Origin of the sequence: Thermocrispum municipale DSM 44069 (genome assembly GCF_000427825.1) — a bacterium.
Lineage (GTDB): Bacteria > Actinomycetota > Actinomycetes > Mycobacteriales > Pseudonocardiaceae > Thermocrispum > Thermocrispum municipale.
In genome coordinates, this window is the sequence record NZ_KE386593.1 from 792,941 (window position 1) to 906,858 (window position 113,918).

General features: G+C 67.9%; 114 protein-coding genes and 3 tRNA genes (1 of these 117 cut by a window edge). 90 read left to right on the top strand and 27 right to left on the bottom strand.

Features of this window, described 5'->3' with window-relative positions:
- Window positions 1-327 precede the first annotated feature (327 nt).
- From YWM_RS0119155 to YWM_RS24625, 6 genes are all read right to left on the bottom strand, one after another.
- On the bottom strand, window positions 328-1,554 hold the full coding sequence (locus YWM_RS0119155) for an MFS transporter (protein WP_028852036.1): 1,227 nt from the start codon (window positions 1,552-1,554) through the stop codon (window positions 328-330).
- Between the two features lie 504 nt (window positions 1,555-2,058).
- Window positions 2,059-3,573: a glycerol kinase GlpK gene (glpK, locus tag YWM_RS0119160; RefSeq protein ID WP_028852037.1), complete on the bottom strand. Its 1,515-nt coding sequence runs from the start codon at window positions 3,571-3,573 to the stop codon at window positions 2,059-2,061.
- 57 nt (window positions 3,574-3,630) lie between these two features.
- The gene (locus YWM_RS0119165) at window positions 3,631-4,449 is read right to left on the bottom strand and encodes an MIP/aquaporin family protein (RefSeq protein ID WP_028852038.1); all 819 of its coding nucleotides are present in this window, start codon (window positions 4,447-4,449) and stop codon (window positions 3,631-3,633) included.
- A 359-nt stretch (window positions 4,450-4,808) separates the two neighbouring features.
- The gene (gene thpD, locus YWM_RS0119170; RefSeq protein WP_028852039.1) at window positions 4,809-5,714 is read right to left on the bottom strand and encodes an ectoine hydroxylase; all 906 of its coding nucleotides are present in this window, start codon (window positions 5,712-5,714) and stop codon (window positions 4,809-4,811) included.
- A 933-nt stretch (window positions 5,715-6,647) separates the two neighbouring features.
- Window positions 6,648-7,124: a pyridoxamine 5'-phosphate oxidase family protein gene (locus YWM_RS24620; RefSeq protein WP_052345141.1), complete on the bottom strand. Its 477-nt coding sequence runs from the start codon at window positions 7,122-7,124 to the stop codon at window positions 6,648-6,650.
- 79 nt (window positions 7,125-7,203) lie between these two features.
- Complete coding sequence (locus YWM_RS24625) at window positions 7,204-8,337, bottom strand: glycerophosphodiester phosphodiesterase (protein WP_211232536.1); 1,134 nt, start codon at window positions 8,335-8,337, stop codon at window positions 7,204-7,206.
- A 180-nt stretch (window positions 8,338-8,517) separates the two neighbouring features.
- Between YWM_RS24625 and YWM_RS0119185 the strand changes: the two genes are divergently transcribed.
- From YWM_RS0119185 to YWM_RS0119210, 6 genes are all read left to right on the top strand, one after another.
- Window positions 8,518-11,148 (top strand): putative bifunctional diguanylate cyclase/phosphodiesterase, encoded by a 2,631-nt coding sequence (locus tag YWM_RS0119185; protein WP_028852040.1) that lies wholly within the window; start codon window positions 8,518-8,520, stop codon window positions 11,146-11,148.
- A gap of 62 nt (window positions 11,149-11,210) precedes the next feature.
- Window positions 11,211-11,286, top strand: a tRNA-Thr gene (locus tag YWM_RS0119190).
- Between the two features lie 12 nt (window positions 11,287-11,298).
- Window positions 11,299-11,372 (top strand) — tRNA-Met (locus YWM_RS0119195).
- A 54-nt stretch (window positions 11,373-11,426) separates the two neighbouring features.
- Window positions 11,427-11,591, top strand: coding sequence for a 50S ribosomal protein L33 (rpmG, locus tag YWM_RS0119200; protein ID WP_028852041.1), 165 nt, complete (start codon window positions 11,427-11,429; stop codon window positions 11,589-11,591).
- A 30-nt stretch (window positions 11,592-11,621) separates the two neighbouring features.
- Window positions 11,622-12,071 (top strand): MaoC family dehydratase N-terminal domain-containing protein, encoded by a 450-nt coding sequence (locus tag YWM_RS0119205; RefSeq protein WP_028852042.1) that lies wholly within the window; start codon window positions 11,622-11,624, stop codon window positions 12,069-12,071.
- Window positions 12,068-12,487 (top strand): MaoC/PaaZ C-terminal domain-containing protein, encoded by a 420-nt coding sequence (locus YWM_RS0119210; RefSeq protein ID WP_028852043.1) that lies wholly within the window; start codon window positions 12,068-12,070, stop codon window positions 12,485-12,487. Before YWM_RS0119205 ends, YWM_RS0119210 begins: the two co-directional genes overlap by 4 nt.
- A 63-nt stretch (window positions 12,488-12,550) precedes the next feature.
- On the opposite strand, the gene YWM_RS0119215 is transcribed toward YWM_RS0119210, so the two are convergent.
- The gene (locus YWM_RS0119215; protein ID WP_028852044.1) at window positions 12,551-13,774 is read right to left on the bottom strand and encodes a pyridoxal phosphate-dependent aminotransferase; all 1,224 of its coding nucleotides are present in this window, start codon (window positions 13,772-13,774) and stop codon (window positions 12,551-12,553) included.
- A 147-nt stretch (window positions 13,775-13,921) separates the two neighbouring features.
- Here YWM_RS0119215 and YWM_RS0119220 point away from each other — a divergent pair.
- The 5 genes from YWM_RS0119220 (at window position 13,922) to rplA (ending at window position 16,581) form a co-directional block, all read left to right on the top strand.
- Window positions 13,922-13,994, top strand: a tRNA-Trp gene (locus tag YWM_RS0119220).
- 39 nt (window positions 13,995-14,033) lie between these two features.
- The gene (secE, locus tag YWM_RS0119225) at window positions 14,034-14,447 is read left to right on the top strand and encodes a preprotein translocase subunit SecE (protein WP_028852045.1); all 414 of its coding nucleotides are present in this window, start codon (window positions 14,034-14,036) and stop codon (window positions 14,445-14,447) included.
- Between the two features lie 36 nt (window positions 14,448-14,483).
- A complete protein-coding gene (nusG, locus tag YWM_RS0119230; RefSeq protein WP_028852046.1) occupies window positions 14,484-15,275 on the top strand; it encodes a transcription termination/antitermination protein NusG in 792 nt (263 codons plus the stop codon).
- An 82-nt stretch (window positions 15,276-15,357) separates the two neighbouring features.
- Window positions 15,358-15,789: a 50S ribosomal protein L11 gene (rplK, locus tag YWM_RS0119235; protein ID WP_028852047.1), complete on the top strand. Its 432-nt coding sequence runs from the start codon at window positions 15,358-15,360 to the stop codon at window positions 15,787-15,789.
- A 69-nt stretch (window positions 15,790-15,858) separates the two neighbouring features.
- Window positions 15,859-16,581, top strand: a complete 723-nt coding sequence (gene rplA, locus YWM_RS0119240; RefSeq protein WP_028852048.1) for a 50S ribosomal protein L1 — start codon at window positions 15,859-15,861, stop codon at window positions 16,579-16,581.
- Window positions 16,582-16,709: 128 nt separating this feature from the next.
- Here the strand turns inward: rplA and YWM_RS24630 are convergent, their stop codons facing one another.
- Complete coding sequence (locus YWM_RS24630; RefSeq protein ID WP_156914839.1) at window positions 16,710-17,852, bottom strand: hypothetical protein; 1,143 nt, start codon at window positions 17,850-17,852, stop codon at window positions 16,710-16,712.
- 365 nt (window positions 17,853-18,217) lie between these two features.
- On the opposite strand from YWM_RS24630, the gene rplJ reads away from it, so the two are divergent.
- The 18 genes from rplJ (at window position 18,218) to YWM_RS0119335 (ending at window position 43,687) form a co-directional block, all read left to right on the top strand.
- Window positions 18,218-18,769 (top strand): 50S ribosomal protein L10, encoded by a 552-nt coding sequence (gene rplJ, locus YWM_RS0119250; protein WP_028852049.1) that lies wholly within the window; start codon window positions 18,218-18,220, stop codon window positions 18,767-18,769.
- 35 nt (window positions 18,770-18,804) lie between these two features.
- Window positions 18,805-19,203: a 50S ribosomal protein L7/L12 gene (gene rplL, locus YWM_RS0119255; protein WP_028852050.1), complete on the top strand. Its 399-nt coding sequence runs from the start codon at window positions 18,805-18,807 to the stop codon at window positions 19,201-19,203.
- A 288-nt stretch (window positions 19,204-19,491) separates the two neighbouring features.
- Window positions 19,492-20,673, top strand: a complete 1,182-nt coding sequence (locus YWM_RS0119260; protein WP_028852051.1) for an ABC transporter ATP-binding protein — start codon at window positions 19,492-19,494, stop codon at window positions 20,671-20,673.
- A complete protein-coding gene (locus YWM_RS0119265) occupies window positions 20,670-21,461 on the top strand; it encodes an MlaE family ABC transporter permease (protein ID WP_028852052.1) in 792 nt (263 codons plus the stop codon). Before YWM_RS0119260 ends, YWM_RS0119265 begins: the two co-directional genes overlap by 4 nt.
- Before the next feature lie 7 nt (window positions 21,462-21,468).
- Window positions 21,469-22,317, top strand: a complete 849-nt coding sequence (locus YWM_RS0119270) for an MlaE family ABC transporter permease (RefSeq protein ID WP_028852053.1) — start codon at window positions 21,469-21,471, stop codon at window positions 22,315-22,317.
- Complete coding sequence (locus YWM_RS0119275; RefSeq protein ID WP_028852054.1) at window positions 22,314-23,771, top strand: MCE family protein; 1,458 nt, start codon at window positions 22,314-22,316, stop codon at window positions 23,769-23,771. Before YWM_RS0119270 ends, YWM_RS0119275 begins: the two co-directional genes overlap by 4 nt.
- Window positions 23,768-24,814, top strand: a complete 1,047-nt coding sequence (locus tag YWM_RS0119280; protein WP_028852055.1) for an MCE family protein — start codon at window positions 23,768-23,770, stop codon at window positions 24,812-24,814. The genes YWM_RS0119275 and YWM_RS0119280 overlap by 4 nt, the downstream gene beginning before the upstream one ends.
- A complete protein-coding gene (locus YWM_RS0119285) occupies window positions 24,811-25,800 on the top strand; it encodes an MCE family protein (RefSeq protein WP_028852056.1) in 990 nt (329 codons plus the stop codon). The genes YWM_RS0119280 and YWM_RS0119285 overlap by 4 nt, the downstream gene beginning before the upstream one ends.
- Window positions 25,797-26,969 carry an MCE family protein gene (locus YWM_RS0119290; protein WP_028852057.1) on the top strand — a complete coding sequence of 391 codons (1,173 nt, stop codon included), beginning with the start codon at window positions 25,797-25,799 and terminating at the stop codon, window positions 26,967-26,969. The genes YWM_RS0119285 and YWM_RS0119290 overlap by 4 nt, the downstream gene beginning before the upstream one ends.
- Window positions 26,969-28,168 carry an MCE family protein gene (locus tag YWM_RS24635; RefSeq protein WP_052345145.1) on the top strand — a complete coding sequence of 400 codons (1,200 nt, stop codon included), beginning with the start codon at window positions 26,969-26,971 and terminating at the stop codon, window positions 28,166-28,168. The genes YWM_RS0119290 and YWM_RS24635 overlap by 1 nt, the downstream gene beginning before the upstream one ends.
- Window positions 28,169-29,431 carry an MlaD family protein gene (locus tag YWM_RS0119300; protein ID WP_028852058.1) on the top strand — a complete coding sequence of 421 codons (1,263 nt, stop codon included), beginning with the start codon at window positions 28,169-28,171 and terminating at the stop codon, window positions 29,429-29,431.
- A 102-nt stretch (window positions 29,432-29,533) separates the two neighbouring features.
- The gene (locus tag YWM_RS0119305; protein ID WP_028852059.1) at window positions 29,534-30,175 is read left to right on the top strand and encodes a hypothetical protein; all 642 of its coding nucleotides are present in this window, start codon (window positions 29,534-29,536) and stop codon (window positions 30,173-30,175) included.
- A 3-nt stretch (window positions 30,176-30,178) separates the two neighbouring features.
- On the top strand, window positions 30,179-31,255 hold the full coding sequence (locus YWM_RS0119310; protein ID WP_156914840.1) for a hypothetical protein: 1,077 nt from the start codon (window positions 30,179-30,181) through the stop codon (window positions 31,253-31,255).
- 546 nt (window positions 31,256-31,801) lie between these two features.
- Window positions 31,802-35,281, top strand: coding sequence for a DNA-directed RNA polymerase subunit beta (gene rpoB, locus YWM_RS0119315; RefSeq protein WP_028852061.1), 3,480 nt, complete (start codon window positions 31,802-31,804; stop codon window positions 35,279-35,281).
- Between the two features lie 47 nt (window positions 35,282-35,328).
- On the top strand, window positions 35,329-39,240 hold the full coding sequence (locus YWM_RS0119320; protein ID WP_028852062.1) for a DNA-directed RNA polymerase subunit beta': 3,912 nt from the start codon (window positions 35,329-35,331) through the stop codon (window positions 39,238-39,240).
- Between the two features lie 195 nt (window positions 39,241-39,435).
- The gene (locus tag YWM_RS0119325) at window positions 39,436-41,259 is read left to right on the top strand and encodes a helix-turn-helix domain-containing protein (RefSeq protein WP_028852063.1); all 1,824 of its coding nucleotides are present in this window, start codon (window positions 39,436-39,438) and stop codon (window positions 41,257-41,259) included.
- 255 nt (window positions 41,260-41,514) lie between these two features.
- Window positions 41,515-42,300: a 3-hydroxybutyrate dehydrogenase gene (locus tag YWM_RS0119330; RefSeq protein ID WP_052345147.1), complete on the top strand. Its 786-nt coding sequence runs from the start codon at window positions 41,515-41,517 to the stop codon at window positions 42,298-42,300.
- A gap of 28 nt (window positions 42,301-42,328) precedes the next feature.
- Window positions 42,329-43,687 carry an MFS transporter gene (locus YWM_RS0119335; protein ID WP_028852065.1) on the top strand — a complete coding sequence of 453 codons (1,359 nt, stop codon included), beginning with the start codon at window positions 42,329-42,331 and terminating at the stop codon, window positions 43,685-43,687.
- Window positions 43,688-43,754: 67 nt separating this feature from the next.
- Here the strand turns inward: YWM_RS0119335 and YWM_RS0119340 are convergent, their stop codons facing one another.
- The 5 genes from YWM_RS0119340 to YWM_RS0119360 all read right to left on the bottom strand — a co-directional run bounded on the left by YWM_RS0119340 (window position 43,755) and on the right by YWM_RS0119360 (window position 48,356).
- Window positions 43,755-44,159: an SsgA family sporulation/cell division regulator gene (locus YWM_RS0119340; protein ID WP_028852066.1), complete on the bottom strand. Its 405-nt coding sequence runs from the start codon at window positions 44,157-44,159 to the stop codon at window positions 43,755-43,757.
- A gap of 168 nt (window positions 44,160-44,327) precedes the next feature.
- Window positions 44,328-45,605 carry a hypothetical protein gene (locus YWM_RS0119345; protein WP_028852067.1) on the bottom strand — a complete coding sequence of 426 codons (1,278 nt, stop codon included), beginning with the start codon at window positions 45,603-45,605 and terminating at the stop codon, window positions 44,328-44,330.
- 58 nt (window positions 45,606-45,663) lie between these two features.
- Window positions 45,664-46,401 carry an SDR family oxidoreductase gene (locus tag YWM_RS0119350; RefSeq protein WP_028852068.1) on the bottom strand — a complete coding sequence of 246 codons (738 nt, stop codon included), beginning with the start codon at window positions 46,399-46,401 and terminating at the stop codon, window positions 45,664-45,666.
- A 185-nt stretch (window positions 46,402-46,586) separates the two neighbouring features.
- Window positions 46,587-47,285, bottom strand: coding sequence for a TetR/AcrR family transcriptional regulator (locus tag YWM_RS0119355; RefSeq protein ID WP_028852069.1), 699 nt, complete (start codon window positions 47,283-47,285; stop codon window positions 46,587-46,589).
- Between the two features lie 36 nt (window positions 47,286-47,321).
- Window positions 47,322-48,356 carry an SDR family NAD(P)-dependent oxidoreductase gene (locus YWM_RS0119360; protein WP_028852070.1) on the bottom strand — a complete coding sequence of 345 codons (1,035 nt, stop codon included), beginning with the start codon at window positions 48,354-48,356 and terminating at the stop codon, window positions 47,322-47,324.
- 74 nt (window positions 48,357-48,430) lie between these two features.
- Here YWM_RS0119360 and YWM_RS0119365 point away from each other — a divergent pair, with 74 nt between their 5' ends.
- On the top strand, window positions 48,431-49,366 hold the full coding sequence (locus YWM_RS0119365; protein WP_028852071.1) for an AraC family transcriptional regulator: 936 nt from the start codon (window positions 48,431-48,433) through the stop codon (window positions 49,364-49,366).
- On the opposite strand, the gene YWM_RS0119370 is transcribed toward YWM_RS0119365, so the two are convergent.
- From YWM_RS0119370 to YWM_RS0119400, 7 genes are all read right to left on the bottom strand, one after another.
- Window positions 49,327-50,625: a hypothetical protein gene (locus tag YWM_RS0119370; protein ID WP_028852072.1), complete on the bottom strand. Its 1,299-nt coding sequence runs from the start codon at window positions 50,623-50,625 to the stop codon at window positions 49,327-49,329. The two genes, YWM_RS0119365 and YWM_RS0119370, sit on opposite strands and share 40 nt — an antisense overlap.
- A 9-nt stretch (window positions 50,626-50,634) precedes the next feature.
- Entirely contained in the window at window positions 50,635-51,831 is a 1,197-nt protein-coding gene (locus YWM_RS0119375) for a hypothetical protein (RefSeq protein ID WP_028852073.1), read from the bottom strand.
- A 10-nt stretch (window positions 51,832-51,841) separates the two neighbouring features.
- Entirely contained in the window at window positions 51,842-52,162 is a 321-nt protein-coding gene (locus YWM_RS0119380; protein ID WP_028852074.1) for a type VII secretion target, read from the bottom strand.
- Window positions 52,163-52,244: 82 nt separating this feature from the next.
- Window positions 52,245-53,591, bottom strand: coding sequence for a hypothetical protein (locus tag YWM_RS0119385; RefSeq protein WP_028852075.1), 1,347 nt, complete (start codon window positions 53,589-53,591; stop codon window positions 52,245-52,247).
- Window positions 53,592-53,597: 6 nt separating this feature from the next.
- Window positions 53,598-54,743, bottom strand: a complete 1,146-nt coding sequence (locus YWM_RS0119390) for a hypothetical protein (RefSeq protein ID WP_028852076.1) — start codon at window positions 54,741-54,743, stop codon at window positions 53,598-53,600.
- A gap of 8 nt (window positions 54,744-54,751) precedes the next feature.
- Entirely contained in the window at window positions 54,752-55,078 is a 327-nt protein-coding gene (locus tag YWM_RS0119395; protein ID WP_028852077.1) for a hypothetical protein, read from the bottom strand.
- Between the two features lie 72 nt (window positions 55,079-55,150).
- Window positions 55,151-55,810 (bottom strand): YbaB/EbfC family nucleoid-associated protein, encoded by a 660-nt coding sequence (locus tag YWM_RS0119400; protein ID WP_028852078.1) that lies wholly within the window; start codon window positions 55,808-55,810, stop codon window positions 55,151-55,153.
- Window positions 55,811-56,534: 724 nt separating this feature from the next.
- Between YWM_RS0119400 and rpsL the strand changes: the two genes are divergently transcribed.
- From rpsL to truA, 37 genes are all read left to right on the top strand, one after another.
- The gene (gene rpsL / locus YWM_RS0119410; protein ID WP_028852079.1) at window positions 56,535-56,909 is read left to right on the top strand and encodes a 30S ribosomal protein S12; all 375 of its coding nucleotides are present in this window, start codon (window positions 56,535-56,537) and stop codon (window positions 56,907-56,909) included.
- Window positions 56,909-57,379 carry a 30S ribosomal protein S7 gene (gene rpsG, locus YWM_RS0119415; protein ID WP_028852080.1) on the top strand — a complete coding sequence of 157 codons (471 nt, stop codon included), beginning with the start codon at window positions 56,909-56,911 and terminating at the stop codon, window positions 57,377-57,379. The genes rpsL and rpsG overlap by 1 nt, the downstream gene beginning before the upstream one ends.
- A gap of 70 nt (window positions 57,380-57,449) precedes the next feature.
- Window positions 57,450-59,552, top strand: coding sequence for an elongation factor G (gene fusA / locus YWM_RS0119420; RefSeq protein WP_028852081.1), 2,103 nt, complete (start codon window positions 57,450-57,452; stop codon window positions 59,550-59,552).
- Window positions 59,553-59,645: 93 nt separating this feature from the next.
- Window positions 59,646-60,839, top strand: coding sequence for an elongation factor Tu (tuf, locus tag YWM_RS0119425; protein ID WP_028852082.1), 1,194 nt, complete (start codon window positions 59,646-59,648; stop codon window positions 60,837-60,839).
- A gap of 370 nt (window positions 60,840-61,209) precedes the next feature.
- Window positions 61,210-61,515: a 30S ribosomal protein S10 gene (gene rpsJ / locus YWM_RS0119430; protein ID WP_028848712.1), complete on the top strand. Its 306-nt coding sequence runs from the start codon at window positions 61,210-61,212 to the stop codon at window positions 61,513-61,515.
- Between the two features lie 13 nt (window positions 61,516-61,528).
- Window positions 61,529-62,257, top strand: coding sequence for a 50S ribosomal protein L3 (gene rplC / locus YWM_RS0119435; RefSeq protein ID WP_028852083.1), 729 nt, complete (start codon window positions 61,529-61,531; stop codon window positions 62,255-62,257).
- Window positions 62,254-62,940: a 50S ribosomal protein L4 gene (gene rplD / locus YWM_RS0119440; protein WP_028852084.1), complete on the top strand. Its 687-nt coding sequence runs from the start codon at window positions 62,254-62,256 to the stop codon at window positions 62,938-62,940. The genes rplC and rplD overlap by 4 nt, the downstream gene beginning before the upstream one ends.
- Window positions 62,937-63,245: a 50S ribosomal protein L23 gene (gene rplW, locus YWM_RS0119445; protein ID WP_028852085.1), complete on the top strand. Its 309-nt coding sequence runs from the start codon at window positions 62,937-62,939 to the stop codon at window positions 63,243-63,245. The genes rplD and rplW overlap by 4 nt, the downstream gene beginning before the upstream one ends.
- A 10-nt stretch (window positions 63,246-63,255) precedes the next feature.
- Entirely contained in the window at window positions 63,256-64,089 is an 834-nt protein-coding gene (gene rplB / locus YWM_RS0119450) for a 50S ribosomal protein L2 (protein WP_028852086.1), read from the top strand.
- A gap of 21 nt (window positions 64,090-64,110) precedes the next feature.
- Window positions 64,111-64,392, top strand: coding sequence for a 30S ribosomal protein S19 (rpsS, locus tag YWM_RS0119455; protein WP_028852087.1), 282 nt, complete (start codon window positions 64,111-64,113; stop codon window positions 64,390-64,392).
- 18 nt (window positions 64,393-64,410) lie between these two features.
- Window positions 64,411-64,815: a 50S ribosomal protein L22 gene (rplV, locus tag YWM_RS0119460; protein ID WP_043661572.1), complete on the top strand. Its 405-nt coding sequence runs from the start codon at window positions 64,411-64,413 to the stop codon at window positions 64,813-64,815.
- On the top strand, window positions 64,815-65,660 hold the full coding sequence (gene rpsC, locus YWM_RS0119465; RefSeq protein ID WP_028852089.1) for a 30S ribosomal protein S3: 846 nt from the start codon (window positions 64,815-64,817) through the stop codon (window positions 65,658-65,660). The genes rplV and rpsC overlap by 1 nt, the downstream gene beginning before the upstream one ends.
- Window positions 65,661-65,663: 3 nt before the next feature.
- Window positions 65,664-66,083: a 50S ribosomal protein L16 gene (gene rplP, locus YWM_RS0119470; RefSeq protein ID WP_028852090.1), complete on the top strand. Its 420-nt coding sequence runs from the start codon at window positions 65,664-65,666 to the stop codon at window positions 66,081-66,083.
- The gene (rpmC, locus tag YWM_RS0119475) at window positions 66,084-66,335 is read left to right on the top strand and encodes a 50S ribosomal protein L29 (protein WP_028852091.1); all 252 of its coding nucleotides are present in this window, start codon (window positions 66,084-66,086) and stop codon (window positions 66,333-66,335) included.
- Window positions 66,332-66,637: a 30S ribosomal protein S17 gene (gene rpsQ / locus YWM_RS0119480; protein ID WP_052345153.1), complete on the top strand. Its 306-nt coding sequence runs from the start codon at window positions 66,332-66,334 to the stop codon at window positions 66,635-66,637. Before rpmC ends, rpsQ begins: the two co-directional genes overlap by 4 nt.
- Entirely contained in the window at window positions 66,634-67,002 is a 369-nt protein-coding gene (gene rplN, locus YWM_RS0119485; protein WP_028852093.1) for a 50S ribosomal protein L14, read from the top strand. Before rpsQ ends, rplN begins: the two co-directional genes overlap by 4 nt.
- A complete protein-coding gene (gene rplX / locus YWM_RS0119490) occupies window positions 67,003-67,317 on the top strand; it encodes a 50S ribosomal protein L24 (protein ID WP_028852094.1) in 315 nt (104 codons plus the stop codon).
- Window positions 67,317-67,883, top strand: coding sequence for a 50S ribosomal protein L5 (gene rplE, locus YWM_RS0119495; RefSeq protein WP_028852095.1), 567 nt, complete (start codon window positions 67,317-67,319; stop codon window positions 67,881-67,883). Before rplX ends, rplE begins: the two co-directional genes overlap by 1 nt.
- A 4-nt stretch (window positions 67,884-67,887) precedes the next feature.
- Window positions 67,888-68,073 (top strand): type Z 30S ribosomal protein S14, encoded by a 186-nt coding sequence (locus tag YWM_RS0119500; protein WP_028852096.1) that lies wholly within the window; start codon window positions 67,888-67,890, stop codon window positions 68,071-68,073.
- A gap of 73 nt (window positions 68,074-68,146) precedes the next feature.
- Window positions 68,147-68,545 (top strand): 30S ribosomal protein S8, encoded by a 399-nt coding sequence (rpsH, locus tag YWM_RS0119505; RefSeq protein WP_028852097.1) that lies wholly within the window; start codon window positions 68,147-68,149, stop codon window positions 68,543-68,545.
- Window positions 68,546-68,560: 15 nt separating this feature from the next.
- Entirely contained in the window at window positions 68,561-69,100 is a 540-nt protein-coding gene (gene rplF, locus YWM_RS0119510) for a 50S ribosomal protein L6 (protein WP_028852098.1), read from the top strand.
- Entirely contained in the window at window positions 69,100-69,507 is a 408-nt protein-coding gene (gene rplR, locus YWM_RS0119515; RefSeq protein WP_028852099.1) for a 50S ribosomal protein L18, read from the top strand. The genes rplF and rplR overlap by 1 nt, the downstream gene beginning before the upstream one ends.
- 31 nt (window positions 69,508-69,538) lie before the next feature.
- The gene (rpsE, locus tag YWM_RS0119520) at window positions 69,539-70,168 is read left to right on the top strand and encodes a 30S ribosomal protein S5 (RefSeq protein WP_028852100.1); all 630 of its coding nucleotides are present in this window, start codon (window positions 69,539-69,541) and stop codon (window positions 70,166-70,168) included.
- A 1-nt stretch (window position 70,169) separates the two neighbouring features.
- Window positions 70,170-70,352, top strand: coding sequence for a 50S ribosomal protein L30 (rpmD, locus tag YWM_RS0119525; protein ID WP_028852101.1), 183 nt, complete (start codon window positions 70,170-70,172; stop codon window positions 70,350-70,352).
- 2 nt (window positions 70,353-70,354) lie between these two features.
- Window positions 70,355-70,798, top strand: coding sequence for a 50S ribosomal protein L15 (gene rplO / locus YWM_RS0119530; RefSeq protein ID WP_028852102.1), 444 nt, complete (start codon window positions 70,355-70,357; stop codon window positions 70,796-70,798).
- A 323-nt stretch (window positions 70,799-71,121) separates the two neighbouring features.
- Window positions 71,122-72,429, top strand: coding sequence for a preprotein translocase subunit SecY (secY, locus tag YWM_RS0119535; RefSeq protein WP_028852103.1), 1,308 nt, complete (start codon window positions 71,122-71,124; stop codon window positions 72,427-72,429).
- Entirely contained in the window at window positions 72,426-72,983 is a 558-nt protein-coding gene (locus tag YWM_RS0119540) for an adenylate kinase (RefSeq protein WP_028852104.1), read from the top strand. Before secY ends, YWM_RS0119540 begins: the two co-directional genes overlap by 4 nt.
- A complete protein-coding gene (gene map / locus YWM_RS0119545; protein ID WP_028852105.1) occupies window positions 72,980-73,777 on the top strand; it encodes a type I methionyl aminopeptidase in 798 nt (265 codons plus the stop codon). The genes YWM_RS0119540 and map overlap by 4 nt, the downstream gene beginning before the upstream one ends.
- A gap of 314 nt (window positions 73,778-74,091) precedes the next feature.
- Entirely contained in the window at window positions 74,092-74,313 is a 222-nt protein-coding gene (gene infA, locus YWM_RS0119550) for a translation initiation factor IF-1 (protein ID WP_005443304.1), read from the top strand.
- A 34-nt stretch (window positions 74,314-74,347) separates the two neighbouring features.
- The gene (gene rpmJ / locus YWM_RS0119555; protein ID WP_028852106.1) at window positions 74,348-74,461 is read left to right on the top strand and encodes a 50S ribosomal protein L36; all 114 of its coding nucleotides are present in this window, start codon (window positions 74,348-74,350) and stop codon (window positions 74,459-74,461) included.
- A 200-nt stretch (window positions 74,462-74,661) separates the two neighbouring features.
- On the top strand, window positions 74,662-75,036 hold the full coding sequence (rpsM, locus tag YWM_RS0119560) for a 30S ribosomal protein S13 (protein WP_028852107.1): 375 nt from the start codon (window positions 74,662-74,664) through the stop codon (window positions 75,034-75,036).
- A gap of 2 nt (window positions 75,037-75,038) precedes the next feature.
- Window positions 75,039-75,230, top strand: a complete 192-nt coding sequence (locus YWM_RS24640; RefSeq protein WP_043661579.1) for a hypothetical protein — start codon at window positions 75,039-75,041, stop codon at window positions 75,228-75,230.
- Window positions 75,231-75,243: 13 nt separating this feature from the next.
- Window positions 75,244-75,645, top strand: coding sequence for a 30S ribosomal protein S11 (rpsK, locus tag YWM_RS0119570; protein ID WP_028852108.1), 402 nt, complete (start codon window positions 75,244-75,246; stop codon window positions 75,643-75,645).
- A 25-nt stretch (window positions 75,646-75,670) separates the two neighbouring features.
- Complete coding sequence (gene rpsD / locus YWM_RS0119575; RefSeq protein WP_028852109.1) at window positions 75,671-76,276, top strand: 30S ribosomal protein S4; 606 nt, start codon at window positions 75,671-75,673, stop codon at window positions 76,274-76,276.
- 105 nt (window positions 76,277-76,381) lie between these two features.
- On the top strand, window positions 76,382-77,452 hold the full coding sequence (locus tag YWM_RS0119580; RefSeq protein WP_028852110.1) for a DNA-directed RNA polymerase subunit alpha: 1,071 nt from the start codon (window positions 76,382-76,384) through the stop codon (window positions 77,450-77,452).
- Window positions 77,452-78,057: a 50S ribosomal protein L17 gene (gene rplQ / locus YWM_RS0119585; protein ID WP_028852111.1), complete on the top strand. Its 606-nt coding sequence runs from the start codon at window positions 77,452-77,454 to the stop codon at window positions 78,055-78,057. Before YWM_RS0119580 ends, rplQ begins: the two co-directional genes overlap by 1 nt.
- Before the next feature lie 53 nt (window positions 78,058-78,110).
- Complete coding sequence (gene truA, locus YWM_RS0119590; RefSeq protein WP_245566117.1) at window positions 78,111-78,923, top strand: tRNA pseudouridine(38-40) synthase TruA; 813 nt, start codon at window positions 78,111-78,113, stop codon at window positions 78,921-78,923.
- 226 nt (window positions 78,924-79,149) lie between these two features.
- Here truA and YWM_RS0119595 read toward each other — a convergent pair whose 3' ends face one another.
- Window positions 79,150-79,872, bottom strand: coding sequence for a hypothetical protein (locus YWM_RS0119595; RefSeq protein ID WP_028852113.1), 723 nt, complete (start codon window positions 79,870-79,872; stop codon window positions 79,150-79,152).
- A complete protein-coding gene (eccE, locus tag YWM_RS0119600) occupies window positions 79,869-81,080 on the bottom strand; it encodes a type VII secretion protein EccE (RefSeq protein WP_028852114.1) in 1,212 nt (403 codons plus the stop codon). The genes YWM_RS0119595 and eccE overlap by 4 nt, the downstream gene beginning before the upstream one ends.
- A 1,047-nt stretch (window positions 81,081-82,127) precedes the next feature.
- Here eccE and eccB point away from each other — a divergent pair.
- Window positions 82,128-83,753: a type VII secretion protein EccB gene (eccB, locus tag YWM_RS0119605; protein WP_028852115.1), complete on the top strand. Its 1,626-nt coding sequence runs from the start codon at window positions 82,128-82,130 to the stop codon at window positions 83,751-83,753.
- Between the two features lie 419 nt (window positions 83,754-84,172).
- Here the strand turns inward: eccB and YWM_RS24645 are convergent, their stop codons facing one another.
- Both YWM_RS24645 and eccD read right to left on the bottom strand, forming a co-directional pair.
- Window positions 84,173-85,894, bottom strand: coding sequence for a S8 family serine peptidase (locus YWM_RS24645; RefSeq protein WP_281168833.1), 1,722 nt, complete (start codon window positions 85,892-85,894; stop codon window positions 84,173-84,175).
- Window positions 85,895-86,020: 126 nt separating this feature from the next.
- Complete coding sequence (gene eccD / locus YWM_RS0119615) at window positions 86,021-87,403, bottom strand: type VII secretion integral membrane protein EccD (protein WP_028852116.1); 1,383 nt, start codon at window positions 87,401-87,403, stop codon at window positions 86,021-86,023.
- A gap of 219 nt (window positions 87,404-87,622) precedes the next feature.
- Between eccD and YWM_RS0119620 the strand changes: the two genes are divergently transcribed.
- The 13 genes from YWM_RS0119620 to YWM_RS0119680 all read left to right on the top strand — a co-directional run bounded on the left by YWM_RS0119620 (window position 87,623) and on the right by YWM_RS0119680 (window position 103,243).
- Entirely contained in the window at window positions 87,623-91,657 is a 4,035-nt protein-coding gene (locus YWM_RS0119620; RefSeq protein ID WP_028852117.1) for a type VII secretion protein EccC, read from the top strand.
- A gap of 19 nt (window positions 91,658-91,676) precedes the next feature.
- On the top strand, window positions 91,677-93,563 hold the full coding sequence (locus tag YWM_RS0119625; RefSeq protein ID WP_028852118.1) for a type VII secretion-associated protein: 1,887 nt from the start codon (window positions 91,677-91,679) through the stop codon (window positions 93,561-93,563).
- Window positions 93,564-93,863: 300 nt separating this feature from the next.
- Window positions 93,864-94,178: a WXG100 family type VII secretion target gene (locus tag YWM_RS24650; RefSeq protein ID WP_052345156.1), complete on the top strand. Its 315-nt coding sequence runs from the start codon at window positions 93,864-93,866 to the stop codon at window positions 94,176-94,178.
- A gap of 51 nt (window positions 94,179-94,229) precedes the next feature.
- A complete protein-coding gene (locus YWM_RS0119635) occupies window positions 94,230-94,517 on the top strand; it encodes a WXG100 family type VII secretion target (RefSeq protein ID WP_028852119.1) in 288 nt (95 codons plus the stop codon).
- Window positions 94,518-95,169: 652 nt separating this feature from the next.
- Window positions 95,170-95,625, top strand: coding sequence for a 50S ribosomal protein L13 (gene rplM, locus YWM_RS0119640; RefSeq protein WP_028852120.1), 456 nt, complete (start codon window positions 95,170-95,172; stop codon window positions 95,623-95,625).
- Window positions 95,626-95,636: 11 nt separating this feature from the next.
- Window positions 95,637-96,116, top strand: a complete 480-nt coding sequence (gene rpsI, locus YWM_RS0119645) for a 30S ribosomal protein S9 (RefSeq protein WP_084612560.1) — start codon at window positions 95,637-95,639, stop codon at window positions 96,114-96,116.
- A 385-nt stretch (window positions 96,117-96,501) separates the two neighbouring features.
- A complete protein-coding gene (gene glmM, locus YWM_RS0119650; protein ID WP_028852122.1) occupies window positions 96,502-97,836 on the top strand; it encodes a phosphoglucosamine mutase in 1,335 nt (444 codons plus the stop codon).
- A gap of 158 nt (window positions 97,837-97,994) precedes the next feature.
- Entirely contained in the window at window positions 97,995-98,339 is a 345-nt protein-coding gene (locus YWM_RS0119655) for a hypothetical protein (RefSeq protein WP_028852123.1), read from the top strand.
- A 2-nt stretch (window positions 98,340-98,341) separates the two neighbouring features.
- The gene (locus YWM_RS26690; RefSeq protein WP_052345158.1) at window positions 98,342-100,813 is read left to right on the top strand and encodes a hypothetical protein; all 2,472 of its coding nucleotides are present in this window, start codon (window positions 98,342-98,344) and stop codon (window positions 100,811-100,813) included.
- Window positions 100,814-100,816: 3 nt separating this feature from the next.
- Window positions 100,817-101,308 carry a hypothetical protein gene (locus YWM_RS0119665; protein WP_028852124.1) on the top strand — a complete coding sequence of 164 codons (492 nt, stop codon included), beginning with the start codon at window positions 100,817-100,819 and terminating at the stop codon, window positions 101,306-101,308.
- A gap of 22 nt (window positions 101,309-101,330) precedes the next feature.
- Window positions 101,331-102,008: a hypothetical protein gene (locus YWM_RS0119670; protein ID WP_028852125.1), complete on the top strand. Its 678-nt coding sequence runs from the start codon at window positions 101,331-101,333 to the stop codon at window positions 102,006-102,008.
- Between the two features lie 147 nt (window positions 102,009-102,155).
- Complete coding sequence (locus YWM_RS0119675; RefSeq protein ID WP_156914841.1) at window positions 102,156-102,728, top strand: hypothetical protein; 573 nt, start codon at window positions 102,156-102,158, stop codon at window positions 102,726-102,728.
- A 41-nt stretch (window positions 102,729-102,769) separates the two neighbouring features.
- Window positions 102,770-103,243 carry a hypothetical protein gene (locus tag YWM_RS0119680; RefSeq protein WP_028852127.1) on the top strand — a complete coding sequence of 158 codons (474 nt, stop codon included), beginning with the start codon at window positions 102,770-102,772 and terminating at the stop codon, window positions 103,241-103,243.
- A gap of 25 nt (window positions 103,244-103,268) precedes the next feature.
- On the opposite strand, the gene YWM_RS0119685 is transcribed toward YWM_RS0119680, so the two are convergent.
- The gene (locus YWM_RS0119685; RefSeq protein WP_028852128.1) at window positions 103,269-104,090 is read right to left on the bottom strand and encodes a dienelactone hydrolase family protein; all 822 of its coding nucleotides are present in this window, start codon (window positions 104,088-104,090) and stop codon (window positions 103,269-103,271) included.
- A 27-nt stretch (window positions 104,091-104,117) separates the two neighbouring features.
- On the opposite strand from YWM_RS0119685, the gene glmS reads away from it, so the two are divergent.
- Genes glmS through tsaD form a run of 8 tightly spaced genes read left to right on the top strand, consistent with a single transcriptional unit; the run spans window position 104,118 to window position 112,344 of the window.
- Window positions 104,118-105,980 (top strand): glutamine--fructose-6-phosphate transaminase (isomerizing), encoded by a 1,863-nt coding sequence (gene glmS, locus YWM_RS0119690; protein WP_028852129.1) that lies wholly within the window; start codon window positions 104,118-104,120, stop codon window positions 105,978-105,980.
- Window positions 105,981-106,015: 35 nt separating this feature from the next.
- A complete protein-coding gene (locus YWM_RS0119695; protein WP_028852130.1) occupies window positions 106,016-107,467 on the top strand; it encodes a bifunctional ADP-dependent NAD(P)H-hydrate dehydratase/NAD(P)H-hydrate epimerase in 1,452 nt (483 codons plus the stop codon).
- A 4-nt stretch (window positions 107,468-107,471) separates the two neighbouring features.
- Window positions 107,472-108,614, top strand: a complete 1,143-nt coding sequence (alr, locus tag YWM_RS0119700; protein ID WP_028852131.1) for an alanine racemase — start codon at window positions 107,472-107,474, stop codon at window positions 108,612-108,614.
- Window positions 108,611-109,648 carry an alpha/beta fold hydrolase gene (locus YWM_RS24660; protein ID WP_245566098.1) on the top strand — a complete coding sequence of 346 codons (1,038 nt, stop codon included), beginning with the start codon at window positions 108,611-108,613 and terminating at the stop codon, window positions 109,646-109,648. Before alr ends, YWM_RS24660 begins: the two co-directional genes overlap by 4 nt.
- A complete protein-coding gene (tsaE, locus tag YWM_RS0119710) occupies window positions 109,636-110,097 on the top strand; it encodes a tRNA (adenosine(37)-N6)-threonylcarbamoyltransferase complex ATPase subunit type 1 TsaE (RefSeq protein WP_156914842.1) in 462 nt (153 codons plus the stop codon). Before YWM_RS24660 ends, tsaE begins: the two co-directional genes overlap by 13 nt.
- Before the next feature lie 40 nt (window positions 110,098-110,137).
- A complete protein-coding gene (gene tsaB / locus YWM_RS0119715) occupies window positions 110,138-110,800 on the top strand; it encodes a tRNA (adenosine(37)-N6)-threonylcarbamoyltransferase complex dimerization subunit type 1 TsaB (protein ID WP_028852133.1) in 663 nt (220 codons plus the stop codon).
- Window positions 110,797-111,297 (top strand): ribosomal protein S18-alanine N-acetyltransferase, encoded by a 501-nt coding sequence (gene rimI / locus YWM_RS0119720; protein ID WP_281168834.1) that lies wholly within the window; start codon window positions 110,797-110,799, stop codon window positions 111,295-111,297. The genes tsaB and rimI overlap by 4 nt, the downstream gene beginning before the upstream one ends.
- On the top strand, window positions 111,298-112,344 hold the full coding sequence (tsaD, locus tag YWM_RS0119725; RefSeq protein WP_028852135.1) for a tRNA (adenosine(37)-N6)-threonylcarbamoyltransferase complex transferase subunit TsaD: 1,047 nt from the start codon (window positions 111,298-111,300) through the stop codon (window positions 112,342-112,344).
- An 84-nt stretch (window positions 112,345-112,428) separates the two neighbouring features.
- Here tsaD and YWM_RS24665 read toward each other — a convergent pair whose 3' ends face one another.
- Together YWM_RS24665 and YWM_RS0119735 are read right to left on the bottom strand one after the other, a co-directional pair.
- Window positions 112,429-112,896 (bottom strand): hypothetical protein, encoded by a 468-nt coding sequence (locus tag YWM_RS24665; protein WP_156914843.1) that lies wholly within the window; start codon window positions 112,894-112,896, stop codon window positions 112,429-112,431.
- Between the two features lie 124 nt (window positions 112,897-113,020).
- Complete coding sequence (locus YWM_RS0119735; RefSeq protein WP_028852136.1) at window positions 113,021-113,596, bottom strand: hypothetical protein; 576 nt, start codon at window positions 113,594-113,596, stop codon at window positions 113,021-113,023.
- Between the two features lie 266 nt (window positions 113,597-113,862).
- Between YWM_RS0119735 and groES the strand changes: the two genes are divergently transcribed.
- Window positions 113,863-113,918 carry the beginning of a co-chaperone GroES gene (groES, locus tag YWM_RS0119740; RefSeq protein WP_028852137.1) on the top strand. It continues 238 nt past the right edge of the window, so 56 of the gene's 294 nt are visible here — the first part of the coding sequence; it begins with the start codon at window positions 113,863-113,865; the stop codon falls past the right edge of the window.

The window sequence follows — 113,918 nt, forward strand, 5'->3', positions numbered from 1 at the left end:
TGGACAGCCGCAGGTCCGACGAGCGAGGAGGTGGTCGACGTGTCGAACCGGGACAACTGAGACGGACCGCGCATGACGGCCGAGCGAGGTGAGGAGGTGCCTTCGATGGCCAACCGGGACAACTGAGCAGACGGTGGGGAACGGCAGATCTGATCGAGGTGGAGGAGCACGTGGTGTCGAATCGCGACAACTGACGCAACGACGACGGGACAGTTCTGCCAGATGGAGAGGGGGCCGACATGGCCAACCGGGACAACTGAGCGGGCGTCGGCCGCGCACGCGGGCCGGCCGTGCCGCCCCAGCCCGCCGAACCGGCAAGCCCGGAATTCACGCCGCGCTCCGAACTCCGGGGGTATGCCGCACGCGAGCCCAGGAGATCGCAATGGGTATCGCGACAAGGACACCGAGCACGGCCGCGACGCCGATCGCGTTGGCGGCCCCGATCACGTCGGCGAGCCCGCCCGCGCCCAGTGCGCCGAGGCCCTGCACGGTGATCACGCCGGACGAGGCAAGACCGGTGCCCTGGGCACGCCGTTCGTCCGGCAGCCGCTCGGTGAACTGCACGACGGTCTGGAAGTGATATCCGGTGGCCAGTGCCCCGGACAGCGCCAGCAACAGCAGGGACACGATCAGCCCAGGCCGTAGCGCGAGCAGGATCAGCGGGATGCCTGCGGCGATGCCGAGGACGCCGAGCGCGCGGACGTTGGTCTCCTCGGAGACCCACCGGCCGAACACCGCCGCACCGATGACCGAGCCGAGCGGGTCGGCGGCCATCAGCAGGCCGACCGCGGCCGCCCCGGCACCGATCTCGTCGGAGTACGGCGCCGCCAGGCCTTCGGCGACGACGTAGAAGCCGGCGAGCCAGTTCAACGCGAGCAGCGTGCGCAGCGCGGGCACCTTGGCCACCAGCCGGGCGCCCGCGGCGATGGACGCCAGGTAGGACTGCTCACTGTCGTCACCGTCGCGCGGGGCGGCGGCAGGGCGGCGCTTGAGCAGCAGGAGCAGCGCGGCCGAGGCGATGAACGTGTTCGCGTTGACACCCAGCGCCACGTACGGCCCCCACTGCGCGACCATGAACCCGCCGCCGGCGAACCCGATGAGCTGGGCGGCCTGCGAACTGATGTTGCGCAGCGCCATGCCCACCCGGAACTTGCCTCCGGTGAGCACGTCGGGCAGCAGTGCCTGCTGGGCGGCCTTGAACGGGCCGTTGAGCAGCGTCACCGCCGCCACCAGCACGCACAGCACCCACAGCGGCATCCCGGGCACGATCATCAGCCCGACCAGCACGGCCCGGCCGAGGTCGCTGGCGATCATCACGGATCGTCGCGGGTAACGGTCGCCGAGACCGCCGAGCAGGACCCCGCCGGCCAGGGCAGGCAGGAAAGTGAGCGCATAGGTCAGCGCGGTCAGCGCGGCCGAGTCCGTCCGGTCGAACACCAGGATGGACAATGCGACGCGGGCGATCTGATCACCCGCGACGGAGAGCACCTCGGCCAGCCACATGGCCCGGAACTCGGCCACTCGCAGGACGGCGGTGAACGTCGGCGTACTCACGGCGAACCTTCTCCCCCCTTTGCGGCCCCCTCGTTTACACCGCGCGGCGGAGGCTAGCAGCGAGTGGCCACGGCGTCAGCCACTACGAGGTGGAATCAGTCGAATTCCCGGTGTAATCACGGGGAGGTTCCCCCAAACCGGGCATTTCGGAACCCGCGCCGTCGCGGTCGTCGGGCCGTTCGGCCCGGCGATGACGGTACCCCTGCGGTCGCAGCCGGTACGCCGGATCCGCGGGCACGGGTGACGCACGTCCCTTTCGCCCGGCACGAAAGGGAGTCGGCGCGCCGGCCCGGGTGTCGTGAGGGAGTCGGTTCACCACGCGCAGGCCCGGGTTGCCTCGGCGCGAGAAGAAGTGGGTTCACCGCGTGCAGGCCTGGGTTGCCTCGGCACGTAAGGGAGTCGGCTCACGGTGCTTGGGCCCGGGCTACCTCGGCGCGAAAAGGAGCCGGTTCAGCTCGCGCACCCGAGCTGAACCGGCTCCTTCGGCCCGTCAACGACGAGCGATCAGTCTTCGTCCTCGACCCAGTCGAAGGTCTTGGTGACGGCCTTCTTCCAGTTCTTGTACTCCCGCTCGCGCCGGGCCTCGTCCATGTTCGGCTCCCAGCGCTTGTCCTCGGCCCAGTTCGACCGGATGTCGTCCTCGGACTCCCAGAATCCGACGGCGAGACCCGCGGCGTAGGACGCACCGAGCGCGGTGGTCTCGTTGACCTTCGGGCGGATCACCGGCACTCCGAGGATGTCGGCCTGGAACTGCATCAGCAGGTCGTTGACCACCATGCCGCCGTCGACCTTGAGCGACTTCAGCGGAACGCCGGAGTCGGCGTTCATCGCGTCGATCACCTCGCGGGACTGGAACGCCGTGGCTTCTAGCACCGCGCGAGCCAGGTGGCCCTTGTTGACGAACCGGGTCAGGCCGACGATCGCGCCGCGGGCGTCGGAGCGCCAGTACGGCGCGAACAACCCGGAGAACGCGGGAACGAAGTACGCGCCACCGTTGTCCTCCACGGTGCGCGCGTGCTCCTCGATCTCGGCCGCCGAGGTGATCATCTTCAGGTTGTCGCGCAGCCACTGCACCAGCGACCCGGTCACCGCGATCGCGCCCTCCAGCGCGAACACCGGTGCGTTGTCGCCGATCTTGTAGCAGACCGTGGTGAGCAGGCCGTTCTGCGACAGCACCTTCTCCGTGCCGGTGTTGAGCAGGACGAAGTTACCCGTGCCGTAGGTGTTCTTGGCCTCGCCGGGCGACAGGCAGGCCTGGCCGAACGTGGCCGCCTGCTGGTCGCCCAGAATGCCCGCGATTCGCACGCCGCCGAGCGCGCCGCGTTCCCGGACCGTGCCGTAGACCTCGGACGACGAGCGGATCTGCGGCAGCATGGACATCGGGATGCCCATCTCGTCGGCGATCTCGGCATCCCAGTCGAGCGTGTCCAGATCCATCAACAGCGTGCGTGAGGCGTTGGTGGGATCGGTGATGTGCAACCCGCCGTTCGGGCCGCCCGTCATGTTCCACAACAGCCAGGTGTCCATGTTGCCGAACAACAGGTCACCGGCCTCGGCCCGCTCGCGCGCGCCCTCGACGTTGTCGAGGATCCACCTGACCTTCGGGCCGGAGAAGTACGTGGCCAGCGGCAGGCCGGTCTTCTCCCGGTACCGCTCCTGACCGCCGCCGAGCTCGCCGAGCCGGGCGATGATGCGGTCGGTGCGGGTGTCCTGCCAGACGATGGCGTTGTACACCGGCTTGCCGGTCTTGCGGTCCCACACCACGGTCGTCTCGCGCTGGTTGGTGATGCCGACCGCGGCGATGTCGGCCGCCGTCAGGTCCGCCTTGGCCAACGCGCCTGCGGCGACCGCTCGAGTGTTCTCCCAGATCTCTTCCGGGTTGTGCTCGACCCATCCGGCCTGCGGGAAGATCTGCTCGTGCTCCCGCTGCTCGACGGAAACCACCCCGCCGGAGTGGTCGAAGATCATGCAGCGGGTGGACGTGGTGCCCTGGTCGATCGCTGCGACGTAGGAAGTCATGGTGCTCCTTCTTCTGCGCGCTCAGGTCAAATGTGCCGGAGGCGATCCGGCGGTCGATTACAGCAGTGCCTGGGACAGCAGGCCGGCCAGCACACCGCCCACGATCGGGCCGAGCGCCGGCACCCACGCGTAGCCCCAGTCGCTGGAGCCCTTCTTGCCGGGAGCGTCCGCGCCAGGGCCGGGGTCCTCCGGCAGGTCGCCGCCGCCCGCGGTCACCCGGGCGCCTGCCATGCGGGAGCCCTTGTAGTGCAGCGGCAGCACCGCGTGCGCCACCCGTGGGCCCAGGTCACGAGCCGGGTTGATGGCGTATCCGGTCGGGCCACCGAGCGAGGCACCGATACCGACGACCAGCAGCGCCGCGGCGAGCGGACCGAGTTCGTGCGGCGTGTTGCCGAAGCTGAGGATGACGAAGACCAGCACGAACGTGGCGATCACCTCGGTGGTGAAGTTCCAGCCGTAGTTACGGATCTCCGGACCGGTGGAGAAGACACCGAGCTTCTTGGACTCGTCGGGTTCGGCATCGAAGTGCTGCTTGTAGGCCGCCCAGGCCAGGCACGCTCCGATGAATGCCCCGACGAACTGCGCGATGAGGTAGATCAACGTGGAGCCGATCGTGACGGCCACGCCGGGTGCGTACTCGTCGGCGCCGCTGGACAGGATGCCGAGCGTGACCGCCGGGTTGATGTGGCCGCCGGTGCGGTAGGCGACGAAAACCCCCGCGAACACGGCCAGGCCCCAGCCGAAGTTGATCAAGAGCCAGCCGCCGTCATACCCCTTGCTCTTGGTCAGCAACACGTTGGCGACCACTCCCGCGCCCAGCAAGATCAGCATCGCTGTGCCGACCAGCTCGCTGACGAATACCGTTCCTAGGTTCACAGCCCCTCCAAGCGTCCGATCATTGCGGGCACGTGAGGACGCGGAGCATCCCCTGCAACGCGACTTCGGTCGACGGCGTCGAACGGTTACGCGTTGCTCCTCGGGGAGTCACCCGCCAGCCCTCGCGAAGTTGATTATGGCGCAGCTCACAAGCTAACGGGTGAATTTGATTTTGCGACCCTGCCACGCGGAGATTTTTCGGCACCCGTCGCCGAGGGATCGGCCACATGGCCGGCGAGCGGCCCGGCGCTGTCACCTCACCGACTGGGCGCCAGGGCGAGTGCTCAGTGAGTCTCGGCCCTGCGGACAGCAACAGGCTGCGCAGGCTCGGCCTGCGCAGCCTGTCGTAGTGTCCTGCCTCAGCGGGTCAGCGGTGTGAAGTCCCGTGCGGCGATGAACTCCGGCCGCGGGGCGCTCGCCCCGAACGGCTCCACCAGCGTGTTCTCCACGCTGTTGAACACCAGGAAGATGTTCGACCGCGGGAACGGCGTGATGTTGTTGCCGGAGCCGTGCATGATGTTGGAGTCGAAGAACAGCGCCGAGCCCGCCGGCCCGGTGAATTGGTCGATGCCGTACTCGGCGGCCAGCTTGGTGATGTCGTCCTCGCTGGGCACGCCGATCTCCTGCTCGCGCAGCGACTCCTTGTAGTGGTTCTCCGGGGTCTCGCCCAGGCACTGCACAAACGTGTTCTGCGAGCCCGGCATGACCATCAGCCCGCCGTTGAACGGGTAGTTGTCGGTCAGCGCGATCGAACAGCTGACCGCCCGGGGTCGCGGCATGCCGTCCTCGGCGTGCCAGGTCTCGAAGTCGGAGTGCCAGTAGAACCCGGTGCCCCGGAAGCCAGGCATGTAGTTGACCCGGCTCTGGTGGATGTACACGTCGGAGCCCAGGATCTGCCGCGCCCGATCCAGGATGCGTTCGTCGCGCGCCAGCTCGGCGATGGCCTCGCTGATCTTGTGCACCTCGAAGATGGACCGGACCTCGCCAGAGCGTTTCTCGGTCACCACCCGCTCGTCCGACTTGAGCTGCTCGTCGGTGGTCAACCGGGTCAGCTCCTGCCAGTAGGTCTGCACCTCGGCGGGCGAGAGCAGGCCCTCGATGATGGTGTAACCGTTCTTGTCGTGTGCCGAGAGCCCCGCTGCGTCGAACGGACCGTCCTTCTCGGTGCCCCAGACGGTGGGGTCGGTCCGGTCGAGCAGCTGCGCCTGACCGCTGCTGAGTCGGGTCGGATAGGCGTCCTGAGTCCGGCTCTTTGCGAGAGTCACGTTGTTTCTCCTCCTACGAGCGCTTCATCTGCTGGTTTCGCTGTCTTCAGCCGTTTCCTTTCCTCTCGTCGGCGCCGAGGTCGCTGGGTGCGACGCAGGGCGCGTACCGCGTCCGTCGGGTGCGCGGCACCCGCGGACGGGGGTCTGTGCCTCGACTTCGTGCCCCGCGCGGCGCCGCGAGAAAAATCGGCGCCGGGCTACGAGGCGCCGCGTCACCGCCGGTGGCCCTCGCCTATTCCGGCAGCGACGTCGGTCGCTTGCGGCGTTCAGTACCCGCCGGGCATGCGTGACAAACCACCATGAGCTGAGCGACGTGCTCGTCGGCGATATCCACCGGGAAGCAGGGCGGAGTAGTCAGCCATTTTCAGGCCGACGGTGAAATCCGCCGAGCGTCGGTGTATATCGCGATCACGGGTGTTCGCCCCCGTGCTGGCGATATTGCGCAGCGGGTTTATCTCAATAGCTGTTATTGAATTGGTGAGATTTTAAGTTTTGTCGTGTTGGTTGAAATGTCGATCGAGTGGGCGGTCGCGCTGTGCGCGCGGCACGTGCGCTGGTCGTCGCGCTGCGTGGCCGAAACCGAGGTGTCGGTGCTCGCGGTCGAAAACAGGCCGAGCCGATGTCCGCCCTCGGCGGCCGAGCCGCGTCACCCTCCGCGGCTGAGCGCGCTGCCGAGCGGAGTCGTTCCCAATACTGCGCGTGCTCCCCAGAGTTTCATGCCGTCGGCACGCAGTGAGTGCTTTCCGGACATGGTTCGGAACGTAACAGATAAAGCGATCCCGTTCAGCCACCCGCTAAGCACAATAAGCGGCTTACCTGCAATAACACTGACCGTAGTGTGACAATATCGACAACCGGGTTCCGTGTTGTACGGAAATGTGCTAACGCGCCGCGCGCGATCTTTGTGGGAAACACGCTAGTGGCAACGTGGCGTCACGCAAAGACGAAGCGCGTCGCGTCGCGCGGGAAGTCCGACCAGGCCAGCACCTTGCGCGGGACCAGCACGTGCGCACCGCGCCACAGGTCGACGTTCGCAGGTCCGTACTCCGGGTACTTCTCCGCGAACGTGGTGGCGAGCCGCTCGGCGAGCTCGTCCGCGGTGCCCGCTTCGGTCACCGTGCCTTCGACGATGACCACGTCCCACGGGTGCGGCAGATGCATGGTCACTTCGGGGTTTGCGGCCACCAGGCGCCGATGCAGCGTCTCCGGGCTGCCGCCGTGGTACCAGCGGTCGTCGATCCACAAGCCGTCCAGCGGCACCACGTGCGGGCTGCGGCCACCCCTGTTCGACGCGAACCAGTACTGCTTGGCCTGCTCGAGCTTCGCTCGAACATCCGGCCAGCTCTGTGTTGTGATTTGTCGGCCGTACTCGGCGGGCATGGGCAGCGGCTGCGCGACAGGGGTGCTCATGCCTGCAGTACAGCACCGCCCACCGACAAACAACGGCGGCCCGCCGAGCTGGTTCGACGGGCCGCCGTGTCTGCGCTGATCAGTCTTCCTCGTTGCGAACCTCGACACCGATGTCCGGGTTGTCGGTGAACACGCCGTCCACGCCCGCGTCGAAATAGGCCTGGAGCTCCTCGTGGATCCGGCCGTAGTGCGCCGGGTTGTCCGACGAGCGGAAGTCGGCTGGCAGGAAGGAGTTCTCCGCACGGAACGTGTAGGGGTGCACGGTCAGCCCGGCGCGATGCGCATCGCGTACCAGCGCGGTCGGCTCACCGAGCGTCTCGTCCTTGTTCCACGGAATGACCTGCTGCTTGTCCGGGCCGATGCCGTCGGCGTAGCCGGCGATCTCGCGCAGGCCGGACGGTGTGATCAGGTCGGCGTAGGTGCGCGGGTCGCCGGAGTCGACGAAGTCGTACGGCGCACCCTCGGCGGCCACCAGCTGCACCAGCGGCACGCGCAGCTGCTTGTCCAGCTCCTTGAGGTTGGACACCTCGAACGACTGCACGAAGACCTTGGCGTTCGGGTGGTTCAGTCCCGCCTTCTTCAGTGCGGCCACCAGCGGCGGCTCGAGCGGAAGACCGATCTTGCGGAAGTACGTCGGGTGCTTGGTCTCCGGGTAGACGCCGATGGGTCGACCCAGCTCCTTGGACAGCCGCTTGGCCTCCTGCAGGACCTCGGTGAACGTCGGGATGGTGTACCGCTCGTCGTAGATGGTGTTGCGCTGGCGGACGTCCGGGATGCGCTCCTTGGCCCGCAGCGTCTTCAGTTCGGCGAGCGTGAAGTCCTCGGTGAACCAGCCACTGATCTCCTGGCCGTCGATGGTCTTGGTGGTCTTGCGGTCGGCGAACTCCGGGTGGTCGGCCACGTCGGTGGTGCCGCTGATCTCGTTCTCGTGCCTGGCCACCAGGACGCCGTCCTTGGTCGACACCAGGTCCGGCTCGATGTAGTCGGCACCCATCTGCGCGGCCAACCGGTAGGAGGCCAGCGTGTGTTCCGGGCGATAGCCGGACGATCCACGGTGACCGATGACCACATCCCTGCTCGCGTGCGGACCGCCCGGATGTCCGGTGGCGAAATCGGACTCCGCCTGGGCGGCCGGCACGACGAAGCCGCACGTGACGACCAGCCCGGCAGCCCCGGCAAGTACCGCCATGCGTCGAACCCACTTCCTGTACATGTCGCCCTCCAGCTGGGTCGAACCCTCGATGCGGACCTTGACCGGCCTCGTCAACGGCCGCCTGTCAGTGGCAATACCTTTCGGTGGCCACGTCGTTAATTTCTCGCACGAGGTGAATTTGGCCAAGGCGCGATACAGTATTCGGGCTTCAGGGTCCGGGCGAGGGAAGCAGGAGAACACTTGAGCGACCGCGGCGACAGTACGTCGGAGCGGCCGGCCGCACATCCGTCCGCCTCGGACGAACCGCCGATAGGCGGGGACTCCGGGGCTGCCAGTGGGGACGGCACCGGCGAAGGCGTATTCCGGTGGTTCTCATGGCTGGTCATGGCGCTCGCCGTCGGAGGTGCCGTCGCGACAGCGCTGCGGGAGCCGCTGACGTTCACCTCGGCGACCATCCCGATGGCGATCGCGTTGCTCGTGGCGTTCGTCGCCGCGGAGACCCTGGCGATCAACATCGACGTCCGCAGCGGCATCTCGTGGACGGTGTCGTTCACCGAGATTCCGCTGGTCATCGGGCTGCTGGTGGCCGAGTTCGAAGTGGTCCTCGCCGCTCACGTGCTGGCCGGTGTCGGCACGTTGGTGGCCCGCGGGGTCAACCGTCGCAAGCTCTACAACACCGGCGTCCTGATCATCGAGATCACCTGCGCGTACGCGGTGGCCGCGGTCGTGACCGATGCCATGGGGGCGAGCGCCACGACATGGCAGGCCGCCTTCGCCGGCGCGGTGGCGGCGCCGGTGGCGAGCACGGTGCTGGCCATGGCCTCGGTCTGGGTGCTGCGCAACCGGATGAAGCCGGCCACCGGGCTGCGGTTCATGGCCCGCGTGCTGGTCGTCGGCGTGATCAACGCATCGGCCGGGCTGGCCGGGTACCTGGTTGCCACCGAGGTGCCCGCAGGGTGGCTGCTGGTCGCCGCGATGGGAATCGGCCTGGCCGGGCTGTACTGGGCCTACGGTGACCTGCTCAGGGAACAGCGGGACATCGACGCGCTGGCCGACGTGAGCCTGATGGTCGCGCGATCCGGCCAGCTGACCGACTCCGGTCTGCCCGGCGAGTTCGGTCCGGCGGACTGGCAAGCGCTGGCCGCGCGGATCAAGGATCAGCTGGCCGCCCGGCGCGTCGTGCTGCGGCTGCGGCTGGACGGCGCGAGCACGTTGATCACGGTGGTCGCCGGTGATCCGCTCGAAGGCGATGACGTCACGGCGGACGACCCGCTGATCCGGCTTCAGCACAGCCGCCCGCGGCACGTCCGGATGGTCGACAGCCGGCCGGACGTCCGACGCGCTCTGCACGCCCGCGGTGCCGACGAAGTGCTGATCTGCCCGCTGCGCAGCGCGACCCAGCTGCTCGGCGTGGTGGAGGCGCACGACCGTCGCTCGCGGTGGCGCGGCTTCGCGGCGGCCGACCTGCAGTTGCTGGGGGCGATGTCGGCACACCTGGCGACCGCGCTGGACAACCGCAGGCTGACCGCGACGCTCAAACACGACGCGTACCACGACCCGCTCACCGGCCTGCTCAACCGCCCGGGCATCTCGCACGCCGCGCGCGGCCCGCTGGCGTCCGGCCGCACCACCGTGCTGCTGCGGGTCGACCTGGACAACTTCTCCACGGTCTGCGACGCACTCGGCTACGCCTGGGCCGATCGGATGGTCAGCATCGCGGGCAGGCGGCTGGTCGAGGTGCTCGGCGCCGACGTCCCGGTGGCCAGGTTGGAGGGGGCGTCGTTCGCGGCCCTGCTGACCTGCCCCGAGCCGCTGGCGCATCAGATCGCCGAGCAGGTGCGCAGCGAGCTGTCCATGCCGTACCCGATCGATCGGTTGACCGTCGAGGCGCACGCGATCGTCGGCTACGCCAGTAGTGACGTCGACGACGCGGTCGGCCGGATGGATGTCGACGGCCTGCTGCAGCGCGCGGACGTCGCCCTGCGGGCGATCAGCAGCAGCGGCAGCACGGACGAGGTGCGCGGCTACGTCCCCAGCATGGGGCAGATCTTCATGCGGCGGTTCCAGCTGGTCAGCCAGTTCCGTCAGGCGCTGGAGAGCAACCAGGTCACCGTGCACTACCAGCCGAAGATCTCGCTGCCGAAACGCACCGTGCTCGGCGTGGAGGCGCTGGTGCGGTGGAAACACCCCGAGTTCGGCGACCTGCACCCCGACGAGTTCATCCCACCGATCGAAGCCGCCGGACTGATCGGCGCACTCACGTCGTTCGTGCTGGACGAGGCGCTGGCCAGGGCCCGCAAGTGGCTCGACGCCGGCCTGCGCATCTCGGTCGCAGTGAACATGAGCGTGCGCAGCCTCTCCGACGAGGAGTTCCCCGGCCTGGTGGCCGCCGCGCTGCAGCGGTTCGAGGTGCCGCCGGAGCTGCTGACGCTCGAGCTGACCGAGTCCGGGGTGATGGCCGACCGGCAACGGGCGCTGCCCATCCTGCGCGAGCTGCACGCGCTCGGTGTGGTGCTGGCGGTCGACGACTTCGGCACCGGCTACTCGTCACTGGCGTACTTGCGTCAGCTGCCGGTGGACGAGGTCAAGATCGACAAGAGCTTCGTACTGGGCATGGGCACCGACCTCAACGACCTGGCCGTGGTGCGCTCGATCGTCGAACTCGGTCACTCGCTCGGGCTGACCGTGGTCGCCGAAGGCGTCGAGGAGGACGTGGCGCGCGATCAGCTCGAGGCGATGGGGTGTGACGTCGCTCAGGGCTACCTGATCTCGCGACCGCTGTCCGAGGAGCGACTCGAGGCGTGGCTGCACGCCCGCACCGCCCGTGGCCTGGGCGTTCAGTCCGAAACGGTGCTCAAGTTGCTCAGTTGACCCCCCGCTGTACAACCCCCTGCGGGCGGGTTGTAAAGTTTCTGGTGCTCGAGCGAGAGCACGCCCCTTTAGCTCAGTCGGCAGAGCGTCTCCATGGTAAGGAGAAGGTCTACGGTTCGATTCCGTAAAGGGGCTCCAAGCCAACCACATGGCGGGGTAGCTCAGGTGGTTAGAGCACACGGCTCATAATCGTGGTGTCGCGGGTTCAAGTCCCGCCCCCGCTACGCGAGTAAGTAGTTCGAGAAGGCGCCACGGCGCGCCACGAGGAAGGACACGCAGTGGCTGCCACCGATGTGCGACCGAAGATCACGCTGGCGTGTGAGGAGTGCAAGCACCGCAACTACATCACGCGCAAGAACAAGCGGAACAACCCGGATCGGCTCGAGCTGAAGAAGTTCTGCATGAACTGCGGCAAGCACCAGCTGCACAAGGAGACCCGCTGACCCGTCCCGGCCGGCGGATAAGCTCCTGACGTGGCACTCAGTCAGTCATTCGTCGGGCGGTGCTATCCGCCCAAGGGAACGTACGAAGTCAGTCGGGAAAAGATCGCCGAGTTCGCCGACGCGATCGGTGACACCAGCCCGCTCAGCCGCGACAAGGCGGCCGCGCAAGCCGCGGGCTACCCGGACGTCATCGCCCCTCCGACGTTCTTGACGATCATCAACCTGGACGCCATCAACGCGATCATCAACGACCCCGAGCTGGGTCTTGACTACTCGCGGATGGTGCACGGCGACCAGCGTTTCCACTACACCCGCCCGGTGCACGCGGGCGACAAGCTGCGCATCACCACCTACGTCGACGAGATCTTCGACCGGATGGGCAACGACTTTCTGAACCTGCGCGCCGAGATCACCGACGAGTCCGACGAGCTGGTGTGCACCACTCGTGCCCAGCTGGTCGTCCGGGGAGCGGACGCATGACCGCTGATCTGTCCGCCGTGGAGGTCGGCACGCAGCTGCCGCCGCTGACCGCCCGGATCACCCGCAAGGACCTGATCCGTTACGCGGGTGCGTCGCTGGACTTCAACCCGATCCACTGGAGCGACCGGCAGGCCACCGAGTCCGGCCTGCCCGGCGTGATCGCCCACGGCATGCTCACCATGGCGCTGGCCGGCCGCCTGGTCACCGAGTGGGCCGGGGACTCCGGCCGGGTGATCGATCTGTTCGCGCGGTTCACCCGCCCGGTCGTGGTGCCGGACGACGACACCGGCGCCGAGGTCGAGCTCACCGGAAAAGTCACCGAGGTGGCGGACGGGAAAGCCACCGTGGCCGTCACCGCGAAGTTCGAAGGCCGCCCGGTGCTCGGCAAGGCGACCGCTGTCGTCCGCATCGACTGACGACGTCTCGAAGCAGCGAAAAGTCCGCTGGAGCCGGCCTGCTCCAGCGGACTTTTCGTCGGCTCAGTGCACCTCGCTGAGCAGTTTGCCCAGTCGCGAGACACCCTCCACCAGGTCGTCGTCGGCCAGTGCGTAGGACATCCGGAAGTAGCCGGGCGTGCCGAACGCCTCACCGGGCACGATGGCCACTTCGGCGTGCTGCAGCACCAGGTCGGCCAGCTCCACGGTGTTGGTCGGGGTCGACCCGCGCAGCGGCTTGCCGAGGAACGACTTCATCGACGGGTAGGCGTAGAACGCCCCCTGCGGCGTGGGGCAGTCGACCCCGGGGATCTCCGACAGCATCGACACGATCTTGCGGCGCCGGGCGTCGAAGACCTTGCGCATCTCCGCGACAGCGTCCAGCGGGCCCGAGATCGCCGCCAGAGCGGCCTGCTGGGCCACGTTGGACACATTGCCGCACAGGTGCGACTGGAACGACGTGGCGGCCTTGATGACGTCCTGCGGGCCGTGGATCCAGCCGACCCGCCACCCGGTCATCGAGTACGTCTTGGCGACGCCGTTGAGCACCAGGGTGGTGTCGGCCAGCTCCGGCACCGCCTTGGTGATCGCGGTGGCCTCGACGCCGTCGTAGACCAGATGTTCGTAGATCTCGTCGGTGATCACCCAGATGCCGTGCTCCAGCGCCCAGCGGCCGATCGCCTCGACCTGCTCGCGCGGGTAGACCGCCCCGGTCGGGTTCGACGGGGAGTTGAACAGCAGCACCTTGGTGCGCTCGGTGCGCGCGGCCTCGAGTTGCTCGACGGTGACCAGGTACCCGGTCGACTCGTCCGCGGTCACCTGCACCGGAACCGCGCCTGCCAGCTTGATCGACTCCGGGTACGTGGTCCAGTACGGCGCCAGCAGCAGCACTTCGTCACCCGGGTCGCACAGCGTGGCGAACGCGGAATAGACGGCCTGCTTGCCGCCGTTGGTCACCAGCACCTGGGACGGGCTGATCTCGACACCGGAGTCGCGCAGCGTCTTGGCGGCGATCGCTTCGCGCAGCTGGGGCAGGCCGGCGGCCGCGGTGTAGCCGTGGTTGGCGCGGTCGCGCACCGCCTTGGCTGCCGCCTCCACCACGTAGTCCGGGGTGGGGAAGTCGGGCTGACCAGCGCCGAAGCCGATCACCGGGACGCCTTGCGCCTTGAGCTCCTTGGCCTTCGCGTCCACCGCCAAGGTGGCGGAGGGCTCGATCGAGGCGATACGCTCGGATATCCGACGGGCTTGCGCTGTGTGTGAAACGGCCATGCGTGCATCGTTTCACGGGACCGAGCGGCGGCACGAGTCGGCGTTGCCGTACACTTCCCAACTTGGAACGTCGATTACCGTGCACCCCGGGATCGCCACGGGGTTGGGTTCGCGTGTCCGCACCGGGTCGAGCGGAAGTTCGGCCGGAGGGGTGTAGCTCAATTGGCAGAGCAGCGGTCTCCAAAACCGCAGGTTGCAGGTTCAAGTCCTGTCACCCCTGCAAAGTGAACAGACTGGCCACCAGCTAAGGAGTTCAGGCGTGAGCGACGACGGCGCGAAGGGCAACGGCGAGGACGAGCAGCGTCCCCGTCGGCCGGAGACCGCCGCAGGTCGGCGTGCCCGGCGGCGCGCTGCCGGCGACGAGGCCAAGCAGCCCGCCGCCGTCGGCGCGAGCAAGGCCGGTCGTGGCTCGTCCGCCTCGAAGCCCGCCAAGGGCAAGGGTTCCGGCACGGCGGCCACCAAACGGGACGACGAGGAGAAGCGGTCGATCTTCGCCCGGATCGCTCGCTTCTTGCGGGAAGTCGTCGCGGAGCTGCGCAAGGTCATCTGGCCGACCCGCAAGCAGATGGTCACCTACACCGCGGTCGTGCTCGCCTTCGTCGCCTTCATGGTGGCGCTGGTCTGGGTGCTGGACTGGGTGTTCGCCAAGGCCGTCTTCGGGCTGTTCGGCTGATCGGCGCGAGCGAAGAGAGATTGTGAGGACTGCAACGTGACCTCGGACAACGCAGCCAACGGTGCTGCTGTCGACGCCGCGGAGGAAGCCGTGGCCGACGAGCACCAGCCGGAGACTGCCGAGGAGACCGCCGAGACCGCCACGGCCGAGGCCACCGACGCGGACACGGCGGACGCTGACGCCTCCGTCGCGGCCGACGCTGACGAGGAGCCCGACCCGGAGCAGAAGTTGCGCGAAGAGCTCAGCAAGCTGCCCGGGCAGTGGTACGTGGTGCACTCCTACGCGGGCTACGAGAACAAGGTCAAGGCCAACCTCGAGATGCGGCGGCAGACGCTGGACGTCGAGGACTACATCTTCCAGATCGAGGTGCCGACCGAAGAGGTCACCGAGATCAAGAACGGCCAGCGCAAGCAGGTGCAGCGCAAGGTGCTGCCCGGCTACATCCTGGTCCGCATGGAGCTCAACGACGCCTCGTGGGCGGCGGTGCGCAACACCCCGGGCGTGACCGGGTTCATCGGTGCGACGAACAACCCGTCGCCGCTGAGCCTGGACGACGTGGTGAAGTTCCTGCTGCCCAAGGAGGAGAAGGCAGCACCGTCGAAGGCGAAGGCCGGTGCCGAGCAGGCCGACGACGCCGGTGCCGCCGAGGCCATCGAGGTCGACTTCGAGGTCGGCGAGTCGGTCACCGTCATGGACGGCCCGTTCGCGACGCTGCCCGCCACGATCTCCGAAGTCAACCCGGTTGCCCAGAAGCTGAAGGTGCTCGTGTCCATCTTCGGCCGGGAGACGCCGGTCGAGCTGGGCTTCCACCAAGTCTCCAAGATCTGACGGTCACACAGCGGACCGGCAGAACTTGTAGGAACCCGCGCTACGGCAGGTGCGCGGGAGGAACCACACACAAGGAAACGACATGCCACCCAAGAAGAAGAAGCTGGCGGCGATCATCAAGCTGCAGATCGCCGCAGGCCAGGCCAACCCGGCCCCGCCGGTCGGCCCCGCGCTGGGTCAGCACGGCGTGAACATCATGGAGTTCTGCAAGGCCTACAACGCCGCGACCGAATCGCAGCGCGGCAACGTGGTGCCGGTGGAGATCTCCGTCTACGAGGACCGCTCGTTCGACTTCAAGCTCAAGACCCCGCCGGCGGCGAAGCTGCTGCTGAAGGCCGCAGGTGTGGACAAGGGCTCCGGCGAGCCGCACAAGAACAAGGTCGGCACGGTGACCTGGGACCAGGTCAAGGAGATCGCCGAGACCAAGAAGGCCGATCTCAACGCCACCGACGTCGAGCAGGCGGCCAAGATCATCGCCGGCACCGCCCGGTCGATGGGCATCACGGTCGAGTAATCACCAACCCCCAGTGGGAGGGCCACGCGCTGGCCCGGACACCACAACTGATCCGCAAAGGACAGCATCATGGCAAAGCGCAGCAAGAGCTATCTGCAGGCGGCGGAGAAGATCGACCGCAGCAGGCTGTACGCACCGCTCGAGGCGATCAAGCTCGCCAAGGAAACCTCCACCACCAAGATGGACGCGACGGTCGAGGTCGCCATGCGCCTGGGCGTTGACCCGCGCAAGGCGGACCAGATGGTCCGGGGCACCGTGAACCTGCCGCACGGCACCGGTAAGACCGTCCGGGTCGCTGTCTTCGCGACCGGTGAGAAGGCGGCGGAGGCCGAGCAGGCCGGCGCCGAGGTGGTCGGCAGCGACGACCTGATCGAGCGCATCCAGGGCGGCTGGCTGGACTTCGACGCCGCGATCGCCACGCCGGACCAGATGGCCAAGGTGGGTCGCGTCGCCCGCATCCTGGGTCCGCGTGGCCTGATGCCGAACCCGAAGACCGGCACCGTGACGCCGAACGTGGCCAAGGCGGTGTCCGACATCAAGGGCGGCAAGGTCAGTTTCCGAGTGGACAAGCAGGCCAACCTGCACTTCATCATCGGCAAGGCGTCGTTCGACGTGGAGAAGCTGGTGGAGAACTACGCCGCCGCGCTGGACGAGATCCTGCGGGCCAAGCCGTCGGCGGCGAAGGGCCGGTACCTGAAGAAGGTCACCGTCACCACGACGATGGGCCCTGGCATCCCGGTCGACCCGTCCCGCACCCGCAACCTGCTGGAGCCGGAGTCGTCGGCGGCCTGATACGCCGAGAAGCCACCTGAAGGGCGGCCCGCAGCGTGCGGGTCGCCCTTCGGCTTTGTCTGGGAAGCTTCGTGTCCTCGGACAGCGTTAAGGCGCCGGCTCGCGGCCTGTCGGTGGCGACGGCTATCTCAGGGCTTCTTCGGGCACTTCCGCGGGCCGGGTTCGTAGCCGGTGATGCTCCATTGCTCGCCGTAGGCCTGCGGCAGCCGCGTGACCGTGAATGTGCCGAGTGCCGGACCACCCTGGATACCGCCGGTCTGGTAGGCCGCCTCGCACGAGTCGATGGTCACCGACTCGCCTGGCTTGGTGCTGGAGACCTCCTTGTAACGCTCGCCCGGCGTGCTGGACGGAATCGATTCGGCGTAAGAGTTCGCACCGTTGACGGAGCGGACCTCCTTGCTGATGTTGCGAACCGCGTCCTCGCATGTCGGATAGCCCATGCCCGCGGCAAAGGCCTTGTCGGATCCCTGCGCGAAACGCAGACAGGCGTACTCGACGTCACCTTGGGCGATGTCGTGATAAATCCGCCGTACGGCTTCATAGGGGTCGCCGGCCCAGTGGGGTCCCTCCTGCTCGATGGGCACCTCGCGATTGCGTTGGGCCTGCTCAGCGGGGGTGAGCGGCTCGTCCGGGCCGAGGAAGTAGTTGATGGCCAAGGCGGCCCCGATGACGATCGCGGCCAGCATCAGCAGCGCACCGACGATCTTGCCGCCGAGGCTGACCAGCCACCGCGGAGGTTTGCGCCTGCCGGGCGGAGCGTCTTGCGGCTGCTCGGCGTGCCGAGGTACGACCTCGCGCGAGGTGGCGGGCTGCATCTGCCCAGGCGTGGCGCGCTGCACTTGCCGGGACGGGGCGGGCTGCAGCTCCCCGGAGGTGGCGGACTGCGGCTGCTGCCCGGGAGGTGGTATCAGCCCGGCTTCCTTGGCGCGCTGAAACTCCTGGAAGCGCTGGAACTGCTGGAACTCCTGGAACAGGCGCAGTTGCTCCGGGTCCAGCTGCATGTCGGGGTCCTGCGCGGGATTCGGTCCCGCAGGTGCCGGAGCCGGCACGTTCGAGCCGGCCGGCGGGGTGGCCTGCTCGCCCGCCGGCGAGTCGGGCGAACCTGACCCGGCTTCGGTGCGAGGTGCCTCGGAGTGCGGAGCAGGCGCGGTGCCGGCCGGGTAGGCGCCCTGTGGCTGCTCAGCCTGCGTCGTGCCCTCTGCCGGGGCATGTCCGCGTTGCGGCTCGCCCGCGTTGTCCGGGTGCTGGTCCTCGTGTCGCTGATCCGCCACGGCGTCCATGATGCCTGCCGCCCGCAACCCCGTTTCGGCGGTCCGGCCGACTTGCCCCGGGTTGGGAAGCCGATCGATGCCGATCGAGCACAGGTCGGGCGAAGTGAGCCTGAGCCACCCGACGTTATCCCTACCCGCTGCAAGCGGCCCGAACCCCGTGACGTATTCTCGACAAGGTTCTACCGAAGACCGCTGGTCATCCACCCCACGGTGGATCGAAGGCCCCGCAGCCGCGGGCGGCCCGCGCAGGAGGACGAGGCTTGCCACGCTCCGCGTGCGCTTTTCACGCCCCGCGCCGCCCTGCGCCGGGGCGTTCGTCGTCTCCGGGCTCGGCCACGGTCGCCAGCCAAGAGAGGAGGCGCTGGATGGCGAAGCCCGACAAGGTGGCCGCCGTCGCGGAGCTGGCGGAAGACTTCCGCACCAGCTCGGCCGCGGTGATCACCAAGTTCGACGGCCTCTCGGTATCCCAGCTCACCGAGCTGCGTCGCGCTCTCGGCTCTGGTGCCAAGTATCGAGTCGCGAAGAACACCCTCATCAAGCGCGCCGCCGCCGATGCGGGTGTCACCGGGCTTGACGACCTGTTCGTCGGGTCGACCGCCATCGCCTTCGTCAAGGGCGAGCCGGTCGAGGCGGCGAAGGCGCTCAAGACGTTCGCGAAGGACAACGACGCCCTGGAGATCAAGGGCGGCTACATGGACGGCAACCCGCTTTCCGTCGACGAGATCAAGCGTCTCGCCGATCTGGAGAGCCGGGAGGTCCTGCTGTCCAAGGCCGCCGGTGCCTTCAAGGCGAAGCTGTCGCAGGCCGCCGCGCTGTTCGCGGCTCCTGCCTCGCAGGTCGCCCGGCTCGCCGCCGCGCTGGAGGACAAGCGCAAGAGCGAATCCGGCGACAGCACCGACACCCCAGCCGAGAGCTGACAAGAGCCCAAGCCCAGTAAGAAAGGAAGGCCAGCATGGCCAAGCTCAGCACCGACGAGCTGCTCGACGCGTTCAAGGAGTTGACGCTGATCGAGCTCAGCGAGTTCGTGAAGAAGTTCGAGGAGACCTTCGACGTCACCGCTGCGGCCCCGGTCGCTGCCGTGGCCGCCGCGCCGGGTGCCCCGGCCGCTGGTGGCGACGCCGCTGCCGCCGCCGAGCAGGACGAGTTCGACGTGGTTCTCGAGTCCGCTGGTGACAAGAAGATCCAGGTCATCAAGGTCGTCCGCGAGGTCGTTTCCGGCCTCGGCCTGAAGGAGGCCAAGGAGCTGGTCGAGTCCGCTCCGAAGCCGATCCTGGAGAAGGTCGACAAGGAGGCCGCCGAGGCGGCCAAGGAGAAGCTCGAGGGCGCCGGCGCGACCGTCAGCCTCAAGTAACTCCGCGTAACGCCAAGCGAACGCTGGACAAGGGCAGGCATCCGTTCGGGTGCCTGCCCTTGCTGCATTCAGGGCAGGCACCGTTGGCCAGCAAAGTGGTAACAGTGGCTATGAGCTAGGCCACGTTCACGGTAGGTTCCCCGGTGGGTCGCGCCGGTACTTCACCCGGAGGGGGCCGGTGTGTGAAAAGAACATGACTGGCGAGTAACCTGTGCCGCCCCGGTTCGTTGCACCGAGAAACTGCTGGACACGGGCGTGCCCTTCAGCAGCGCTGATTCAGGAGGACTGATGGGAGCCGAGGTCGTCGTCGAAGGGTTGACGAAGTCCTTCGGGAGCCAAACGATCTGGCGGGATGTGACGTTGACGTTGCCGCCGGGTGAGGTGTCGGCGTTGTTGGGCCCGTCGGGCACGGGTAAGTCGGTGTTTTTGAAGTCGATGATCGGGCTGCTCAAGCCGGAGCGTGGCAAGTGCATCATCAACGGCATCGACATCGTGTCGTGTTCGGAGTCGCAGCTGTATGAGGTGCGCAAGCTGTTCGGGGTGTTGTTCCAGGACGGTGCGTTGTTCGGGTCGATGAACTTGTTCGACAACGTGGCCTTCCCGTTGCGTGAGCACACCAAGAAGTCCGAGACCGAGATCCGCCGCAACGTGCTGGAGAAGCTGGAGATGACCGGTCTGGCCGGGGCGGAGCGCAAGTTGCCGGGGGAGATTTCCGGTGGTATGCGCAAACGTGCCGGGCTGGCGCGGGCGTTGGTGCTGGAGCCGGAGATCATCCTGGTGGATGAGCCGGACTCGGGGTTGGATCCGGTGCGCACCACCTACATCTCGCAGCTGTTCTTGGACGTCAACGCCCAGATCGACGCGACGTTTCTGATCGTGACGCACAACATCAACCTGGCGCGCACGGTGCCGGACAACATCGGCATGCTCTTCCGCAAGGAACTGGTCATGTTCGGCCCGCGCGAAGTGCTGCTCACCAGTGACGAGCCGGTGGTCAAGCAGTTCCTCAACGGGCGTATGGACGGCCCGATCGGCATGTCCGAGGAAAAGGACCAGGCCACCCTGGCCGCCGAGAAGGCCATGTTCGAAGCGGGCCACCACGCAGGCGGGGTCGAGGAGATCACCGGTGTGCCCAAACAGATGCAACCCACCCCGGGCCTGCCGCCCCGCGCCGGTGACAAACGCCGCACCGACCGCGTCATGACAATGCTGCACCAACTACCACCCAAAGCCCAACAAGCCATCATCGACTCCCTCACCGACGAACAACGCCAGCACTACGGTGTCCGCTCCCCGGCGGTAGTGGCGGCAGGTCGACCCACGCCGCGTCCGCGACCGCAGCAGCCTGCCGGGCCCGCCGGTGACCAGCCCGGCGTCCAGCGCGGGCAGTTGCCCGCCGACCAGGTGGCCCGCATTCCGGAGAACCGTTTCTCGCCCCGCCCGCCACGCGGTCAGGGAGGCGGTCAGTGACGTCACGTTCCGCGGTCTCGTTCCCAGGGCGGGGTGCCCTGGAGTCGACCGGAAAGCTGTTCGCGCTCGGCGCGGACGTCGTCCGGTTGACGTTCAAGCGGCCGTTCCAGACCCGCGAATTCATCCAGCAGGGCTGGTTCATCGCCGGGGTGTCGATCCTGCCCGCGATGCTGGTGTCCATCCCGTTCGGCGCGGTCGTCTCGCTGCAGCTGGGCCAGGTCGTCAACCAGCTGGGTGCCGCGTCGTTCACCGGTGCGGTCAGCGTGTTGGCCATCATCCAGCAGGCCTCGCCCATCGTCTGCGCGTTGATCGTCGCCGGCGCGGCAGGGGCCGCGATCTGTGCCGACATCGGCGCGCGCACCATCCGCGAGGAAATCGACGCGATGGAAGTGCTCGGCGTCTCCGCGGTGCATCGCCTCGTCGTGCCCCGCGTGCTGGCCTGCACCCTGGTGGCGCTGTTGCTGAACGGCGTGGTCAGCGTGGTGGGCGTGCTGGGTGGCTACTTCTTCAACATCATCCTGCAGGGCGGCACGCCGGGCGCCTACCTGGCGAGCTTCTCCGCGCTTGCGCAGTTGCCGGACCTGTGGATCTCCGAGATCAAGGCGGCGCTGTTCGGCTTCCTGGCCGGGGTGGTGGCCTGCTACCGCGGGTTGAACCCGCCGCCCGGCCCGAAAGGCGTCGGGGACGCGGTGAACCAGTCGGTGGTCATTACGTTCCTGCTGTTGTTCTTCGTCAACTTCATCCTCACCGCGGTGTACCTCACCGTCGTCCCACCGAAGACCGGGTGATGCGGCGATGTCGACACTGAACACCGTCGGGGGCACGGCCCGCCGAGCCGTGCGGGCCCCGCTGCACAAGCTGGACGACCTGGGTGACCAGCTGTCGTTCTACATCCGTGCGCTGGTGTGGATCCCGAAGACGCTGGTGCACTACACCCGCGAGGTCATGCGCATCCTCGCCGAGACGTTCTTCGGCAGCGGGGCGCTCGCGGTCATCGGCGGCACGGTCGGCGTCATGCTCGGCATGACGTTGTTCGTCGGGATCGTGGTCGGCCTGCAGGGCTACGCGGGCCTGGACCAGATCGGTGCCGCCGCGGTGTCCGGATTCGTCTCGGCGTTCGTCAACACCCGGGAAGTGGCACCGCTGGTGGCCGGCCTGGCGCTGTCGGCGACGGTCGGCGCGGGCTTCACCGCCCAGCTGGGCGCCATGCGGATCTCCGAGGAGATCGACGCGGTCGAGGTCATGGCCGTGCCCAGCCTGCCGTTCCTGGTGACCACCAGGATCATCGCGGGATTCTTGGCCATCATCCCGCTGTACATCATCGGCTTGCTGGCGTCCTACATCGGCTCCCGGCTGACCGTGACGATCTTCTACGCGCAGTCGGTAGGCACCTACGACCACTACTTCGAGCAGTTCTTGCCGAAGGAAGACGTGTTCATCAGCTTCGCCAAGGTGTTGATCTTCGCGGTGTTCATCATCCTGGCGCACTGCTACTACGGCTACACCGCCTCCGGCGGCCCGGCAGGTGTCGGTGTCGCGGTGGGTAAGGCCGTGAAGACCACCATCGTGGTGGTCGCGCTGATGAACTTCTTCATCGGCTTCGGCATCTGGGGTACCGACACGACGCTGAGGATCGCAGGATGAGCCGCGGATTCGGGACTGTGCTGAAGCGCCGGCTGCTGGGCATCGGCTTCATCGTGATCGTGCTCGCGCTGATCTCGCTGAGCGTCGCCAGCCAGCAGCACCTGTTCCGCGACGTGGTGACCATCAAGCTGCAGACCGACAAGGTCGGCAATCAGCTCGCGGTGAAGTCGGACGTCAAGGCGCGCGGAGTGTTCGTCGGGACGGTCGCCAAGATCACCCCGACACCGGAGGGTGCGACACTCGACCTGGCGCTGGACCCGGAGTACGCGGCCCAGCTGCCGAAGAACGCCACCGCGCGGATCATGCCGAAGACGCTGTTCGGCGAGCGCTACGTGCAGCTGTCGTTCCCGTCGCTGTCCGGGCCGAAGATGTCCGAGGGCGACGTCATCACACAGGACCGTTCGAGCGCCGCACTCGAGCTGGCCCAGTCGTTCGACAAGCTGCTGCCCGTGCTGCGGGCGGTGCAGCCGGAGAAGCTGAACAGCACGCTGACGGCGATCTCCAACGCGCTGGACGGCCGCGGCAAGCAGTTGGGCGACACGCTGGTCGAGCTCGGCGACTACCTGGGCGAGTTGAACCCGGAACTGCCCGAGTTGCAGCAGAATCTCAAGGAGCTGGCGCAGTTCTCCGACGGTCTCGAGGAGGTCGCGCCGGAGCTGATCGACACGCTGGACAACCTGCGCACCACGTCCGCCACCCTGGTGGACAAGCAGCGCAACCTCGCCGCGTTGTTCGACACGCTCACCACGGCCTCGCGCGATCTGGAGGACTTCATCGCGGCGAACCGGGACAACATCATCACGGTCAACAAGGTCAACAAGCGGACGCTGGCGACGTTGGCCAAGTACGCGCCAGAGGTACCGTGTGTGACCAGTCAGATGGCCGAGGCGCTGCCGAAACTCGACGCCGTGTTCGGCAAGGGCACGGACACGCCCGGTCTGCGCGCCAAGGTGGTCATCGGACCCGCGCAGGAGAAGTACAAGCCGGGCCAGGACGAGCCGGAGTTCGGCGGGATCGGCACCGACGAGCTGGGCACGTACAAGGGCCCGTGGTGTGTCGACGTCCACCACGGCGACGTCCCCGACCCGTTGCCGGTGCCGTACAAGTTCCTGCGGTTCAACGACGGCGCCGACCCGTCCGGTGAGCCCGACCCGCGCTCGCCCAAGTGGGACAAGGAGGGCCTGCCGTGCGACGCGGTGAACGTGTTCGGCAACAAGGTTCCGAAGGACTGGCTCAAGGAGTGCAAGGACGGAACCAAGCCGACCGGTATGGCGGGCACCTACGGCGGTGGCGGTGCGGCGGCCCCGGCCAGTGAGGTCAACACGCCTGCGGAGAACAACCTGCTCGGCCAGCTGGTGAGCGTGCAGACGGGCATGAACCCGAAGCAGATGCCCGGCTGGGGGAGCCTGCTGGTGGGTCCGCTCTATCGCGGGGCGGAGGTGGAGATCCGGTGAAGTCCGCAACCCATGTGACCGGGCCGCTGGTCAAGCTGACCATCTTCGCGGTGATCACCGTCGTCACCACCGCGGTGCTCGGCATCAGCATCGCCAACATCAATATGAGCGGCACGGTCACCTACACCGCGCGGTTCTCCGACGCCACGTTGCTGCTGGAGAACGACGACGTCCGCATCGCCGGCGTGCGGGTCGGGCAGGTCACCGACGTCCGGGTGGCCGATCGCAACCAGGCCGAGGTCGAGTTCGAGGTGGACGCCGATCGTCGGCTGCCCGCGCAGACCATTGCCACGGTGCGTTACCGCAACCTGGTCGGCCAGCGCTACATCGCGCTCGACCCCGGGCCGACCTCCGGCCGGGACAAGCTGCTGCCCACCGACGGCAGCGGCCGCATCCCGCTGGAGCAGACCAGGCCGGCGGTCGACCTGACCGAGTTGTTCAACGGCTTCAAGCCGCTGTTCACCGCGTTGTCGCCGAAGGACGTCAACCAGCTGTCCTACGAGATCGTGCAGGTGCTGCAAGGCGAAGGCGGAACGGTCGAGAACCTGCTCGCCCACACCGCGCAGCTGACCAACACGCTGGCCGACAAGGACAAGGTGATCGGCGAACTGATCGACAACCTCAACTCGGTGCTGGACACCCTCAACGCCAAGGGCCCGCAGTTCCGGCAGACCGTCGACACGCTGCAGGAACTGGTGTCCGGGCTGGCCGAGGACGCGGTGCCGATCGGGGACGCGGTGGAGTCGCTGGACGAGCTGGCTCGCACCACGGCGGGTTTCCTCGAGGAGGGCCGTGAGCCGCTGAAGGAGGACATCGCCGAGCTCGGCCGGACCGCGCGCCTGCTGAACAAGAACGAGAAGAAGGTCGAGCACTTCATCGTGTTCGGGCCGAAGAAGTACACCACCATCGGCCGCACCGCGAGCTACGGATCCTGGTTCAACTTCTACGTCTGCGCTCTGGACATCACCGTGAAGGTGCCCGGTGGACAGGAGATCCCGATCGAGACCCCGCGCGCACCGCGAGAGAGGTGTGGCACGGCATGAAGTCCTTCCAGAAACGCAACCCGCTGGCCATCGCCGCGGTCGGCATCACGGTGATCCTGCTCGGTCTCCTCGCCGCGGCGAACGCCGACGAGCTGCCGTTGATCGGCGCGGGCACGACCTACAGTGCCCAGTTCGAGGAGGCCGCCGGGCTCAAGCCGGGCAACGAGGTCCGCATCGCAGGCATCAAGGTCGGCAAGGTGGCCGACGTCGAGCTGGACGAGGACAACCTGGTGCGGGTGACCTTCTACGTCAAGGACGCCTGGATGGGCGACCAGACCCGCGCGGACATCAAGCTCAAATCGCTACTCGGGCAGAAGTTCCTCTCGGTCGATCCGGCCGGGTCGAAACCGATGGACCCGGACGAGGTCATTCCGGTGGAGCGCACCACGTCGCCCTACGACGTTCTGGAGGCGTTCCGCGACCTGTCCAAGACGGTCGACGAGATCGACACCGACCAGCTGGCGCAGAGCTTCGACGTGCTGTCCGAGACGTTCAAGGACACTCCCGAGGAATTGCGCGGCGCGCTCACCGGCCTGTCCCGGCTGTCCGACACCATCGCCAAGCGCGACCAGCAGCTGGCCAAGCTGCTGGCCAACACCCGCGAGGTCTCCGAGACGCTGGCCGACCGGGACGAGCAGCTGGTGAAGCTGATGAAGGACGGCAACGTGCTGCTGGCCGAGCTGAACCGGCGGAAGGCCGCGATCTCGTCCTTGCTGGAAGGCAGCCAGAAGTTGGCCGAGCAGCTCAACGGCCTGGTGGACGACAACGCCAAGCAGCTCGGCCCGGTGCTGAAGGACCTGGACAAGCTCACCAACCTGCTGCACCGCAACCGCAAGGCGCTCGGAGAAGGCATCGAGGCGTTCGCGCCGTTCGTCCGGCAGTTCAACAACGTGCTGGGCAACGGCCGGTGGTTCGACATCTACCTGTGCGGCTTCCTGCTGCCGCAGGCCGGGCCGATCAACGAGCACGGGTGTGATCCGCGATGAGCCCACAGACGCGTTTCGGAGCCCAGTTGTGGCGCGGTGTCGCCCTGGCTTGTGTGCTGGGGCTGGTGGTGGCCGGCGCGCTGTGGTGGACGCTCAAGGACGCCAACACGCGCAGGTTGACCGCCTACTTCCCCACGGCCATCGGCCTGTACGAGGGCAACAGCGTCCGCGTGCGCGGCGTCGAGATGGGCACCGTCGAGCGGGTGCAGCCGATGGGTGATCGGGTGAAGGTCACGGTGACCTACGACCGCACCGTGCGGCTGCCCGCCGATGTGCAGGCGGTCATCGTCGCGCCCTCGCTGGTGAGCGACCGCTACATCCAGTTCACGCCGCCGTACTCCGGCGGCCCGACGCTGAAGAACAACGCCGTCATCGGGCAGGACCGCACCGCGGTCCCGCTCGAGGTCGACGAGTTGTACGAGACGTTGATCGAGGTCAGCGAGACGCTCGGCCCCAAGGGGGCGAACAAGGACGGTTCGCTGTCCCGCCTGCTGAAGACGTTGGCCAAGAACTTCAAGGACAACGGCAAGGCGCTGAACGCCACGATCGACAAGCTCGGCAAGGCGTCCGGCACGCTGGACGGCAGCAAGGACGACCTGTTCGCCACGGTGACCAACTTGGCCAAGGTCACCAAGACGTTCGCCAACAGCGACGCCGACGTCCGCAAGTTCGAGCGACAGCTGGCGGACGTGAGCTCGTTCCTGGCCGACGAACGAAAGAACTTCAGCGAGACCGTGAAGGTGCTCGGCTCGACGCTGGCCAAGGTCAAGAAGTTCATCGACGACAACAAGGACCGGCTGCGCAGCAATGTCGACAAGCTGGCCGACGTGACCAAGACGCTGGTGGAACAGCGGGCGGCGTTGACCGAGATCCTGGACGTCGCCCCGGTGGCACTGAGCAACGTGATCAACGCCTACAACGGCAACACCGGCGCGCTGGACACCCGCTCGGACATCAACGAGCTGGCGCAGCCACCGATCGTGATGATCTGCAACATCCTCAAGCAGGTGCCGGAAGCAGGCGAACCGCTCGGGCAGGTGTGCGACAAGGTCGCGCCGCTCGGGGACGCGCTGCCGTCGGTGGGCTCGCTGATCAATTCGCTGCAGAACGGCAAGATCCCGCCGCCGCTGCGGCAGTTGCAGGCGATCCAGTACGGAGGTGGCCAGTGATGCCCACCCGACGCGTACTGACCGCGCTGCTCACCACGGTCGCCCTGCTGGTCACCGGGTGTGGCTCGTTCACCGGTATCTACGACCTGCCGCTGCCCGGCGGAGCCGACCTCGGTGACGACCCGATCGAGGTGAAGATCCAGTTCCGGGACGTGCTCGATCTGGTGCCGCAGACGCACGTCAAGATCAACGAGGTGACGGTCGGCCGGGTGGAGAAGGTCGATCTGGCCGACGACGGCTGGCATGCCGAGGTCACCGTGCTGCTCAGGCGGGACGCCGACATGCCCGCCAACGCCCTGGCCAACATCAAGCAGTCCAGCTTGCTGGGTGAGAAGTACATCGACCTGGCGCACCCGCCGCAGGGCACCGCGCGCGGCAAGCTCACCGACGGCTCGGGCATCCCGCTGTCGCGGACCAACCGCAACGTCGAGGTCGAGGAGATCCTCGGGGCGCTGTCCATGTTGCTCAACGGCGGCGGGATCGAGCAGGTCAACAACATCACCAAAGAGCTGAACAAGACGCTGACCGGCAACGAGCCGGAGATCAAGGCGCTGCTGCGCAACGCCAACACGTTGATGCGCGGGCTGAACGGCCAGACCGACGACATCGACACCGCGCTGCACAGCCTGAACCGGCTGAGCAAGACGTTGCGCAAGGACAAGCAGGTGGTGGCCAAGGCGCTGGACGATCTGCCGCCGGGCATGCAAGTGCTGGTCGACCAGCGCAAGGACCTGACCCGCATGCTCAAGTCACTGCGCAAGCTGTCCACGGTGGCCACCGACACGCTGGAGAAGAGCCAGCGGGACTTCATCGACAACCTCGACTCGTTGCGGCCGATCCTGCAGAACCTGGCCGACGCCAAGGATCTGCCGGAGGCGCTCGAGCTGCTGGTGTCGTTCCCGTTCTCCGATGCCGCGGTGGACGGCGCCAAGGGCGACTACTTCAACCTGTTCGCCCGGGTGAGCCTGGACCTGGAGGAGATCGTCAAGAACTTCCGGCGTAACCGCGGGCACCCGATGCCGGGGCTGCCGATCGTGAAGGACCTGCCGATGGAAGAAGGCGAGCTGCTGGACCCGAACCAGCTGCCGCTGCCCGATGTCGAGGTGCCGCAACTGTTGCCGACGCTGCCGATCGACGGGTCGGGCCCGCGCAAGCTGATCGAAGAGCTGACCGGGGCGCTTCCGATGGGGGGTCACTAGATGCTTACCCGCAAGACGAAGCTGCAACTGGTCGCGTTCGTGCTGATCAGCTGCACCGCACTGGTGTACGCGCTGTTCCGGTTCACCGACGTCGGCAAGATGGTCGGAGACTCGGGCTACACGGTGATGGTGCGCATGCCCGACACCGGTGGTGTGTTCCCCGACGGTGAGGTCACCTACCGCGGCTACAACATCGGCCGGATCGGCGACATGCGGTTGACCGAGCGCGGCGTGGAGATCGACCTGAACATCGAGCCGGACACGCCCCCGATCCCGGACGACGTGCAAGCGGTGGCGATGAACCGGTCCGCGGTCGGTGAGCAGCTGATCGATCTGCGGCCGCGCAGGGCAGGCGGGCCGTACCTGAAGGACGGGTCGGTCATCACCGACACCAAGCGACCGCCCGGTACCGACGACGTCATCGAGGAGCTGACCCAGCTGGCCGACTCGGTGCCGACGGACTCACTGCGCACGGTCGTGGACGAGTCGTACAACGCGTTCGCCGGCGACTACGGCAAGGACCTGCAGGTGCTGATGGACACCTCGCGCGAGTTCGTCAAGGGTGCCCGGCAGAACCTTCCCGACCTGCGGCAATTGCTGGACTCGGGCAACCAGGTGCTGCGCACGCAGAACGAGGAGTTCGACCACGTGCGCTCGTTCACCCGCGACCTGCGGAAGGTGTCCAGTGCGCTCAAGGGCTCCGATGCCGACCTGCGCAAGCTGATCGACCAGGTGCCCTCGTCGGCCCGTCAGCTCAGCGAGGTGGTGGACGAGATCGGCCCGGGCACCAGCCACGTGATCGCGAACCTGATCACCGTCGGCCGGATCGCCGACACCCGGCTGGACGGTCTCGAACAGGCTTTCGTCACCTACCCGGCGCTGTCGGCGGGTGCGGTGGCGTTGCTCAAGGGCGATCGCCCGGAGGCCCCGCTGGGGTTGACACTGAACCTGTTCGATCCGCCACCATGCGTGAAGGGATACGAGAAGACCCAACGGCGCCCGGGCGACGACATCAAGGACGACCCGCCGTACAACAAGGACGCCTACTGCGCCGAGCCGAAGGGCAGCCCGATCAACGTGCGTGGCTCGCTGAACGCGCCGTACAACGGCATACCGGTGGGCGAGGCCACCGACGAGGAAGTGGCCGCCAACGCCAACCGGGATCAGGAATCGCTGGAGCAGCAGCGCGGCATGGACGGCCACCCGGACCTGGAACTGAACAGGACGGTGACGTCGTTCGGCGGCATGCTCGGGCTGGGGTGAGCTACCTCGATCGAGCGCTGGTCAGCGTGCCGAGCGCCCATTGACGTCAACGACACAGGCTCCGCCGTACGCTGGTGCGGCAGCCGGAGCAGGGATTGAGTGATGACACACGACAGGACCGACGCCGACGGCGCTTCGTCCGAGGCCGCCGAGCAGGCCGTCGACCCCGTCGAGGATGCGGAGCAGGCCGGCGGCGCCGAGCAGGACGAGACGCGATCCGGCCCGTCGAAGACCAGCCTGGTCGTCGCGGCCGGGGCCGCCGCGGTGGCGCTCATCGTCGCGGTGGTCTTCGGTGTCCTGTGGTGGACGACGGAGTCGTCGTCCGAGTACGAACTGGCGCAGGCCCGCGAGGAGGTGCTGGACGCCGGGCGGCAAGCCGTGATCGCCTACTCCGCGTTCGACTACACCAAGCCGGAGGACTACCGCGCCGCGCAGCGCAAGGTGTCCACCGACGACTTCAACAAGGCCACCGAGCGGGGCTGGAAGCCGGCCCGGGACCGGATCGTGCAGGAGAAGTTGTCGGCGCAGGTGGAGATCCTCGACATCGGGATCACCAAGTTCGATCCGCAGCAGGGCAGCGCCGAGGTGTTGGCCGCGGTGAACGTCACCAACACACACAAGGGCAAGAAGCTGTCGCCGGTTCCGCTGCGGCTGGTCACCCAGCTGAAGAAGGTCGGTGGTGCGTGGAAGGTGGACAACTTCGCGCCCGCGCCGAGCATCGACGCCAGCAACGGATCGGAGTGACTCGTGCCTGCACCACGTCGCCGTCCCAGCCCGTACCCGTCGCGTCGCCCGTATGTCGCCGGCAGGCGGAGGCCGACCGGCGGTAAGCCGAGCCCACGGCCGCGCCCCGCGCCTTACTCGGCGCAGTACGACGATGTCCTCGCCGGCGAGGAGAAGGAGTCCGCGCGTCCGGACGCCGCCAGGGAGACGGTGGAAACGGAGCCGGAGACCGCGCAGCGAACAGAGGAAGCGGAGCCCGACGCCGCCCCAGGAGCTGCAGAAGCGGAGCCGGAGACCACCCCCGCAACTGCGGAAGCGGAGACCGCGCACGACACCGTGGTAGCGGAGCCGGCGACCGCGGAGTCCACCGAAGAGCCCGCGCGGGAAGCCGAGGAGGCCGAGGCGCCGGCGCCGAAGGAGCGCCGGGTGCCGCGGGCGAAGTCGCGGGACACCGGCACGTTGCGGCCGACCAGGGAAGAAGACGTCGCCACCACCGCGAAGGCCGACACCCGCCGGAGCGTCGAGCGCGAGCCGAAGGCGGAGCCGGGCAAGTCCCGTGCGACGGCGTTCTGGGTCGCGGTGGCGCTGGCCGTGGTGTTCGCGGTCGCGGCAGGCATCGCCGCCTGGCGCTACTTCGCCGCGGCGAGCCTGGTCGAGAACAAGGCGCAGACCGACCCGATCTCCACCAGCCAGGCCCAGAAGGACATCAACGCCGCGGTGGAGAAGCTGTTCACCTACAACTACCGCGAGCTGGACGAGCGCGAGGACGAGGTCAACGAGCTGCTGGCGACGGACAAGCTGCGGAAGCACTTCGCCACGCTGAACTGTGCGGTGGAGCAGCAGGCGCCGAAGCAGAAGATCATCTCCGCGACCAAGGTGTCCTACAGCGCGATCACCGAGCTGACCGACGACACGGCGCGCGCCATCGTGTTCGTGGAGAACATGTGGGAGCGTAAGAGCACCAAGCAGGTGGAGACCAGCTCCGGCTCACTGGTGGTGAACGCGCAGCTGGTGGACAACCAGTGGAAGGTCAGCGACCTGCAGATCCACGGCGGGAACACCGGCGACGAGCCGGAGGTGCCCGAGAAGTGCCGGGACTAGCTGGGGCGGACCACACCCGCGCCGCCGGCTGCGGTAGCCGCGTGGCCCCGAACCGACCACGCGCCTGACGCCCGCAGCCGGACCTGCAGGCCACTGGCCCAGATCGGAGGGCCCGCGTCGCTCACCCCCTTCTTCGCCGAACCGCTCCCTGACCCGACCAGCCGTTACGGCGTCGCCCCCAAGGCCCCGGTCACTACGCCGACCGGCCCAGCGCGAACACGCCCTGTCACTACGTGTGACTGATGCCAAGCCCGGCTCGACTGATGAGACGTAGGGCGGCCCGCTGATGACGTGCTAGTCTTTGGGCACGGAAGGCGGTATCGGAAGGCCGTCGAGTGTGAAGCCACGCGGGTGGAGCGCTTCCTCGACAGAGCCACCGTGACCAGCTAGACTGGGTTGTTGCGCTGCCCGCTGTCATGCTGCCTCATGCAGGGCGTTAAGATAGTTGGTACACCCGCACCGTGACCAGTTGCGTTCCTCTTCGGTTTGCCCCTGTGGAGGATAACGCTGCTGCTCAACCGCTTTCTGTCCCCGGAAGGACGCATCTTGGCAGTCTCTCCCGCGAATCAGGCCACTGCTGCGACCACATCGGAGATTCCTGGAGCACCTCGACGAGTATCGTTCGCCAGAATTCACGAGCCGCTCACGCTGCCCGATCTGCTCGACGTGCAGATCAAGTCGTTCGAGTGGTTCGTCGGCAGCGATGAGTGGTACGAGCGTCGCGTCAACGAGGGCGACGAAAACCCCGTCGGCGGTCTCGCGGAGGTTCTCAACGAGATCTCTCCGATTGAGGACTTCTCCGGTTCGATGTCGCTGTCTTTCTCCGACCCACGCTTCGACGAGGTGAAGGCCTCGGTCGAGGAGTGCAAGGACAAAGACATGACCTATGCGGCTCCGCTGTTCGTCACCGCGGAGTTCGTCAACAACAACACCGGCGAGATCAAGTCGCAGACCGTCTTCATGGGCGACTTCCCGGTGATGACCGAACGCGGCACCTTCATCATCAACGGCACCGAGCGTGTCGTGGTGTCGCAGCTGGTCCGCTCCCCGGGCGTCTACTTCGATCAGGCGATCGACAAGACGACCGACAAGGACGTCTTCAGCGTCAAGATCATCCCGAGCCGCGGCGCGTGGCTCGAGTTCGACGTCGACAAGCGCGACACCGTCGGCGTGCGCATCGACCGCAAGCGTCGCCAGCCGGTCACCGTGCTGCTGAAGGCGCTCGGCTGGACCAACGAGCAGATCCGCGAGCGCTTCGGCTTCTCCGAGACGCTGATGGCGACCCTGGAGAAGGACCACACGGCAGGCACCGACGAGGCGCTGCTGGACATCTACCGCAAGCTGCGCCCGGGCGAGCCGCCCACGAAGGAGTCGGCGCAGACGCTGCTGGAGAACCTGTTCTTCAAGAACAAGCGCTACGACCTCGCCAGGGTCGGCCGGTACAAGATCAACAAGAAGCTCGGCCTCGAGCTGCCGTACGGTGACGGCACGCTGACCGAGGACGACGTCGTCACCACGATCGAGTACCTGGTCCGGCTGCACGCCGGTGAGGACAAGTTCACCGCGCCCAACGGCGAGGAGCTGCCGGTCGAGACCGACGACATCGACCACTTCGGCAACCGCCGGGTGCGCACCGTCGGTGAGCTGATCCAGAACCAGATCCGGGTCGGCCTGTCCCGCATGGAGCGGGTGGTCCGCGAGCGGATGACCACGCAGGACGTGGAGGCCATCACGCCGCAGACCCTGATCAACATCCGGCCGGTGGTCGCGGCGATCCGCGAGTTCTTCGGGACGTCGCAGCTGTCGCAGTTCATGGACCAGAACAACCCGCTGGCCGGCCTGACGCACAAGCGCAGGCTGAACTCGCTCGGCCCGGGTGGTCTGTCCCGTGAGCGTGCCGGCATGGAGGTCCGTGACGTGCACCCGAGCCACTACGGCCGGATGTGCCCGATCGAGACCCCGGAAGGCCCGAACATCGGCCTGATCGGCTCGCTGTGCTCGTACGCGCGGGTCAACCCGTTCGGTTTCATCGAGACCCCGTACCGCAAGGTGGTCGACGGCCGGGTCACCGACCAGGTCGACTACCTGACCGCGGACGAGGAGGACCGCTACGTCAAGGCGCAGGCCAACGCCAAGCTCGACGAGAACGGCTACTTCGTCGAGGAGAAGGTGCTCGGTCGGCGTAAGGGCGGCGAGGTCGAGCTGATCGACCCGATGGAGATCGACTACATGGACGTCTCGCCGCGCCAGATGGTGTCGGTCGCGACGGCCATGATCCCGTTCCTGGAGCACGACGACGCCAACCGTGCGCTGATGGGTGCGAACATGCAGCGCCAGGCCGTGCCGCTGCTGCGGAGCGAGTCGCCGCTGGTCGGTACGGGTGTCGAGCTGCGGGCCGCGGTGGACGCCGGTGACGTGGTGCAGGCCGAGCAGGCCGGCGTGGTCGAGGAGGTCTCCGCAGACCTGATCACGATCATGCACGACGACGGCACCCGCAAGAGCTACGGGCTGTACAAGTTCCGTCGCTCGAACCAGGGCACCTGCATGAACCACAAGCCGGTCGTCAACGAGGGCGACCGGGTGGAGAAGGGCCAGGTCATCGCGGACGGGCCGTCGACGCAGAACGGCGAGATGGCCCTCGGCAAGAACCTGCTCGTGGCGATCATGCCGTGGGAGGGTCACAACTACGAGGACGCCATCGTCATCTCCGAGCGGCTGGTGCAGGACGACGTGCTCACCTCGATCCACATCGAGGAGCACGAGATCGACGCACGGGACACCAAGCTCGGTGCCGAGGAGATCACCCGGGACATCCCGAACGTCTCCGAGGACGTGCTTGCCGATCTCGACGAGCGCGGCATCATCCGCATCGGTGCCGAGGTGAACGCGGGCGACATCCTGGTCGGGAAGGTCACGCCGAAGGGTGAGACCGAGCTGACCCCGGAGGAGCGCCTGCTGCGCGCGATCTTCGGCGAGAAGGCCCGCGAGGTGCGGGACACGTCGCTGAAGGTGCCGCACGGCGAGACCGGCAAGGTCATCGGCATCCGGGTGTTCTCCCGCGAGGACGATGACGAGCTGCCGCCGGGTGTGAACGAGCTGGTGCGCGTCTACGTGGCCAAGAAGTCGAAGATCCAGCCGGGTGACAAGCTGGCCGGCCGGCACGGCAACAAGGGCGTCATCGGCAAGATCCTGCCGGTCGAGGACATGCCGTTCCTGGAGGACGGCACCCCGGTCGATGTGGTGCTGAACACCCACGGTGTGCCGCGCCGGATGAACATCGGCCAGATCATGGAGCTGCACCTCGGGTGGCTGGCTTCGCAGGGCTGGAAGGTCGAGGGCGAGCCCGAGTGGGCGAAGAACCTCACCCCCGAGCTGCGTGAGGTCGAGCCGGGCACCAACACCGCGACGCCGGTGTTCGACGGTGCCAGCGAGGAGGAGATCACCGGGCTGCTGGGATGCACCAAGCCCAACCGTGACGGCGAGCGCCTGGTCGGCACCGACGGCAAGGCGCGGCTGTTCGACGGTCGCTCCGGCGAGCCGTTCCCGGAGCCGGTCGCGGTCGGCTACATGTACATCCTGAAGCTGCACCACATGATCGACGACAAGATCCACGCTCGGTCGACCGGGCCGTACTCGATGATCACCCAGCAGCCGCTGGGTGGTAAGGCCCAGTTCGGTGGTCAGCGGTTCGGTGAGATGGAGTGCTGGGCCATGCAGGCCTACGGCGCCGCCTACTCGCTGCAGGAGCTGCTGACGATCAAGTCGGACGACGTGGTAGGCCGCGTCAAGGTGTACGAGGCGATCGTCAAGGGGGAGAACATCCCCGAGCCGGGCATCCCGGAGTCGTTCAAGGTGCTGCTCAAGGAGCTGCAATCGCTGTGCCTCAACGTCGAGGTGCTCTCGTCCGACGGAGCCGCCATCGAGATGCGCGACTCCGACGACGAAGACCTCGAGCGGGCAGCGGCCAACTTGGGCATCAACCTCAACCGTCCGGAAGCGCCGTCGGTCGACGACGTCATGCACTGACAAGCCACCCCTAGCCAGAACTACCCACCAGGGAGAAGGAACGACGCGTGCTGGACGTCAATTTCTTCGATGAGCTCCGCATCGGCCTGGCCACCGCCGACGACATTCGCCAGTGGTCCTACGGCGAGGTCAAGAAGCCGGAGACGATCAACTACCGCACCCTCAAGCCGGAGAAGGACGGGCTGTTCTGCGAGAAGATCTTCGGTCCGACCCGGGACTGGGAGTGCTACTGCGGTAAGTACAAGCGCGTCCGGTTCAAGGGCATCATCTGTGAGCGGTGCGGCGTCGAGGTCACTCGCGCCAAGGTGCGCCGTGAGCGGATGGGCCACATCGAGCTGGCCGCACCGGTCACGCACATCTGGTACTTCAAGGGTGTGCCGAGCCGGCTGGGTTACCTGCTGGATCTCGCCCCGAAGGATCTCGAGAAGATCATCTACTTCGCGGCGTACGTGATCACCAGCGTGAACACCGAGCTGCGGCACAACGACCTGCCCACGCTCGAGAACGAGATCAACGCCGAGCGCAAGACGATCGAGCAGCGGCGCGACGCGGAGATCGAGGAGCGGGCGCAGAAGCTGGAGGCCGACCTCAAGCAGCTCGAGGAAGAGGGCGCCAAGGCCGACGTCCGGCGCAAGGTGAAGGAGGGCGGCGAGCGCGAGATGCGGCAGATCCGCGATCGCGCCAACCGCGAGCTGGACCGCCTCGAGGAGGTCTGGAACACCTTCACCAAGCTGGAGGTCCGCCAGCTGATCGTGGACGAGAACCTCTACCGCGAGCTGCACGAGCGCTACGGTGAGTACTTCACCGGCGGCATGGGCGCCGAGGCGATCCAGAAGCTGTGCGCGGACTTCGACGTCGATGCCGAGGCGGAGGCACTGCGGGAGACCATCCGCAACGGCAAGGGCCAGAAGAAGCTGCGTGCGCTCAAGCGGCTGAAGGTGGTCAACGCCTTCCAGCAGACCGGCAACGACCCGCGCGGCATGGTGCTGGACGCGATCCCGGTCATTCCGCCGGACCTGCGCCCGATGGTGCAGCTGGACGGTGGCCGGTTCGCCACCAGCGACCTGAACGACCTGTACCGCCGGGTCATCAACCGGAACAACCGGTTGAAGCGGCTGATCGATCTCGGCGCGCCCGAGATCATCGTGAACAACGAGAAGCGGATGCTGCAGGAGGCCGTCGACGCGCTGTTCGACAACGGCCGCCGGGGTCGTCCGGTCACCGGGCCGGGCAACCGTCCGCTGAAGTCGCTGTCCGACCTGCTGAAGGGCAAGCAGGGCCGGTTCCGCCAGAACCTGCTCGGTAAGCGTGTCGACTACTCCGGCCGTTCGGTCATCATCGTCGGTCCGCAGCTGAAGCTGCACCAGTGCGGTATCCCGAAGGGGATGGCGCTGGAGCTGTTCAAGCCGTTCGTGATGAAGCGGCTGGTCGACCTCAACCACGCGCAGAACATCAAGTCCGCCAAGCGGATGGTGGAGCGGCAGCGGCCGCAGGTGTGGGACGTGCTGGAAGAGGTCATCACCGAGCACCCGGTGCTGCTGAACCGGGCGCCGACGCTGCACCGACTGGGTATCCAGGCGTTCGAGCCGCAGCTGGTGGAGGGCAAGGCCATTCAGCTGCACCCGCTGGTGTGTGAGGCGTTCAACGCCGACTTCGACGGTGACCAGATGGCGGTGCACCTGCCGCTGTCCGCGGAGGCGCAGGCCGAGGCGCGGATCCTGATGCTGTCGGCGAACAACATCCTCTCGCCGGCGTCGGGTCGTCCGCTGGCCATGCCGCGTCTGGACATGGTGACGGGCCTGTACTTCCTGACCAAGCTGGTCGAGGACGAGCGGGGCGCGGGCAAGGCGTTCTCGTCGGTGGCCGAGGCGATCATGGCCTACGACCTCAACGAGGTCGGCCTGCACGCCCCGGTGAAGATCCGCATCACCGACCGGCAGCCGCCGAAGGAGCTGGAAGCCCAGCTGGCCGAGGAAGGCTGGGAGCCGGGCAAGGCGTGGCTGGCCGAGACCACGCTCGGCCGGGTCCTGTTCAACGAGCTGTTGCCGCCGGACTACCCGTTCGTCAACGAGCCGCTGCCGAAGAAGCGGCAGGCCACGATCGTCAACGATCTGGCCGAGCGGTACTCGATGACGCAGGTGGCGCAGACGCTGGACAAGATCAAGGACGCCGGCTTCTACTGGGCGACCCGTTCCGGTGTCACGCTGTCCATCTCGGACGTGCCGGTGCCGGAGCAGAAGCAGGCGATCCTGGAGGAGTACGAGAAGAAGGCCGCGCAGGTCGAGAAGCGCTACCAGCGTGGTCAGCTCTCGCACGCCGAGCGGAACAACGAGCTGGTCAAGGTGTGGACCCAGGCAACCGACGAGGTCGCCAGGGTCATGGAGGAGAACCTGCCCGCGGACAACCCGATCGCGGTGATCGTGAAGTCGGGTGCGGCGGGCAACATGACCCAGGTCCGGTCGCTGGCCGGTATGCGTGGTCTGGTGTCCAACCCGAAGGGTGAGTACATCCCGCGGCCGATCAAGTCGAACTTCCGTGAGGGCCTGTCGGTGGCGGAGTACTTCATCGCCACGCACGGTGCGCGCAAGGGTCTGGCGGACACCGCGCTGCGGACCGCCGACTCGGGTTACCTGACCCGTCGTCTGGTGGACGTCTCGCAGGACGTCATCGTCCGCGAGGCCGACTGTGGCACCAGCCGCGGTATCCAGATGGAGATCGGGCACCGCACCGAGGACGGTCAGATCGTGCCGAGCGAGCACGTCGCCACGTCGGTCTACGCCCGGACGCTGGCCGAGGACGCCACCGACGCCGACGGCAACGTGGTGGTCAACCGCGGTGACGACCTGGGTGACCCGGCGATCGAGAAGCTGCTCAGCCTCGGCATCACCAAGGTCAAGGTGCGCAGCGTGCTGACCTGTGAGTCGGCCATGGGCGTGTGCGCGATGTGCTACGGCCGCTCGATGGCCACCGGCAAGCTGGTGGACGTCGGCGAGGCCGTCGGTATCGTCGCCGCCCAGTCGATCGGTGAGCCGGGTACGCAGCTGACCATGCGTACGTTCCACCAGGGTGGCGTCGCCGGTGAGGACATCACCACCGGTCTGCCGCGTGTCCAGGAGCTGTTCGAGGCCCGTACCCCGAAGGGCAAGGCGCCGATCGCCGAGACCGACGGCCGGGTGCGGATCGAGGAGACCGACCGCTACTGGAAGATCACCATCATCCCGGACGACGGCTCCGAGGAGATCGTGCTGGACAAGCTGTCCAAGCGGCAGCGGCTGGCGATGGGCCCGAACGGCCCGCTGCAGGACGGCGACCACGTCAGCGTCGGCCAGCAGCTGCTCGAGGGCACGCCGGACCCGCACGAGGTGCTGCGCGTCATGGGTCCGCGTCAGGCCCAGATGCACCTGGTGGAAGAGGTGCAGAAGGTCTACCGGGCGCAGGGTGTGTCCATCCACGACAAGCACATCGAGGTCATCGTGCGGCAGATGCTGCGCCGCGTGACGATCATCGACTCCGGTTCCACGGACTTCCTGCCCGGCGAGCTGCCGGAGCGGACGAAGTTCGAGGCGGTCAACCGGCAGACGGTGGCCGAGGGCGGCCAGCCCGCCTCCGGTCGCCCGGTGCTGATGGGTATCACCAAGGCGTCGCTGACCACCGACTCGTGGCTGTCGGCCGCGTCGTTCCAGGAGACCACCAGGGTGCTGACCGATGCCGCGATCAACGGCCGGTCGGACAAGCTGGTCGGCCTCAAGGAGAACGTGATCATCGGTAAGTTGATCCCGGCTGGCACGGGCATCAACCGGTACCGCAACATCGAGGTGCAGCCGACGGAGGAGGCACGGGTCGCGGCGTACTCGATCCCGTCCTACGACGACGGCTACTACAGCTCCGACGTGTTCGGTTCCGGCACCGGTGTGGCGGTTCCGCTGGACGACTACGACTTCGGTCGCGACTTCCGCTGATCGAGCGTCACGTCACGAAGGGCCCGGGGTTCACCCCGGGCCCTTCGTCGTGTTCGAGGGGCGAGGGCTGTGCGGGTGCTGCGGTTCGCTGCGGGACTGGCGGGGAGAAGGCCCCGCTTGAGGGCAGGTTCGCGGCAGGCATTCCACTGCGTTCGAGGGTCGCCTGATGCGGTGGTGAACACTTAACCTGCTCGGGTGACCGCACGGACATTTGTGGACTTGCTGTACGAGCAAGCTCCCCGCGAGGAGTTCGAGCGGCTGGTCGCCGAGGCGGAGCAGAACGGCGACCCTTCGGCCGCGAAGCTGCGCGCGATCCTGCCGCGCGCGCTGCATGTTCGCGACACGTTGGAGCGGCAGAGAACTCGTGAGGCGGAGCTGTCGGCGCTGTACGAGACGGCCAGCGACCTCACGGCAATCCGCGACCTGCACCAGATCCTGCGCGCGATCGTCCGCCGGGCGCGCCAACTGCTGGGTACCGACATCGCCTACCTGGGGCTGAACGTCGAATCCGAAGGCGCCGCCTACATCCGCGTCACGGATGGTTCGGTTTCCGACGCGTTCGCCAACCTCAAGCTGCCGCTGGGCACCGGGCTGCTAGGGCTGGTGGCGCAGACCGGGCAGCCGTATGCGACCCCGGACTACCACACCGACGATCGCTTCGAGCATCGTCCGTACATCGACGAAGCGGTGGCCGACGAAAGCATCCGGGCGATCCTCGGCGTGCCCATGACGGTCAGCGGCCGGGTCATCGGCGCGCTGCTCGCAGCCAACCGGACACCCCGCCCGTTCCCGGCCGAAGAGGTTCAACTGTTGTCGTCGTTCGCCGCGCACGCCGCCATCGCGCTGGAGAACGCCCGCCTGTTCGAGCAGGTCATGCAGACCAACCAGCAGCTGCGTGAGCACTCGGCTGCGGTGGAGATGGCCGCGGACGTGCACGACAAGCTCACCGGAGTGCTGCTCCGCGGCGGTGACTCGGCGGACGTCGCAGGCGTACTGTCCGAGGCGCTCGACGCCAAGGTCGAGGTGTGCGAGCCGGACGACCCGCAGATTCCCGTCGAGGCGGTGCAGGAGGCCCGCGTCACCGGTCACGCGGTCCAGTTGTCCGGTGGTCGGTGGATCGTCGCGGCAACCGCGGGTGGTGATCACCTCGCGACCCTGCTGGTCAACGGGCGACCGGATCTCGACCTCGCCGAGCGGCGCACGCTGGAGCGCGGCGCGATGGTCACCGCGTTGCTGCGGCTGGTGTTACGGGCTGTCGCAGAAGCCGAGGACCGTGTGCGGGCGGATTTGCTCGACGATCTGCTCGCCGAACCGCCTGCCAACCCCGCGTTGCTCCGCGTCCGGGCCCGTCGGCACGGCGTCCGGGTCGACGAGCCCATGGTCCTGGCGGTGGTGGACATCGGCACCGCCGATCGCGCCCGCACGCAGCGCGAGGCTGCCCGGCTCGCCGTGCAATCCGGTGGGTTGTCCGGCACGCGGCACGGAAGCATGGTCCTCGCACTGCCCGGTGACGACGCCCTCCACGTCGGGGCGACGGTGCAGCAACGACTCGGGCCGGTCACCGTGGGTGTGGCGGGGCCCGTCGACAACGTCACGGCGTGGGCAGGCGCCTATCGCGAGGCGAGGCAGTGCGAACGTGCGCTCCTTGCGCTGGGTCGCGCCGGCCAGGTGGCCGACGCCGCACACCTCGGCTTCGCGCGGCTGCTGCTCGGCCAGTCCGGGCCCGCGGAGCTGGACGACTTCATGCGGCTGACCATCGGCCCGCTGCTGGAGTACGACGAGGCCCGCGGAACCGAACTGGCCGCGACGCTGGACTGCTGGTTCGACGCTTCCGGCAGCGCAACCGCGGTGAGCAAAGCGCTGCACATCCATCCGAACACCGTCGCCCAGCGTCTTGAGCGGATCACTGCGTTGCTGGGCGAGGGCTGGCGGGAGCCCGCGCGCGTGCTGGACCTGCGGCTGGCCCTGCGGCTGTGGCGATTGCGTGAGTCCTTCGACGACGGGACGGCGGGCCGGTGACGGCTCGCCTTGTCGTCAGGGCGTCGAACGCCGGCCGGTGCGGGGCCTGCGGTGGTGGCGGGAATGGTTCAGCGACGGGGCGGCGGGCCGGTGACAGCCCGTGCTAGTGCCGGGGCGTCGAACGCCGGCCGGTGCGGGGCCTGCGGTGGTGGCTGCGCGAAACGTTCGGCGATGGGGCGAAGCGCCACTGTTCGGTGAATTCTGTGTAATCGCACCATATGGCCGGGTGGCGGCCGGTCTCCGTAGCCTCCCAGCATGACCGCTGAGGTGTCCGTCACAGACGACGTACCGATCGCCGACCTGACCGGTCATCGCGCGCTGGTGACCGGCGCCGCGAGCGGCATCGGCCGCGCGTGCGCCGAAGCGTTCGCTGCGGCGGGTGCCGAACTCCTCGTGTTGGACCGCGACGCGGAAGGCGCCAAGCGGGTTGCGGATGCCGTCGGCGGCCAACCCCTGGTTGCCGACCTGGACGACCCGACCGTGGTGGCGAACCTGCCCCTCGACCGCGTCGACGTGGTGATCAACAACGCAGGCTTTCAGCACGTCGCTGGGGTACCCGAGTTCGATCCCGCGGTGTTCGGCTCGATGCTGCGGGTCATGGTCGAGACCCCGTTCGCATTGGCCCGGGCCGTGTTGCCGCACATGCAGCAACGCCGTTGGGGCCGGTTCGTGCACATCTCCAGCATCCACGGGCTGCGCGCGTCGGCGTACAAAGCCGGTTACGTGACCGCCAAGCACGCGGTGGAGGGGCTGTCGAAGGTGCTGGCGGTGGAGGGTGCTCCGCACGGCATCACGTCCAACACGATCTGCCCCGGATACGTGCGGACCCCGCTGGTGCGGAAGCAGCTGGCGGACCAGGCACGCAGCCACGGCATCGCGGAAGAACAGGTGCTCGACGACGTGCTGCTGGCGCGTATCCCGGTGAAACGGCTCATCGAACCCGCCGAGGTCGCCAGGCTGGCGCTGTTTCTCTGCGGCCCGGGCAGCAGCTCGATGAGCGGCTCTTCCTACGAGATTTCCGGCGGCTGGACCGCCACCTGACAGCACGGCAGACGAGAAGGGATCGGCAATGAGTACCGCGAGTACTTCCAGGCCCGGCCAGTCCGACCGCACCGGAATCGGCAAAGTCGTCGGCGCGAGCATGATCGGCACCACCATCGAGTGGTACGACTTCTTCCTGTTCGGCTCCGCGGCCGCGCTGGTGTTCGGTGACGTGTTCTTCGACGAGCTCGGCGGCACCACGGGAACGTTGTACTCCTTCATGGTCTACGCCCTCGGTTTCGTGGCGCGGCCGCTCGGCGGCATGGTGTTCGGGCACTTCGGTGACCGCATCGGCCGGAAGAAGATGCTGGTGCTGAGCCTGCTGCTGATGGGTGGGTCGACGTTCGCCATCGGCCTGCTGCCCACGTACGCCCAAGTCGGCATCCTGGCGCCGCTGCTGCTGGTCGCCTGCCGGCTCGTGCAAGGTTTCGCCGTCGGTGGTGAGTGGGGCGGCGCGGTGCTCATGGCCGCCGAACACGGACACAACACCAAGCGCGGCTTCTGGACCTCGTTCGTGCAGGCGGGCGTGCCCGCGGGCAACCTGATCGCCGCCGGAGCGCTGTGGATCCTGCAGGGTGTGCTCACCCCTGAGCAGTTCCTGTCGTGGGGCTGGCGGGTGTCGTTCCTGCTCAGCGCGGTCCTGGTGTTCATCGGCCTGTGGGTGCGGCTGAGCATCGAGGAGTCGCCGGTCTTCGCCGCCACCCAGGCGCAGCTGGCCGCCCGCAAGGAGCGCACGCACCAGCCGCTGCTGGAAGTGATCAAGCACTACCCGAAGGAGATCCTGCTGGCCATGGGCATGCGGCTGGCGGAGAACATCTCCTACTACATCTTCACCGTCATCTCGATCAGCTACCTGAAGGACTACCTGGACACCGACGGCAGCCTCGGTACCCAGGCGGTGTTGATCGGCTCCGCCGTGCAAGTGATCGCCATCCCGCTCATCGGCATCGCCTCCGACCGCTTCGGTCGCAAGCCGTTCTATCTGGCGGGTGCGATCGGTGTCGGCGTGTGGACGTTCGTGTTCTTCGGGATGCTCGACTCGGCCTCCGGCGGCATGGTGGCGTTGGCGGTCACCATCGGCCTGCTGTTCCACGCGCTGATGTACTCGCCGCAAGCGGCGTTCTTCTCCGAACTGTTCGGCACCAGCGTGCGGTACACGGGCGCGTCGATCGGCTACCAACTGGCGTCGGTCGCCGCCGGTGCGCTCGCCCCGATCGTCGCCATCGCGCTGCTCGGTGACGTGAACGACCCGAACGACGTCGCGGTGGGCATCTACGTGGCCATCGCTTCGGTGCTGACCATCATCTCCGTCTTGTTCGCCAGGGAGACCCGCGGCGAGTCGCTCGAGCACGACCGGACGCTGCAACCCGCGGCCGCGACGAGCTGACCGGTCAAGCACACACAACCCCGGGAGGGGGGGAGGACTCCCGGGGCTGCGTGCTGTCCGGCGGTTACTACACGTCGGTGATCTCAGCCAGTAAGGCGTCGACGTCGAAGTGCTCCTCTTCCCGACCCTCGGGCACGATCTGGCGGGTCATCTCCACGAATTCCTCGGCCTCGTTGCGATCGAGGAACCAGGATGCGCGGCCCTGGTCGGACTCGACCTGCAACAGCAGCAGCTTCTCGCCGTCGTCCTCGAACGGGACGAAGCGCACGTCGCCGATGCCTGCCGGGCCGTGCAGCCCGGCGATGAGCAGGTCGCGGGCGAAGACCCATTCCACCCAGCGGTCCGGGCCTGCTTGGAACGCGACAGTGACCGAGTACGGCTCGTCGGCTCGGTAGGACCACCGCGAGAGCACCGGGGTGTGCTCACTGAGCAGGTTGATGAACCGGTCCTGGCGCACGGAGTTGGCGGCCATGTCGCGCCTCCTGTCTGGTGCTTCGTGCGGAACTTCTTGCTGGCTACACGGATGAGACGGCGCGAGATGACGTCGTGGTGTCGAACTTCAGCCATTCCGGTGTTTCACCGGTCACACCTGTAACGGCCCAGGTCAGCGCGACGATTGGGCATTTCCGCTCGGGTGGCGTCAGCCGTGTCGCGGGGGCGGCTGGTGCGGGCCGTTCGGGGGCTGCTGGTGGGTGCCCGGTGGCATGGGCCGCCAACCACGCGGGTATTGGCCCGCCGACGGCGCCTGCGCGCCCCAAGCACCCTGAGGCGGAGGACCCCAAGTCCCGTGCGGCGGCGGACCCCATGCGGGCGGGGGCCCGGGTTGTGTGGTCGGTGGCGTGGGCTGTTGTGTGGTCGGTGGCGTGGGCTGGGATGCGGTCGGCGGTGGGAACCCCTGCGCCTGCTGCCGAATCCTGGTCAGGAATCGCTCGGCGTCCGGTGCGGGCGCGAACGCCCGCCAAACCTCCGGCGGGATCGCGGCCGCGAGCCGGGCGAGGCTCTGCACACCCGCCCGCATGTTCGCCTCGGTAAGGCGGCCCTTCCCGGTGACCCAGAGCGTGCCGAAATGGCAGCCGAAGCGTCGCAGGCGAAGCCACCCGTCGTTGGCCACCAGGTGTTGGACCTGCGGGGTGAGGACCGCCATGGCGAATTCTTCGTTCTCGGTGCGTACCTCGAACCGCACGCGAAACTCCTGAGCCCAGTCCTGCCGCTCGACGGTCTTCAGTGGCAACGGCGGGACCGGCGCGTTGAACGTCTCCATCGCGATCCGGGTGTCGTCGGTGACCGTGGCCCACCGGGACTCCCCGGGCAGCAGTTCGCGCATCTGCACCGGATCGAGCACCAGTGCGGGCACTACGGGACAGGCCAGCTGCACCATGAACTGCCTGCTGTCGGTCTGCTCGACCTTGGTCAAGTTCTCCGCCGACTCCGTCGAGGCGTCCATGCCGCGCCGGAACTGGATGCCGAGCACCCGATGTCCGGCGGAATCCGCTTCGACGGCCAGGTCGAACGAGCCTGCCGGATCGTCGAACCGGACCGCGTGACCGCGGGCGGACAGCAGCCCGAAGCTCGGCCGCCCGGGCCGGTCCTTGTCCAGGACCATCCCTGTCCTGCCAGCCCACCGCTGCATCCACGACTTCTGCTGGAACGCGCGGAAGATCCACCAGAGGCCGAGCAGGACCGGGGAAGCGCCGATCACCCACATCCACGGGCCACGGAACGTGCCGTAGGTCATCGTGCCCGCCAGTGCCGTCGAGCCCGCCAGCCCCGCGATGGCAAGCGCGATGCGACGGGTCAGCGGTGTTCGGGGGATTTTGCGTCCCGCGCCGGGCCGGTTCGGCGCCGCGTACATCAGCAGCGCGAACGAGAGGATGAAGCAGCCCCAGATGATGACGCCATCGACGACGGAGAACTTCACGGGCGCAGGATCACATGTCGCGGCTTGTCGCGTGGCCGTTTCGCGGAAATACCGCCCGTCAGGCCATGCCGCCGTTGACGAAAATGGTCTGCCCGTTCACCCACCGGCCTGGTCCCGCCAGGAATGCCACGGTCTCGGCGATGTCCGCGGGCTCACCGAGCCGGTTCATCGGGTTCGTCCCGGCGAGTTGCGCGACCTGCTCGTCGCTCTTGCCGTCGAGGAACAGCGGGGTGGCGGTGGGTCCGGGCGCGACCGCGTTCACGGTGATGTCCCTGCCGCGCAACTCGCGGGCTAGGGACAGGCTCAGCGCTTCCACTGCAGCCTTCGAGGCCGTGTAGGCGGCGTAGGTCGGCAGCTGCGTGCGGGTGACCGTGGTGGACATGGTGATGATCGCGCCGCCGGCCCGCACCCGGTTGGCGGCGAGCTGGGCGATCACGAACGTGCCGCGGATGTTCGTGCGGTGCATTCGGTCCAAGTCGTCCAGATCCATGGTGGCGACCGGTGAGAGGATCATGATGCCTGCGGCGTTCACCACGACGTCGACGCCGCCGAAAGCCAGTTCGGTGTCGTCGAACGCGGCGGCCATCGCGTGTTCATCTGCGACGTCACCGCGGACGGTGATGGCGTCGCCACCGTGGCTCTTGATGGCCTCGGCGACGGCTTCCGCCCTCTGCTTGTTGCCCGAGTAGTGCACCGCGACCGCGAAACCGTCGGCGGCCAAGCGTTCCGCGACTGCCCTGCCGATGCCGCCAGAAGCGCCAGTGACCAGGGCTGCGCGGGTGTCTGCGAGGGTCATCGGATATTCCTTACGTCATTGGAAACGGGATAGTGTTATCAACGATAACACCAGGTTAGCAGTGTCAGCGAGTGCGCGTTATCGCCGATAGCGGATGGCGACTAGCTCCGGGAGCGCGCGATCTGTTGGTGATCGGTTGGCCGGGGCGCGATCTTGTTGGTGAGCAGTCGACCGGGTGCGCGCGATCAGCTGACGGGGCGCGCGATCTTGTCGAGCAGCTCGGCCATCAGAAGTCGCTCGCCATCGGTCAGCCGGTCGATCTTGGGCAGTGCGGCGCGCAGGGTGATGGCCGCCGAGGTGACCGTCGGTTGATCGGAGTCCTGGGGCTCGGTGTCCGTCGTGATGGCGGAGATGGCGGCTTCTCGGGCCAGCACCGGCAACTGGAGGTCTCGCTCGGGCTCCGGGGTGGCGATGAGGGACAGCACGATCCCACTCCCGGCCGCGTGCAGGAGTTGTGCCGCAAGGTCCTCCGGCATGGCGAGCCGACCTGCTTCGGCGATCCGATGGATGATCTTCTGGAGCACCTCGAGCGCCTGCCGCTCGGCGGGCGAGCGCCTGCCGTCCGGTCGCGGACCGAAGATCGTCGCGTAGATGGTCGGATTGGTCAGGCCGAATTCCAGGTGCAGATCCCAGCCCCGGCGCAGGTCCTCCACCGGGTCGTCGGAGGGGACCTGCGCCCGCTTGCTGTTCAGGTATGTGGTGAAGCCGTGGCTGACCACGGCGTCCAGCAGCTCGTCCTTGTCGCCGAAGATCCGGTAGATCGTCGGCGCGTGCACGCCGGCGGCAGCGCTGACCGCTCGGGTCGTCATGGCGTCCGGCCCGCCTTCGGCCAGCAGCTTCGTGGCGGCTTCGATGATGCGTTCGCGCACTTCGCTCGACGGCATGTTAGCGACGATACCAACTGGGCGTTGGCGCCGACGCTACTCAGCCTGGCCGCGGATCAGACGCTCGCTCAACTCCCACAGCCGCTTGGCCGATTCCGGATCGATGGCGTGCGGGGCCACATCGGTGGACGGCGGGCCGTCGTAGTCTGCTTCTGCCGGGGTGTCGTCGACCGGCGTGACGTCATTGTCCTTGAGGTAGACGCCGCCGATGTCGGCAAGCAGCGGGCTGGTCGCCGCGAACACCGCGGTGCTGGCTCCCTGCTCCGGGGTCTTGAGGCCCCGCTCCGGGTCGACGACCGGGTTTCCGTCGTCGTCGAACAGGCCCATGTCTCGCATCGTCTGCTTCCACTGCTCGTCGAACTCCGGTGGGGCCCCGGCCTCGCGGGCAGGTCCCAGGTTGGTCGTCACGATGATGCCCGGATGGACCACGTAGCCGCGGATGCCGTCGGCGGACCACCGGCGGTCCAGCTCCACGGTGAACAGCACGTTGGCGGCCTTCGACTGCCCGTACGCCACGTGCCCGTCGTAGTCGGAGTGGTGGAAGTTCGGGTCGTCCCAGTGAATGTCGGTCAACCGGTGAGCACCCGAGGTCATCGTGACGACGCGCGCCCCGTCCGCCGCCCGCAGCGCGGGGTACAACCCGGTGGTGAGCTGGAAGTGGCCGAGGTGGTTGGCCGCGAAGTGGTACTCGTAGCCGCGCGCATCGCGTGCCAGCGGGCCGGCCATGATGCCGGCGTTGTTGATCAGGATGTGCAGCGGCCGCCCGGAGCTGAGGTAGTGCGCCACGAAAGCGTCGATCGACTCCGGTTCCACCAGGTCGATCCGGTAGGTCTCGACGTTCTTCAGGCCGTCGAGGGCTTCCGCCGCCCGGTCCGGATTGCGGGCGGCCACGGTCACCGATGCCCCTGCCCGGCTGAGGCCGCGGGTCATCTCCAGGCCGAGACCGGTGTGCCCGCCGGTGATCACCACGTTGCGGCCGGTCAGGTCGATGCCCGCCAGAACGTCGTCCACGGTGGACGCTGCGTCGAACGGGCTGCCGATCGGGTGTTGTCGAGCTGTCGTGTATCGCATGCCACCCATGCTTCCGCCGACCCTCTGGACTGTGAATAATTGCGCGTCCGGAATTCTTGCGCGAGAGTATGGTCATGGCGGACGATGAGTTGTCCGAGGTGTTCTCCCTCGTCGAGGTGCAAGGGGTGCTCACCGGCGCCGTCGCTGCGAGCGGTGCGTGGGTGGCGCGTGGCCCGATTCCACACCCGCTGAAGTTCTTCGTCATGCTCTCCGGTCGCGCACATCTGCGCACGGAAGGCCTTGCCGAACCGGTCGAGCTGGAAGCCGGTGACGTGGGGATTTTCAGCGATCGCAGTTGGGTGGAGCTGCGCGGGGGCCTAGCCGACGAGACCCCGCAGCTGGTCGAGCCGCACCTCGAGTTTCCGCCGGCAGCGCTGGTTGGGGCGGACGAGCGCGGTGAGGATGTGTACGTCGGCGGGCGCATCGACCTGAACCCGGCGGGCGAGACACTGCTCAGTCAGGCCCTGCCGCCGTTCTCCCACGTGCGGGCCAACGAACCCGGAGCTGAGGGGTTGCGCGACACCGTCCGTCGGCTGTTCGACGAGCTGGTCGGCCAACGGCTCGGGTCGGCGTTCGCCGTCCGGCAACATGTCCAATTGCTGTTGCTGGAGATGCTGCGGGCTTACCTGAGACAAGCCGAGGCCCCGCCCGCCGGCTGGTTGCGGCTGTTGGCCGACGAGCGGCTGCGGCCGGCCGTGCGCCTGATGCACCGCCAACCGGGCCGGTCGTGGGGCCTGGCGGAACTCGCCGACGCCTGCGCGATGTCCCGAGCGGCGTTCGCCGACCGCTTCCGCAAGGTGGCGGGCCTGCCGCCGCTGACGTACTTGAGCCGGTGGCGCATGATGCTGGCGCAACGCGCACTCAGCGATGACAACACCCGGATCGCGTCGTTGGCCGCGCGCCTGGGCTACGGGTCGGAGAGCGCGTTCAGCAACGCGTTCAAGCGTGAGGTCGGCATTTCGCCGGCGAGTTATCGCCGCAAGGTCCGCGAGGCCGCGTTGTCGGTGTGAGCGCCGGGTGCTGATTTCCGTCCCGGGAAGTAGGTGACTTTGCTCAGCACGGCCGCGCCCACCAGGAAGCAGAACGCCATCGCGCCCAGGTCGACACCGGAATCGCTCGGCGCGAAGAACAGAGCGACGCCGAGCACGGCCAGCAGCAGGACGAAAGTGGTCCGCAACCCCAGGCTGGTCGGGCCGAGGGGGACGCGACCGGCGGAGCCTCGGCGCTCGTTGACCACCTCGACGAACGACCGCTCCGGCCGCTTCCCCGGGTCGTAGCCACGCGCGCGGGCGAGAAACGAGTCGACCTCGTCCGCCGGGGCCGCCGACCGCCACGCCTGGGCGGGGATGGCGGCCGCGAGCTGTGCGAGGTGGTAGGCGTTGTTCAGCACCAGCCACTTGGCCAGCTGCCCGTTGTCATTGGTCCACAGCGCTCCCCGATGGCACGCCACAAGCCGGATACGGAACCACGGCTCCTCGACGAACAGGCGCTGGACCTCGGGCGTCAGGACCGCCCTGGCGAACGCCTCGTCCTCGGCGTGCACATGGAAGTTCGCGGCGAAGTCCGGCTCCCAGCCGTCGGTCACCGGCCGCAGCTCGACGTCCGGCGTCAACGCGCCGATGGTGTTCCTGGTGATACGCAAGTCCTCGAACACGGTGCTCTTGCGGGACTGCGTCGCCTGCTGCTCGCTCAACAGCCGCGGCTTGATCAGCAACGCCGGGGTGGCCGGGCACGCCAGCTCGACCAGGCCGTGCGTGCTGTCCACCGCATCGATGACCTGCTGGACGTCGGCGTTCTTCGGCACCGGGCGAGATTTCGCTCCGGTGTCCGCGCGGTACTGCACACCCGCGATGCGGTGGCCCTGGTAGTCGATCTCCACGGCGGCGTCGAACCCGCCGCGGGGGTCGTCATGGCTGACCGCGCGGCCGTAACCGGTCAGCACGCCGAAGCTCGGTCTGCCGGGGCGGTCGCTCGAGTAGACCCGGCCGGTCTTGCCCGCCAGCCGGTCCATCCACTCCGACTGCAGGTAGCGGCGCAGCCAGAGCCACGCGCCGAGCACTACCGGAAGCAGCGCCCACATCCACATCCACGGGCCGCTGAACGTGCCGTACGTCAGCAGGCACACCGTGGCGGTGCCGGTCAGCAGCCCCGCCGCGCTCAAGGCGATGCGCGTCGGCGTGCCGGTGGTGCGCGCGGCGACGAAGAGCAACAGCACAGCAAGGCCGTAGCCGCCGAAGATGACGGCTACGGCCCACGCCGAAAACGACATCGGTATCCCTTATATGTCCAGGTTCTTGCGGGTCTCGTCGGGATCCCGGTCGCCACCGATCTCGCTCTTGTCGAAGGCAGGCTCGCCTTCCAGGACGTCCTCGTACGAGTCGCGTGGCTCCCGGATCCCGCCCTTGAGGGCACCGGTGCCCGCCTTGATGCTCGCCCCGATGCCGAGAGCCTTGAGCGCTTCCTTGGAGAACATCGTGCCGAGGCGCTGTTCGAAGTTGCCTGCCACGCTGTCCATGCCCTTGGCCATGGCGCCTGCCGTGGTGGCCGCCACCCGCCTGCTGGGGACGAAAGTGTCCCGCGCGACCTTTTGACCGACGAGCGGGGCGGTCCGACTGCCCGCCGCGACCGTCTTGCCCAGGCGGAACTTCTCGGCCAGCCGCACCACGGTCCCGTTGAACTTGACCAGGAACTCGCCCAGCTTCTCCAGCAGCTTGCCGAGCTTGCCCAGGTAGCGGGAGACCTTGCTGAACACGCTGGCCACCTTGGCCACCGTGGCGGTCATGGCCGCAGCGACCGAGCCGCCGAAGCTGATCACCGACGAGGCCAGCGCGGGCAGCCACAGCGTGATCAGCCACGACACCAGCTCGGTGATGATGCCCTTGATGACCTCCTCGATGACCTGCATGATCATCGACCAGGTCTTGAGCACCTCGGACACCGCGCCCGCCGCGGATCCGACACCCTGGATGCCCACCGAGAAGTCTGCCACCGCCTGGCGGGCGGCGTTACCGGCGTCCTCCTGCCAGTCCTTCAGTGCCTTGTCGGCCGTTTCGTCGAAGTCCTCCGACAGCGCCACGAAACCCTGCGCGATGGTGGCGAAGTTGTCCGATCCTGCGCTCAGGCTCGGCCCGTCGCCGGACACGTAGTGCAACGCGTCCTGCAGCGGCTGGACCAGCTCGAGCAGCATGTCCAGCCCGGCGGAGACCAGATAACCGATCGGATCCATGGCGAAGAACGCCGCGTCGGCGTACGCGCCCGCGATGAAGCTCGCGCCACTGGATGCCATGTCCTTGGCGAGGTTGCCCAAGTCGGTGACGTCATCGACCTCGCCGATCGACTCCTTGATGCTCTTGATCGACTTGTAGGCGTCGCCGGCGATCGGGACGCGTTCGACGGCGCGGTCGACGCTGCCCTTGAGGCCTTCGTCGTGCGGCTTGACGTCCAGCGCGTCGGCGATGCTCTTCTTCTCCGTCATCACGTCCCTCTCAGCGCGGTCCGTCGATCTGCGCCTGGTGCTGGCCGAACGTCATCGCCGTGTCGTCTTCCATTCCCTTGTAGACCTTGGCGGCCGTGGCGATCTTGTCCGCGAGCGTCTCCACGCCCTCTTTCATCTCGGCGAGCAACTCGCGCAGCTCGGTGAGTCGCTCGGTGTAGGTGGACTTGTAGTGCGAGCCGATGATCCCCCAGGCCTCGTTGCTGACGTCCGCTTGATCGATCAGCGCACCGAACTTGTCCGCCTCGCTGCTGTAGTAGCCGAGGTTCTTGGCGTAGGTGTCCAACGCCGGTATGTCGACCTTGTAGCCCATGCTGCTCCTGACCGTGCCCGTTACCCGACATCAAGTATCGGTAAGACTGCGCAGCTCGGGTAGTGGTTCCGCGGTGAGTTGATCACACTCTGCTGGCGCGGTGCGGACCGGCCGAAGATCGTTTCGTGGAGTACAGCGGTCGTAGCAACAGATAGGCGAGCAGGAGCATCACGACGCCGAAGACGGGCAGCATGACGCGGTCGAGATCCTCGGTGCCGTCGGCCTGGGGCTGATGCCAGTCGAACAGCGGGTTCGTCGCCCACACGAAACCCCACGCGCCGAGCGCCAGCACCAGGACAAGCCTCATCAGCAGGCTCGGCCCGCTGACCGGGGTGCGCAGCGCGATCGTCCGCCGCTCGTTGATCTTGTCCACGAGCGAACGCCGCCGACGCCGCTCGGTGTCGCTACCCCAGCTGTCGACAGAGGTGTCCGCGCTCTGCACCGTCGCGGCGAAGGACGAGTCCGGCCAGATCGGCATGAGCGCGGCCAGCGCGGTGAGCCGGCGCGAGGCGTCGAACAAGCGCGCCTCGGTCAGCCGGCCGAACCGCGTCGTCCACACCACGCCGTCACTGAACATCACGTCGCCGAGCCGAAACCACGGATCCGCGAGCAAGGCACGCCGGACCTGCGGTGTCAGCGCCGCCTGCGCCAGCTCCGGATCGGCGGCACGCACCTCGAACCACTTGCCGAACTCACCGGAGAACTCGACGGGCTCGGTCGCTGCGGTGGGGCGAATCGCGCCGATCATGTTGCGGGTGTAGCGGGCGTCGTCCATCGGGTTGATCGAGCCCGCGTCCTTGCCGTAGGCCTCCTGCCGCTCCCGTCCGGTCCGCGGGCGAATGATCAGTGCCGGAATCTCCGGGGTGCGGACCTGCACCAACGAGAACGTGCCGTCGAGGTCGGAGATCTTGGCCAGCGTTCCGCGCCACGGCTCCACCTGATCGGCAGGCGGCTGCAGATGCAGGTATTGCACACCGAGAACGTCGACGCCCTGTGTGCGCAGCGAAATGGCCGCCTCGAAGCCGACACCCCAGTCGTCGGGCGACCGTGCCCGTCCCGCGCCGGGCAGCAGCCCGAATGTGGGACGGTCGGGCAGTCGTCCGCTGAAGTACTGCGCCCGGCCGCGCGCCGCGAGGCGGTCCATCCAGCGGGTCTGGGCGAACCCGCGCCACCAGATCCACCAGCCGAGCAACAGTGGGACGCCGCTGAAGATCACCGCGACCACCACCGGGTTCCACGCTTGGGAGAACCAGTAGTAGGTCGCGGCCGAGGCGGCCAGCCCGGCCGCCGAGTAGGCGACACCGGCCAGCGTGCGTCTGCGCCGGTCCTGGTACGCGGCCGCTTGGTTGTTCCACCGCACGCCGAGCGCCAGGCAGCCGACGGCCAGGGCGTAGCCGGCGAGCAGGATCAGGGCTTGATATCCGGACATGGAGTGCTAGATGTCCAGGTTCTCCCGCGTCTGTTCGGGATCCTGACCGCCGCCGATCTTGCCCCGCTCGGCGGCCGACTTGCCTGCCTCGACGTAGTCCCACTTCTTGGCGATGTTGTCGATCGCCGCCTTGCCGGGGTTGCTCGCCGCGCTGGACGGGTCGATGCCGGTGATCTGGCCGCTGATCTTGCCGGGGATGCTCTTGCCGATGTCCTTCAGCGCATCCATCGTGGCGGCGCCGCGCTTACCCGCGACCTTGGCCGCCGCCGACGACATGATCTTGGCCTCGCCCGGCAGCAGCCGTTCGGTGCCGTGCAGCTTCTTGCCGTTCTCGATGAGCTTGGTGGTCCACTTGGCGAGGAACTTGACGAAGTCGTCCAGCAGCTTGCCCAGCTTGCCCAGCTTGGCGGTGATCTTGCTCAGCGCGGAACCCACCTTGGCGAGGGTCGTCGTCATCGCGGCCGCGACGCTCGAGCCGAAGCTGACGATCGACGCGGCCAGTGCGGGCAGCCAGATGTAGATCAACGCGCTGACCAGCTCGGAGATGATCGACTTGACCAGCTCCTCGACGACGGTCATCACCATCGACCACATCTGCAAGGTCTGCGCCAGCGACCCGGCCGCCGAACCGATGCCCTGGATACCCACGGCGAACTCGGCGAGCGCCTTGCGGGCCGCCTCACCGGCGTCCTCTTTCCACTCGACGAGGGCCTTGTCGCCGGTCTCCACCCAGTCCTCGGCCAGCTTGACGAAGCCGTTGCCGATGTTGGTGAAGTTGGTCGCCGCCTGGTTCAGCGCCGGACCGTCTCCGGTGACCATGTGCAGCAGGTCCTGCAGCGGCTGGATCAGCTCGATCAGGAAGTTCAGGCCGTTGCTGACCAGCCAGCCGACCGGGTCGAGCACGAAGCCCGCGATGTCCGCGGTGCAGCTGGCCACGAACGCGGCACCGTCGGTGACCAGCGAGCCCGCCGCCATCGCGACGTCGCCCGCGTCGTCTGCGGCGGCGAACTTCTTGTAGTTGTCGGCGATCGTGGCGTAGCCCTTGCCGACGACCGGCACCTTCTTGAACGCGTTGACCGCGTTGGCCCCCAGGCTCTCGTCGTGCGGAGAGACCTGGACGGAGTCGGCAACGCTCTTCTTCTCGCCTGCCATCGCCCCTCCTACTTCGGCCCGTCGATCGTGGTCTGATGGCCGCCGAACGACATCGCCGTGTCGTTCTCCATGCCCTCGTAGACCTTCGCCGCGGTGGAGATCTTCTCGGAGAAGTTCTCCACGCCCTGCTTCATCTGGCCGAGCAGATCTTCGAGTTCCTTGAGCTTCTCCGAGTAGGTCTGTTTGGCGAACAGGCCGACCAGACCCCACGCCTTCTCCGGCACCTCGGCCTGGTCGATCAACGTGCCGAACTTGTCCGCTTCCGATGTGTAGAAGCTCAGATTGTTCGCATACGTCTTCAGCGCGGGGATGTCGACGTTGTATCCATTACCCACGGATGTACCTCCCGGTAGCGACGCAGTTACGACTTCGCCGCGCGGGCGGCGGTTCCGCCCGGCGCCGGGAAATCAGCGTTCGAAAACCGACCCGAAGCCCTCGTCGTCATCGTCGAAGTCGACCACGCGCCGCTGCGGCCGGGAGGTCGGGCGCTGCGGCGGCGGGCCCGCCGGCCGCTGCTGCGGGCCGGGCGCACCGTACGGCCCGGCTTGCGGCGGGGAGGCGGGACGAGGCGGCGTCTGCGGACGCGGCTGAGGCTCCGGGGCAGGCTCGTCGATCGGCTGATCGAAGCGCATCTCGTTGGCCGCGGGTGCGGTGTCGGCCTGCTCGCCCTCGCCCTTGAGCTCCTCGACCGAGACGCCGAACGCCTCGGCCTGCGCCTCCAACACCTGCTCGGTGATGCCTGCGCCCATGCCGCCCATGTGCGCCTCGACCAGCTCGGCCTGCTTACGGGCCGCGCCGGCGACCGCGCGCTGCAGCGTCGACATGATGGTGGCCGACAACGCGCCGGCCTGCTGGCGCAGCGCCTCCTGGCTCAGTTTGATGTCCTTGACCGCGCCACCGGGTCCGGCCACCACGCGGACCGAGCCGTCCGGAGAGGTCGCGACCGATTCCAGCTCGTTGAGCTGTTCCTGCATCTGCTCGACCCCGGCGAACTGCTGCTGGGCCTGTTGAATCTTCGACTGGAACTTCTCGAACTCCTTGAGCAGGTGTTCCATCTCAGCTGACACCGCGAACCCCTCACCCTGATCGATGGCTGTGTCGTGCCCAATCATGGTCCAACCGCGGCGTCGGCGGGGTCCGTTCGGGGCATTTCGCGCACTTGATGCTCCAGTCGTGGCAGGCGGAGGGCCCGCACCGGCTCGACGGGTGTCCTGCCGCGCGGTGCGCAGCCCTGCCGACCGAGGTGACGGCCCGGCCGAACCGGGGTGCCACGGTGGTCGCTGCCCGCGCCGGTCGGCCACCGCGTCGTCAGGGTCCTGCCGGCGGGTGCGACCGGGTACGGTCGTGGTGCCACCCGGCGCCGGCCGTGACCAGTGCGACCCCGTCGCCGCGGTTAACGCCAGGTCGTGGCCTGCTCGGCGCCGCGACCCGCCCACACCGTGGCGTTCGTTGACGTGAGTCGACGGGAGCGGTACACCTTGATGGCGAAGGCGGTGGCGGGCGCGATGCGCGCCTGGATGCTTAAGGCCACCCCCGATTGGAGAGCCTGAAAACAGGCGAGTATCTTTGACGTCTGTGCCCGACGTTGTCGGGCCGCTCCGTGTGCTCGTCATGCACGTTGGCAGCAACGTGATCGGCCGGGCGGAGCGGAGGAAATCCTCGGCCAACCCGATGGAGATGTTGCAGGGCAGTATGCCCTCGACACGGGGCGACACGCCCGACCTCGGGGACCGGACGAGACGAAGACAAGACAGACGCGAGCAGTAGCAACACGAGAAGAAAGCTGGTCCATTGCCCACGATCCAGCAGCTGGTCCGGAAGGGCCGCCAGGACAAGGCCGCCAAGCAGAAGTCCGCGGCGCTGAAGGGGAGCCCCCAGCGGCGCGGCGTCTGCACGCGCGTGTACACCACGACCCCGAAGAAGCCGAACTCGGCGCTGCGCAAGGTCGCTCGCGTGAAGCTGACCAGCGGCATCGAGGTCACCGCCTACATCCCCGGTGAAGGCCACAACCTGCAGGAGCACTCGATGGTGCTCGTGCGTGGCGGCCGGGTGAAGGACCTCCCCGGTGTTCGCTACAAGATCATCCGCGGCGCCCTCGACACGCAGGGTGTGAAGAACCGCAAGCAGGCGCGCAGCCGGTACGGCGCGAAGAAGGAGAAGGGCTGATGCCTCGTAAGGGACCGGCCCCGAAGCGGCCACTGATCAACGACCCGGTTTACGACTCGCCGTTGGTCAGCCAGCTGATCAACAAGGTGCTCAAGGACGGCAAGCGCTCCAAGGCCGAGCGCATCGTCTACCAGGCTCTGGAGGGCACCCGCGAGAAGACCGGCACCGACCCGGTCGTCACCCTCAAGCGGGCGCTGGACAACGTCCGGCCGTCCATCGAGGTGAAGAGCCGTCGCGTCGGTGGAGCCACCTACCAGGTGCCGATCGAGGTCAAGCCCGGCCGTTCCACCACGCTGGCGCTGCGCTGGTTGGTGACGTACTCGCGGGCCCGCCGCGAGAAGACGATGGTCGAGCGGCTGCAGAACGAGTTGCTGGACGCCAGCAACGGCCTGGGCGCGAGCGTCAAGCGTCGCGAAGACACCCACAAGATGGCCGAATCGAACAAGGCGTTCGCGCACTACCGCTGGTGACGCCTGCGCCGGCCCGCGCCGACCCGCGTAGGTCGGAACCCACACGCTTACCGACAAGGGGTAACTTTCGATGGCACGCGACGTGCTGACCGACCTGAACAAGGTCCGCAACATCGGCATCATGGCGCACATCGATGCCGGCAAGACCACGACCACCGAGCGGATCCTGTACTACACGGGCATCAACCACAAGCTCGGCGAGACCCACGATGGGTCGGCGACGATGGACTGGATGGAGGAGGAGCAGAAGCGGGGTATCACCATCACCTCGGCGGCTACCACCACCTTCTGGAACGACAACCAGATCAACCTGATCGACACCCCGGGCCACGTCGACTTCACCGTCGAGGTGGAGCGGAACCTGCGTGTGCTGGACGGCGCGGTCGCCGTGTTCGACGGCAAGGAGGGTGTCGAGCCCCAGTCCGAGCAGGTGTGGCGCCAGGCGGACAAGTACGAGGTCCCGCGGATCTGCTTCATCAACAAGATGGACAAGCTGGGCGCGGACTTCTACTTCTCGGTGCAGACCATCCGGGAGCGCCTCGGCGCGAACCCGCTGGTCATCCAGCTGCCGATCGGCGCGGAGAACGACTTCCAGGGCGTGGTCGACCTGGTCGAGATGCGCGCGCTGACCTGGCGCGGTGAGGTGAAGAAGGGCCAGGACTACGAGGTCGAGGAGATCCCGGCCGACCTGGCCGACAAGGCCGCGGAGTACCGCGAGAAGCTCATCGAGGCGGTCGCCGAGACCGACGACGAGCTGATGGAGAAGTACTTCGGCGGCGAGGAGCTGACCGTCGCCGAGATCAAGCGCGGCATCCGCAAGCTGACCATCGCGCAAGACGCCTACCCGGTGCTGTGCGGCTCGGCGTTCAAGAACAAGGGCGTGCAGCCGATGCTGGACGCGGTGATCGACTACCTGCCGTCCCCGCTGGACGTGCCGGACGTCGAGGGCGTGCTGCAGGACGGCGAGACCAAGGCGACCCGCAAGCCGTCCAACGACGAGCCGTTCGCCGCGCTGGCGTTCAAGATCGCCGCACACCCGTACTTCGGCAAGCTCACCTACATCCGGGTCTACTCGGGTGAGGTGGCCGCGGGTTCCGGTGTCGTCAACGCGACGAAGGACCGCAAGGAGCGCATCGGCAAGATCTTCCAGATGCACTCCAACAAGGAGAACCCGGTCGACGTCGCCAAGGCCGGCCACATCTACGCGGTGCAGGGCCTGAAGGACACCACCACCGGTGACACGCTGGCCGACCCGCAGAAGCCGATCGTGCTCGAGTCGATGACGTTCCCCGAGCCGGTCATCGAGGTGGCGATCGAGCCGAAGACGAAGGCCGACCAGGAGAAGCTCTCCACGGCGATCCAGAAGCTGGCCGAGGAAGACCCGACGTTCCAGGTCAAGCTGGACGAGGAGACCGGCCAGACGATCGTCTCCGGGATGGGCGAGCTGCACCTCGAGGTGCTGGTGAACCGGATGAAGTCCGACTTCAAGGTCGAGGCGAACATCGGTAAGCCGCAGGTCGCCTACCGCGAGACGATCCGCAAGGTCGTGGACAAGTACGAGTACACGCACAAGAAGCAGACCGGTGGCTCCGGGCAGTTCGCTCGGGTCATCATCCAGCTCGAGCCGCTGGAGACCACCGGCGACGGTGCGCTGTACGAGTTCGACAACAAGGTCACCGGTGGCCGCATCCCGAAGGAGTACATCCCCTCGGTGGACGCCGGTGTGCAGGACGCCATGCAGTACGGCGTGCTGGCCGGATACCCGCTGGTCGGGTTGAAGGTGACCCTGTTGGACGGTGCGTACCACGAGGTCGACTCTTCGGAGATGGCCTTCAAGGTCGCAGGTTCGATGGCCTTGAAAGAGGCCGCGAAGCTGGCGAAGCCGGTGCTGCTCGAGCCGATGATGGCGGTCGAGGTGACCACGCCCGAGGAGTACATGGGCGATGTCATCGGTGACTTGAACTCCCGTCGTGGCCAGATCCAGGCCATGGACGAGCGAGCGGGTGTTCGTGTCGTGAGGGCACAGGTGCCGCTGTCGGAGATGTTCGGGTACGTGGGCGACCTTCGGTCGAAGACCCAGGGCCGTGCGAACTACTCCATGCAATTCGATTCCTACGCCGAGGTTCCGCAGAACGTGGCGAAGGAAATCATCGCGAAGGCGACCGGGGAGTAAGCCTCCTCGTCGCCCGCGGGCATGGGGCTTCCCCAGGGTCCGCAGCAACCGACCAAAAGCAACGCAAGAGAAACAGTCCAGGAGGACATTCCAGTGGGCAAGGCCAAGTTCGAGCGGAGCAAGCCGCACGTCAACATCGGCACCATTGGTCACGTCGACCACGGCAAGACCACGCTGACCGCGGCGATCACCAAGGTGCTGCACGACAGGTACCCCGAGCTCAACCAGTCGCGGGCGTTCGACCAGATCGACAACGCGCCTGAGGAGAAGCAGCGCGGTATCACGATCAACATCTCGCACGTCGAGTACCAGACCGAGAATCGTCACTACGCGCACGTCGACGCCCCCGGTCACGCGGACTACATCAAGAACATGATCACCGGTGCCGCCCAGATGGACGGCGCGATCCTGGTGGTCGCCGCGACCGACGGCCCGATGCCGCAGACCAAGGAGCACGTGCTGCTTGCCCGTCAGGTCGGCGTGCCCTACATCGTCGTGGCCCTGAACAAGGCCGACATGGTCGACGACGAGGAGATCCTCGAGCTGGTCGAGCTGGAGGTCCGGGAGCTGCTGAACGAGTACGAGTTCCCGGGTGACGACGCCCCGGTCATCAAGGTCTCCGGCCTGAAGGCCCTGGAGGGCGACGAGAAGTGGGCGAAGTCGGTGCTCGAGCTGATGGACGCCGTCGACGAGAACGTGCCGGACCCGGTGCGTGAGATCGACAAGCCGTTCCTGATGCCGATCGAGGACGTCTTCACCATCACCGGTCGCGGTACGGTCGTCACCGGCCGTATCGAGCGCGGTGAGATCAAGCTGAACGAAGAGGTCGAGATCGTCGGCATCCGCGAGGAGACCCTGAAGACCACGGTCACCTCGATCGAGATGTTCAACAAGATGCTCGACTCGGGTCAGGCCGGTGACAACGCCGCGCTGCTGCTGCGTGGTGTCAAGCGCGAGGACGTCGAGCGCGGTCAGGTCGTCACGAAGCCCGGCACGACCACCCCGCACACCGAGTTCGAGGCTTCGGTGTACATCCTGTCCAAGGACGAGGGTGGCCGGCACACGCCGTTCTTCAACAACTACCGCCCGCAGTTCTACTTCCGCACCACCGACGTGACCGGTGTGGTGTCGCTGCCCGAGGGCACCGAGATGGTGATGCCTGGTGACAACACCAACATCTCCGTCAAGCTGATCCAGCCGATCGCCATGGACGAGGGTCTGCGGTTCGCCATCCGTGAGGGTGGTCGCACCGTCGGCGCCGGCCAGGTGACCAAGATCATCAAGTGATTCCGCGGCTGAGGCGGTCGCCCGCACCGGGTGACCGCCTCAGCTCGCCGGAGGGCGGCTGGTGCGCCGTGTGGCCAGGCAAAACCGCCCCCGGTTAACGGGCGTGTGAGCGCCTGTGTCAAACTAGATGGGTTGCTCGACGTGGGAGCGGCCGATTGCCAAATCGGCCGCTTCGGCGTGAGTACCTGCCAGGGGTTGCGGCTGATCCGCAAGCCTTTGGGCCGCTTTCGGCGGTCCGCAGACAAGACCACCCGCACACGACGACTCTTGTGCACCGGTCTGTGTCCACCGGCGCGACACACCCGACCGCGTGGACCGGAGCGCAAGCCGTTGACCAGCGGAAACGAGAACGAAGGAACGGGCTGCCACCATGGCGGGACAGAAGATCCGCATCCGGCTCAAGGCCTACGACCACGAGGCCATCGACTCGAGTGCGCGCAAGATCGTGGAGACGGTCACGCGCACCGGGGCGAGCGTGGTCGGGCCGGTGCCGTTGCCGACCGAGAAGAACGTCTACTGCGTCATCCGCTCGCCGCACAAGTACAAGGACTCGCGCGAGCACTTCGAGATGCGTACGCACAAGCGGCTGATCGACATCGTCGACCCGACGCCGAAGACGGTCGACGCGCTGATGCGCATCGACCTGCCCGCCAGCGTCGACGTCAACATCCAGTGAGGGCCTCAGCGACATGTCTGACAGGCAAGTGAAGGGGATCCTGGGCACCAAGCTCGGTATGACCCAGGTCTTCGACGAGAAGAACCGGGTGGTACCGGTCACCGTCATCAAGGCGGGGCCGAACGTGGTGACCCAGATCCGGACCAAGGACAACGACGGCTACACCGCGGTGCAGCTGGCCTACGGCGACGTGGACCCGCGCAAGGTGAACAGCCCGTCGGCTCGCCGCGAGCTGCGCAAGTCCGGCAAGCCCGCGCGCAAGGTGCGCAACTGGGTGGTGAACTCCCCGCTGGCCGGCCACTTCGAGAAGGCGGGTGTCGCGCCCAAGCGTCACCTCGCCGAGCTGCGCACCAGCGACGCGGAGAACTACGAGGTCGGCCAGGAGATCACCGCCGACATCTTCTCCGCGGGTGCCAAGGTCGACGTGACCGGCACCAGCAAGGGCAAGGGCTACGCCGGTGTCATGAAGCGCCACGGCTTCGCCGGCCAGGGCGCCAGCCACGGTAACCAGGCCACCCACCGTGCGCCCGGCTCGATCGGTGGCTGCGCCACCCCGGGCCGTGTGTTCAAGGGCATGCGGATGGCGGGCCGGATGGGCCACCAGCGGGTCACCACGCAGGGCCTGACCGTGCACGACGTGAAGGCCGAGGACGGCCTGCTGCTGATCAAGGGCGCGGTGCCAGGGCCGAGGGGCAGCCTGGTGTTCGTCCGCAGTGCTGTGAAGGGCGGTGCCGGCGCATGACCACCGTGGACATCAAGACCCCCGAGGGGAAGAAGTCGGGCACCGTCGAGCTGCCCGCGGAGATCTTCGACGTGCAGGCCAACGTGCCGTTGATGCACCAGGTCGTCACGGCGCAGCTGGCCGCCGCCCGGCAGGGTACGCACGACACCAAGACCCGCGGCGAGGTCCGCGGTGGTGGCAGCAAGCCGTACCGGCAGAAGGGCACCGGCCGGGCCCGCCAGGGTTCGATCCGGGCGCCGCAGTTCGCCGGTGGTGGCGTCGTGCACGGCCCGACGCCGCGCAAGTACAACCAGCGCACCCCGAAGAAGATGAAGGCGGCCGCGCTGCGCGGTGCGCTGTCCGACCGGGCGCGCGCGGGTCAGGTGCACGTGGTGACCGAGCTGGTCACCGGGGAGAAGCCGTCGACCAAGAGCGCCAAGGCCGCGCTGGCCAAGGTCACCGAGGCGGAGCGGGTGCTGCTGGTGCTCAACCGCGACGACGAGCTGACCTTCCGTTCGGTGCGCAACCTGCCGAACGTGCACCTGCTGACGCCGGACCAGCTCAACACCTACGACGTGCTGGTCAACGACGACGTGGTGTTCACCAAGGCTGCGCTGGACGTGTTCCTCGCCGGCCCGGCCAAGGGCAAGAGCGGCAAGGCAACGGCCCGCTCGAGCGAAGTGGAAGGGCGTGACGAGCAGTGAGCGCGATCGGCATCCCGGATTACCGCGACATCCTGATCAGGCCCGTCATCTCGGAGAAGTCCTACGGCCTGCTGGAGGACAACAAGTACACCTTCGAGGTGGCGCCGAACGCGAACAAGACCGCGATCAAGATCGCCGTCGAGAAGATTTTCGACGTCAAGGTCGTCAGCGTGAACACGCTCAACCGGCCGGGCAAGCGCAAGCGCACCCGGTACGGCTACGGCAAGCGCAAGGACCGCAAGCACGCGATCGTCACGCTGTCGGCGGACAGCAAGCCGATCGAGATCTTCGGCTCAACGGCGTAGGGGATCAACAATGGGTATTCGTAAGTACAAGCCGACGACCCCCGGTCGCCGTGGCTCGAGTGTGTCGGATTTCGCCGAGATCACCCGAACCACACCGGAGAAGTCGTTGCTGGTGCCGCTGAGCAAGTCCGGCGGCCGCAACTCCTCTGGGAAGATCACCACCCGGCACAAGGGTGGCGGTCACAAGCGGGCGTACCGGTTGATCGACTTCCGGCGCAACGACAAGGACGGCGTGCCGGCCAAGGTCGCGCACATCGAGTACGACCCGAACCGGTCGGCTCGCATCGCGCTGCTGCACTACGCCGACGGCGAGAAGCGCTACATCATCGCGCCGAACAAGCTCAAGCAGGGCGATGTGGTGGAGTCCGGCCCGTCCGCGGACATCAAGCCGGGCAACAACCTGCCGCTGCGCAACATCCCGGTCGGCACCGTGGTGCACGCCATCGAGCTGCGTCCGGGCGGCGGCGCGAAGATCGCCCGGTCTGCTGGCGCAGGCGTCCAGCTGGTCGCCAAGGAGGGTCCGTACGCCCAGCTGCGTATGCCGTCCGGCGAGATCCGCAACGTGGACGTGCGCAACCGCGCCACGGTCGGCGAGGTCGGCAACGCCGAGCACGCCAACATCAACTGGGGTAAGGCAGGCCGGGCCCGGTGGAAGGGCAAGCGCCCGACCGTCCGTGGTGTCGTGATGAACCCGGTCGACCACCCGCACGGTGGTGGTGAGGGCCGCACCTCCGGTGGCCGTCACCCGGTGAACCCGAACGGCAAGCCCGAGGGTCGTACCCGCCGGCGCAAGCCGTCCGACCGGCTCATCGTCCGTCGCCGTAAGACCGGCAAGCGTCGCTAGTAGAGCAGGAAGGAGTAGACCATGCCACGCAGCCTGAAGAAGGGCCCGTTCGTGGACGACCACCTGCTCAAGAAGGTGGACGCGCTGAACGAGTCGGGCAAGAAGACGGTGATCAAGACCTGGTCGCGCCGGTCCACGATCATCCCGGACATGCTGGGCCACACCATCGCGGTGCACGACGGTCGCAAGCACGTCCCGGTGTTCATCACCGAGGCGATGGTCGGGCACAAGCTGGGCGAGTTCGCCCCGACCCGGACCTTCAAGGGTCACATCAAGGACGACCGCAAGTCGCGTAGGCGCTAAGAGGGATTGGAAGCAACGATGAACGCCCCAACGAACGCGGCCACGGCAGAAGAGCTGCCGACGGCTGTCGCGCGGGCTCGTTTCGTCCGGGACTCGCCGATGAAGGTGCGCCGGGTGATCGAGCTGATCAAGGGTCGCAGCGTCGCCGACGCCCTGGCGGTCCTGAAGTACGCCCCGCAGGCGGCCAGCTACCAGCTGGCGAAGGTGATCCAGAGTGCGGCGGCCAACGCGGAGAACAACCTCGGGCTCGACCCGGAGACGCTGTGGTTGAAGAGCGTGACTGCCGATGAGGGCCCGACGCTGAAGCGGATTCGGCCGCGTGCGCAGGGTCGCGCGTACCGGATCCGGAAGCGGACCAGCCACATCACGGTGGTTGTCGAGTCTCGACCGAAGCAGGCGAAGAAGAAGGCAGGTGGCCGGTAGTGGGCCAGAAGATCAACCCGCACGGTTTCCGGCTCGGCATCACCACCGACTGGAAGTCGCGCTGGTACGCCGACAAGCAGTACGCCGAGTACGTCGGTGAGGACGTCAAGATCCGCAAGCTGCTGTCCACCGGCATGGAGCGGGCGGGCATCTCCAAGGTGGAGATCGAGCGCACTCGCGACCGCGTCCGGGTGGACATCCACACCGCGCGTCCCGGCATCGTGATCGGCCGCCGCGGCGCGGAGGCCGACCGGATCCGCGGCTCGCTGGAGAAGCTCACCGGCAAGCAGGTGCAGCTGAACATCCTCGAGGTGAAGAACCCCGAGGCGGATGCTCAGCTGGTCGCACAGGGCATCGCCGAGCAGCTGTCCAACCGGGTCGCGTTCCGCCGTGCCATGCGCAAGGCGATCCAGACGTCGATGCGGTCGCCACAGGTCAAGGGCATTCGCGTGCAGTGCTCCGGTCGTCTCGGCGGTGCCGAGATGTCCCGGTCCGAGCACTACCGCGACGGCCGTGTCCCGCTGCACACGCTGCGCGCCGACATCGACTACGGCTTCTTCGAGGCCCGTACCACGTTCGGCCGCATCGGCGTGAAGGTGTGGATCTACAAGGGCGACCTCGTCGGCGGGCTGAAGGCCAAGGCCGAGCGGGAAGCCCAGGCAGCCGAGCGTGCTCCGCGGCGGGACCGTCCGTCGCGTCCGCGCCGCTCCGGCGCCTCCGGCACGACCCCGACGTCGACCGAGGTGCAGCGGGCTGCCGCGAGCCAGAAGGCCGAGACTGTCGCCGCCGAGGCTGCTGCGCCCGCAGCGGCGGAGCAGGCGGCTGAGAAGAAGACGGAGGGCTGAGCCATGCTGATTCCGCGCAAGGTGGCTCACCGCAAGCAGCACCACCCGCGGCGCAAGGGTATGGCCAAGGGCGGTACGAAGGTGAACTTCGGCGAGTACGGCATCCAGGCGCTGGAGCACTCGTACGTCACCAACCGGCAGATCGAGGCCGCGCGTATCGCCATGACCCGGCACATCAAGCGTGGCGGGAAGATCTGGATCAACATCTTCCCGGACCGCCCGCTGACCAAGAAGCCGGCCGAGACCCGCATGGGTTCCGGTAAGGGTTCGCCGGAGTGGTGGGTGGCCAACGTCAAGCCGGGCCGGGTCATGTTCGAGATGACCTACCCGAACGAGGCCATCGCACGCGAGGCGCTGCGCAGGGCGATCCACAAGCTGCCGATGAAGTGCCGCATTGTTTCTCGGGAAGGAAGTGAGTTCTAAATGGCCGCAGGAGTGACTGCGTCCGAGCTGCGTGAGCTCACCACCGAGGAGCTGGTGCTCCGTCTGAAGGAAGCCAAGGAAGAGCTGTTCAACCTGCGCTTCCAGATGGCCACCGGTCAGCTGGACAACAACCGCCGACTGCGGACCGTCCGCTCCGACATCGCCCGGATCTACACGGTCATGCGGGAGCGCGAGCTGGGTCTGTCGGTCGCCCCGGAAGATGACGAGGTCGGAGAGGAAGCCACCGCATGAGCGAGAAGGCGGAGCAGATCGCCAAGGAGCCCGTGCAGAACCCGGCCTCTGGCCGGAACTTCCGCAAGGTGCGTGAGGGCTACGTCGTGTCCGACCGGATGGACAAGACCATCGTGGTCGAGCTCGAGGACCGCAAGAAGCACCCGCTGTACGGCAAGGTCGTGCGGTCCACCAAGAAGGTCAAGGCGCACGACGAGGAGAACACCGCGGGCATCGGCGACCGTGTCGTGATCATGGAGACCCGCCCGCTGTCGGCCACCAAGCGCTGGCGGCTGGTGAAGATCGTGGAGAAGGCGAAATGATTCAGCAGGAGTCACGGCTGCGGGTCGCCGACAACACGGGTGCGAAGGAGATCTTGACCATCCGCGTGCTCGGCGGTTCCGGCCGGCGGTACGCAAGCATCGGCGACACCATCGTCGCCACGGTCAAGGACGCCATCCCCGGTGCCGGCGTGAAGAAGGGCGATGTGGTGCGCGCGGTCGTCGTGCGTACGAAGAAGGAGAAGCGCCGTCCGGATGGCTCGTACATCAGGTTCGACGAGAACGCCGCGGTACTGATCAAGAACGACAACGAACCGCGCGGCACGCGCATCTTCGGCCCGGTCGGCCGGGAGCTGCGGGACCGTAAGTTCATGAAGATCATCTCGCTGGCACCGGAGGTGCTCTAGGTGAAGATCAAGAAGGGCGACACGGTTCTCGTCATCTCCGGCAAGGACAAGGGCGCCAAGGGCAAGGTCATCCAGGCCTTCCCCCGCGAGAACAAGGTGCTCGTGGAGGGCGTGAACCGGATCAAGAAGCACACGCGGATCAGCCAGACTCAGCGCGGCGCGCAGTCCGGCGGCATCGTCACGCAGGAGGCGAAGATTCACGTCTCCAACGTGATGTTGGTCGACTCCGACGGCAAGCCCACTCGCGTTGGCTACCGCTTCGACTCCGACGGCAAGAAGGTGCGCGTCGCGCGTAGCAACGGTGAGGAAATCTGATGACGACCACCGCTGAGAAGGTCGCGCCCCGGCTGCGGGAGCGCTACCGCGAGGAAATCAGGGCCGCCCTGCAGCAGGAGTTCGGCTACACCAACGTGCACCAGATCCCCACGGTCACCAAGGTCGTGGTGAACATGGGCGTCGGTGACGCGGCGCGGGACTCGAAGCTGATCCAGGGCGCGATCAACGACCTGGCCACGATCACCGGTCAGCGGCCGGAGGTGCGCAGGGCGCGCAAGTCCATCGCGCAGTTCAAGCTGCGTGAGGGCATGCCGATCGGCGCGCGGGCGACGCTGCGTGGCGACCGGATGTGGGAGTTCCTGGACCGGCTGCTGACCATCGCGCTGCCGCGTATCCGGGACTTCCGTGGCCTGTCGCCGAAGCAGTTCGACGGCAACGGCAACTACACGTTCGGTCTCACCGAGCAGTCGATGTTCCACGAGATCAACCCGGACGACATCGACCGGCAGCGGGGCATGGACGTCACCGTGGTGACCACCGCGACCAACGACGAGGAAGGCCGGGCGCTGCTGCGTCACCTCGGCTTCCCGTTCAAGGAGAACTGATCCCATGGCCAAGAAGGCACTGATCGCCAAGGCGAAGCGCAAGCCGAAGTTCGCCGTGCGGGCCTACACCCGGTGCCAGAAGTGCGGCAGGCCGCACTCGGTGTACCGCAAGTTCGGCCTGTGCCGGGTGTGCCTGCGCGAGATGGCGCACCGCGGTGAACTGCCGGGCGTGAGCAAGTCCAGCTGGTAACACACGACGACTCGAAGATCGCCACAGGCCCGGGCCACCCGGGAACCAGGTGAGAAAGGTTGACAGGCTCATCATGACGATGACCGACCCGATCGCAGACTTCTTGACGCGTCTGCGCAATGCCAACTCGGCTTATCACGACGAGGTCGTGGTGCCGCACTCGAAGCTCAAGCAGAACATCGCGGAGATCCTCAAGCGCGAGGGTTACATCGCGGACTACCGCACCGAGCAGGGTGACAAGCACAAGAACCTGGTCGTGAAGTTGAAGTACGGCCCGAACCGTGAGCGCAGCATCGCGGGTCTGCGCCGGGTGTCCAAGCCCGGCCTGCGGGTGTATGCGAAGTCCACCGAGCTGCCGAACGTGCTCGGTGGCCTCGGTGTGGCGATCATTTCCACGTCCTCCGGTCTGCAGACCGACCGGCAGGCCAAGCGCAACGGCGTTGGCGGGGAAGTCCTCGCCTACGTGTGGTGAGGGGAGGAGGCAACGATGTCCCGTATTGGCAAGCAGCCGATCACCATCCCCTCCGGCGTTGACGTCACGATCGATGGCCAGCAGGTCACCGTGAAGGGTCCGAAGGGCACGCTGTCGCACACCGTCGCCGAGCCGATCAAGGTGAGCAAGGCCGAGGACGGCACGCTCGTGGTGACCCGGCCGGACGACGAGCGGGAGAGCCGTGCGCTGCACGGGCTGACTCGGACGCTGGTGAACAACCTCGTCATCGGCGTGACCGAGGGGTACGAGAAGAGGATGGAGATCCACGGCGTCGGCTACCGGGTGCAGGCGAAGGGTTCCGACCTGGAGTTCGCGCTCGGCTACAGCCACCCGGTGAAGATCAGCGCGCCGGAAGGCATCACGTTCAAGGTGGAGTCGCCGACGCGGTTCTCGGTCTCCGGCATCGACAAGCAGAAGGTCGGCCAGGTGGCGGCGGTGATCCGCAGGCTGCGTCGTCCTGACCCGTACAAGGGCAAGGGCGTGCGGTACGAGGGTGAGCGCATCCGCCGCAAGGTCGGAAAGACGGGTAAGTGATGGCAGCGACAAAGCAGGCGACAGACAAGCGCAAGCCCGTCGGCAAGGACGTTTCCACCCGCCGCCGGGTGGCGATCGGGCGGCGGCATGCGCGGCTGCGCAAGAAGGTCAAAGGCACCCCGGAGCGCCCGCGGCTGAACGTGAAGCGGACTTCGCGGCACATCCACGTGCAGGTGATCGACGACGTGGCCGGCCACACGCTGGCTGCGGCGTCGTCCATCGAGGCGGACGTGCGGGCGGTCGAGGGCGACAAGAAGGCGAAGGCGGCCAAGGTGGGCCAGCTGGTGGCCGAGCGCGCCAAGGCGGCGGGTATCACCGCGGTGGTGTTCGACCGCGGTGGCCACGACTACCACGGCCGGATCGCTGCCCTCGCCGACGCGGCTCGCGAGGCGGGGTTGGAGTTCTGATGCAGGTCAACGACAACGGAAGGAAAGCCTGATGCCGGGACGTACACGGCAAGGCGGCGGGTCGGGCCCCGGCGACCGCGAGCGCGGTGGCGGCCGGGACCGGCGGGACCGCCGTGACGGTGGCCGTGGCGGGGCGGCCCAGGAGAAGAACCCGCACCTCGAGCGCGTCGTCGCGATCAACCGCGTCGCCAAGGTCGTCAAGGGTGGCCGGCGGTTCAGCTTCACCGCGCTGGTCGTCGTCGGCGACGGTGACGGTCAGGTCGGCGTCGGCTACGGCAAGGCCAAGGAAGTTCCCGCGGCGATCGCCAAGGGCGTGGAAGAGGCGAAGAAGAACTTCTTCCGGGTGCCGCGTATCGCCGGGACCATCCCGCACCCGGTGCAGGGTGAGGCGGCCGCAGGCGTTGTGCTGCTGCGTCCGGCCAGCCCCGGTACCGGTGTCATCGCGGGTGGCCCGGTGCGTGCTGTGCTGGAGTGCGCCGGCGTCCACGACGTGCTGACCAAGTCGCTCGGCAGCGACAACGCGATCAACATCGTGCACGCCACGGTCGCGGCCCTGAAGAGCCTGCAGCGCCCGGAGGAGGTGGCCGCTCGCCGCGGTCTGCCGCTCGAGGACGTTGCCCCGGCTCGGATGCTGCGCATGCGTGCTGGGCAGGGGGTCTGACATGGCTCAGCTGAAGATCACCCAGGTCAGAAGCAAGATCGGCACCAAGAAGAACCACCGGGACTCGTTGCGCACCCTCGGGCTGCGCAAGATCCGGCAGTCCGTGGTGCGCGAAGACAGCCCCGAGGTGCGCGGCCTGGTGCACACCGTGCGGCACCTCGTGGTTGTTGAGGAGGTCAAGTAGACATGGCCATCAAGGTCCACCACCTGAGGCCGGCACCCGGCGCGAAGCAGGACAAGATCCGCGTCGGCCGTGGTGACGGGTCGAAGGGTAAGACCGCGGGCCGCGGCACGAAGGGCACCAAGGCCCGCAAGAACGTGCCTGCCGGTTTCGAGGGTGGGCAGATGCCCATCCACATGCGGCTGCCGAAGCTGCGTGGCTTCAAGAACCGGTTCCGCACCGAGTACCAGCCGGTCAACGTGGGCGACATCGCCAAGGCGTTCCCCAAGGGCGGCAAGGTCGGTGTCGACGAGCTGGTGGAAGCTGGCCTGGTCCGCAAGAACAGCTTGGTGAAGGTGCTCGGCGACGGTGACGTCGACGGCGTGAAGCTGGAAGTCACCGCGCACAAGTTCTCCGCATCCGCCAAGGAAAAGCTCAGCGCCGCTGGTGGCAGCGCCAACGCGTTGTGACCAGCCCGACGCAGTCAACCCCTGATCACGGCGATCGCTGTGAGCAGGGGTTGACTCGTCAGAGGGTGTAGACACAGGAAGCGGCGAGCGCGATGGCATGTCCGGGCACCGCGGGCGACGATCGGCGGGAATTCCGCCCTGGCCCGCAGTGGCGCCCCGCGAGGCTGTTAGGCTTCGCGGAAGCTCAGCGGGGCCGCGGCCGCGTTGTGCTCTCTGGCGTGCTCGTGCTCGACGCGCGACACCAGTAGTCAGACATCCGCCGGTGCTCCGGCGGCCGAGCAGATCGTCGGTCCGTTCCGACGACGCAACAGGAGGTCCCCCGCGTGCTCAGCGTTATCCGCTCGGCTCTCGCGACGCCAGACCTGCGCAAAAAGATCCTCTTCACCCTGATGATCGTGGCGCTGTACCGGGTCGGCGCGGTGACCCCCGCTCCCGGTGTCTCGTACGAGGCGGTGCAGGCCTGTCAACCCGAGCAGGGCGACCAGGGCATCTTCTCCCTGCTGAACCTGTTCAGCGGCGGGGCGCTGCTGCAGTTGTCGATCTTCTCGACCGGCATCATGCCGTACATCACGGCGAGCATCATCGTGCAGCTGCTCACCGTGGTGATTCCGCGGTTCGAGGAGCTGAAGAAGGAAGGCCAGGCGGGTCAGAACAAGCTCACCCAGTACACCCGCTACCTGACCATCGGGCTGGCCATCCTGCAGGCGACTGGTGTCATCGCGCTGGCGACGCGGGGCGGCATGTTCGGCAACTGCCCGGACCCGGTCATCCCGGACGACAGCGTGGCCTCCACGGCGATGATCGTGCTGACCATGACGGCGGGTACCGCGGTCATGATGTGGATGGGTGAGCTGATCACCGAGCGCGGCGTCGGCAACGGCATGTCGCTGCTGATCTTCCTGAACATCGCCGCTCGCATCCCGTTCGAGGGCGAGATCATCCTGGAGAACCAGGGTGGCGCGGTGTTCGCGGTGGTGTGCGTGTTCGTGCTCGCCATCATCTCCAGCGTCATCTTCGTCGAGCAGGGGCAGCGCCGGATCCCGGTGCAGTACGCCAAGCGGATGGTCGGGCGCCGGATGTACGGCGGCACGTCGACCTACCTGCCGATCAAGGTGAACCAGGCGGGTGTCATCCCGGTCATCTTCGCCTCGTCGTTGCTGTACCTGCCCGACTTGATCAGCCGGCTGGTGACTCCGGAAACGGAGACCAGTTGGTTCAAGCGCGTGATGGCCGAGTATGTGACCAACCAGTCCAACTGGGTGCACATCCTCATCTACTTCGCGCTGATCATGTTCTTCACGTACTTCTACATCTCGATCACGTTCAACGTGGACGAGCGTGCCGAGGACATGAAGAAGTACGGCGGCTTCATCCCGGGGATCCGTCCGGGGCGGCCGACCGCGGAGTACTTGCACTTCGTGCTGAACCGGATCACCCTTCCGGGCTCGATCTACCTGGGCATCGTGGCGATCCTGCCCAACTTCTTCCTCGACCTGACCGGTCAGGGCAACAACCAGAACTTCCCGTTCGGCGGCACTGCGGTGCTGATCATGGTCGGCGTCGGGCTGGACACCGTGAAGCAGATCGAGAGCCAGCTGATGCAGCGCAACTACGAAGGGTTCCTCCGATGACGAACCGGCTCGTGCTGGTCGGCCCTCCGGGAGCCGGCAAGGGTACGCAAGCGGCCAGGCTCAGCGAGGAGTTGGGCATCCCGCACATCTCCACCGGCGACCTGTTCCGTGCGCACATCGCGCAGGAGACCGAGCTGGGGCGCCAGGTCAAGGAGTACCTGGATTCCGGCCAGCTGGTGCCGGACGAGGTCACCAACGCCATGGTGCGGGAGCGGCTGGCGTCTCCCGAGACGGCGGAGGGCTTCCTGCTCGACGGCTTCCCGCGCAACGTGGGGCAGGCCGAGGAGTTGGCGAAGATGCTGTCCGAGGCGGACCAGGAGCTGGACGCGGTCGTCGAGTTGAAGGTCGACGAGGAAGAGCTCGTGCAGCGGTTGCTGGCTCGCGGCCGGAACGACGACACCGAGGACGTCATCCGGCGCCGGCAGCAGGTCTACCGCGACGAGACCGCGCCGCTGCTGGAGTACTACGCCGACCGTCTGGTCACCATCGACGGTCAGGGCGACATCGCCGAGGTCACCGCGCGCGTGCTGGACGCGCTCAAGCAACGGTCGTGAGTCTGTTCGCGGGGCGGGGCAAGCGCATCGAGCGCAAGACGCGCGGCGAGCTCGAGGCCATGCGTGCCGCTGGGCTGGTCGTTGCGCGGACCCTGCAGGCTGTGGTCGAGGCGGCCCGCCCCGGGGTGAGCACCGGCGAGCTGGACGAGCTCGCCGAGCAGACCATCCGCGACGCGGGCGCCGTGCCGTCGTTCAAGGGCTACCACGGATTCCCGGCGTCGCTGTGCACGTCGGTCAACGAACAAGTCGTCCACGGCATCCCGAGCCGCAAGGCGGTGCTGGCCGAGGGTGACGTGCTGTCGGTGGACTGCGGCGCCATCCTGGACGGCTGGCACGGTGACTCGGCGGTCACCATCGGCATCGGCTCGGTGTCGGCGGCGGACCGGGCATTGTCGGAGGCGACGAAGGCCGCGATGAACGCGGGGATCGCGGCGGCGCTTCCCGGCGGCAGGTTGACGGACATCTCGCACGCGGTGGAGACCGCGGCGCAGCAGGCGCGCGACACCGACGGTGTGCCGTACGGCTTGATCGAGGAGTACGGCGGCCACGGCATCGGGCGCGAGATGCACATGGATCCGTTCCTGCCCAATCTCGGCAAGCCGGGCCGCGGCCCGAAGCTGGAGGTCGGCGTGACGCTGGCCATCGAACCGATGTTGACCGGCGGTGGCGCCGAGACCAAGGAACTGTCGGACGGCTGGACCGTGGTCACCACCGACGGTTCGCGTGCGGCGCACTGGGAGCACACGGTGGCGGTCACCGACGACGGTCCGTGGATTCTGACCGCGGCCGAGTAGCCCGGCAGGGAATGATTTCGCCGGGTCGCGCGTTGTGAGTACGGCGAAACCGGCCGTCGGACCGCAGAAGCCACCGGCGGCATATCAGAAAGTAATGACGCCAATACTCTGGGTGTAACGGATGGTTGGCGTCACAGGGCCGCGTTGTGCCTGGGTGACCCCGGTTTCGCTGCGGAAACGGACATGCGTACACTTGGAGACTGGCGTTTCACCACGTCCATTCCTTTGTGCCTTCATCTGCTCATGGGATGCGGCACGGTGTGCGTCGATCATAAGCGCACTTCACTGTTCAACCATCACGAAACGCGGAGGACATGGCTAAGAAGGACGGGGCCATCGAGGTCGAAGGCCGCGTAATCGAACCGCTGCCCAACGCGATGTTCCGCGTCGAGTTGGAAAACGGCCACAAGGTGTTGGCTCACATCAGCGGGAAGATGCGGCAGCACTACATTCGCATCCTTCCCGAGGATCGGGTTGTCGTGGAGCTTTCGCCCTACGACCTGTCCAGGGGCCGAATCGTCTACCGCTACAAGTGAGCGGTTGAGCAGGACCTAGCAGGAGACAACAGACGTGAAGGTAAAGCCGAGCGTCAAGAAGATCTGCGACAAGTGCAGAGTGATCCGCCGGCACGGCCGGATCATGGTGATCTGCGAGAACCTGCGGCACAAGCAGCGGCAGGGCTGATCACCCGCTCGTCGCCAGACGATTGACAGCTGAACAACAACCTCCCCATACCTGCCTCGGCTGCGGCCGAGGTTGACCCCCGGACTTCAGGCCGGGGCCGGGACACGCCGGAAGCGAGAGCGGGCGTGACGACAAGCGAGTCGGTCCCGGGATCGGATGGGGAGAAGACCTGAAGCAACGAGACAAGGAGTACCGCGCCAATGGCACGACTCGCCGGCGTCGACCTCCCCCGCGAGAAGCGGTTGGAGATCGCGCTGACCTACATCTACGGCATCGGCCGCACGCGATCGAAGGAACTGATCGCGGCGACCGAGCTGAACCCCGACACTCGGGTGAAGGACCTCAGTGACGAGGACATCGCGAAGCTGAGCAGGCACATCGAGGACAACTACACCGTCGAAGGTGACCTTCGGCGTGAGGTGCAGGCGGACATTCGCCGCAAGATCGAGATCGGGTGCTACGAGGGCCTGCGCTGGCGGCGTGGCCTGCCGGTGCGTGGTCAGCGCACCAAGACCAACGCCCGCACTCGTAAGGGCCCGAAGAAGACGGTCGCCGGCAAGAAGAAGGCCAGGTAGTCGTGGGCATTCAGGGCAGGAAGATCGTGCGCATGGGGCAGACCCAGCGCAACGCCACCTGTGTGTCGCCGCGGTCGCTCTACGCGCGGCCGATGGCCCTGCGGCAGCTCTACACCGACGCAGGCACGCTCATCCGGCAGGGCCAGCGGGAAGCCGCGGCCGCCGCAGCAGCTTCGCAAGAGAACTCGCACTAGGAGTCGTCAACACATGCCACCCAAGTCCCGCGCGGGGGCCAAGAAGGTCCGCCGCAAGGAAAAGAAGAACGTCGCGCACGGACACGCGCACATCAAGAGCACGTTCAACAACACCATCGTGTCCATCACCGACCCCAACGGTGCGGTGATCTCCTGGGCGTCCTCCGGCCACGTGGGCTTCAAGGGCTCGCGGAAGTCGACGCCGTACGCCGCGCAGATGGCCGCCGAGAGCGCCGCGCGCAAGGCCCAGGAGCACGGCATGAAGAAGGTCGACGTGTTCGTCAAGGGCCCGGGTTCCGGCCGGGAGACGGCGATTCGTTCGCTGCAGGCCGCCGGGCTCGAGGTCGGCAACATCCAGGACGTGACCCCGCAGCCCCACAACGGCTGCCGCCCGCCCAAGCGGCGCCGGGTCTGAGGCAGTAGGGGAGGAGTAAGACACCATGGCCCGTTACACCGGACCCGCCACTCGCAAGTCGCGTCGGCTCAAGGTCGACCTGATCGGCGGAGACAAGGCCTTCGAGCGTCGTCCGTACCCGCCCGGCCAGCACGGTCGCGGCCGGATCAAGGAGACCGAGTACCTGCTGCAGCTGCAGGAGAAGCAGAAGGCTCGCTACACCTACGGCGTGCTGGAGAAGCAGTTCCGTCGCTACTACGAGGAAGCTCACCGCAAGCCGGGCAAGACCGGTGAGGTGCTGCTGCAGATCCTCGAGTCGCGGCTGGACAACGTGGTCTACCGGGCGGGCATCGCCCGCACCCGGCGGCAGGCCCGCCAGCTGGTGAGCCACGGTCACTTCTTGGTCAACGGCAAGAAGGTCAACATCCCGAGCTACCGGGTGTCGAAGTTCGACATCATCGACATCCGCGACAAGTCCCGCAACATGCTGCCGTTCGTGGCGGCGAAGGAAGCCTACGGCGAGCGGCCGGTCCCCGGCTGGCTCCAGGTGGTGCCGGAGACGCTGCGCATCCTCGTGCACCAGCTTCCCGAGCGGGCGCAGATCGACGTTCCGGTGCAAGAGCAGCTGATTGTCGAGCTGTACTCGAAGTAGCCGGCGGGCGGTCTCGGTGGGCGATGCCCCCGAGGCCGCCTAGGCTGGTTCTCACAAAGAAAACCGATGTCATATGGCGGGCATCGGGAGAAAAGGAGATAGTCAATGCTGATTTCTCAGCGTCCCAGCCTGTCCGAGGAGACGGTCAACGAGACCCGATCCCGGTTCACGCTCGAGCCACTCGAGCCAGGCTTCGGTTACACCCTCGGCAACTCGCTGCGCCGCACGCTACTGTCGTCCATCCCGGGCGCGGCCGTGACCAGCATCCGTATCGACGGGGTGCTGCACGAGTTCTCCACGGTTCCCGGGGTGAAGGAAGACGTCACCGACATCATCCTGAACATCAAGGAGCTGGTCGTCTCGTCCGAGGAGGACGAGCCGGTCACCATGTACCTGCGCAAGCAGGGCCCCGGTGAGGTCACCGCGGCCGACATCGTGCCGCCCGCGGGCGTCACGGTGCACAACCCGGACCTGCACATCGCGTCGTTGAACAGCAAGGGCAAGCTCGAGATCGAGCTGGTCGTCGAGCGCGGTCGTGGCTACGTGCCCGCGCTGCAGAACAAGCAGGCCGGCGCGGAGATCGGCCGGATCCCGGTCGACTCGATCTACTCGCCGGTGCTGAAGGTCTCCTACAAGGTCGAGGCGACCCGTGTCGAGCAGCGCACCGACTTCGACAAGCTGATCCTCGACGTGGAGACCAAGCCGTCGATCACGCCGCGGGACGCGGTCGCGTCGGCGGGCAAGACGCTGGTCGAGCTGTTCGGGCTGGCTCGCGAGCTGAACGTGGACGCGGAGGGCATCGAGATCGGCCCGTCGCCGCAGGAGGCGGACACCATCGCCGCCTACGCGATGCCGATCGAGGACCTGGACCTGACGGTGCGGTCCTACAACTGCCTCAAGCGCGAGGGTATCCACACCGTCGGCGAGCTGGTTTCCCGCAGCGAGGCCGACCTGCTGGACATCCGCAACTTCGGCGCCAAGTCGATCGACGAGGTCAAGATGAAGCTCGTCGGTCTCGGCCTGACCCTCAAGGACAGCCCGCCCGGATTCGACCCGGGTGCGGCCGCGGTGTCCTACGAGGGCCAGGGCTGGTCGTCCGGCTCGACGACGGGCGCCAACGACATGGGTAACGACCTTGGCGACGGCCAGGATTACGCAGAGACGGAGCAGCTGTAATGCCTACCCCAACGAAGGGCGCGCGGCTCGGCGGTTCGCCGGCGCACGAGCGGTTGATGCTGGCCAACCTGGCCACCTCGCTGTTCGAGCACGGCAAGATCAAGACGACCGAGGCCAAGGCACGCCGGGTCCGGCCGCTGGCCGAGAAGCTGATCACCAAGGCCAAGCGCGGTGATCTGCACAACCGCAGGCAGATCATGAAGGTGATCCGGGACAAGGACGTGGTGCACAAGCTGATCGCGGAGATCGGCCCGCACTTCGCCGACCGTCCCGGCGGCTACGTCCGGATCACCAAGACCGTGCCGCGTAAGGGCGACAACGCTCCGATGGCCGTGATCGAGCTGGTGGCCGAGAAGACGGTCACCTCGGAGGCGGAGAAGGCCACCAAGCGGGCGGCGAAGAAGTCCGCAAAGGCCGAGACCAAGCCTGCCGAGGAGGCCAAGGCCGCCGAGGCTGCCGAGGCTGCCGAGGCTGCCGAGGACACCAAGGCCGAGGAGGCCAAGGCGGAGGAGCAGGCCGACGAGACCGCCAAGGCCGAGGACGGCGAGACTGAGGCTTCCGACGAGGCCTCCGACGAGTCCAAGGACAAGGACGGCGAATCCTGATTCGACCGGAGCTTGCCGATGAGCCCGCCACCGAGCACGAAGGTGGCGGGCTCATCCGTCTGCGCTGGGACATCGCCTACGACGGCACGAACTTCTCCGGCTGGGCGAAGCAGCCGGGCCGGCGGACCGTGCAAGGGGTCCTGGAGGAAACCGCGCAGCAGGTGCTGCGGATGTCGGAGCCGGTGCGGCTGACCGTCGCGGGTCGGACCGATGCGGGCGTGCACGCCACCGGCCAGGTCGCGCACACCGATCTGCCGCCGGTGGATGTCTCGAGGCTGCGTTACCGGCTCTATCGGGCGCTTCCGGACGACGTGCGTGTGATCGACATTCGTCCCGCGCCAGCGGGGTTCGACGCGCGCTTCTCCGCTGTTCGCCGGCGATACGTGTATCGGGTGTGTGATGCGCCGTGGGGAGTCGACCCGCTGCGCCGCTTCGACACGCTGGCCTGGCCGCGGGCGCTCGACGTGGACCGGATGAACGCCGCCGCCGAGAAGCTACTGGGGCTCAACGACTTCGCGGCCTTCTGCAAGCAGCGTCCGGGCGGGACGACGATCCGCGAACTGCAGCAGCTGCGGTGGGAGCGCACCGACGAGCACATGCTGCGCGTCGACGTGGCGGCGGATGCGTTCTGCCACTCGATGGTGCGCAGCTTGGTTGGTGTTCTGCTGCTCGTGGGCGACGGAAGGCGTGAGGTGGACTGGCCCGCTGAGTTGCTGCGTAGCAGGCAGCGGGACAGTGCGGTCGCGCCCGCGCACGGGTTGACTCTTGCCGGGGTCGACTATCCGCCGGACGAGGAGCTCGCGGCTCGAGCCGAACAGACCCGCAACGTGCGTGCCGCGGACGAGCTCCGAGGCGAGTCCAGCTAGTTCACCGGCTGCTGGTGCTGGGAGACCGGCTCCAGCGACCTCAGCTGGTCGCAGGCGGTGGGCCCGGGTAGACGCAGTTGGTCCCGGGTGACCGCCCGCCAGCCGTAGCTGGTCGCAGTGATGGCCGAGAGCAGCCGTAGCTGGCCGCGTCGGGCCCGAGCAGCGCCAGCTGGTCGCGGGTGACCGCGCCGAGCAGCATCTGGTGATCGGACCCGAGTAGCCGCGGCTAGTCCCGGGTGACCGGCCCGAGCAGCTGCTGCTCCCGCGCCGAGTTCGTCACCAGCCGGAACGGCCGCCACAAATTCCTGCCCAGAGCAATCACCTGATCGTCCTGCAACCCGGTGAGCTGCGAGCTCATCTGGGGCGGCAGGTTCCAGATCCGCGCGGCCAGCTCCGCCTGCCCCACCGGCAACCGCTGCATCAGCACCAGGTCCGCGGAGTTCGCCAGCGATGTCGCCTGCGGGTGCAGATACGGCAGCACGTAGATGGTGGTGTGCCAGGGCGCTCGCGGCGGGAACAGGTCCTGCGGCGTCGGCCCACCGTCGTGCACGACCAGCAGCGGCGCGTTCTCCGAGGCACGCGGCAGCTCGACCGGGGAGAGCCTGCGGATCTGCACGTGGGGCAGCGGCCGCCCGTCCGGCTGGGTCCCGGCGGCTTGCTGGATCGGATACCACGCCTGCTCACGGCCCGTGGCGATGACGATCCACGCGCCGACCGCCATCGCCCGCAGCGTGACCTGACGAGCCAGGTACAAGCCGCCGACCAGCACGATCCTGGTCGGTTCCGAGCGCAGCGCGGCGATCGACAGCGGCGTTCCGTTGGCGTCCTGGCCGAGCACGATGCCGCCCCGGTCACCGGACGGACTGATCGCGTCCAGCAGGTTCGGGTCGACGGTGAACTCCGGAGCGACACCCGCCTTGTGTGCGGTGTCCCGCAGCCGTGAACTCACGTGGTCCCTCCTAGCGGCAACGTTGCGGTCAGGCCGGCGACCTGGAGCCCACGCAGCGGCGTCAGCGTGATGTCCGCGGCCTCCGCGAGTTTGGTGAGGCGCTTGTCGGCGGCGGCCAGCTCCCGCTCGTTACGAGCGCTGATGCGCACCACGCCACGCAGGCCGATGGTGCCCTCGTCCGGCGACGGCACGATGGTCATGGCCACCGTGGCCGACAGGGCGCGCAGGCTGGTCAGGTTGTTCAGCGTGGCCGTGACGCGGCCCTTGGGCCACCGGCTGACCGCGTAGCTCGAGTGCCGCACACCGCCTGCGGTGACGCGCATCTTGCCCTCGGTGAGCTTCACACCCCCACCGGCTGCCACCGCGGCGTTCAGCTCCGCAGCGGTCACGCCGGCACGCAGCAGCTCGTCCGGATCCAGCGGACGCGTCGGCACACCACGCGACTCCAGCGCGCTCCGCACACGCGACAGCGCACCGATCAGCGCACGGTGGGCACCGACGACGCCGCCACCACGTTCCCGGATCGCTGCCGGGCAACGCAGCGGATCCAGCCGGACCGCGATCCACGTCGTGCGGCGAGCGGCCGCGGGCAACGGCCCGAGCACCTCCATGTACGACGTGAGCGCGGGCGAGTCCGCAGGCAACGCGGCGCTACCGGGGTAGGAGTGCCAGATCGCCTGAATGGAGTCCAGCACCACGCCGCGGTCCTCCAGACAGGGCTGGAGCACCGACAGCGGCAGGGTGGACGAGTCCGCGGCACTGGTGATCAGGTCGGGAGTCGGCTCGACCAGCAGGACGGCCGTCCAGCACCCGTCGTCCCAGGCCAGGCCGACCGGCTTGCGGTCGTGGTCCCGGCCGCGCGCGACCACCAGCTTGGGGATCGCCGCACGCAACACGTTCACCCGCGGGTCCGACGGGCCGATGACGGAGTCCTCGCTCTCCTCGGACAGCTCCTCCAAGGAGGCTTGCGGAACCGGCGGCCGTGGGGTGTTGTGCGACCTCAGGGCGTAGCGCAGCTCCATGCCCAACCATTGGGTGAACCACTGGCCACGCCACCGCAGCATCGCGAAGAACACCGCGATCGCGACGACGCCGATCGCGATGAACAGCGACGCCTTGTTCTGCATGATCGCGATCAGGATGGCACCGATCGCGACGCCGAGCTCGATCGTCACCAGGTTGGCCACCGGCAGGCCGAACAGGTTCATCGTGGTCGCGTTGCGCCGTGCCGGGCCGACCGAGGTCGGACGGGTCGGCCGTTGCGGTGGGGGGCCCGCAGCAGGTGGCTGAGGCGCCATCCCGGGGCCGGGCATGCCTGCGACGGCAGGCGGGCGCGCGACCGCCGCCGAGCTCCGCGGCACGGGCGGTTTGGCCTGCGGTGGCTTGGTCTGCGGCGGTTTGGTCTGAGTGGCCGTCTGCGCCGTAGGCTGCGCGGGCTGTCCGCCGGACGGCGGCTGTGACGGCATCCCACCGGACGGCGGCCCGGACGGGCCTGCGGGCTTAGGTGGCGCCGCCGTCTGCTGTCCGGAGCTCACCCGCTTCGCGCCGGGCGGACCGGCGGGCGGACGTCCAGGCGGTCCGGACGGAGCTCCACCTGGCCGCTGGCCACCGGGCGGCGGACCACCCGGGCGCTGGCCACCCGGCGGCGTCGCGGGCGGACGCTGGTTACCGGGCGGAGATGTGCGCGGCGGCGCAGGCGGCTGTTGCCCCGGACGCGGGCCGGCGGGCGGCCCTTGCCGACCGGGCTGCTGCCCCCCTGGCCGGTTCGGCGGCGGCCCAGGTGGATTGCCCTGCTGATTCGGTCGTGGAGCACCCCCAGGCGGTGCGGTGCCGGGCCTCGGCCCGGCAGGCGGTTGGTCCGGCCGCTTGCCGTCCGACCTGCCCGGAGGCGGCGTCGGCGGCCGGCCGGAAGCTGGCGTGCCGCGGCCCGGTGGTGGTACGGCCTGCGGTCCTTGTGGACGCGCGGGCTGCTGTGGTCCCTGGCCACGCCCGTTCGGGCGTTGTGGCGGTCTAGTACCTGCCATCCGCTCGTTTCTCTTCCCCTCGTGCCCGTCCCTCGCCGGGCACGTTACCTGCTCCCCACCTCACGAACCCTATCGGGAATTGGGAGGAAACCAACACCGACGGGTCCTGGACGGCTATCCTGCGAACCGTACCGCGATGGGGAGTGTTGCTGGAGGCATTTCGCCGAAGTTGGTCTTGCACCGTCGGCCGGAGTGAACCCTCCCGAGTGAAGAGGATGTTGGTCGAACCTGATGGCATCGAACCCGACCAGGAAAACCGAAGTTCAGGCATACAGCTTCGAGGTGCGCCGGATGAATTCGGCGCTGGTCCGGCGCGATCCGGTGATGCTCCATGACCCGCTGCGCACCCACACGCGCGCGACCGTGGTGGGTGTCGTGCTCGGCATGGTCGGGCTGCTCGGGTTCCTGATCTTCGGCATCCTCAAGCCCGCCGCACAGCCGCCGGACAGCGGCATCGTGATCGGTAAGGAATCCGGGCAGGTCTACGTCAAGACCGACAACCCGGAGATGCTCATCCCCACGTTCAACCTGGCGTCGGCCCGGTTGATCCTGCTCGGTCAACAGCAGCAGGCGGAACAGTCCGGTCAGGGCGCAGGCGGCGAGGGCATCGAGGTCGTCCAACCGACGGTCGTGCCCGACGACCGGCTGAAGGACATCCCGCGCGGTCGGTTGCAGGGCATCCCCGGCGCCGACGTCGAGCTGCCCACTGCCGAGCAGCGCATCTCGGACAACTGGGCGGTGTGCCACAACCTGCCGTTGAACGAGTCGCTGGAACCTGGCCCGCAGCTGGAAGACGCGAAGGACCACCAGGAGACGGCGATCCTTGCCGGCCTGTCACCGTCCAAGCTCGGCAAGCCGCTTGCCGAGAACGAGGCCGTCTACGTCGAGGACCCGACTGGTACGAGATACCTGCTCTACCGCCCGGCCGAGGACGTCAACAACCGGCGAAGCATCGTGCGTGCTGAGATTCCGAGCGCGGAGGACGGCGGCAGCGTGATCGAGCAGGCGTTGGTGCTCGGGGACCGCGAGCCACGCCCGATGTCGCTGGGTCTACTGAACGCCGTGGAGAAGGTGGACATGCTGGTCCCACCCGAGCCGGACGGGTTGGGCTCGCCGAGCAACCTGGTCGAGCTCGAGGCCGGCACCAAGGCACCGATCGGCGAGGTCTTCGCCGCCGAGGCGGCCGACACGCAGTACTTCGTGGTGTTGCGGGACGGCAAGCAGCGCATCACCCGTGCTGCGGCCGAGCTGATCCGGCTGAAGTACTCCCCCAGCAAGGAGATGATCCGCGTCTCCCCGGACCGGTTGGACGACATTCCGGACGCGCCGGAAGACCAGCGATTGGACCTGGACGACTACCCGGTGACGATCCCGTCCGTCGTCGACATTCAGACGGCTCCGACGACCTGCCTCGGTTGGCAGCTGGTGGACGGCAAGGAGCGCACCACGCTGTACATCGACGACAAGGGGTTGCCCTTCCCCGAGCGGGACGGGCAGCCGGTACGAGTTCGGGTCGGCAAGGCGAACGAGGAGAAAATCGCCATCCACTACTTCTACATGCCGCCGGGCCGTGCCGCCGCGGTGCACGCGGCGACGAGCGAGGCCGGCTTCAAGTCCGGGCCGATCCAGCTCATCTCCGACCGTGGCCTGCGGTTCGGAGTGCCCGACGTGACGACCGCAAAGGCGCTCGGGCTGGAACCGCTGCGGCCTGCTCCGGCCAGCATCGTCCAGTTGCTGCCGACCGGCGCATCGCTGAACGTGCAAGACGCTCAGATGACTTATGACTCGTTCGAGCCGCCACCGGGGACCGCGGGGACGAGTGGGCAGGACATTCCGGCGAATCAGACCGGCGGATAGTCCGCCTACGCTCGGCCAGCAGGCCGTGGAGTGCTTCAGTGGCCTCGCTCGACTCGATGCCGGGCGAGGCCACTGTTTGCGTGGCCGACCGTTATCTGCGCTGCTTGATCGGCAGCCGAGGTGAGCAAGCCACCTCGGCTGGGATGGCGACGCGCTGGCTCTTACCGCTTTGAGATCGGCAACAGGTCGGCGGACATCACCGCGTCACGACGTTACGTAGGTGGGACGGCATCGATCCTTGTGCCAGCCCTGCTTCCGTATCCAGGCGCCGCTGAGGTCGTCATGCATCACGACCGCCGCGCAGCCTCTGCTCTAGGAAGGCGGGCGTCCTTGCAGACCGCCTCGGGCCCAGTGGTGCCGCGTTCCTTCGGCGCAGGAGCCCTGCCCAGGGGAGGTCGGCAGGCTGGTCCGTCAGCGGTTCAGGCTGCCTTCCGCTTGCTTCGCCGCACGGAGCGGACCGCAAAGAGTGTGATCGACAGCGCGAGGGCCGCTCCGGCGGTGCCGCCCAAAGCCACATACATCGGCGTCGGGTCGGGCTCGTTCAGCGGTGGAAGGTCCGAGGGCAGCGCTTTGTTCTCGGTCTCGGTGGCGGAGCTTTCCTCCGGCAGCTCGGCTGTCACGGCAGCCACGGGATCGATGATGCCGTAGCCGACGAACTGGTCCCTGCCGTCCGCCGCGCCGGGGTGCTGCGCTGTGCGCTCGATGCGGCGGATGACCTCGCGGGCCGGCAGGTCGGGGTGCATCTGCTTGACCAGCGCCGCGACCCCGGCAACGTACGGCGCCGCGAAACTGGTGCCTTGCAGGGGCTGCGGCTTGGTGCGATCACCGTTGAATGTGGCGTTGATGATCGCGTTGGTGCCCGCCGGGTCGATCGAGATGATCTCCGTGCCCGGGGCGGCCACGCTCACCCACGGCCCACGCATGCTGAAGTCGGCGACGCTGCCGTCGCGGCCGATAGCACCGACAGCCAGCACCGTGCCGTCTGCGGAGAACCACGGCGGAATGACCAAGGTTCGCGGTTGGTCTTTCGCCGGCATGCGGGGGTCGTTCGGGAGGCGAACGTCGTTCTGCAGGCACGTACCGCCCGAATCGGGGGTGGCGGCGTTTCCGGCGGCAACGACAGCAACGACGCCGTTGTCGGCGGCGTACTTCAGCGCCGCGCGAACCTTCTTCTCATCCCCATTCGGGGTGAAGTTCTCGGCCGGCCGGCAGGCATCGACCGACATGTTGATGACATCGGCGCCCTTTTTCACCGCGCGCACGATGGCTTGCGCGAGGGTGTTCAGGTTGCCGGCGCCCGCCGGGTTCTCCTGTGCGCGGGGCTCGATCGGCCCGGGCGGAGCGGTCTGACTGGAGCTGGTCTTTTCATTGGCCTTCTTCTTGGCCTCTTCGAGCTCCTCTTCCAGCTGCTTCTGCTTGGCATCCTGTTCCGCCAGCTTTTCCTGCAGCTTGCGTTCCCGCTCCTTGGCCTTCTGCCTCTCCTCCCGGTCCTTGCGCTCCTGCGCGATTTCCTCAGGAGTCTTCTCGGTGTAGTTCTGGCTGGACTGCCGGATGGAGAGGATCGTGGCGTCCGGCGCGACGCCGGTGAAGCCGATGTCCGGGTTGTTGGGGTTGCCCGCGATGATGCCGGCGACCTGGGTGCCGTGCCCGTCGCAATCCAGCAAACCCTGCTTGCCCTCGTCGCCCTCTTGGACGTAGTCGCCGCCTGCTTCGACCCGCTCCTTCGGCAGGTACTCGCCGGGGGTGACGCCGGTGTCGATCACCGCGATCTTCATCGGCTTGCCCTTCTTGGGGTTCCACCCGACTTTCCCGTTCTCGCTGCGTTCCCGCACGTAGTTCTGCACCTCGCGGATACGCAGGAAGCGCTGCGCCCACGGCCCCTCCTTGAGGATGGCCTGTGACGGGATTTCCTTCGCGGTGAACGAGGACTCGATGCACTGGGTGCTGAGCCGGTACTGCTTGTCCGGCCCGCCTTTGTCCTGCGGCGGACCCGGGATCGGGCCGCGCGGAGCCCACGGCGGGGCTTGCTCCGCCTGCGACTGTTGCGCCGCAGCGGTCGTGGGTGCCAGCCCGGTACCGACGATGCCGAACAAGAACGTGAGCGCGGCGGCGCCCACCCTGGCCGTACGTCGCGTTGCCACTCGTCTCCCCATCCTTGCGACGGCAAACCCCGAGCGGGAGCTTACCCGCCGGATCTCGGCGCTGTTGCGCGTTCCGGTCAACTTCGCCGGGACGTCCTACGCAGCGGCGAAAGTGCGGGCGGACCGTCAGTTCAACAGCGTCGAACCGACCGACCGCACGTAGTCGTAGAGCCCGAGCACCCCGAGCGCGAGCGGCAGCACCGCGGCGATGCAGATCGCCTCGATGATCTCCACGGTGCGCCGCAACGGCGGCGAGAACCGCTGCTTCGGGAAGATCACGCCGACCACCAGTGCGGCGGCCGCGACGATGATCAAGCTGCCGAACACCCAGATGAGCCGCTCCTCCGGGGTGGCGGTCCACAACCACCCCAGCAAGATCCCCGCAGTGGCCACCATGCCCATGGTCAGCAAAGCGATCGCCTGGCTGCCGTTGGCGTACGTGCGTGCCCGCAGCAGGATGGCCAGCGTGGCGGCGATGGCCAGCAGCAGACCGAACGTGCCGGACGGCGCGGCCAGCACGGCGGCGATCGCGACCACGGCACCGCAGCCGATCAGCAGACCGGTCATGTACTCGTGCGCCACCGAGGTGCGGCGCTCGATCAGCTCGTAGTCCGGGAAGCCGCTGTCTTCCTTCAGTTCCTCGGCGGTGCTGGGCACCACCGGCGACGGCAGCTTGGCCAGCAGGATCGTGGCCCGCGGCAGGTAGGAGATCAACCCGAGCGCGACCGCGGCAGCGGCAGCGGCGAATCCGGCCGTGGTCAGGTCGTCGTCCAGGATGAGCGCGAAGACGAACGTGACTGCGCCGAGCGTGCCTGCGGTAGCGGCCGCGATGAACGCCGAGATGCCCGCCCCGATCAACGCGATCGACGCGGCGGCGACGATCACCATGAAGACACTGGCCAACGCGAAGTTCGCCGGGAGCTGCGTGCCGGGCACGGTGTAGAAGCCGGACACGAACGCCATCGGCAAGCCACCGGCGGCGGCGACCACCACGCCGGTCGACGACGCGTCGTACACCTTGGACAACGTGGCCCCGAGGGCGACACAACCGATCGCGAAGACGCCACCGATGATCGCCGCGGCGACACCGCTACCACCCGGGAACAACCGGCCACCGAAGAACAAGGCCACCGCGGCGGCGATGAGCGCAAGCCCGCCACCGATGTGGCCCATCCGCATCGCCGTCTCCGGCGTCCACGGACGGAAGTTCTCCGGCGTCGACTCCGCGATGGCGTCGACGACGTCGTCGTACAACGGGGGCGGCGGGTTCTCGCTGCGCTTACGCAGCTGCAGCAACTCCCCGTCCATCACACCGAGCGACGCGAGCGTGCGACTCGGGTCCAGCGGCGTCGACTCCCCCAACTTGGCGAGCACCCAGCCGCCGTGCCGCGAACCACCGTCGCTGGACGTCTCCCTGGCCATCTCGATGACCAGCGGCAGCAAGTCGGCCACCGCTACGTCCGCGGGCAGCGCCACGTCGATCCTGGTGCGCGGTGCAACCACCGTCACCCGGCTGAATACCGTCGTGCCCGTTGCCACTGCAGATGCCCCCTACCTCGTTGGTCGTCGGCCTTGTTATATCTGACTTCCGGCCCTCGCACAGCGGCAACCCAGGATTCGCCTCATCGATTTCCGTCACCTGGCACCCGCGACCGTCCGAGGTTCGATACCGTGTCAAGCGGTTGCGGCCAGTCGCGCCCAGTCGCCGAGGTGAAGAGGGGATCATCGGTGAGCACGGTTCAGTTCAAGAGGCCACCACGCATGCCGGCGCCGCGGACGCCCGGCGGCGAAGTGCACTTGGAGCCGCCGCCGGAGATCCCGCGCAACATCCCGGGCAACATCGTCCAGAAGATCCTGCCGTTCGTGATGATCCTGGCGATGCTCGGGATGGTCGCGTTCATGTTCACCGCGATGCGCGGCCGGGGCGGCATCAACCCGCTGTTCTTGATGATGCCGGTGATGATGCTGGTGTCGATGGGCGGCATGTTCCTCGGCGGCGGCCGCGGCGGCGGACAGAAGAAGGCCGAGATGAACGAGGACCGCAAGGACTACCTGCGGTACCTCGGGCAGATGCGGGAGCGCGCGCACGAGGCGATGCGCGAGCAGCACGCCGCGCTCGAGTGGGTTCACCCGCACCCGAGCACGTTGCTGACCATCGCGGCGAGTCGCCGGATGTGGGAGCGCCGGGTCAACGACAAGGACTTCATGCATCTGCGGGTGGGTCTGAGCTCGCACCGGCTGGCCACCCGGCTGGTGCCGCCGCAGACCGGCCCGGTCGACGAGCTCGAGCCGATCTCGACGCTGGCGCTGCGCCGCTTCACCAGGGCGAACTCGCTGGTGCGCAACCTGCCGACGCAGATCTCCGTGCGCGGTTTCGCCGCCATCAGCCTCAACGGCGAGCGGGACCACGTCCGGGCTTTCGCCCGCGCGATGCTGGCCCAGCTGGTCACGCTGCACAGCCCGGAGGACGTGCTGGTCGCGGTCGCTTCCGCCGGTAAGGCCAAGCGGGAGTGGGAATGGGTGAAGTGGCTGCCGCACGCCCAGCACCCGACCATGACCGACGGCATCGGCCAGCTGCGCATGATGGCCAGCTCGCTGCAGCAGATCGAGGACTGGCTGGCCGAGGAGCTCGGGCCGCGTCCGCGCTTCCAGCGCAAGACGCCGTACACCGAGGGCCCGCACATCGTGATCATCGTCGACGAGGCGGACATCACCCGCGAAGAGCGGATCATCATCGACGAGGGTCTGTCCGGCGTCACCGTGCTGGACATCTCGGGTCAGCTGAACAAGCTGGCCGCGCGGCGTGGTCTGCGGCTGGAGATCACCGAGACGCAGCTGGGTGCGCGCAACGCGGGCGGGGTCGAGTGGTTCGGCACGCCGGACTCGCTCAGCCTGGCCGAGGCGGAGGCGCTGGCCAGGCGCATCTCGCCGTACCGCATCGGCACCACGGCGGCCGGTGAGGAAGAAGAGGACCAGCCGTTGATGTCCAACCCGAGCATGCTCGAGCTGCTGGGCATCCCCGGTGATCCGATGACGTTCGACGTCCAGCAGGCGTGGCGGCCGCGCCCGATCAGGGACCGCTACCGGGTGCCGTTCGGCGTCGGCGAGCACGGCCAGCCGGTGTACCTGGACATCAAGGAGGCGGCCGCCGAAGGTATGGGCCCGCACGGCCTGTGCATCGGTGCGACCGGTTCCGGTAAGTCGGAGTTCCTGCGTACCGTCGTGCTGTCGATGATGTGCACGCACTCCTCGACGGTGCTGAACTTCGTGCTGGTCGACTTCAAGGGTGGTGCGACGTTCCTCGGGCTCGAGTCCGCGCCGCACGTGTCGGCGGTCATCACCAACCTGGCCGACGAGGTCACGCTGGTCGACCGTATGAAGGACGCGCTCGCCGGTGAGATGAACCGGCGGCAGGAGGCGCTCAAGCGCGGCGACGGCAAGACCTACAAGAACTTCAAGAACGCCTGGGAGTACCAGAAGGCGTGGGAGAACGGCGCGGAGATGGACCCGATGCCCGCGCTGTTCATCGTGGTCGACGAGTTCTCCGAGCTGCTGTCGGCGAAGCCGGACTTCATCGACCTGTTCGTCGCCATCGGTCGTCTGGGCCGGTCGCTGCAGATGCACATGCTGCTCGCCTCGCAGCGCTTGGAGGAAGGCAAGCTGCGTGGTCTGGACTCGCACCTGTCGTACCGCATCGGTCTGAAGACCTTCTCCGCGGCGGAGTCCCGTGCCGCCATCGGTGTGCCGGACGCGTTCGAGCTGCCGAGCGTCCCGGGTGGTGGGTACCTGAAGTACGACACCTCGACGCTGGAGCGGTTCAAGGCGGCCTACGTCTCCGGTCCGTACCGCCCGGCGGGCATCAAGACGGCACCGGGGTCGAAGTCGAACGTCGTCCGCGCGGACAAGCGGCCGCGCTTGTTCGTGCCCGACTACATCGAGCCGCCTGCCGAGCCGGAGCCGGAACCCGAGCCGGAGCCGGTGGAGGAGAAGAAGGAAGAGGACTCGGTCGACGAGCCCACCGAGCTGGAGGTCATCGTCAGCAGGCTGGTCGGGCAGGGCCCGCCCGCGCACGAGGTCTGGCTGCCGCCGCTGAACGAGCCGAACTCGCTGGACACGCTGCTGCCGAACCTCAACCCGACCGAGGACCGCGGCCTGAGCCCGGTCGGCTTCTTCGGCAACGGCAAGCTGCAGGTCCCGATCGGCATCATCGACCGGCCGTACGAGCAGCGGCGTGACCCGCTGTGGGCGGACTTCTCCGGTGGTGCCGGGCACGGCGCCGTGGTCGGCGGTCCGCAGTCCGGTAAGTCGATGATGCTGCGGACCATCATGATGGCCCTGGCGCTGACGCACACGCCGGAAGAAGTGCAGATGTACGCCGTCGACCTGGGCGGCGGTACGTTGGCGTCGATGGAGGCGCTGCCGCACTGCGGTGGTGTCGCGGTGGCCCGGCGTGAGCCGGACAAGGCGCGCCGCATCGTGGCGGAGATGTCCACGCTGATCGCCGAGCGTGAGGCGCGCTTCGGTGAGCTGGGCGTCGACTCGATGGCGGACTTCCGCAACATGAAGCGGCAGGGCCGGATCTCTCCGGAGCAGGACCCGTTCGGCGACGCGTTCCTGTTCGTCGACGGCTGGAAGGCGCTGCGCGAGGACTTCGAGGAGCTGGAGCCGCAGATCACCAGGCTGGCCCAGCAGGGTCTGGCATTCGGCGTGCACGTGGTCATCGCCAACAACCGGTGGGCGGACATCCGGCCGGCGATCAAGGACATGCTGGGTACCCGCTTCGAGCTGCGGCTCGGTGACCCGAGCGAGTCGGACATCGACCGGCGCGTCGCGGTCAACGTGCCGCAGGGCCGTCCGGGCCGCGGTCTGACGCACGACAAGCTGCACTTCCTGGCCGGCCTGCCGCGCATCGACGGCTCGAGCGACCACGAGACGGTCGGTGAGGGCGTCTCGGACGCGATCAAGCGGATCGACGCGGCCTGGAAGGGCAGGCATGCGCCCGCGGTGCGGATGCTGCCGAGCAAGTTCGACTACTCCGAGCTGCTGGCGCAGGACGAGCAGCGCAACTCCAAGCTCATCCCGATCGGCCTCAACGAGGACGAGCTGGCGCCGGTGTATCTGGACTTCGACGCCGACCCGCACTTCTACGCGCTGATGGACGGCGAGTCCGGCAAGACGAACCTGCTGCGCCAGATCCTGCGGGGTATCCAGGACCGCTACACGCCCAAGGAGGCGCTGGTCATCCTGGTCGACTTCCGCCGGACGTTGCTCGGCTACATGGACGGCGACCAGCTGCTGGCGTACGCGGTGTCGGCGAACCAGCTGACCGACGTGATCAAGCAGGCCGCCGGGTCGATGACCAAGCGCATGCCGGGTCCGGACGTCACGCAGGAGCAGTTGAAGAACCGTTCGTGGTGGAGCGGCCCGGAGCTGTTCCTGGTGGTGGACGACTACGACCTGGTGGTGACCCAGAGCGGCAACCCGCTACAGCCGATCGCGCCGTTCCTGCCGCAGGCGAAGGACGTCGGTCTGCACTTGATCGTCACGCGGCGCGTCGGTGGTGCCAGCAGGGCGATGTTCGACCCGGTGCTCGGCAAGCTCAAGGAGCTGTCCATGCCGGGTCTGCTGGGGCACGGCTCGCGCGACGAGGGCCAGCTGATCGGCAACCTGCGGCCGCAGGCCCAGCCGCCCGGCCGAGGCATCCTCGTCACGCGTAAGGCAGGCAAGCAGTTGATCCAGGTGTCGTGGATCGACCCGGAGTGAGGCTCGCTAGGGTCGTTGCATGAGCCTGCGGGTGGCCGTTGACTTCGGCACGTCGAGCACGTGCGTCGTCGCGTCCCTGTACGGCCGTGAGCCGCAGGTGGTGATGATCGACGGACATCCGCTGTTGCCGTCGTCGGTGTACTGCGCCGAGGACGGCACGCTGTTCGTCGGTCGGGAAGCCGAGCGGCAGGCGGCGGTCGATCCGTCGCGCTACGAGCCGAACCCGAAGCGGCGGATCGACGAGGGCGAGCTGCTGCTGGGCACCACCGTGGTCCCGGTGCTCGACGCCATTCGCGCGGTGCTCGAGCGCGCGATCTCGGAAGCGCGCAGGCTCGCGGGTGGAGCCGAGGTCGACCTGCTGGTGCTGACCCATCCCGCGGACTGGGGTGTGATCCGCACGCGGGTGCTACGGCAGGCCGCGGCCAAATTGGCCAACGAGATCGCCTTGGTGCCCGAGCCGGTCGCCGCTGCTTTGTTCCACGCGGCCACGTTCACGCCGTCGTCGTCGGACCGCACCGTCGAGTACAGCGACGAGGTCGGTGACGTGCTGGCCGTGCTCGACATGGGCGCAGGCACGGTCGACGTGTCGGTCGTCAAGAAGGAAAGCGGCCCGGCCAGTCAGGCCGGGTACCGGGTGCTGGCGACCAAAGGCGACCCCAGCTTCGGCGGGGCCGACATCGATCAGGCGCTGCTGGAGTTGATCGGTGAACAGGTGGCGCACGCCGATCCGGAGGCGTGGCGCGCACTGATGGAGGCGCGGACGCTGGGCGACCGTCGACGTCGCCGGGTCCTGCGGCAGGATGTCCGCGGCGCCAAGGAGACGCTGTCCCGGCATGCCTACACCGACGTGCCCATGCCGCCGCCGTTCGCCGATGCGCATGTCACGAGGGAGGACCTCGAGCGGTTGATCGCCGGACCGCTCGGGCGTGCGGTGGCCATGACCGCGATGGCGATCGAAGAGGCGGGGCTGCGACCCAAGCAGCTCACCGGCGTCTTCCTGGTCGGCGGGACGAGCCGGATCCCGATGGTCGCGCGGTTGGTGCACGAACGCCTCGGCATCGTGCCGATCACGCTGGATCAACCGGAGACCGTGGTGGCGCGCGGCGCGATGCGCACGGCACTTCCACGCCCCCGACCGGGCACTCCGAAGCCTGCGACGGCTCCTCGCGCCGTCGCTGCCGCTCCGCCGTCCGGTGGCACCCCGGTCGCGCAGCGGACGGCGACCCCGAGTGCGGGCTTCGCGCAGGCCCCGGCCGCTCCCCAGCAGGCCGTGTCCACTCAACCCACGTCCCCGGCAGGGGGCTTCGTCCACCCCGCGCCGAGCACCTACCCGGCCAAGCCGTCTTCGGGCGGAGGCCGTAAGAAGGCGCTGATCGGTGCAGCCTTGTTCGCGTTGGTCGCGCTCGTGGTGGCCGGCGTCGTGTTCCTGATGCAGCCGGACGAGGAAGAACCGAAGCAGGGCTCGGACAAGCAGCTGACCGCGTTCGGCTACACGTTCAGCTACCCGGCCGACTGGACGCAGACCGACACGGTGCAGCAGGACAAGCAAGTTGCCATCCGCCCGCGTGGGGAGGAGGACGGCCCGAACTTCGTCTCCGTGCAGCAGTTCGACATCGGCTACGACTTCGAGGACAACCGCGAACAGTTCATTTCGCAATTGCGATCGCGGTTGAACGAGTCGGGACGAATAATCACCGGCTTCAATCCGGACGACAAATTCGCCGGACGTTCTGTCATCACTTACGCCGAAGGCTATCCGGAACGCGATAAAGCCACCGCGTGGCTGGTCATCGCCAAGGACGACAAGCAGCTGAGCATCGGTTGCCAATGGGCGGGCGACGCCAGGCAGAAGGTGGAGGACGCCTGCAAGAAGGTCGTGCGGACGGTGAAGTTCACGGGCGAGTGACCCGCTCGCGGCCCTTCCGGGTGAGGGCTCAACGAAGTGTTCGCGCTCGCGAACGCGGTCCGCAGATGATCGTCAGCCGTGGCAAAACCGCAGTTCAGAGGCTATTTGCTCGGTGTGATGGCAAGGCCGTGAAGGGCTCGGTTCCCGGCCGGTTCCCCCATCCCCGTTCACTACTGCAACTACTTGCGCATAACCGCTGACGGGGCGGAACCAGACATGGCAGGGTCTGCGTCGTAGGTGGCGTACAGAGGCAATGGAAAGTACGCCGAACAAGCTCACAGAAAAGGGGGCCTGCCTCTCATGGGCGGTTACAAGGGTGAAGTCGCAGATATCACCAAAGCTCACAAGAACCTGTCCGACGTCAAGGCTGACCTGGACAACGCGGTGAACAACCTCGAGTCCGCTATGGCCGAGGCGCTGACGACCTGGCGTGGTGCTGCCGCTGACTCGTTCCGTCAGCTGATGGAGCGCGTGGACGAGAAGGGTCGTTCGCTGAACCAGTCGCTGCAGAACCTGGCTGACCTGTTGGAGCAGGCGGGCTCGACCTACCAGCGGATGGAAGAGGAGGGCGCCGGCAGCTTCAGCGGTGGTTCCTTCTCCGCGCTCGACGGCTGATCCATTCACTCACACAGGCACACCACAGATTTCAGTTAGGGGAGCAACGACATGACCATTCAGGTTGACTACGCGACTCTGGAGCGGGCTGCGGACGAGGTGAACAAGGCCCAGCAGCTGATGAACACGAAGCTGGAGGAGGTCGAGGCCGAGGTCAAGCGGCTGGCCGCCAGCTGGGAAGGTGAGGCGCAGACCGCCTACCAGACCGCGCAGAAGAAGCAGAACGAGGCGCAGGCCGAGCTGGCCCAGGTGCTCGCGCAGATCGAGACCGCGATCCTGGACGCCAAGCAGCGCTACGCGCAGGGTGAGCAGGGCATCACCCAGTCGTTCGGCGGCTGACCTCGATCAGCACACGCTACGGGTGTGGCCCGGGCCTTCACGGTCCGGGCCACACCTTTTTTCCTGGCCAGGGATGCCGTTTTTCATGGCTCGCCCCGGACTTCAGAGGTCGGCCGGGGACTGCGTAGCTTGCGCGCCAGGCTTTCAGTGGTGGGGCCTCGCCCACATGCGGGCGGTCGCGTAGTGATCGCGTGCGGCGGAGTGCACGCTGGGCCCCTGAGTGGTCGGTCGCGTGCGGCGGAGTGCACGCTGGGCCCCTGAGTGGTCGGTCGCGTGCGGCGGAGTGCACGCTGGGCCCCTGGGTGGTCCGTCGTGTGCGGCGGATGCGCGTGTCGGGTCCTGGGTGGTCATCGCTCGCGGCGGTAGCCTGCGCGTCGGATTCTGGGTGGCCACCACTCGCGACAGGTTTCGTGGCGATCCCGGGAACGCGGCTCGAGCCGCCGCTCGGCGATCGGCGTCGGACCAGCGCCGCCCAGGCCACATCGGCTTTTCGTGGTCGCGCCGCCCGAAGGAGACCCCCGCTGCGAGCGGGAACCGACCGGCCGGGTATCTTGGGACGTCGTTGTGCGATGCAGCGCGCCCATCAGGAGTGCGCGCGGCCCGTACATCCAACCCACAAGCCTGCAAGACCAGTTGACGACGAGGTAGCACGGTGTCCACGTACACGCCCAAACCCGGCGACATCACGCGCGCCTGGCATGTGATCGACGCCGAGGGGATCGTCCTCGGCCGCTTGGCGACCGAGGTCGCGACCCTGCTGCGCGGCAAGCACAAGCCAACGTACGCCCCGCACGTGGACAGTGGTGATTACGTCATCATCGTCAACGCGGAGAAGGTCGTCCTGACCGGCAACAAGCGCGACCAGAAGCTGGCCTACCGGCACAGCGGTTACCCGGGTGGTCTGCGCAAGCGGACCTTCGGCGAGCTGCTGGACACCAAGCCGGAGCGCCTGGTGGAGAAGGTCGTCAAGGGCATGCTGCCGAAGAACAAGCTCGGTCGGGCGCAGGCCAAGAAGCTGAAGGTGTACGCGGGGCCGGAGCACCCGCACGCGGCACAGCAGCCCCAGCCGTTCCAGATCAGCAAGGTCGCGCAGGTGAGCGCACAGTGAGCGAGGAAACCTTGACCACCACCGAGTCCCCGGCTGGCGGCGAGAACGTCGCGGCCGTCATCACGAGCGAGACGCCCGCCGCGCCGCGTCCTTCGCGTGCCGCCGGTGGCAGCGCGCAGACCGTTGGGCGCCGTAAGGAAGCCGTGGTGCGGGTGCGTCTGGTTCCCGGCAGCGGCCAGTTCAAGCTCAACGGCCGCTCGCTCGAGGAGTACTTCCCGAACAAGGTGCACCAGCAGCTGATCCGCGAGCCGTTGGAGACCGTCGAGAAGACCGACAGCTTCGACATCTTCGGCAACCTCCGCGGCGGTGGCATCAGCGGCCAGGCGGGCGCGCTGCGCCTGGCGATCGCCCGCGCTCTGGTGGAGATCGACCCCGATGACCGTCCGGCGCTGAAGAAGGCCGGCTTCCTGACCCGTGACGCGCGGGCCAAGGAGCGGAAGAAGTACGGCCTCAAGAAGGCCCGCAAGGCGCCGCAGTACAGCAAGCGCTGACGCCCCGAGCGTCCACGACGCCCATCCGGCCACGCGCCGGGTGGGCGTTTGTGTTGTGCGGACTTGTTTGCGGGGCGGTGTTGTCGGCGGGCCTGAGCGGTGGGGTTGTGCGAGCTCGCGGCCGGACGGAAGGCGCAGTCTTGGCGAAGCCTCGGACCATCGGCGGCGCCCGGCGTGGTCCGGCGACCTCAACTTCGGGTGGCCGGGCAGCGTGTGGTGAGGCGACCTCAACTCCCGGAGCCGAGCAGTGTGTGCTCAGGCGACCTCGACTCCCGGGTGGCCGAGGAGCGTGTTCCCGCCCACCCTTAACCCCAACCCCCGGACGCCCCGGCTCGCCCGGTGCCGTTACCGTGGTCGGGTTCTTGGCATGAGGAGGTCCCGCTAGATGGCACGGCTGTTCGGAACCGACGGGGTGCGCGGGCTGGCGAACGCGGATCTGACCCCCGCACTGACGGTGTCCCTGGCTGCCAGCGCTGCTCGGGTGCTGGCGGCGCACGATCGCTCGCATCGCCCGATTGCCGTGGTCGGCCGCGACACCCGGGCCAGCGGCGAGATGCTGGAAGCGGCCGTGGTGGCGGGTCTGACCTCCGCCGGGGCGGACGTCCGCCGCCTGGGCGTGCTGCCCACACCAGCGGTGGCGCACCTGGTTGCCGACACCGGTGCGGATCTCGGTGTGATGATTTCCGCGTCGCACAACCCGATGCCGGACAACGGGATCAAGTTGTTCGCCGCGGGCGGGCACAAGCTGCCGGATGCGATCGAGGACGAGATCGAAGCCGGCATGAGCGAGGACGTCGAGGGCCCGACGGGTGCGGCCATCGGCCGGGTCCTGGACCTCGAGGACGCCCTGGACCGCTACGTCGAGCACCTGCTCCGCGCGGTTCCCACCAAGCTCGACGGCCTGAAGGTGGTCGTGGACTGCGCGAACGGTGCTGCGTCCCAAGCTGCGCCGGAGGCGTACCGGCGGGCGGGCGCCGAGGTCATCGCGATCAACGCCGAGCCGGACGGCATCAACATCAACGAAGACTGCGGGTCGACCCACCTCGAAGGCCTGCAGGCGGCGGTGGTCGAGCACGGTGCCGATCTGGGGATCGCGCACGACGGTGACGCGGACCGGTGTCTGGCCGTGGACGCAAAGGGCGAGGTCGTCGACGGCGACCAGATCATGGCCGTGCTGGCGCTCGCGATGGCCGAGTCCGGTGAGCTGACCGACCAGACCCTGGTTGCCACGGTGATGAGCAACCTCGGTCTGCACCTGGCCATGCGCAAGCACGGCGTGAAGTTGAAGACCACGGCGGTTGGTGACCGCTATGTGCTCGAGGAGCTGCGTTCGGGTGGCTACGCGCTGGGCGGTGAGCAGTCCGGCCACGTCGTGCTGCCCGATCACGCCACCACCGGCGACGGCTTGCTCACCGCGCTGCGGCTGATGAGCCGGATGGCGAGCACGGGACGGTCGCTGGCCGATCTTGCCGGGGTCATGCAGCGGCTGCCACAGGTGCTGATCAACGTTCCGGTGGCGGACAAGGCCGCGGTCGCCGCTTCCCCCGCGGTGGCCGCCGTGGTCGCCGACGTCGAGGGGGAACTGGGCGAGAACGGGCGCGTGCTGCTCCGCCCGTCGGGCACCGAGCAGCTCATCCGCGTGATGGTCGAAGCCACCGAGCTGTCCGTCGCGCAAGCCGCCGCCGACCGGCTCGCCGGAGTCGTCGCCTCGAGCTCGTAACCGCAGGCCAGACCCCTCCACCGATGTGCGCGTGCAAAACACGCAATGTGCTGCGCGCACTACGCGCGGTGGGTAGATTCAATGTGCATCTGTAACGGCACCGGCAGCGGTTCGCGCACGTCATAGGTGTGCACGAGTTGCCGACAAGGGGGAACACGATGGCGCCGAAGGGCGGCAAAGGCTTCAGACAAGAGTGGGACGAGATCGACAAGATCAACCAGGATCTGGTCGATCTGATGGAAGCCCTCGACACCAGTGCCCAGCGGTACATGAGCGACTGTGACACGAAGGCCGAACACTTCGGCGCGTCCAGGATCGATGCCGGCCGAAACGCGGGGAGGGCGGCCGAGGCGGCGCTGGAGCAGCTGAAAACGGCCCTGGATGACGCCGTTGCCTACCTCAAGGCGTGGACTTCGAAGACGAACTCCGCCGTGGAGACCCATCAGAAGTCCGACAGCGAGTCGGCCGACGAGTACATCAAGACTGCGAAGGGTGTTGAGTGATCATGAGCTCGTACGCCGAGAGCATCCGCAGCAGTCTCGCCGACTCCCCGGACATCGACACCAATGACATCAGCAAGAAGATGCTGGAGGACCACGGGGAGTTCGCCAAGTTCCGCGGCTTGATGCGGAAGAAGTCCACTGAGATCTACACGCAGTGGCGGAACCACTCGACCCGTGCCGGCGCCACGAACTGGGTGGAGCCTTGGAACGACCAGGACGAAAAGAAGCTCGAGGACCTCAAGCATTTCGCCTTCTACGGAATGGGGGAAATGGCGACCCGGGTGGAGGCGCTGCAAAAGGTCGCCACGCAGATGTCGGAGGGCGCCCACGACGCGACCAAGCGCCTCGGTCCGGTCTGGGAAGGCGACAGTGGTGACGCGGCAAGGGACTCGCTCAAGCGCTTCGTCAAGGCGAGTGCGGAAGCTGCCAATTCGTGGGGGCGACTCGCGCAGGTCGTCAAACAGGTCCGAGACGAGGTGAAGAACACGATCCGGGATCTCGTCGAGAGGGGGGCGGGCGGCCCGGTCGGGGAATACGTCTCGATCTATCGGAACATCAATCACGAGGACGAGCAGAAGCACAACGGCAACGTCAAGGGTGCGATGGAGGCGGCCAATGGGAAGGCCTGGCCGGGCGCGTCGCCTGAGGAAATCGCCGCGGAGGTAATGGGCTACCAGCCGACCGACTTTGAACTGTCATTTGGGGGCGGCGGCTGGATGGGCAACATATATAGGGAGTGGGCCGGGTGGTATCAGTGGCTCGATGACCACAACAACTGGTACAGCTCGGCGCTGCATGAGTACCGGCAGCACATCGACAACGCCACGAACGCGATCGAGCAGCTGCTGAACATCTTCGGCGACACCTACAACTCGGGCAGTGAACGGGCGGATCTCAACCCGCTTGCGGCCGTTCGGCCGGAAGAGCCCAAGCCGAAGGAGCGCGACAAGGGCTCCGACCGTACCGGTCCGAGTGACACCGGGCCCGGCCCGTCCGGTCCTGGCCCGTCCGGTCCTGGACCGTCCGGCCCCGGGCCATCCGGTCCTGGACCGTCCGGCCCCGGGCCATCCGGTCCTGGCCCGTCGGGCCCCGGTCCGAGTAGCCCGGGTCCGTCGAACACGCCGACGACGCCGTCCGACACCAGCACCGACCAGCCGGATGACGGCACGAATCCGGTTACCGGGAAGCCGCTCGAGGTCGACCCGAAGACCGGCAAGCCGTACCCGATCGACCCGGAGACCGGCGAGCCGATCAAGGACGTCGACGATCAGGACACCACCACGGTGCGCCAGGGCGACAACGAGATCACGGTCACCGAGCCCAGCGCGACCGGCGAGATGAAGGTGTCGGTCGACGACGGCAAGGGCGGCACGAAGACCTACCACCTGGACTTCGACCCGGACAAGAACCCGGAAGACGTTGCCGAGGAAGGCTCGGAGTCCGAGCGGGAATCGGTCGGCGGCACCACCGGTGGTTCGTTCGGTCCGCAGGGGTCCGGGAAGGACATGCCCGGCGGCAAGGGGCCGGACGGTGAGGTCCACACGCCGGGCGAGGACGGCAAGATCCGGATCAAGGACGGCGACGTGGAGATCGTCGCCGAGCAGCCCAACGGTCCGGACGGCGTCACGGTGGTGACCGTCGACGACGGCAAGGGCGAGCCGATCACGCAGATCCTGGGCGACGACGAGGCCGTCGAGGAGTACAAGCAACAGCTGGAGAAGGACCGCGAAGAGCTGCTCAACCAGCGCGAGACGCTCCAGGGGCGGGAAAACGTCTCGCAAAGCGAGTGGGAAGAGCTCAAGAAGGAAGAGCAGAACTTCCGTGAGCGCGGCGGGCACCTGCCGGACGACGACGGCAAGCACGCCGAGAAGGTCTCCTCGCCCGCCCAGTCCGGTGAGGAGCGCACGCCCCCGCGGTCGGTCTTCGACGCCGCTGATCAGGAGCGGTCGGCGGGCTTGGGCAAGTCCGCTTTCGGGGCCGACGGCGGTTCGGGTGCTGGTGTCGGTCAGGGCGTCGGCGGCGGAGGCGGCGCAGGAGTTGCCGAGGGCGTCGGTGGTGGCGGTTCCGGAGGCGCTTCGGCCACGATCGGTGGTGGCGGTCCGTCCAGCATGGGCGGCAACCTCGGCGGGGACAGCATCGGTGACAGCGCGCAGAACCTCGAGGCCGGCGGTCGCAGCGGCGTGATGGCCGGAGGCGGCGCGCCCGCCGGTGTGGAAGGAGCGACAGCCGGTGGCCCGGGCGTGGGCACCGCCCCGGGTGGCGGCGGCGACCAGGCGGCAACGCGAGGCGGCGGCATGATGGGCGGCGGCATGATGGGCGGCGCCGGCGCGGCCGGTGGTGGTGGCGGCGACGAATCGCGCTCGTCCAACGCCGCCTACCGGGTTTCCGCGACCGATCTGTTCGAGCCCGAGGTCGGGGAGGGCCCGTTCGGGGTGGCGCGGATCAGCGGCAGCCTGGACGACGAGGAGGGGTAAACCGTGGTGTTTCTGGACAACAGCGTTCCACGGTCCCGTGCGCTCGACGAGATCGCGCAGGTCCGGGCCGAATACCGAGCTGAAGCGGAGCGGATCGACGACGAGGCTCGCCAGAAGGCCGAGGCGATCAAGGAGGAATCGGCTCGGCGGGCGAAGGAGATCGAGGAGTGGGCGGCCGCCCGGGAGGCGGAGAAGGCGAAGGAAGAAGACGCCTCGGAAGAGGAGAAGAAGCCGGAGAACCCGTGGGCCAAGCGGCCGGAACGGCCGGATGCGGCCGCGCGGATCGGCCAGATCGAGGACGAGGAGTACGAGGCCCCGGCCGAGGAGCCGCAACCGGCACCCACGCCGCCGCCGAAGCCCGTCGCGGTCACCCCACAGCCGGAGGCGGCCCCGGCCGAGCCGCCTCCTGCGGAGTCGAAGCCCGAGCCTGCTTCGAGCAGCCGGTGGTTCTCCGAGGACGACGACTTCGAGCAGGGCAACTTCCTTCGCGGGTAGCCCGCGTCGAGTAGGAGAGGTAATGACCAACCCGCAAGGGTGGCAACAGCAGCCGGGTGGCTGGCAGGGACAAGGGCAGCAAGCACACCCCGGTCAGCAGGCGGGGCAGCCCGAGCTGGCGCAGTACCCGCCGCCACCGCCCGGCCAGCCACCCGTGCCGGGTGATCGATCGGGTCCGGTTCCGGCGTTCAGCGCACGCGAGCTCGGCTGGGCGGCGTCCGCGGTGGCGCTGATCGTCGGCCTGGTCCTGATCGGCAAGTACGGCTACGAGGTCGTCGACAACATCAGCGAGAAGAGCTGGGGAGATGTTGGGTTCGCCGGGCTTGCCACGGCAGGCGGCATCTTTGCGGTGATCGGAGCGATCCTGCTCTACCGACGGTCCCGCGCAGGGCGTGTCCTGATCATCCTCGGCGCGATTTTCGCGGTGGGCGCCGCCGGTTTCGAGAACGCCTTGGCCTACCTGCTGGTCGGGGCTGCGGTGCTCGCCGCGATCCTGGCGTACATCAGCAAAGGCTGGGTGCGTCCCAAGCAACCGAAGTGGCAGCAGGGCCCCGGTTATCAACAGGGTTATCCACAGCAGCATGGACAGCAGGTGCCGGCCGGGCAGCAGGTGCCAGGTGGGCAGCACTACGGGCAGCAGGTGCCGGGCGGCCAGCAGTACGGGCAGCAGATGCCAGGTGGGCAGCAGTACGGCCGGTAGCCCCGGCGGGTAACGTCCCGAGGCGGGGCCCGCGAGTGCCGGCTCGTCCAGCCGTGCGTCACCGATCGAGCGGTAATGCTCGGTGCTCATGCGCACACCGTGTCCGGTGCGCTACCGTGCGTTCGAACCGCGGCGATGGGGGAAAGAATGAGCTATCCGTACGGCGGTCACCCGCCATTCGGCCAAGCCCCACCGGGGGCTACTCACCAGGGATGGGGTGGCCCGCCGCCGTCCGGCCCGGGCAAGAAAACGATGGGGGTGCTGGCGGGCGTCCTGGCCATCTTCTGCTTCATCCTGCTGGCCACGACGTGCGGTGTCTCGTTGTTCCAGATCATCCGGACGCAGATCGACACCAATCCCATGACCAGGGCCTACCCCACACATGTGGCGGTCACCGTCGCGTGCGTGCTCGCCGCCCTCTTGTTCTTGATCGGTGCCATCAGGCACCTCAAGCGGGGCCGTTCCGGCTCCGTGATCGTCCTCGTCGCCGCGGTGATCGTGGTGGCCGTGGCCGTGCTGCAGTGGGTCGACATGACCGCTGCACCAGGTGACGAGACGGTGTTCGCCACCTCGTTTTTCGAAGTCATCGGGGTGCACGTCGTGGCGCTGTTCGGGATCCCGGCGGGGATCCTGGCTCTGAACTCCCGCCTGTGGCTGGTGCCGAAGCGTCCTCGGTATCCCCATCCACCCGGGTGGTACGGCCGGCAACCGGGATATTGATCTGCTGGGGAAAGGTGAGTCATCCGGAAGGCAGAGACCCGATGCAGGGTCCAGCGTCCGTCGAAGCACGAATCGAGCCGCATGAGGCCTCCCGCCCCGGCAAGGAGGCACTCGCCACCTGGGTCGGTGCGCTGTTCGCGTTCTCCACGTTCGTGCTGGCCGCGGTCGCATGCCTGGGCTCATCGGTGCTCGTCATCCGCGTGCTCAGCAGTCCCGAGCAGCTGGACAGGGTCTACTCGGCGCACGCCGCGGTCACGGCCACCGCTGTTGTTGCCGCCCTGTTGCTGCTGATCGGGGCCATCAAGCACCTCAAGCGCAAGCGCTCCGGCGCGGTCATGATCGCTGTTGCCGCGGTGATCCTGGTCGCCATCGCTGTGCTCCAAGGGGTGTGGGTGGCGACCACCGGGTGGCGAGGTGAGATCGTCTTCGCGCAGTCGGGTGGCGAGGTGCTCACCATGCGCCTCAGCGCATTGCTCGCGGTTCCTGGCGCGCTCGTCTCCCTCTGGTCGCGGTAGTTCTGGCTGTCGTCGCGTCAGCCGGCTACTTAGTCAGCTCGGCGGTCGGCGAGTGCTCGAACTCGATCCGAGCCCGCTTCACGCCGGCGTCCACCAGCGCGCGGTACTTGTCCTCGCCGGTCAGTTCGGCCAAGAAGAACGCGGTGAACAGCGCGTACACCAGCTTCTGCGTTGCCCGCTGCGGCTTGCCTTGCAGGAAAAGCTGCGTCCAGTGGAAGCCCTCGGTGACCGCCAGGTGCGAGGACTTCTCCAGCTCACGCAGCTGAACCGGCCCGGCCCACGCGTTGGCGATGGCATACGCGTGGCCGATCGGCGGCGCAACCAGGTCACCTTCGACGGCCAGGTGCATGCCGGGCACGGTCACCGACCGAGCAGCCTCGGAAGCTGACGGCATGGTCTGCGCCGGAGCGATGGTGGCCACCGCGCGCACGGGGTCCCCGGAGCCGGAGGCGGCCGCCAGCACCGCCGCCCCGCCGCCGGTGGAATGCCCGGCGAGCCCCAGCTTCTCCGGGTCCACGCTGATCCCGCTCGGCCCGAGCCGTACGTGCGCGACCAACCGCAGCGCGGTCCGTAGGTCGGCGGCGAAGGCGCGATGGGACGGCAACGGACCGGTCTGGGTCGCGGGCGCCACGGCCACGATTCCCCAGGACGCCAGATGACGGAGCAGCCCGGCGTAGCGCCGGGGCGGTTGCATCCAACCGTGCCCGAACGCGACGGCGGGCAACCCCAGGCCGGCGCGTGGGGTGAACACCATCCCCGGGAGTCCCACGAGTGCCAGGTTGCCGAGCGACACCTGGTGCGGGCCCGGGTAGCTCAGCTCCTCCAACAGCACCTTCGGCTTAGCCATGCATCGACCCTAGTACCCTGGCTGCCCGTGTGTGGAATCGTGGGTTATGTCGGGCACCGCTCGGCGCTGGACGTCGTCATCGGTGGTCTCCGGCGCTTGGAGTATCGCGGGTACGACTCGGCAGGCGTCGCGGTCCTCGACGGCAACGGTGCACTAGCCGTCGAGCGGAAAGCGGGCCGGCTGGGCAATCTGGAAGAGCAGCTCGACGCCGTCGGCCGGGACGCGTTCGCGGGCTCGGCAGGCATGGGCCACACGCGCTGGGCGACGCACGGCCCGCCGGTCGACCGCAACTCGCACCCGCACCGGGACGCCTCGGGCAAGGTGGCCGTGGTGCACAACGGCATCATCGAGAACTTCGCCGCCCTCCGCGCGGAGCTCGAGGCCGCCGGAGTCGACCTGGCGTCCGACACGGACACCGAAACCGCCGCACACCTCATTGCGCTGGCCTACGCCGAGGGCCCGACCGCCGGTGACTTCCCCGCGTCGGTGCGCGCGGTGTGCCGTCGGCTGGAAGGCGCGTTCACGCTGGTCGTCGCGCACGCCGACCACCCGGACACGATCATCGCGGCACGCCGCTCGTCCCCGCTGGTCGTCGGCGTCGGCGAAGGGGAGCACTTCGTCGCCTCGGACGTCGCCGCGTTCATCGAACACACCAGGGAAGCCGTCGAGCTCGGCCAGGACCAGGTCGTGGAGATCACCCGGGACGACTACCAGGTCACCGACTTCAACGGCGAGCCCGCGCAGGGCAAGCCGTTCACCGTCAACTGGGACCTGTCCGCGGCGGAGAAGGGCGGCCACGACTTCTTCATGCTGAAGGAGATCGACGAGCAGCCCGAGGCGCTGGCCAACACGCTGCGCGGGCACTTCGCCGAGGGCCGCATCATCCTGGACGAGCAGCGGATGACCGATCAGGACCTGCGCGACGTCGACAAGGTCTTCGTGGTCGCCTGCGGCACCGCCTACCACTCCGGCCTGGTCGCCAAGTACGCCATCGAACACTGGTGCCGGCTGCCGGTCGAGGTCGAGCTTGCCTCGGAGTTCCGCTACCGCGACCCGGTGCTGGACCGCGACACCCTGGTGGTGGCGATCTCGCAGAGCGGAGAAACCGCCGACACCCTGGAGGCCGTCCGCCACGCGCGTGAGCAGAAGGCCCGCGTGCTGGCGATCTGCAACACCAACGGCGCGCAGATCCCACGTGAGTCCGACGCGGTGCTCTACACCCACGCCGGCCCGGAGATCGGCGTCGCGGCGACCAAGACGTTCCTGGCGCAGATCGCGGCCAACTACCTGGTCGGACTGGCGTTGGCGCAGGCCCGCGGCACCAAGTACCCGGACGAAGTGGCGCGCGAGTTCGCCGAGCTGGAGTCCACCCCGGCCGCCGTACGCAAGGTGCTGGGCACCGTCGACCAGGTCCGCGAGATCGGCGCTCGGATCGCGCAGTCCAAGGCCGTGCTGTTCCTCGGCCGCCACGTCGGCTTCCCGGTGGCGCTGGAAGGTGCGCTCAAGCTCAAGGAGCTCGCCTACATGCACGCCGAAGGGTTCGCGGCGGGCGAGCTGAAGCACGGGCCGATCGCACTGATCGAACAGGACCTGCCGGTGGTCGTGGTCATGCCGTCGCCGAAGGGGCGGGCGGTGCTGCACGCCAAGCTGGTGTCCAACATCAGCGAGATCCAGGCCCGCGGCGCCCGCACCATCGTGATCGCCGAAGAAGGCGACGAGGCGGTGCGGCCGTTCGCCGACGAGCTGATCGAGATCCCGGCGATGCCGACGCTGCTGCAGCCGCTGGTGGCCACCGTGCCGCTGCAGGTCCTGGCCGCCGAGATTGCCCGGCAGCGCGGGTTCGACATCGACAAGCCGCGGAATCTCGCCAAGTCCGTCACAGTCGAGTAGTCACCAGTGCCGCCGAGCCTGGGTACGGTTCAGGCATGCGTGAGGTGTGGACAACCGAGCGTGTGCGGGCCGCCGAGGCCACGGTGCTGGCCCGCACGCCGCCTGGGGCGTTGATGCGACGCGCGGCGTTCGCGGTGTCGGTGCGAGCCGCCGAGCTGCTGTCCGAACATGTCGGCCGGGTCACCGGGGCCCGCGTGGTGTTGCTGGTCGGGTCCGGCGACAACGGCGGTGATGCGCTGTGGGCCGGGGCCATGCTGCGTCGCCGGGGCGTCTTGGTGACGGCCGTGCTGCTCAACCCGGAACGTGCGCACGCAGAAGGACTCGCCGCACTGCGCCGTGCCCGCGGCAGAGTGGTCGAGCCGCAGGACGCGCAGCCCGCGCTGGAGCGAGCGGACCTGGTCATCGACGGCATCGTCGGCTTGTCCGCACGCGGAGGTCTCCGGCCGCAGGCTGCCGAGCTGGTCGCCCGGATCAGCGCTCCGATTCTTGCCGTCGACCTGCCCAGTGGTGTCGAGCCGGACACCGGGGCGGTCGACGGCGCCGCGGTCCAGGCCACGGCCACGGTCACGTTCGGTGCGTACAAGCCGCTGCACTTCCTCGAACCCGCCGCCGGCCGATGCGGTGACGTGCGCCTGGTCGACATCGGAATCCGGCCCGAGCTGGGTGATCCGGACTTCGTCGTGCTGGACCCGATCGATGTCGGGCTGGCCTGGCCGGTGCCTCGGGCCGGCGACGACAAGTACACGCAGGGGGTCACCGGCATCGTCGCGGGATCGAATCGCTTCACCGGTGCGGCGGTGCTGGCCACCGGTGGCGCGGTCCAGGCGACGTCCGGAATGGTGCGCTACGCCGGGTACGCAGCGGACGCGGTGCGGAGTCGGTGGCCGGAGGTGATAGCGACCGGATCATTCGGCGACGCCGGCCGCGTCCAAGCGTGGGTGGTCGGGCCGGGCAGCGGCACCGGGGCCGAAGCTCGCGAGACGTTGCGTGATGTGCTGGCCGCGGGGGTTCCGGTGTGCGCGGATGCCGATGCGACGACGATGCTGGCCGAACACCCTGAGCTGTTGGACGCACGGGACCCGGACACTCCGCTCGTATTGACGCCGCACGAGCGCGAGTTCGAGCGCCTGGCAGGTCCGGTCGGCAAGGACCGCGTCGCGGCGGCCCGCCGGGCGGCGAAGCGGTATCACGCCGTCGTGCTGCTCAAAGGCCACTGCACGGTGATCGCCGACGAGAGCGGCCGCACCTACGTGCAGCGTTCCGGGCGATCCTGGCCCGCCACCGCCGGTTCCGGCGACGTGCTGTCGGGCATGATCGGCGCCCTGCTGGCCGCCGGACTCGAGCCGGCGTTCGCCGCGGCGTGCGCTGCTCTGGCGCACGACGAGGCGGCCGCGATCGCGGCGTCGAACGCGCCCACCCCGGCGTCGGGCATCGTCACGGCTATCCCGGAGGCGGTCCGCATGCTGCGCGGGCTCGTGCGACCATGAGCGCGTGTCGTCCCAGTTGAGTGCACCTCGCGCCGAGGTGGTCGTCGACCTCGACGCGATCCGTCACAACGTCGCGTTGCTCTCCGGCCGCGCGGCCGCGTCCGGGGCAGCCACGATGGCTGTCGTGAAGGCCGATGCCTACGGTCACGGCGCACTGCCGGTTGCTCGCGCCGCGCTCGGTGCGGGCGCGAGCTGGTTGGGCGCCTGCTCGCTAAAAGAGGCGTTGGCGCTGCGGTCCGCGGGCATCACCGCGCCGATTTTGAGCTGGCTCGAGACACCGGTGGTGGATTTCACCCCGGGCATCAGCGCGGGGATCGACCTGTCGGCCAGCTCCAGTGCGGAGCTGGCCCGGATCGACGCCGCCGCCGAGCGTGCCGGGCAACGCGCTCGCGTGCACCTGAAGATCGACACCGGCCTGTCCCGGAACGGGTGCCCGCAGCAGCTGTGGCCCGCGTTGTGCGCCGACGCCGCATCGGCCCGCCATGTCGAGGTCGTGGCCATCTGGTCGCACCTGGCGTGTGCCGACGAGCCCGGTCATCCGTCCATCGACGAACAGGGCAAGCGCTTCGAAGCGGCCTACCAGGTCGCGCGCGAGGCGGGCCTGCGCCCGAAGCGGCATCTGGCCAACTCGGCAGCCACGCTGACCAGGCCGGACTTCCACTACGACATGGTGCGCACCGGCATCGCGATCTACGGTCTCAACCCGGTGGACACCGACGACGACCTGCGGCCCGCCATGACGTTCCGGTCGTCCGTCGCGCTGGTCAAGCGCATCCCGGCCGGGGAATCGGTCTCCTACGGCCACACCTGGACAGCCGCCACCGACACCAACCTGGCTCTGGTCCCGGTCGGCTACGCGGACGGCGTCCCGCGCACCTTGTCGGGCCGAATGGAGGTGTGGCTCGGTGGCCGGCGACGTCCGGTCGTCGGCCGCGTGTGCATGGACCAGATCGTCGTGAACTGCGGCGACTACGAGCCGCGGTTGGGCGAGGAGGTCGTGCTGTTCACCCACGGCCGCTCCGGTGAGCCGACCGCCCGGGAATGGGCCGACACCCTGGGCACCATCGACTACGAGATCGTCACCGGCATGTACCGGCCGCGCGTCGTGCGGCGCTACGTCGGTACGGAAACCGGGGCTGCGGTTTGAGCCGGTTCTCCGCTCGCGGTAGCGACCCCTACGCCGACGAGCCGTTGGGCGAGCTGGCCCCCGATCGCGTCAGCACGGTAGCCGCGGACGACGGCACCCCGCTCGCGGTCCAGGAGATCCTGCCCGCCGACGGTGGCGAACCGGAGATCACGCTCATCGGGGTGCACGGCTTCGCGCTGTCCAGCTCCACGTGGTACTTCCAACGCCGCGACCTGGCCGCGTTGCGGCTGCCGCGGGTGCGGCAGATCTACTACGACCACCGCGGGCACGGGCGATCGGGCTCCAGCACGAAGGAGACCGGCACGATCGACCAGCTCGCCGCCGACCTGCATGCCGTGCTGCGGGCCATGGCGCCCGACGGCCCGGTGGTGCTGGCCGGGCACTCGATGGGCGGGATGACGATCATCGGGCTGGCCGAGCAGGCCCCGGAACTGTTCGCAGAACGCGTCCCCGCCGTTTGTCTCATCACCACGGCCGCGGGTGAGGTCGGACGTACCGGCGTGGCCCGGTCCGTGCTGGCCCGCTACAGCCCGATCAGCAGGATGAGCGGCCTGGTGACCTGGCAACCGCGGCTGGTGGAGCTGCTGCGTACCGCGGGCGGCCGGATCACCAGGCAGGCGGTGCGGCGGCTGGCGTTCGGTGACAACCGGGTGCCGGAGAGCGTGCTGCGCTTCCTGCTGTCCGAGCTGGACGGCACGCCGGTGCGGGAGCTGGTGAACTTCATCGCCACGCTCGGCGAGCACAACCGGTACGCCGCGCTACGGTCGCTGGAGAACGCGCATGTGCTGGTCATCGGCGGTGAGAAGGACCGCATCACCCCGATGCTGCACAGCGAGCGGATCGTCGCCGAGTTGCCCGGCGCGGACCTGGTGTGCATTCCCGGAGCCGGCCACATGGTCCAGCTCGAGCAGCCCGAGGTGGTGACCAGCCACCTCATCGATCTGTTGCAACGGAGTGCGGGGGTCGGCGGTGGCGACTCGCGGCGACGGTCGCGGAACCGGACGCGGAAACGAGTGCGGGGGTGGTTGCGGTGAAGCTCGAGCTGCCGAGGCAGGACGACACGATCGCGCTGGGCCGGGCCATCGGCGAACAGGTGCGCGCCGGTGACCTGGTGTTGCTGACCGGCCCGCTGGGCGCCGGGAAAACCGTGCTGGTCAAGGGCATCGCCGCCGCGCTCGAGGTGCACGGCCGGGTGAGTTCGCCGACGTTCGTGCTGGCCCGCGTGCACGAGCCGGGTCCGCGCGGCATCGGGCTGGTGCACATCGACGCGTACCGGCTGGGCGGCGACGTCGACCAGCTGGAGGACCTCGGCATCGACACCGCCTCGGACGACTCCGTCGTGGTGGTCGAGTGGGGCGAGTTCGTGGCCGACCGGTTCGGGCCGGACTATTTACTGGTGCGCCTGGAGCGGCGCCCGGACGACGTGCGGGTCGCCGAGCTGGAGCCGCACGGGGCCTGGGTGGACCGGCCGTTGCCGGGCTGACCGCGGGCCGCTGACCAGCAGGTCGTACGCTGGGAAGGTCATGCTGGTTCTCGCCCTGGACACCTCCACCCCCGCGGTCACCGCAGGCGTGGTCGAGCTGGGCCCGGACGGCGCCACCACGCGCGCCGAGCGGGTGACGGTCGACCCGCGCGCGCACGGTGAGCTGCTCACGCCGCATGTGCTGGAGTCGGTGGACCAGGCGGGCACCACGCTGCGCGGTCTGGACGCCGTGGTCTGCGGGTCCGGCCCGGGGCCGTTCACCGGGTTGCGGGCGGGACTGGCGACGGCCGCGTCACTGGGGCAGGCACTCGAGATCCCGGTGTACCCGGTGTGCGGGCTGGACGCGATCGCCGCCGAGGCCGCGGTCGACGACACCCTTCTCGTGGTCACCGACGCTCGCAGGCGCGAGGTGTACTGGGCGGCTTACGACGCGAACCGGCAGCGGTTGGCCGGGCCTGCGGTTTCCCTGCCCGTGGACGTCGACACGCACGGAGCTCGGCACGTCGCCGGCCATGGCGTGCAGGTCTACCCGGACGCGTTCACCCTGCCCGCGGTGGAGCCGTTGTATCCGTCGCCGCGTGGGTTGGTGCTGGCCGCTGCTGCCGAGCTGCGGTCGGGTGCGGAACCTGCCCCGCTGACGGCGGTCTACCTGCGCCGTCCGGACGCCCAAGAGCCCCATCGGCCGAAGCGGGTGCTGGCGTGAGCACCACCGAAGCCGTCACGCTTCGCCCGATGACCAGGCAGGACATCGACCGGGTGCTGGTCATGGAGCGCGACCTGTTCGCCGACGAGGGACCGTGGAGTGCCTACGCGTTCCGCACCGAATTGGCGTCCGACACCTACTACCTGGTCGCCGTCGACGAGTCCGGCGAGCTGGTCGGCTACGCCGGGTTGGCCGTTCTGGGACGACCGGGGCATCTGGAGACCGAGGTGCGCACGATCGCGGTCGACCGGCGGATGCAAGGCCGTGGCGTCGGCACCGCGCTGCTGACCGCGTTGCTGGCCAAGGCCGACGAACTCGAAGCACCGGTGTTCCTCGAGGTGCGCACGGACAACGACCCGGCGCTGCGCCTCTACGAGCGCTACGGCTTCGAGCGGATCGGGCTGCGCAAGCGCTACTACCAGCCCGCAGGCGTCGACGCGTACACCATGCGCCGCGAGGCGCGGGTCGGCGCCGGGGTCGAGGGGGCGACGGATTAGATGACGAAGATCGTCATGGGCATCGAGAGCTCGTGTGACGAGACCGGCGTGGGCCTGGTGCGGTTGCACGAGGACGGCTCCGTCGAGTTGCTGGCCGACGCTGTCGCGTCCAGCGTGGAGCAGCATGCCCGGTTCGGCGGCGTCGTGCCCGAGGTGGCCAGCCGCGCGCACCTGGAAGCCATGGCTCCCACCGTTCGCCGGGCGTTCGACTCGGCGGGACTCAAACTCTCGGATGTCGACGCCATCGCGGTGACCGCGGGCCCCGGGTTGGCCGGCGCGCTGCTGGTCGGGGTGGCGGCGGCCAAGGCGTACGCCGCCGCACTCGAGGTGCCGCTGTACGGCGTCAACCACCTGGCGGGCCACGTCGCGGTCGACACGCTCGAGCACGGGCCGCTGCCCACACCGTGCCTGGCCCTGCTGGTCTCCGGCGGGCACACCCAGTTGCTGCGGGTCGACGACATCGCGGGCAAGATCACCGAGCTCGGATCGACCGTGGACGACGCCGCGGGCGAGGCCTACGACAAGGTGGCAAGGCTGCTGGGGCTGCCGTATCCCGGCGGGCCGCCGATCGACAAGGCGGCGGCCGACGGTGACCCGGCGGCGATCGCGTTCCCGCGCGGGATGACCGGGCCGCGGGACGCCAAGTACGACTTCTCGTTCAGCGGGCTGAAGACGGCCGTGGCCCGATGGGTGGAGACGACCGAGCGGCGCGGGGAAACCGTGCCGGTCGACGACGTGTGCGCGTCGTTCCAGGAAGCCGTGGCGGACGTGCTCACGGCGAAGGCGGTGGCGGCGGCCAAGGAGACCGGGATCGACACGTTGGTGATCTCCGGCGGGGTCGCGGCGAACTCCCGGCTGTCCGGCCTGGCCCGCGAACGCTGCGCGGCCGCCGGTGTGCAGCTGCGGATTCCCCGACCGCGTCTGTGCACGGACAACGGTGCGATGATCGCCGCGCTCGGTGCACACGTGGTGGCCGCCGGGGTGCCGAGGTCGAAGCTCGACTTCTCGGCAGCGCCCGGCCTGCCGGTGTCCACCGTGACGGTGTGAGTGCGCCGGCGGACCACCGGGGGTTTCCCTCCAGCGCGGTGCGGTGACGCACGGCTGTCACGCTGAAGGGGACCGGGGCTTCCGTCAGGCGGCCGAGGTCGACCGTGAGTCGCGGAAGGCGAGAAAAGCGCCCACCGCCGAAGCGATCGCGGCGATCAACCCGAGGTAGGTGCCGAACGACGCCCCCGCGCTGAAGCCGTCCATTGCCTCCAGCCGCTCGGGGATGTCCGCCGAGGCGTCGTAGGTCAGCAGGCGGATGACGATCATCACCAGGGCCAGGACGCTGAGCACCAGCCAGGTGATCGGGCCCTTGCTCAAACCGGACCCGAACAGTGGCATCGCGACGATCACGGCCGCGACGACCAGCAGGACGACGGCGAGCCAGCCGAGCGCGCCGACCCCCCAGGCGCTGCGCGATTCGCTGGCGCTGATGCCCATGGCGTCGATGGAAGCCGACCACCACGGCAGGAACGACGCGATGAGAGCCACCAGACCGGCTCCGATACCGAGCCATTGCGGCATCGTCAGTTGCCTGGAATTTACTCCGGCCATCACAAAACTCCACTCATCAGTGTCCGCACCGGGACGAAAAAATTTAAGGAAAGATCGAATCTTAGCTCCGACGGCGGGAAACCGCTGGTCGTTCCCGGAAACTCCACCCGGTTGTAACGGAGTGCTACGACAGATGCGCCGGCGTCCGTTTCGCTGCCAGGCGGCCGACGACAACCGCTCCGACCAGAGACAGTACGGCCAGCACCAGGCAAGCGATCAACCCGATGCCCGGACCGATGTCGATGAACCGCGCACCCGCGGCCACGTCCTCGGGCTGGATGGTCGACCGCCCGACACCGAAGCGGTCGGCAATCTGCTGCATCACGTCCCGCACGCTGGGCAGCGTCGCCCAGTCGACGACGATGAACACGATCGCGATCGCCGTCAGCGCGAACCAGCTGAGCCATCGCGCGGTCGACCAGGTCGCAGGCAGCGGTACCGCGGCAACCGCGCCTGCGGCGACGAGTACCAGCACGGCGACCGCGCCGGGTAGTGACTCCCACGCGGTAGCCGATTCCGCCTCGATGGCGTTGGCGGCCGACCCGGCCATGCCGGGGCTGTTGGTGTTCAAGCTCGTGGTGACCGACGCCCAGGTGAAGAACGAGAAGGCGGTAGCTGCCGTCGCTATGGCCAAACCGAACCACAGCGACCACCAGGGCCACCCGGTCGGCGCCTGTGGGCCGCTGTCTTCGCCGTTCATGGCGGGCTCTCTCTCGTGGAAGGTAAGCGTGCACCGGCACCGTAGTGCGCATCCGCCATGGTAGTCCTGACACCCCGGGTGAACAGGGGATTCACGATGTCGAGCCGCGGCCAACACAGGTCACAGGGGGCCCGGTTGCACGGCTAGCACTCACGTAGTTAGAGTGCTAAGTGCAAGCGATGAACACGCCCGGCAACCCGCGACGACGGGGGTGGGAGTCGTGACCCCTATCCGACAACGCTTTCTCGACCGTGGAGGTCAACCCGGTGAGCGTGAACATCAAGCCGCTTGAGGACAAGATCGTTGTCCAAGCGAGCGAGGC

Excerpts from the sequence above, each read along its gene's own strand:
- YWM_RS0119625 (WP_028852118.1), top strand. The coding sequence starts at position 91,677 with ATGAGCCTGCGGGTGGCCGTTGACTTCGGCACGTCGAGCACGTGCGTC.
- rplV (WP_043661572.1), top strand. The coding sequence starts at position 64,411 with ATGAACGCCCCAACGAACGCGGCCACGGCAGAAGAGCTGCCGACGGCT.
- rpsS (WP_028852087.1), top strand. The coding sequence starts at position 64,111 with ATGCCACGCAGCCTGAAGAAGGGCCCGTTCGTGGACGACCACCTGCTC.
- YWM_RS0119540 (WP_028852104.1), top strand. The coding sequence starts at position 72,426 with ATGACGAACCGGCTCGTGCTGGTCGGCCCTCCGGGAGCCGGCAAGGGT.
- YWM_RS0119355 (WP_028852069.1), bottom strand. The coding sequence starts at position 47,285 with ATGCCGTCGAGCGAAGTGCGCGAACGCATCATCGAAGCCGCCACGAAG.
- YWM_RS0119370 (WP_028852072.1), bottom strand. The coding sequence starts at position 50,625 with ATGTCGTTTTCGGCGTGGGCCGTAGCCGTCATCTTCGGCGGCTACGGC.
- YWM_RS0119735 (WP_028852136.1), bottom strand. The coding sequence starts at position 113,596 with ATGAACGGCGAAGACAGCGGCCCACAGGCGCCGACCGGGTGGCCCTGG.
- rplL (WP_028852050.1), top strand. The coding sequence starts at position 18,805 with ATGGCCAAGCTCAGCACCGACGAGCTGCTCGACGCGTTCAAGGAGTTG.
- YWM_RS0119500 (WP_028852096.1), top strand. The coding sequence starts at position 67,888 with ATGGCCAAGAAGGCACTGATCGCCAAGGCGAAGCGCAAGCCGAAGTTC.
- YWM_RS0119685 (WP_028852128.1), bottom strand. The coding sequence starts at position 104,090 with ATGGCTAAGCCGAAGGTGCTGTTGGAGGAGCTGAGCTACCCGGGCCCG.
- YWM_RS0119210 (WP_028852043.1), top strand. The coding sequence starts at position 12,068 with ATGACCGCTGATCTGTCCGCCGTGGAGGTCGGCACGCAGCTGCCGCCG.
- rpsM (WP_028852107.1), top strand. The coding sequence starts at position 74,662 with ATGGCACGACTCGCCGGCGTCGACCTCCCCCGCGAGAAGCGGTTGGAG.
- YWM_RS0119270 (WP_028852053.1), top strand. The coding sequence starts at position 21,469 with ATGTCGACACTGAACACCGTCGGGGGCACGGCCCGCCGAGCCGTGCGG.
- YWM_RS0119375 (WP_028852073.1), bottom strand. The coding sequence starts at position 51,831 with ATGACGGAGAAGAAGAGCATCGCCGACGCGCTGGACGTCAAGCCGCAC.
- YWM_RS0119365 (WP_028852071.1), top strand. The coding sequence starts at position 48,431 with ATGGCGGACGATGAGTTGTCCGAGGTGTTCTCCCTCGTCGAGGTGCAA.
- YWM_RS24625 (WP_211232536.1), bottom strand. The coding sequence starts at position 8,337 with ATGTACAGGAAGTGGGTTCGACGCATGGCGGTACTTGCCGGGGCTGCC.
- rplA (WP_028852048.1), top strand. The coding sequence starts at position 15,859 with ATGGCAAAGCGCAGCAAGAGCTATCTGCAGGCGGCGGAGAAGATCGAC.
- rpsD (WP_028852109.1), top strand. The coding sequence starts at position 75,671 with ATGGCCCGTTACACCGGACCCGCCACTCGCAAGTCGCGTCGGCTCAAG.
- rplQ (WP_028852111.1), top strand. The coding sequence starts at position 77,452 with ATGCCTACCCCAACGAAGGGCGCGCGGCTCGGCGGTTCGCCGGCGCAC.
- rpsQ (WP_052345153.1), top strand. The coding sequence starts at position 66,332 with ATGAGCGAGAAGGCGGAGCAGATCGCCAAGGAGCCCGTGCAGAACCCG.
- YWM_RS0119655 (WP_028852123.1), top strand. The coding sequence starts at position 97,995 with ATGGCGCCGAAGGGCGGCAAAGGCTTCAGACAAGAGTGGGACGAGATC.
- YWM_RS0119670 (WP_028852125.1), top strand. The coding sequence starts at position 101,331 with ATGACCAACCCGCAAGGGTGGCAACAGCAGCCGGGTGGCTGGCAGGGA.
- YWM_RS24650 (WP_052345156.1), top strand. The coding sequence starts at position 93,864 with ATGGGCGGTTACAAGGGTGAAGTCGCAGATATCACCAAAGCTCACAAG.
- eccE (WP_028852114.1), bottom strand. The coding sequence starts at position 81,080 with ATGAACCTGTTCGGCCTGCCGGTGGCCAACCTGGTGACGATCGAGCTC.
- glpK (WP_028852037.1), bottom strand. The coding sequence starts at position 3,573 with ATGACTTCCTACGTCGCAGCGATCGACCAGGGCACCACGTCCACCCGC.
- infA (WP_005443304.1), top strand. The coding sequence starts at position 74,092 with ATGGCTAAGAAGGACGGGGCCATCGAGGTCGAAGGCCGCGTAATCGAA.
- YWM_RS24635 (WP_052345145.1), top strand. The coding sequence starts at position 26,969 with ATGCCCACCCGACGCGTACTGACCGCGCTGCTCACCACGGTCGCCCTG.
- rpsE (WP_028852100.1), top strand. The coding sequence starts at position 69,539 with ATGCCGGGACGTACACGGCAAGGCGGCGGGTCGGGCCCCGGCGACCGC.
- rplJ (WP_028852049.1), top strand. The coding sequence starts at position 18,218 with ATGGCGAAGCCCGACAAGGTGGCCGCCGTCGCGGAGCTGGCGGAAGAC.
- tsaD (WP_028852135.1), top strand. The coding sequence starts at position 111,298 with ATGACGAAGATCGTCATGGGCATCGAGAGCTCGTGTGACGAGACCGGC.
- fusA (WP_028852081.1), top strand. The coding sequence starts at position 57,450 with ATGGCACGCGACGTGCTGACCGACCTGAACAAGGTCCGCAACATCGGC.
- YWM_RS0119290 (WP_028852057.1), top strand. The coding sequence starts at position 25,797 with ATGAGCCCACAGACGCGTTTCGGAGCCCAGTTGTGGCGCGGTGTCGCC.
- YWM_RS0119340 (WP_028852066.1), bottom strand. The coding sequence starts at position 44,159 with ATGGCCGCCAACTCCGTGCGCCAGGACCGGTTCATCAACCTGCTCAGT.
- YWM_RS0119380 (WP_028852074.1), bottom strand. The coding sequence starts at position 52,162 with ATGGGCTACAAGGTCGACATACCGGCGTTGGACACCTACGCCAAGAAC.
- rplD (WP_028852084.1), top strand. The coding sequence starts at position 62,254 with ATGACCACCGTGGACATCAAGACCCCCGAGGGGAAGAAGTCGGGCACC.
- rpsJ (WP_028848712.1), top strand. The coding sequence starts at position 61,210 with ATGGCGGGACAGAAGATCCGCATCCGGCTCAAGGCCTACGACCACGAG.
- rplO (WP_028852102.1), top strand. The coding sequence starts at position 70,355 with ATGGCCATCAAGGTCCACCACCTGAGGCCGGCACCCGGCGCGAAGCAG.
- rpmC (WP_028852091.1), top strand. The coding sequence starts at position 66,084 with ATGGCCGCAGGAGTGACTGCGTCCGAGCTGCGTGAGCTCACCACCGAG.
- rpsG (WP_028852080.1), top strand. The coding sequence starts at position 56,909 with ATGCCTCGTAAGGGACCGGCCCCGAAGCGGCCACTGATCAACGACCCG.
- glmM (WP_028852122.1), top strand. The coding sequence starts at position 96,502 with ATGGCACGGCTGTTCGGAACCGACGGGGTGCGCGGGCTGGCGAACGCG.
- rplP (WP_028852090.1), top strand. The coding sequence starts at position 65,664 with ATGCTGATTCCGCGCAAGGTGGCTCACCGCAAGCAGCACCACCCGCGG.
- rpsH (WP_028852097.1), top strand. The coding sequence starts at position 68,147 with ATGACGATGACCGACCCGATCGCAGACTTCTTGACGCGTCTGCGCAAT.
- rplN (WP_028852093.1), top strand. The coding sequence starts at position 66,634 with ATGATTCAGCAGGAGTCACGGCTGCGGGTCGCCGACAACACGGGTGCG.
- YWM_RS0119215 (WP_028852044.1), bottom strand. The coding sequence starts at position 13,774 with ATGGCCGTTTCACACACAGCGCAAGCCCGTCGGATATCCGAGCGTATC.
- YWM_RS0119305 (WP_028852059.1), top strand. The coding sequence starts at position 29,534 with ATGACACACGACAGGACCGACGCCGACGGCGCTTCGTCCGAGGCCGCC.
- YWM_RS0119260 (WP_028852051.1), top strand. The coding sequence starts at position 19,492 with ATGGGAGCCGAGGTCGTCGTCGAAGGGTTGACGAAGTCCTTCGGGAGC.
- rplC (WP_028852083.1), top strand. The coding sequence starts at position 61,529 with ATGTCTGACAGGCAAGTGAAGGGGATCCTGGGCACCAAGCTCGGTATG.
- YWM_RS26690 (WP_052345158.1), top strand. The coding sequence starts at position 98,342 with ATGAGCTCGTACGCCGAGAGCATCCGCAGCAGTCTCGCCGACTCCCCG.
- YWM_RS0119335 (WP_028852065.1), top strand. The coding sequence starts at position 42,329 with ATGAGTACCGCGAGTACTTCCAGGCCCGGCCAGTCCGACCGCACCGGA.
- rplB (WP_028852086.1), top strand. The coding sequence starts at position 63,256 with ATGGGTATTCGTAAGTACAAGCCGACGACCCCCGGTCGCCGTGGCTCG.
- eccB (WP_028852115.1), top strand. The coding sequence starts at position 82,128 with ATGGCATCGAACCCGACCAGGAAAACCGAAGTTCAGGCATACAGCTTC.
- YWM_RS0119300 (WP_028852058.1), top strand. The coding sequence starts at position 28,169 with ATGCTTACCCGCAAGACGAAGCTGCAACTGGTCGCGTTCGTGCTGATC.
- rplF (WP_028852098.1), top strand. The coding sequence starts at position 68,561 with ATGTCCCGTATTGGCAAGCAGCCGATCACCATCCCCTCCGGCGTTGAC.
- YWM_RS0119350 (WP_028852068.1), bottom strand. The coding sequence starts at position 46,401 with ATGACCCTCGCAGACACCCGCGCAGCCCTGGTCACTGGCGCTTCTGGC.
- rpmD (WP_028852101.1), top strand. The coding sequence starts at position 70,170 with ATGGCTCAGCTGAAGATCACCCAGGTCAGAAGCAAGATCGGCACCAAG.
- YWM_RS24620 (WP_052345141.1), bottom strand. The coding sequence starts at position 7,124 with ATGAGCACCCCTGTCGCGCAGCCGCTGCCCATGCCCGCCGAGTACGGC.
- YWM_RS0119695 (WP_028852130.1), top strand. The coding sequence starts at position 106,016 with ATGCGTGAGGTGTGGACAACCGAGCGTGTGCGGGCCGCCGAGGCCACG.
- YWM_RS0119635 (WP_028852119.1), top strand. The coding sequence starts at position 94,230 with ATGACCATTCAGGTTGACTACGCGACTCTGGAGCGGGCTGCGGACGAG.
- YWM_RS24665 (WP_156914843.1), bottom strand. The coding sequence starts at position 112,896 with ATGGCCGGAGTAAATTCCAGGCAACTGACGATGCCGCAATGGCTCGGT.
- YWM_RS0119680 (WP_028852127.1), top strand. The coding sequence starts at position 102,770 with ATGCAGGGTCCAGCGTCCGTCGAAGCACGAATCGAGCCGCATGAGGCC.
- tsaB (WP_028852133.1), top strand. The coding sequence starts at position 110,138 with ATGCTGGTTCTCGCCCTGGACACCTCCACCCCCGCGGTCACCGCAGGC.
- rplK (WP_028852047.1), top strand. The coding sequence starts at position 15,358 with ATGCCACCCAAGAAGAAGAAGCTGGCGGCGATCATCAAGCTGCAGATC.
- YWM_RS0119285 (WP_028852056.1), top strand. The coding sequence starts at position 24,811 with ATGAAGTCCTTCCAGAAACGCAACCCGCTGGCCATCGCCGCGGTCGGC.
- rplE (WP_028852095.1), top strand. The coding sequence starts at position 67,317 with ATGACGACCACCGCTGAGAAGGTCGCGCCCCGGCTGCGGGAGCGCTAC.
- YWM_RS0119275 (WP_028852054.1), top strand. The coding sequence starts at position 22,314 with ATGAGCCGCGGATTCGGGACTGTGCTGAAGCGCCGGCTGCTGGGCATC.
- YWM_RS0119360 (WP_028852070.1), bottom strand. The coding sequence starts at position 48,356 with ATGCGATACACGACAGCTCGACAACACCCGATCGGCAGCCCGTTCGAC.
- YWM_RS0119385 (WP_028852075.1), bottom strand. The coding sequence starts at position 53,591 with ATGTCCGGATATCAAGCCCTGATCCTGCTCGCCGGCTACGCCCTGGCC.
- rpsK (WP_028852108.1), top strand. The coding sequence starts at position 75,244 with ATGCCACCCAAGTCCCGCGCGGGGGCCAAGAAGGTCCGCCGCAAGGAA.
- YWM_RS0119580 (WP_028852110.1), top strand. The coding sequence starts at position 76,382 with ATGCTGATTTCTCAGCGTCCCAGCCTGTCCGAGGAGACGGTCAACGAG.
- rplR (WP_028852099.1), top strand. The coding sequence starts at position 69,100 with ATGGCAGCGACAAAGCAGGCGACAGACAAGCGCAAGCCCGTCGGCAAG.
- YWM_RS0119390 (WP_028852076.1), bottom strand. The coding sequence starts at position 54,743 with ATGGCAGGCGAGAAGAAGAGCGTTGCCGACTCCGTCCAGGTCTCTCCG.
- YWM_RS0119330 (WP_052345147.1), top strand. The coding sequence starts at position 41,515 with ATGACCGCTGAGGTGTCCGTCACAGACGACGTACCGATCGCCGACCTG.
- YWM_RS0119675 (WP_156914841.1), top strand. The coding sequence starts at position 102,156 with ATGAGCTATCCGTACGGCGGTCACCCGCCATTCGGCCAAGCCCCACCG.